Origin of the sequence: Sphingobacterium composti (genome assembly GCF_009829075.1) — a bacterium.
Classification (GTDB): domain Bacteria; phylum Bacteroidota; class Bacteroidia; order Sphingobacteriales; family Sphingobacteriaceae; genus Sphingobacterium; species Sphingobacterium composti.
Genome location: NZ_WUQZ01000009.1, coordinates 1 through 112,653 on the forward strand (window position 1 = coordinate 1; position 112,653 = coordinate 112,653).

General features: G+C 34.3%; 102 protein-coding genes and 2 tRNA genes. 41 read left to right on the top strand and 63 right to left on the bottom strand.

All coding sequences use genetic code 11. From position 1 onward, the window contains the following. A partial coding sequence (locus GOQ17_RS07970; RefSeq protein WP_159636787.1) for an IS982 family transposase occupies positions 1 to 679 on the bottom strand: 679 nt, incomplete at its 3' end. A gap of 59 nt (positions 680 to 738) precedes the next feature. On the opposite strand from GOQ17_RS07970, the gene GOQ17_RS07975 reads away from it, so the two are divergent. Continuing rightward, positions 739 to 906: a hypothetical protein gene (locus GOQ17_RS07975; protein WP_159636788.1), complete on the top strand. Its 168-nt coding sequence runs from the start codon at positions 739 to 741 to the stop codon at positions 904 to 906. Between the two features lie 339 nt (positions 907 to 1,245). On the opposite strand, the gene GOQ17_RS07980 is transcribed toward GOQ17_RS07975, so the two are convergent. The 4 genes from GOQ17_RS07980 to GOQ17_RS07995 form a co-directional block, all read right to left on the bottom strand. Beyond that, on the bottom strand, positions 1,246 to 1,395 hold the full coding sequence (locus tag GOQ17_RS07980; RefSeq protein ID WP_159636789.1) for a hypothetical protein: 150 nt from the start codon (positions 1,393 to 1,395) through the stop codon (positions 1,246 to 1,248). Between the two features lie 141 nt (positions 1,396 to 1,536). Continuing rightward, positions 1,537 to 2,775: a 2-oxoglutarate dehydrogenase complex dihydrolipoyllysine-residue succinyltransferase gene (gene odhB, locus GOQ17_RS07985; protein WP_159636790.1), complete on the bottom strand. Its 1,239-nt coding sequence runs from the start codon at positions 2,773 to 2,775 to the stop codon at positions 1,537 to 1,539. A 65-nt stretch (positions 2,776 to 2,840) separates the two neighbouring features. After that, a complete protein-coding gene (locus GOQ17_RS07990) occupies positions 2,841 to 5,579 on the bottom strand; it encodes a 2-oxoglutarate dehydrogenase E1 component (protein ID WP_159636791.1) in 2,739 nt (912 codons plus the stop codon). A 139-nt stretch (positions 5,580 to 5,718) separates the two neighbouring features. Continuing rightward, positions 5,719 to 6,906 (bottom strand): deoxyribodipyrimidine photo-lyase, encoded by a 1,188-nt coding sequence (locus GOQ17_RS07995; protein WP_159636792.1) that lies wholly within the window; start codon positions 6,904 to 6,906, stop codon positions 5,719 to 5,721. A 172-nt stretch (positions 6,907 to 7,078) separates the two neighbouring features. Here GOQ17_RS07995 and GOQ17_RS08000 point away from each other — a divergent pair, with 172 nt between their 5' ends. From GOQ17_RS08000 to GOQ17_RS08020, 5 genes are all read left to right on the top strand, one after another. After that, on the top strand, positions 7,079 to 7,936 hold the full coding sequence (locus tag GOQ17_RS08000) for a hypothetical protein (RefSeq protein ID WP_159636793.1): 858 nt from the start codon (positions 7,079 to 7,081) through the stop codon (positions 7,934 to 7,936). 67 nt (positions 7,937 to 8,003) lie between these two features. Next, a complete protein-coding gene (locus GOQ17_RS08005; protein ID WP_159636794.1) occupies positions 8,004 to 9,842 on the top strand; it encodes a UbiD family decarboxylase in 1,839 nt (612 codons plus the stop codon). Between the two features lie 374 nt (positions 9,843 to 10,216). After that, positions 10,217 to 10,903: an ATP-binding cassette domain-containing protein gene (locus GOQ17_RS08010; RefSeq protein WP_159636796.1), complete on the top strand. Its 687-nt coding sequence runs from the start codon at positions 10,217 to 10,219 to the stop codon at positions 10,901 to 10,903. A 48-nt stretch (positions 10,904 to 10,951) separates the two neighbouring features. Then, positions 10,952 to 11,962: a lipid A deacylase gene (locus tag GOQ17_RS08015; protein WP_159636797.1), complete on the top strand. Its 1,011-nt coding sequence runs from the start codon at positions 10,952 to 10,954 to the stop codon at positions 11,960 to 11,962. 114 nt (positions 11,963 to 12,076) lie between these two features. Next, positions 12,077 to 13,729 (top strand): ABC1 kinase family protein, encoded by a 1,653-nt coding sequence (locus GOQ17_RS08020; RefSeq protein WP_159636798.1) that lies wholly within the window; start codon positions 12,077 to 12,079, stop codon positions 13,727 to 13,729. Positions 13,730 to 13,735: 6 nt separating this feature from the next. On the opposite strand, the gene GOQ17_RS08025 is transcribed toward GOQ17_RS08020, so the two are convergent. After that, a complete protein-coding gene (locus GOQ17_RS08025) occupies positions 13,736 to 14,782 on the bottom strand; it encodes an alpha/beta hydrolase (RefSeq protein ID WP_159636799.1) in 1,047 nt (348 codons plus the stop codon). A gap of 162 nt (positions 14,783 to 14,944) precedes the next feature. On the opposite strand from GOQ17_RS08025, the gene GOQ17_RS08030 reads away from it, so the two are divergent. The 3 genes from GOQ17_RS08030 to GOQ17_RS08040 all read left to right on the top strand — a co-directional run bounded on the left by GOQ17_RS08030 (position 14,945) and on the right by GOQ17_RS08040 (position 17,978). Beyond that, the gene (locus GOQ17_RS08030) at positions 14,945 to 17,242 is read left to right on the top strand and encodes a TonB-dependent receptor (protein WP_236537100.1); all 2,298 of its coding nucleotides are present in this window, start codon (positions 14,945 to 14,947) and stop codon (positions 17,240 to 17,242) included. A 12-nt stretch (positions 17,243 to 17,254) separates the two neighbouring features. Further along, positions 17,255 to 17,857, top strand: coding sequence for a hypothetical protein (locus GOQ17_RS08035; RefSeq protein WP_159636802.1), 603 nt, complete (start codon positions 17,255 to 17,257; stop codon positions 17,855 to 17,857). A 49-nt stretch (positions 17,858 to 17,906) separates the two neighbouring features. Continuing rightward, a tRNA-Arg gene (locus GOQ17_RS08040) sits at positions 17,907 to 17,978 on the top strand. Positions 17,979 to 18,240: 262 nt separating this feature from the next. On the opposite strand, the gene GOQ17_RS08045 is transcribed toward GOQ17_RS08040, so the two are convergent. Continuing rightward, positions 18,241 to 18,678 (bottom strand): helix-turn-helix domain-containing protein, encoded by a 438-nt coding sequence (locus GOQ17_RS08045; protein WP_159636803.1) that lies wholly within the window; start codon positions 18,676 to 18,678, stop codon positions 18,241 to 18,243. A gap of 193 nt (positions 18,679 to 18,871) precedes the next feature. Here GOQ17_RS08045 and GOQ17_RS08050 point away from each other — a divergent pair, with 193 nt between their 5' ends. Then, the gene (locus GOQ17_RS08050) at positions 18,872 to 19,918 is read left to right on the top strand and encodes a helix-turn-helix domain-containing protein (RefSeq protein ID WP_159636804.1); all 1,047 of its coding nucleotides are present in this window, start codon (positions 18,872 to 18,874) and stop codon (positions 19,916 to 19,918) included. Positions 19,919 to 20,058: 140 nt separating this feature from the next. Next, the gene (locus GOQ17_RS08055) at positions 20,059 to 20,889 is read left to right on the top strand and encodes a universal stress protein (RefSeq protein WP_159636805.1); all 831 of its coding nucleotides are present in this window, start codon (positions 20,059 to 20,061) and stop codon (positions 20,887 to 20,889) included. Between the two features lie 37 nt (positions 20,890 to 20,926). On the opposite strand, the gene GOQ17_RS08060 is transcribed toward GOQ17_RS08055, so the two are convergent. The 24 genes from GOQ17_RS08060 to GOQ17_RS08175 form a co-directional block, all read right to left on the bottom strand. Beyond that, the gene (locus tag GOQ17_RS08060) at positions 20,927 to 21,481 is read right to left on the bottom strand and encodes a hypothetical protein (protein ID WP_159636806.1); all 555 of its coding nucleotides are present in this window, start codon (positions 21,479 to 21,481) and stop codon (positions 20,927 to 20,929) included. A gap of 66 nt (positions 21,482 to 21,547) precedes the next feature. Further along, positions 21,548 to 21,946: a hypothetical protein gene (locus tag GOQ17_RS08065; protein ID WP_159636807.1), complete on the bottom strand. Its 399-nt coding sequence runs from the start codon at positions 21,944 to 21,946 to the stop codon at positions 21,548 to 21,550. 25 nt (positions 21,947 to 21,971) lie between these two features. Next, positions 21,972 to 23,879, bottom strand: coding sequence for a polysaccharide biosynthesis protein (locus tag GOQ17_RS08070; RefSeq protein WP_159636808.1), 1,908 nt, complete (start codon positions 23,877 to 23,879; stop codon positions 21,972 to 21,974). Between the two features lie 35 nt (positions 23,880 to 23,914). After that, positions 23,915 to 24,961: a GNAT family N-acetyltransferase gene (locus tag GOQ17_RS08075; RefSeq protein WP_159636809.1), complete on the bottom strand. Its 1,047-nt coding sequence runs from the start codon at positions 24,959 to 24,961 to the stop codon at positions 23,915 to 23,917. A gap of 98 nt (positions 24,962 to 25,059) precedes the next feature. Then, positions 25,060 to 25,545, bottom strand: coding sequence for a GNAT family N-acetyltransferase (locus tag GOQ17_RS08080; RefSeq protein ID WP_159636810.1), 486 nt, complete (start codon positions 25,543 to 25,545; stop codon positions 25,060 to 25,062). Beyond that, the gene (locus GOQ17_RS08085) at positions 25,542 to 26,510 is read right to left on the bottom strand and encodes a hypothetical protein (protein ID WP_159636811.1); all 969 of its coding nucleotides are present in this window, start codon (positions 26,508 to 26,510) and stop codon (positions 25,542 to 25,544) included. The genes GOQ17_RS08080 and GOQ17_RS08085 overlap by 4 nt, the downstream gene beginning before the upstream one ends. Positions 26,511 to 26,514: 4 nt before the next feature. Further along, on the bottom strand, positions 26,515 to 27,318 hold the full coding sequence (locus GOQ17_RS08090; RefSeq protein ID WP_159636812.1) for a phytanoyl-CoA dioxygenase family protein: 804 nt from the start codon (positions 27,316 to 27,318) through the stop codon (positions 26,515 to 26,517). Positions 27,319 to 27,364: 46 nt separating this feature from the next. Then, positions 27,365 to 28,522: a glycosyltransferase family 4 protein gene (locus GOQ17_RS08095; RefSeq protein ID WP_159636813.1), complete on the bottom strand. Its 1,158-nt coding sequence runs from the start codon at positions 28,520 to 28,522 to the stop codon at positions 27,365 to 27,367. A 147-nt stretch (positions 28,523 to 28,669) separates the two neighbouring features. After that, positions 28,670 to 30,076, bottom strand: a complete 1,407-nt coding sequence (locus GOQ17_RS08100) for a pectate lyase family protein (RefSeq protein WP_159636814.1) — start codon at positions 30,074 to 30,076, stop codon at positions 28,670 to 28,672. Between the two features lie 199 nt (positions 30,077 to 30,275). After that, complete coding sequence (locus GOQ17_RS08105; RefSeq protein ID WP_159636815.1) at positions 30,276 to 31,373, bottom strand: NAD-dependent epimerase; 1,098 nt, start codon at positions 31,371 to 31,373, stop codon at positions 30,276 to 30,278. Between the two features lie 74 nt (positions 31,374 to 31,447). Further along, positions 31,448 to 32,524 carry a glycosyltransferase gene (locus GOQ17_RS08110; RefSeq protein ID WP_159636817.1) on the bottom strand — a complete coding sequence of 359 codons (1,077 nt, stop codon included), beginning with the start codon at positions 32,522 to 32,524 and terminating at the stop codon, positions 31,448 to 31,450. Between the two features lie 51 nt (positions 32,525 to 32,575). Next, positions 32,576 to 34,411: an asparagine synthase (glutamine-hydrolyzing) gene (gene asnB / locus GOQ17_RS08115; protein ID WP_159636818.1), complete on the bottom strand. Its 1,836-nt coding sequence runs from the start codon at positions 34,409 to 34,411 to the stop codon at positions 32,576 to 32,578. A gap of 11 nt (positions 34,412 to 34,422) precedes the next feature. Further along, a complete protein-coding gene (locus GOQ17_RS08120) occupies positions 34,423 to 35,505 on the bottom strand; it encodes a glycosyltransferase (protein WP_159636819.1) in 1,083 nt (360 codons plus the stop codon). A gap of 3 nt (positions 35,506 to 35,508) precedes the next feature. After that, a complete protein-coding gene (locus tag GOQ17_RS08125; RefSeq protein ID WP_159636820.1) occupies positions 35,509 to 36,105 on the bottom strand; it encodes a sugar transferase in 597 nt (198 codons plus the stop codon). 12 nt (positions 36,106 to 36,117) lie between these two features. Then, entirely contained in the window at positions 36,118 to 37,377 is a 1,260-nt protein-coding gene (locus GOQ17_RS08130; RefSeq protein WP_159636821.1) for a DegT/DnrJ/EryC1/StrS family aminotransferase, read from the bottom strand. A gap of 11 nt (positions 37,378 to 37,388) precedes the next feature. Beyond that, complete coding sequence (locus tag GOQ17_RS08135) at positions 37,389 to 38,600, bottom strand: O-antigen ligase family protein (protein WP_159636823.1); 1,212 nt, start codon at positions 38,598 to 38,600, stop codon at positions 37,389 to 37,391. Next, positions 38,597 to 39,691 carry a glycosyltransferase gene (locus tag GOQ17_RS08140; RefSeq protein WP_159636824.1) on the bottom strand — a complete coding sequence of 365 codons (1,095 nt, stop codon included), beginning with the start codon at positions 39,689 to 39,691 and terminating at the stop codon, positions 38,597 to 38,599. The genes GOQ17_RS08135 and GOQ17_RS08140 overlap by 4 nt, the downstream gene beginning before the upstream one ends. A gap of 3 nt (positions 39,692 to 39,694) precedes the next feature. Continuing rightward, positions 39,695 to 40,561: a glycosyltransferase family 2 protein gene (locus GOQ17_RS08145; RefSeq protein ID WP_159636825.1), complete on the bottom strand. Its 867-nt coding sequence runs from the start codon at positions 40,559 to 40,561 to the stop codon at positions 39,695 to 39,697. An 11-nt stretch (positions 40,562 to 40,572) separates the two neighbouring features. Further along, positions 40,573 to 41,718, bottom strand: coding sequence for a DegT/DnrJ/EryC1/StrS family aminotransferase (locus GOQ17_RS08150; RefSeq protein ID WP_159636826.1), 1,146 nt, complete (start codon positions 41,716 to 41,718; stop codon positions 40,573 to 40,575). Continuing rightward, entirely contained in the window at positions 41,715 to 43,151 is a 1,437-nt protein-coding gene (locus GOQ17_RS08155) for a lipopolysaccharide biosynthesis protein (RefSeq protein ID WP_159636828.1), read from the bottom strand. Before GOQ17_RS08155 ends, GOQ17_RS08150 begins: the two co-directional genes overlap by 4 nt. Positions 43,152 to 43,157: 6 nt before the next feature. Next, entirely contained in the window at positions 43,158 to 44,453 is a 1,296-nt protein-coding gene (locus GOQ17_RS08160; protein ID WP_159636829.1) for a nucleotide sugar dehydrogenase, read from the bottom strand. Beyond that, entirely contained in the window at positions 44,441 to 44,995 is a 555-nt protein-coding gene (locus GOQ17_RS08165; RefSeq protein ID WP_159636830.1) for a UpxY family transcription antiterminator, read from the bottom strand. Before GOQ17_RS08165 ends, GOQ17_RS08160 begins: the two co-directional genes overlap by 13 nt. Before the next feature lie 254 nt (positions 44,996 to 45,249). Beyond that, entirely contained in the window at positions 45,250 to 47,538 is a 2,289-nt protein-coding gene (locus GOQ17_RS08170; protein ID WP_159636831.1) for a GumC family protein, read from the bottom strand. A 19-nt stretch (positions 47,539 to 47,557) separates the two neighbouring features. Further along, positions 47,558 to 48,316: a polysaccharide biosynthesis/export family protein gene (locus GOQ17_RS08175; protein ID WP_159636832.1), complete on the bottom strand. Its 759-nt coding sequence runs from the start codon at positions 48,314 to 48,316 to the stop codon at positions 47,558 to 47,560. Positions 48,317 to 49,550: 1,234 nt separating this feature from the next. Here GOQ17_RS08175 and GOQ17_RS08180 point away from each other — a divergent pair. Further along, a complete protein-coding gene (locus tag GOQ17_RS08180; protein WP_159636833.1) occupies positions 49,551 to 50,141 on the top strand; it encodes a riboflavin synthase in 591 nt (196 codons plus the stop codon). A gap of 12 nt (positions 50,142 to 50,153) precedes the next feature. On the opposite strand, the gene GOQ17_RS08185 is transcribed toward GOQ17_RS08180, so the two are convergent. Beyond that, entirely contained in the window at positions 50,154 to 51,941 is a 1,788-nt protein-coding gene (locus GOQ17_RS08185; protein ID WP_159636835.1) for a chloride channel protein, read from the bottom strand. 12 nt (positions 51,942 to 51,953) lie between these two features. Next, positions 51,954 to 52,895, bottom strand: a complete 942-nt coding sequence (locus GOQ17_RS08190; RefSeq protein WP_159636836.1) for a hydrogen peroxide-inducible genes activator — start codon at positions 52,893 to 52,895, stop codon at positions 51,954 to 51,956. Positions 52,896 to 53,023: 128 nt separating this feature from the next. On the opposite strand from GOQ17_RS08190, the gene GOQ17_RS08195 reads away from it, so the two are divergent. From GOQ17_RS08195 to crcB, 9 genes are all read left to right on the top strand, one after another. Then, positions 53,024 to 55,186: a S46 family peptidase gene (locus GOQ17_RS08195; RefSeq protein ID WP_159636837.1), complete on the top strand. Its 2,163-nt coding sequence runs from the start codon at positions 53,024 to 53,026 to the stop codon at positions 55,184 to 55,186. A gap of 50 nt (positions 55,187 to 55,236) precedes the next feature. Beyond that, entirely contained in the window at positions 55,237 to 55,920 is a 684-nt protein-coding gene (locus GOQ17_RS08200; protein ID WP_159636838.1) for a thioredoxin domain-containing protein, read from the top strand. Positions 55,921 to 55,923: 3 nt separating this feature from the next. Then, positions 55,924 to 56,301, top strand: coding sequence for a DUF423 domain-containing protein (locus GOQ17_RS08205; protein WP_159636839.1), 378 nt, complete (start codon positions 55,924 to 55,926; stop codon positions 56,299 to 56,301). Between the two features lie 65 nt (positions 56,302 to 56,366). Further along, the gene (locus GOQ17_RS08210; RefSeq protein ID WP_159636840.1) at positions 56,367 to 56,798 is read left to right on the top strand and encodes a hypothetical protein; all 432 of its coding nucleotides are present in this window, start codon (positions 56,367 to 56,369) and stop codon (positions 56,796 to 56,798) included. 6 nt (positions 56,799 to 56,804) lie between these two features. Then, a complete protein-coding gene (locus tag GOQ17_RS08215) occupies positions 56,805 to 57,533 on the top strand; it encodes a class I SAM-dependent methyltransferase (RefSeq protein WP_159636841.1) in 729 nt (242 codons plus the stop codon). A gap of 3 nt (positions 57,534 to 57,536) precedes the next feature. After that, on the top strand, positions 57,537 to 58,091 hold the full coding sequence (locus tag GOQ17_RS08220) for a DUF4256 domain-containing protein (RefSeq protein WP_159636842.1): 555 nt from the start codon (positions 57,537 to 57,539) through the stop codon (positions 58,089 to 58,091). A gap of 84 nt (positions 58,092 to 58,175) precedes the next feature. After that, positions 58,176 to 58,805: an MCP four helix bundle domain-containing protein gene (locus tag GOQ17_RS08225; RefSeq protein WP_159636843.1), complete on the top strand. Its 630-nt coding sequence runs from the start codon at positions 58,176 to 58,178 to the stop codon at positions 58,803 to 58,805. Between the two features lie 260 nt (positions 58,806 to 59,065). Beyond that, entirely contained in the window at positions 59,066 to 61,381 is a 2,316-nt protein-coding gene (locus GOQ17_RS08230; RefSeq protein ID WP_159636844.1) for a WG repeat-containing protein, read from the top strand. A gap of 101 nt (positions 61,382 to 61,482) precedes the next feature. Then, on the top strand, positions 61,483 to 61,854 hold the full coding sequence (gene crcB, locus GOQ17_RS08235) for a fluoride efflux transporter CrcB (RefSeq protein WP_159636845.1): 372 nt from the start codon (positions 61,483 to 61,485) through the stop codon (positions 61,852 to 61,854). A 92-nt stretch (positions 61,855 to 61,946) separates the two neighbouring features. On the opposite strand, the gene GOQ17_RS08240 is transcribed toward crcB, so the two are convergent. The 13 genes from GOQ17_RS08240 to GOQ17_RS08300 all read right to left on the bottom strand — a co-directional run bounded on the left by GOQ17_RS08240 (position 61,947) and on the right by GOQ17_RS08300 (position 76,006). After that, positions 61,947 to 62,900: a fasciclin domain-containing protein gene (locus tag GOQ17_RS08240; RefSeq protein WP_159636846.1), complete on the bottom strand. Its 954-nt coding sequence runs from the start codon at positions 62,898 to 62,900 to the stop codon at positions 61,947 to 61,949. A 270-nt stretch (positions 62,901 to 63,170) separates the two neighbouring features. Then, a complete protein-coding gene (locus tag GOQ17_RS08245) occupies positions 63,171 to 63,803 on the bottom strand; it encodes a gluconate 2-dehydrogenase subunit 3 family protein (RefSeq protein WP_159636847.1) in 633 nt (210 codons plus the stop codon). Positions 63,804 to 63,814: 11 nt separating this feature from the next. Beyond that, entirely contained in the window at positions 63,815 to 65,239 is a 1,425-nt protein-coding gene (locus GOQ17_RS08250) for a Gfo/Idh/MocA family protein (protein ID WP_159636848.1), read from the bottom strand. Between the two features lie 23 nt (positions 65,240 to 65,262). Next, positions 65,263 to 66,951: a GMC oxidoreductase gene (locus GOQ17_RS08255; RefSeq protein ID WP_159636849.1), complete on the bottom strand. Its 1,689-nt coding sequence runs from the start codon at positions 66,949 to 66,951 to the stop codon at positions 65,263 to 65,265. Between the two features lie 29 nt (positions 66,952 to 66,980). After that, positions 66,981 to 68,216, bottom strand: a complete 1,236-nt coding sequence (locus GOQ17_RS08260; RefSeq protein WP_159636850.1) for a nucleoside permease — start codon at positions 68,214 to 68,216, stop codon at positions 66,981 to 66,983. Positions 68,217 to 68,241: 25 nt separating this feature from the next. Then, the gene (locus tag GOQ17_RS08265; protein ID WP_159636852.1) at positions 68,242 to 69,162 is read right to left on the bottom strand and encodes a hydroxypyruvate isomerase family protein; all 921 of its coding nucleotides are present in this window, start codon (positions 69,160 to 69,162) and stop codon (positions 68,242 to 68,244) included. A 13-nt stretch (positions 69,163 to 69,175) separates the two neighbouring features. Beyond that, the gene (locus GOQ17_RS08270) at positions 69,176 to 70,174 is read right to left on the bottom strand and encodes an FAD:protein FMN transferase (protein ID WP_159636853.1); all 999 of its coding nucleotides are present in this window, start codon (positions 70,172 to 70,174) and stop codon (positions 69,176 to 69,178) included. Positions 70,175 to 70,178: 4 nt separating this feature from the next. Beyond that, positions 70,179 to 71,492 carry a Gfo/Idh/MocA family protein gene (locus tag GOQ17_RS08275; protein ID WP_159636854.1) on the bottom strand — a complete coding sequence of 438 codons (1,314 nt, stop codon included), beginning with the start codon at positions 71,490 to 71,492 and terminating at the stop codon, positions 70,179 to 70,181. A 29-nt stretch (positions 71,493 to 71,521) separates the two neighbouring features. Continuing rightward, positions 71,522 to 72,523 (bottom strand): formylglycine-generating enzyme family protein, encoded by a 1,002-nt coding sequence (locus GOQ17_RS08280; RefSeq protein WP_159636855.1) that lies wholly within the window; start codon positions 72,521 to 72,523, stop codon positions 71,522 to 71,524. A gap of 99 nt (positions 72,524 to 72,622) precedes the next feature. Beyond that, positions 72,623 to 73,537, bottom strand: a complete 915-nt coding sequence (locus GOQ17_RS08285; RefSeq protein WP_159636856.1) for an AEC family transporter — start codon at positions 73,535 to 73,537, stop codon at positions 72,623 to 72,625. A 163-nt stretch (positions 73,538 to 73,700) separates the two neighbouring features. After that, positions 73,701 to 74,309 (bottom strand): hypothetical protein, encoded by a 609-nt coding sequence (locus GOQ17_RS08290; protein ID WP_159636857.1) that lies wholly within the window; start codon positions 74,307 to 74,309, stop codon positions 73,701 to 73,703. Between the two features lie 6 nt (positions 74,310 to 74,315). Continuing rightward, positions 74,316 to 75,065 carry a hypothetical protein gene (locus GOQ17_RS08295; RefSeq protein ID WP_236537101.1) on the bottom strand — a complete coding sequence of 250 codons (750 nt, stop codon included), beginning with the start codon at positions 75,063 to 75,065 and terminating at the stop codon, positions 74,316 to 74,318. An 86-nt stretch (positions 75,066 to 75,151) separates the two neighbouring features. Beyond that, positions 75,152 to 76,006, bottom strand: a complete 855-nt coding sequence (locus tag GOQ17_RS08300) for an OmpA family protein (RefSeq protein WP_159636858.1) — start codon at positions 76,004 to 76,006, stop codon at positions 75,152 to 75,154. 247 nt (positions 76,007 to 76,253) lie between these two features. Between GOQ17_RS08300 and GOQ17_RS08305 the strand changes: the two genes are divergently transcribed. Further along, positions 76,254 to 77,192, top strand: a complete 939-nt coding sequence (locus GOQ17_RS08305) for a hypothetical protein (RefSeq protein ID WP_159636859.1) — start codon at positions 76,254 to 76,256, stop codon at positions 77,190 to 77,192. A gap of 3 nt (positions 77,193 to 77,195) precedes the next feature. Here the strand turns inward: GOQ17_RS08305 and GOQ17_RS08310 are convergent, their stop codons facing one another. Next, on the bottom strand, positions 77,196 to 78,227 hold the full coding sequence (locus GOQ17_RS08310) for a quinone-dependent dihydroorotate dehydrogenase (protein ID WP_159636860.1): 1,032 nt from the start codon (positions 78,225 to 78,227) through the stop codon (positions 77,196 to 77,198). Between the two features lie 103 nt (positions 78,228 to 78,330). On the opposite strand from GOQ17_RS08310, the gene GOQ17_RS08315 reads away from it, so the two are divergent. Then, positions 78,331 to 80,244 carry an ABC-F family ATP-binding cassette domain-containing protein gene (locus tag GOQ17_RS08315; protein ID WP_159636861.1) on the top strand — a complete coding sequence of 638 codons (1,914 nt, stop codon included), beginning with the start codon at positions 78,331 to 78,333 and terminating at the stop codon, positions 80,242 to 80,244. 39 nt (positions 80,245 to 80,283) lie between these two features. Here the strand turns inward: GOQ17_RS08315 and GOQ17_RS08320 are convergent, their stop codons facing one another. Genes GOQ17_RS08320 through ubiE form a run of 5 tightly spaced genes read right to left on the bottom strand, consistent with a single transcriptional unit; the run spans position 80,284 to position 83,534 of the window. Beyond that, positions 80,284 to 80,733, bottom strand: a complete 450-nt coding sequence (locus tag GOQ17_RS08320) for a GNAT family N-acetyltransferase (RefSeq protein WP_159636862.1) — start codon at positions 80,731 to 80,733, stop codon at positions 80,284 to 80,286. A gap of 5 nt (positions 80,734 to 80,738) precedes the next feature. Next, entirely contained in the window at positions 80,739 to 81,188 is a 450-nt protein-coding gene (locus tag GOQ17_RS08325; RefSeq protein WP_159636863.1) for a GatB/YqeY domain-containing protein, read from the bottom strand. 7 nt (positions 81,189 to 81,195) lie between these two features. Next, entirely contained in the window at positions 81,196 to 81,954 is a 759-nt protein-coding gene (locus GOQ17_RS08330; RefSeq protein ID WP_159636864.1) for an SDR family oxidoreductase, read from the bottom strand. Between the two features lie 3 nt (positions 81,955 to 81,957). Next, positions 81,958 to 82,761, bottom strand: a complete 804-nt coding sequence (locus GOQ17_RS08335; protein ID WP_159636865.1) for a PorT — start codon at positions 82,759 to 82,761, stop codon at positions 81,958 to 81,960. A 32-nt stretch (positions 82,762 to 82,793) separates the two neighbouring features. Continuing rightward, on the bottom strand, positions 82,794 to 83,534 hold the full coding sequence (ubiE, locus tag GOQ17_RS08340) for a bifunctional demethylmenaquinone methyltransferase/2-methoxy-6-polyprenyl-1,4-benzoquinol methylase UbiE (RefSeq protein ID WP_159636866.1): 741 nt from the start codon (positions 83,532 to 83,534) through the stop codon (positions 82,794 to 82,796). 411 nt (positions 83,535 to 83,945) lie between these two features. Between ubiE and dnaB the strand changes: the two genes are divergently transcribed. After that, a complete protein-coding gene (dnaB, locus tag GOQ17_RS08345; protein ID WP_159636868.1) occupies positions 83,946 to 85,538 on the top strand; it encodes a replicative DNA helicase in 1,593 nt (530 codons plus the stop codon). Between the two features lie 76 nt (positions 85,539 to 85,614). On the opposite strand, the gene glsB is transcribed toward dnaB, so the two are convergent. Then, positions 85,615 to 86,565 (bottom strand): glycine N(alpha)-acyltransferase GlsB, encoded by a 951-nt coding sequence (glsB, locus tag GOQ17_RS08350; RefSeq protein ID WP_159636869.1) that lies wholly within the window; start codon positions 86,563 to 86,565, stop codon positions 85,615 to 85,617. A 4-nt stretch (positions 86,566 to 86,569) separates the two neighbouring features. Further along, the gene (gene glsA / locus GOQ17_RS08355) at positions 86,570 to 87,397 is read right to left on the bottom strand and encodes a lyso-glycine lipid O-acyltransferase GlsA (protein ID WP_159636870.1); all 828 of its coding nucleotides are present in this window, start codon (positions 87,395 to 87,397) and stop codon (positions 86,570 to 86,572) included. Between the two features lie 179 nt (positions 87,398 to 87,576). Here glsA and GOQ17_RS08360 point away from each other — a divergent pair, with 179 nt between their 5' ends. The 9 genes from GOQ17_RS08360 (at position 87,577) to GOQ17_RS08400 (ending at position 96,964) form a co-directional block, all read left to right on the top strand. Continuing rightward, entirely contained in the window at positions 87,577 to 88,236 is a 660-nt protein-coding gene (locus GOQ17_RS08360; protein ID WP_159636871.1) for a CBS domain-containing protein, read from the top strand. 42 nt (positions 88,237 to 88,278) lie between these two features. After that, positions 88,279 to 89,172, top strand: coding sequence for an NAD kinase (locus tag GOQ17_RS08365; RefSeq protein WP_159636872.1), 894 nt, complete (start codon positions 88,279 to 88,281; stop codon positions 89,170 to 89,172). 69 nt (positions 89,173 to 89,241) lie between these two features. Beyond that, positions 89,242 to 90,099 carry a type IX secretion system protein PorG gene (porG, locus tag GOQ17_RS08370; protein WP_262885580.1) on the top strand — a complete coding sequence of 286 codons (858 nt, stop codon included), beginning with the start codon at positions 89,242 to 89,244 and terminating at the stop codon, positions 90,097 to 90,099. Between the two features lie 4 nt (positions 90,100 to 90,103). After that, complete coding sequence (uppS, locus tag GOQ17_RS08375; protein WP_159636875.1) at positions 90,104 to 90,841, top strand: undecaprenyl pyrophosphate synthase; 738 nt, start codon at positions 90,104 to 90,106, stop codon at positions 90,839 to 90,841. A gap of 89 nt (positions 90,842 to 90,930) precedes the next feature. Continuing rightward, positions 90,931 to 93,507 (top strand): outer membrane protein assembly factor BamA, encoded by a 2,577-nt coding sequence (gene bamA / locus GOQ17_RS08380; protein ID WP_159636876.1) that lies wholly within the window; start codon positions 90,931 to 90,933, stop codon positions 93,505 to 93,507. Positions 93,508 to 93,562: 55 nt separating this feature from the next. Then, positions 93,563 to 94,102, top strand: coding sequence for an OmpH/Skp family outer membrane protein (locus tag GOQ17_RS08385; RefSeq protein ID WP_159636877.1), 540 nt, complete (start codon positions 93,563 to 93,565; stop codon positions 94,100 to 94,102). Between the two features lie 82 nt (positions 94,103 to 94,184). Next, the gene (locus GOQ17_RS08390) at positions 94,185 to 94,718 is read left to right on the top strand and encodes an OmpH/Skp family outer membrane protein (RefSeq protein ID WP_159636878.1); all 534 of its coding nucleotides are present in this window, start codon (positions 94,185 to 94,187) and stop codon (positions 94,716 to 94,718) included. A gap of 147 nt (positions 94,719 to 94,865) precedes the next feature. After that, the gene (locus tag GOQ17_RS08395; protein ID WP_159636879.1) at positions 94,866 to 96,158 is read left to right on the top strand and encodes a 4Fe-4S dicluster domain-containing protein; all 1,293 of its coding nucleotides are present in this window, start codon (positions 94,866 to 94,868) and stop codon (positions 96,156 to 96,158) included. Between the two features lie 11 nt (positions 96,159 to 96,169). Further along, positions 96,170 to 96,964, top strand: coding sequence for a (Fe-S)-binding protein (locus GOQ17_RS08400; RefSeq protein ID WP_159636880.1), 795 nt, complete (start codon positions 96,170 to 96,172; stop codon positions 96,962 to 96,964). Positions 96,965 to 97,005: 41 nt separating this feature from the next. On the opposite strand, the gene GOQ17_RS08405 is transcribed toward GOQ17_RS08400, so the two are convergent. The 3 genes from GOQ17_RS08405 to GOQ17_RS08415 all read right to left on the bottom strand — a co-directional run bounded on the left by GOQ17_RS08405 (position 97,006) and on the right by GOQ17_RS08415 (position 98,482). After that, positions 97,006 to 97,089: transfer RNA gene (locus tag GOQ17_RS08405), tRNA-Leu, on the bottom strand. A 44-nt stretch (positions 97,090 to 97,133) separates the two neighbouring features. Continuing rightward, the gene (locus GOQ17_RS08410; protein ID WP_159636881.1) at positions 97,134 to 98,024 is read right to left on the bottom strand and encodes a Ppx/GppA phosphatase family protein; all 891 of its coding nucleotides are present in this window, start codon (positions 98,022 to 98,024) and stop codon (positions 97,134 to 97,136) included. 203 nt (positions 98,025 to 98,227) lie between these two features. Beyond that, positions 98,228 to 98,482 carry a hypothetical protein gene (locus tag GOQ17_RS08415; RefSeq protein ID WP_159636882.1) on the bottom strand — a complete coding sequence of 85 codons (255 nt, stop codon included), beginning with the start codon at positions 98,480 to 98,482 and terminating at the stop codon, positions 98,228 to 98,230. A 134-nt stretch (positions 98,483 to 98,616) separates the two neighbouring features. Between GOQ17_RS08415 and GOQ17_RS08420 the strand changes: the two genes are divergently transcribed. Beyond that, a complete protein-coding gene (locus tag GOQ17_RS08420; RefSeq protein WP_159636883.1) occupies positions 98,617 to 99,153 on the top strand; it encodes a hypothetical protein in 537 nt (178 codons plus the stop codon). Here the strand turns inward: GOQ17_RS08420 and tamL are convergent. Beyond that, positions 99,150 to 101,495 (bottom strand): translocation and assembly module lipoprotein TamL, encoded by a 2,346-nt coding sequence (gene tamL / locus GOQ17_RS08425; RefSeq protein WP_159636884.1) that lies wholly within the window; start codon positions 101,493 to 101,495, stop codon positions 99,150 to 99,152. The genes GOQ17_RS08420 and tamL overlap by 4 nt on opposite strands. Before the next feature lie 7 nt (positions 101,496 to 101,502). On the opposite strand from tamL, the gene GOQ17_RS08430 reads away from it, so the two are divergent. Genes GOQ17_RS08430 through GOQ17_RS08440 form a run of 3 tightly spaced genes read left to right on the top strand, consistent with a single transcriptional unit; the run spans position 101,503 to position 104,734 of the window. Further along, a complete protein-coding gene (locus tag GOQ17_RS08430) occupies positions 101,503 to 102,252 on the top strand; it encodes a TrmH family RNA methyltransferase (RefSeq protein WP_159636885.1) in 750 nt (249 codons plus the stop codon). Between the two features lie 15 nt (positions 102,253 to 102,267). Next, positions 102,268 to 103,449, top strand: a complete 1,182-nt coding sequence (locus GOQ17_RS08435) for an MFS transporter (RefSeq protein WP_159636887.1) — start codon at positions 102,268 to 102,270, stop codon at positions 103,447 to 103,449. 10 nt (positions 103,450 to 103,459) lie between these two features. Next, positions 103,460 to 104,734, top strand: a complete 1,275-nt coding sequence (locus GOQ17_RS08440; protein ID WP_159636888.1) for an AI-2E family transporter — start codon at positions 103,460 to 103,462, stop codon at positions 104,732 to 104,734. A gap of 5 nt (positions 104,735 to 104,739) precedes the next feature. Here the strand turns inward: GOQ17_RS08440 and GOQ17_RS08445 are convergent, their stop codons facing one another. From GOQ17_RS08445 to GOQ17_RS08455, 3 genes are all read right to left on the bottom strand, one after another. Continuing rightward, on the bottom strand, positions 104,740 to 105,369 hold the full coding sequence (locus GOQ17_RS08445; protein WP_159636889.1) for a hypothetical protein: 630 nt from the start codon (positions 105,367 to 105,369) through the stop codon (positions 104,740 to 104,742). Between the two features lie 63 nt (positions 105,370 to 105,432). Continuing rightward, on the bottom strand, positions 105,433 to 105,951 hold the full coding sequence (locus GOQ17_RS08450) for a 2'-5' RNA ligase family protein (protein WP_159636890.1): 519 nt from the start codon (positions 105,949 to 105,951) through the stop codon (positions 105,433 to 105,435). Positions 105,952 to 105,975: 24 nt separating this feature from the next. Then, on the bottom strand, positions 105,976 to 108,915 hold the full coding sequence (locus tag GOQ17_RS08455; protein ID WP_159636891.1) for a DNA polymerase III subunit alpha: 2,940 nt from the start codon (positions 108,913 to 108,915) through the stop codon (positions 105,976 to 105,978). Positions 108,916 to 109,018: 103 nt separating this feature from the next. On the opposite strand from GOQ17_RS08455, the gene GOQ17_RS08460 reads away from it, so the two are divergent. Beyond that, positions 109,019 to 109,675, top strand: coding sequence for a TatD family hydrolase (locus tag GOQ17_RS08460; protein ID WP_159636892.1), 657 nt, complete (start codon positions 109,019 to 109,021; stop codon positions 109,673 to 109,675). After that, positions 109,672 to 110,403 carry a tRNA threonylcarbamoyladenosine dehydratase gene (locus GOQ17_RS08465; RefSeq protein WP_159636894.1) on the top strand — a complete coding sequence of 244 codons (732 nt, stop codon included), beginning with the start codon at positions 109,672 to 109,674 and terminating at the stop codon, positions 110,401 to 110,403. Before GOQ17_RS08460 ends, GOQ17_RS08465 begins: the two co-directional genes overlap by 4 nt. A 41-nt stretch (positions 110,404 to 110,444) precedes the next feature. On the opposite strand, the gene GOQ17_RS08470 is transcribed toward GOQ17_RS08465, so the two are convergent. Beyond that, positions 110,445 to 111,185 carry a DKNYY domain-containing protein gene (locus tag GOQ17_RS08470; RefSeq protein ID WP_159636895.1) on the bottom strand — a complete coding sequence of 247 codons (741 nt, stop codon included), beginning with the start codon at positions 111,183 to 111,185 and terminating at the stop codon, positions 110,445 to 110,447. Between the two features lie 545 nt (positions 111,186 to 111,730). On the opposite strand from GOQ17_RS08470, the gene GOQ17_RS08475 reads away from it, so the two are divergent. Further along, the gene (locus tag GOQ17_RS08475; RefSeq protein WP_159636896.1) at positions 111,731 to 112,021 is read left to right on the top strand and encodes a DUF4342 domain-containing protein; all 291 of its coding nucleotides are present in this window, start codon (positions 111,731 to 111,733) and stop codon (positions 112,019 to 112,021) included. An 11-nt stretch (positions 112,022 to 112,032) separates the two neighbouring features. Further along, positions 112,033 to 112,233, top strand: coding sequence for a YqaE/Pmp3 family membrane protein (locus GOQ17_RS08480; RefSeq protein ID WP_236537102.1), 201 nt, complete (start codon positions 112,033 to 112,035; stop codon positions 112,231 to 112,233). A 255-nt stretch (positions 112,234 to 112,488) separates the two neighbouring features. Here the strand turns inward: GOQ17_RS08480 and GOQ17_RS16590 are convergent, their stop codons facing one another. Continuing rightward, positions 112,489 to 112,644, bottom strand: coding sequence for a group II intron maturase-specific domain-containing protein (locus tag GOQ17_RS16590; protein WP_394350605.1), 156 nt, complete (start codon positions 112,642 to 112,644; stop codon positions 112,489 to 112,491). Positions 112,645 to 112,653: the final 9 nt, after the last annotated feature.

Sequence of the window (112,653 nt, forward strand, 5' to 3'; positions counted from 1 at the left end):
TCATTAGGCTATTTTTCATCTTGTTTCGTATTCCGGTGACTAGATGTATTCCATCGATGAAAAGAATTTCAAACAACTGTTTAGAGATATATCCCTTATCGCCAAATAGCTTTCCAAATATTTTTTTTAGGAAACTTTCTTTTTTTAACGGCTCTCTATCATCCATATCCCCCTGACTAATAAGGAAATTAAGGATTTTACCCCTGTCATTAATGATTAAATGCAACTTGAAACCGTAAAACCATCCCATGGTTGATTTTCCAATTTCAGCAGTTCCTTTGAAGACCTTATTGGCTTTTATACGTTTGTTTTTGCAAACCCTTATTGGCGTAGAGTCCACAAATGATATTCCTGTACAAGAACCCGAACAACAGGTTTTCAGAAACATAGTTAAGGGCATAATCACAGTCTGGCTAAGTTCTACAAAACGATTGTAAGAAACTGTCTTAGGGAAATCTTTGTTCATGTGGCGCTGTACATAAAATATGTAATAATGCTTGAAACATTTAAAGCCACTAATCTGAAATAATAGTAGGATACTAATGATCTCACTATTTGACATGGTTGCTGGTCGTCTTGAAGCCTTCCCAATGATGAAGGTTTTAGTGTTTTTTTCAAAGTTCTTGCAAAACTCATCAACTATGCAGAAAATATCGGTAACTTTATGGTATGTAATCATGGCCTGGTATATTGTTAAATATTTGAATTTCAGATACTTAAATATAAACATTTACTACCATGATTGCAATTTTAAATAGAATTAATAATCGAATTCAGGTTATAAAGCAAATGCTAGCTAGAAGTCGTTATTTACTCTATAAAAGTGAACATAAATGGACAGTAGAACAAAAGGAAAGAGCTAGTTTACTATTTGAACGCTATACTGAAATTCAAAAGTTCCCATAAATTAAACGGACGTTTAATGTTCGGCCCCTCCTTTCTAAAAAAAAGTACTACGACCTCTGCTGACTTCTGTCAAACCAGCTATGTATCACTACAAAACCTTGTTCCTTAAGGAGTCGCTCCTCCAGCCGGCAACAGTGAGACAGATCTCCCCGGGTAAGAACGTGAACTTTCTCTCCATATACCTGTCGAATATACAGCGGGATGTTTCGGATAGTTTCGGGCTTTGTCTTGTTATGCAGACTCACCCACATCCAACTGCCTAATTCGCTTCCTGTACGTCAGGCCAGAGATTTACCACCGGCTTCCTTCAGATTCCTCCTCACGAAGGACACCCTTGCCTTAAGTTTTACGTAATAACCCCCGTGCAGTATTGGGCTTCTGTTTGTGTGGCAACATCACCCGGACTAAATCCACCTCATATACAGTTTCTGTTCGTAAGCCCCCATATTTGCCGCCAGCTTCCTTCAGATTCGCAGTCGCCCACGACACCCTTGCTTTTGGCTAACCCTTCCTACTGCAAAGTGGGTTTGGGACTTTAACCCTAGAGTCGATTGCCATGCCCGGCACACCACATAAAAAAGCCTCATCTTGGGTAAGATGAGGCTTGTCGATATTATAATAAAGATATTATTATACTTCTAATAATAAACGAGCTGGGTCTTCTAATAGTTGTTTAACACGAACTAAGAAGCTTACCGACTCACGACCATCGATGATACGATGGTCATATGATAATGCAATATACATCATTGGACGAATAACCACTTGACCATTTTCAGCGATTGGGCGTTGCACGATATTGTGCATACCTAAGATAGCGGATTGTGGAGCATTGATGATTGGAGTAGACATCATCGAACCAAATACACCACCATTTGTGATAGTGAATGTACCACCAGTCATTTCGTCAATAGTTAATTTATTATCACGTGCTTTAGTCGCTAAATTGATGATTTCCTTTTCAATTCCTTGCAAAGAAAGTTGGTCCGCATTACGAATAACAGGAACAACCAATCCTTTAGGAGCAGATACAGCGATTGAAATATCAGCGAAATCAGAATAAACAATTTCGTTTTCTTCGATACGTGCATTTACCGCAGGCCATTCTTTCAACGCTGTAGTCACTGCTTTAGTGAAGAATGACATGAAACCTAAGCCTACACCATGTTTCTCTTTGAAAACATCTTTGTATTTCGCCCTCAAATCCATGATTGGTTGCATGTTTACTTCATTGAATGTAGTCAACATAGCCGTTTCATTTTTCACCGATACTAAACGCTTAGCGATAGTTTTACGTAAAGAACTCATTTTCTCACGACGCTCATTGCGTGCCCCAGCAACAGCTGGAGTAGCAGCAGGTGCTGCAGCAGCTGGTTTTGCTTCAGCTTTAGGAGCTGCAGGTTTAGCTTGCGCTTTCTCTGCATCTTCTTTCGTGATACGTCCGTCTTTACCTGTACCTTTTATAGTAGAAGGGTCAATTCCTTTTTCTCTTAAAATTTTTGCAGCAGCAGGAGATGCAGTACCAGCAGCGTATGAATCAGGATTTTCTGATGCATCCTCAGCTTTTGCAGCTGGAGCAGCAGATTCTTCCTTCGCAGCCAGAGCTTCTTCCTTTTTGTCACCAGCAGGAGCATCACCATCTTCGATAGTACATACTACAGCGCCGATTTCCAACGTATCTCCTTCTTGTGCGATGATACGTAGAATACCAGCTTTTTCTGCAGGCAATTCAAATGTAGCTTTGTCTGATTCCAATTCAGCGATGTTTTCGTCCATTTCGACGTAATCGCCATCTTGTTTTAGCCATTGGGCTAATGTTACTTCGGTGATTGATTCACCAACGGTAGGGACTTTGATTTCTAAGCTCATGTGTTTATTCTTTAAAACCAACGTTGTAACAGCTCTCTATTACAACGCAGGTTCTTTATTTTTGTTTATGCAAATGCTTTATTAATAATTGCTTCTTGTTGCGCAACGTGTTGCTTCATATAACCTGTCGCTGGGCTACCACTTTCTTTCCTTGCGATTACATCTGTGAATTCGATGTCTGTTCTACGGAACTTGCGGCAGAAGTGAGACCATGCTCCCATGTTCTCGTTTTCTTCTTGTACCCATATGAATTCTTTCGCTTTATTGTATTTCTTATGAATAGCTTGTAGTTCCTCTACTGGCGAAGGATACAATTGCTCAATACGAACAATCGCAATATCAGTACGCTTTTCTGCTTGCTGACGGTCTAACAATTCATAATAGATTTTACCAGAACAGAACAATACACGTTTCACTGATGCAGCTTTTACCGATGCGTCATCAATTACTTCTTGGAAGTTTGTAGTCGTGAAATCTGCCAATGGAGATACCACTTTAGGGTGACGCAATAAACTCTTAGGCGTAAATACAACCAAAGGCTTACGGAAGTCACGTACTAACTGACGACGCAATAAGTGGAAATAATTCGCCGGAGTAGTACAGTTTGCCAAGATTAAGTTATCATTCGCACACAACTCTAAGAATCTTTCTATACGTCCCGAAGAGTGCTCTGGCCCCTGACCTTCCATACCATGAGGAAGCATCATCACTAAACCATTAGAACGTTTCCATTTAGTCTCCGCAGAACTCAAGTATTGGTCAACAATAATTTGAGCACCATTATAGAAGTCACCAAATTGTGCTTCCCAAACAGTCAGTGCTTGTGGATTAGCTAATGCGTAACCATATTCAAAACCTAAAACACCATATTCAGATAATAAAGAGTTGTAAATATTGAATTTATCACCACCATTAATTTGAGCTAATGGCACATATTTTTCTTCTGAATCTTCTAATGTCAATACGGCGTGACGATGCGAGAAAGTACCACGTTGCACATCTTGACCTGAGATACGTACGCGTTTGCCTTCGTTCAATAAAGTAGCATATGCCATCAACTCACCCATTGCCCAATCGTATGAATCTTTACCAATCATCGCTGCACGGTCTTCGTACAGTTTAGAAATCTTACGGAAGAATTTTTTGTCTTTTGGTAAAGAAGTGATTTGTTTTGCTAAAGACAAAAATGTTTTATCATCTACTTTAGTGTCTACTGGAGTGAAAATATCCGCTTTCTTAGCTGGACGCAATCCTTTCCAAGCACCTCCAAACATTGGAACTTCATCTTCTAAAACTTCAACAGCTTTAGCTGCATCCAATTGAGTTTGTAAGTAATCCTTGAATTCCTTTTCAACATGCTTAGCATACGAAGAATCAATAGAACCTTCAGCTTCTAATTTTTTAGCATACACTTCTTTAGGGTTTGCATGCTTTTCGATTAGTTTGTATAATAATGGTTGAGTAAATTTCGGTTCATCTGCCTCATTGTGACCGAAACGACGGTAACACAATAAGTCGATAAATACGTCAGTTTTATATTTTTGACGGTATTCTACCGCTAAATTAATAGCGTACACTACAGCTTCTGCGTCATCACCATTCACATGGAATACTGGAGAAGAAGTAATCTTAGCAACGTCCGTACAATACGTTCCTGAACGTGCATCTTTGTAATTCGTTGTAAAACCAACTTGGTTGTTGATTACAATATGGATAGTACCACCAGTTTTGTAACCATCTAATTTAGACATTTGAGTCACCTCGTAAACAACCCCTTGTCCAGCGACTGCAGCATCACCATGAATTAAAATAGGTGCAATCTTTGAAGAATCACCATCGTACTTCATGTCAATCTTAGAACGCACGATACCTTCTACGATAGGGTCTACAGTTTCTAAGTGAGATGGATTTGGTGCTAAAGACAAGTGTATGCTTTTACCAGAATCAGTTTTAATATCAGAAGAATAACCTAAATGGTATTTTACGTCACCGCCAAATTGCAACTCAGGGTCTTCTTGTTTGTACATTTTACCTTCAAATTCAGACAAAATAGTCTTGTACGGTTTGCCCATGATGTTTGCCAATACATTCAAACGACCACGGTGTGCCATACCAATCATGAATTCTTGAATACCTAAGTCAGCACCAGTTTCAATCACTGAATCCAATGCAGGAATTAAACTTTCCGCACCTTCTAAAGAGAAACGCTTTTGACCTAAGAATTTAGTACCTAAGAAACTTTCAAATACAACAGCTCTGTTGATTTTTTGAAGAATACGTTTCTTTTGTTCTACAGAATATTTGGGTTGGTTACGATCTGCTTCCATGCGATCTTGCAACCATTTAATTTTCTCTGGATTACGAATATATTTGAATTCTGCTCCAATTGAACGACAATAAGTGTCTTCAATCAATTGACGAATATCACGCAATTTTGCTGGACCGATACCAATCTCAATACCTGCATTGAATACTGTATCCATATCAGCTTCTGACAAACCAAAAGTTTCTAATTCTTTGCCAGGGTAATATTTACGACGCTCACGAACAGGATTTGTTTGTGTAAATAAATGACCGCGGTCTCTATAACCGTGAATCATATTTAACACATTGATTTCTTTAAGTGCATGTTCCGAAACATTCTCATCCCCAATCACTACGTCCTCAGAACTCTGGCCAAATTCGAATCCTTCAAAAAATTTTTGCCATCCAAAATCTACTGATTCGGGATCTTGTTTGTAAGCTTGATATAATCCGTCAATGTAACTTGAATCGGCATTACTCAAATATGTCAGTTTATCCATTATTTTGTTATAGTCTAAATAATTCGCCAAAATTAAGAATAAAAAAGCAGTTATCAGTATTGAAATTGAAGATTTTGACCATAAAAATCAAAGATTTAACCATTGGAATATTTTTGACTTTTATAGATAATTAATCACCTCAAACCAAGTGTTCTTTATTCTTTTTTAGCTTATCCCAATCGTCGGCTGATCTATTGTTTTTCACACTGGTACCTTCCCCAGCCATATGCGACCAAAAACCATAAATAGTTGCTGGCGCATAATCTATTAATTGCTGTTCAAAGTATGATGCACCAATCAACCAATCCTGATTTAATTCATAAATAAAATACAAAGCCAGATACTCACGTTCTTTTCTAGTAAGTTCTCCATGATGATTCAACTTCTGAATTAAAGCATTGGCTCTTATATCCTCAATAGCTCCTGCAATAAAAGATTGTACTTTATCCGCTTGATATTCCAAAGTATTCTGAGTTTTGAAATAGCAATTAGGAAACTTCTTAAGCATAAATCGATAATAATCTCTCCACAATAAACCGTCCAAAATATAATTGAACTTCTTCTTATTTTGTGTTGAAATTTTTGATTGTATAAAATGAAATGCTTGAGCAGGTGACAATACGCCTAACGCCAAAAATGGCGATAATAAAGTATAAAAATCACTTTTATTATCTGGATTGGTTAAAACTTCCTCTAATACATTTTGTGCAGCACTCTCACCATAATTCGCTAAAGATTTGCTATCTATATCGAATGGAAAATCTGTTTTCTCTAAATGTGGAGGTAATGATATTCTTTCCAAATCAGGCAAACAAGCACGCACAAAGCTTTCCTTAGCGACTTTCTTCTTAAAGGTGTTAAAATCATTAGGAATATCTTTGATAGGGAAAGGCAGATCCTCTTTGTGATACATCGTATGCCCAATAAAATGCTTCAGATTACGCTTCACTTGCCACAATGATTCTTCTACAATCTCAGAAATACGTGTTTCGCGTCGTGCGACTTCACGGTGATGATACACTTCATCTACCTCATACTTCTGCACCAATTGCGGAATTATCTCTTCGGGATAACCCTCATACGTAAGTAAATCACCGCCAAGAATTTGAAGTTTTTGCTTTAATGCAGCAACAGAATTAACGATATATTGATGACGAAGTTCACCTGTATTAGAAAATCCATTCTTGTTTTCGGTATAATATCGAGGATCGAAAATGTAAACTGGGATTACAAAAGTTGATTTTTCAACAGCGGAAAATAATACTTCATTATCAGATGTACGCAAATCGTTTCGAAACCAAACTAGTATTACCTTTCTACTCATCATAAAACCGTGCGAAGTCCCCTTAATTTAGAATGTTACCTCGTAAAGATATCGTATTTATATGTATTATTGAACTTACACAACCAATATTACACTATTCTAACAATATTAAATCAAACAATATTGTTAAAATAGTGGTTATAAATTATAAGAAACAATTTATTAATTTCGGCGGATGAATATATTAGTTTGTGGATTAAATTCATATTTAGGGAAAGCTTGTTTGCAACATTTAGCATCTGAGGAAACACATATTCACGGCATTATCCGCGATCAATCTTTGTTAAAAAGCAAACTTAATTTTCAAACTAAAGCTCATTTATACGATTTTGATTTCGTAAGATATAATACCAATGGTATTGAACTACAGATTCCTCAAGTTGATTTTGCTATTTATTTTACTCAAACCCCAGAATTGAATGATGTCGTCGGTGCAAATTATGAACTCCTATCTATCAGAAATTATATCCAATTTTGTCTAAGAAATAACTGTCGCCGAATAGTGTATTTAGGAACATTATACGACAAGAAGCATGTCAATGCTATTCAAACTTTATTTTGTGAATTCAACATACACTACACGATTATACTGAAAGATATTGCTATTGGTTCAGGCACTTCCTTTGAAAATTTCATGTCAAAAATGGTCAAACATAAATACATCTATTTGTATAAACCAATCAAAAAAATAATTCTTTATCCAATTTCATTTAAAGATTTAATGGAATGGATACGTGCTGTTGATTGGAAAAAATATTATATAAATGAAATTATCGCTTTTAGGGGGTCTAGTAAAATGGAAATTGAAGATGTCATGCAACTTTATCAACAAAAACTTTCATACCCAAAAGCACATAGTATCATTCCTATTTCAAATAGATTTGTTGCCAAATTTCTAAACAAATACATATCAGGAGTCTCATACGAACAATATATAGAATATATTAACGAAATATCTGACCGTGAAGAGTTGGATAATATAAAAACAGTATATGCTGAATCAAATGTACTCTGTACAATTGATCAACTCTAATCTGGGTAAAGTGGGGATAAAGTGAAATAATCTCCTATTTTTGCAATTCACAAATACTTCGAAAATCATGGGATACCCAAGTTTAGCAGCATGTGTAGCTGATTTAGAAAAGCACGGTCATTTAGTAAGAATTAAGGAAGAAGTAGATCCTTATTTGGAAATGGCCGCTATCCATATGCGCGTTTATGACGCTCAAGGTCCAGCTTTACTTTTTGAAAACATCAAAGGTTCTGAATTTCCTGCTGTTTCCAATTTATTTGGCACACTTGATCGTTCGAAGTTTATGTTTAGAGACACGTTGGATCACATCAAGAAACTTGTCGATGTAAAAATGGATCCAACATCCGTATTAAAAAATCCCTTTCAATATATCGGTTCATCGGCTGTGGCATTAGGCGCTTTACCATGGAAAAAGAAATCTGGAGCTCCTATACTTTATGGCAAAACTCAAATTAGCAAACTTCCGCAAATAGTCAATTGGCCGATGGACGGAGGCGCATTTGTGACCATGCCACAAGTATACACCGAAGATGTAACCAAACCGAGCATTATGAAAGCTAATCTTGGGATGTATCGCATTCAACTTTCTGGAAATGACTATATACAAGACAAAGAAATAGGTTTGCATTACCAATTGCACCGAGGAATAGGCGTACATCAGCAAAAAGCGAATGAATTAGGAAAACCATTGAAAGTAAGTATTTTCGTTGGTGGTCCTCCTTCTCACCCACTTTCAGCCGTGATGCCTTTACCAGAAGGATTATCTGAAATGATATTTGCAGGGGCTTTAGGCAATAGAAGATTTCGCTATTTTTATGATGATGAAGGTTTTTGCATTTCGGCAGATGCTGATTTTGTGATTACAGGCACCGTATATCCAGGTGAAAACAAACCCGAAGGACCTTTTGGTGACCACATCGGTTATTACAGTTTGATTCACGACTTTCCATTGATGAAAGTTCATAATGTCTACCACAAGAAAGACCCAATTTGGTCATTTACGGTAGTGGGACGTCCTCCTCAAGAAGACACTAGTTTTGGTGCATTGATTCATGAAATAACAGGTTCAGCCATTCCGCAGGAAATAAACGGCTTGAAAGCTGTACATGCTGTGGATGCAGCAGGTGTACACCCACTCCTTTTTGCTATTGGTCGTGAGTCATACACACCTTACCAAACCGTAGAGAGACCCCAAGAAATCTTGACAATTGCGAATCAAGTATTAGGCAAGAACCAACTAAGCTTAGCGAAATACTTATTTATCGCAGCTGCAGAAGACAATCCTGCGTTGGATATTCATGATGTTGAAGGATTTTTTACACATATTTTAGAACGTATTGATTTAACAAGAGACTTACATTTTCAGACGAATACAACTATTGATACCTTAGATTACACAGGAGATGGTTTGAATACTGGTTCAAAAGTGGTATTTGCCGCAGCTGGCGCTAAGAAAAGAGAGTTGGCGAAAGAACTTCTTGTAGGATTTGAACTTCCACGACCTTTCAATAAAGCCAAACTAGCATTGCCGGGTATCATTGCAGTTGAAGGTGCTGATTTCACGTCGTACGAGAATGAAGAAAAAGTATTAGAATCATGGACTAGTGCAGCAAAAGAAGTAAACTTCAAAGGAATTCAACTGATTGTTTTAGTAGATAATGCTGAATTTACAGCTGCCAATGAAAATAATTTTGTTTGGGAAACCTTTACAAAATCGAACCCAGCATATGATATCTACGGCATTATGGCATTTACCAAATTTAAACATTGGGGTTGTGAAGGTCCTGTAATAATTGATGCAAGACGCAAACCGCATCATGCTCCCGACTTGATAAAAGATGAATCGGTAGAACGAAATATCGACAGATTATTCGCAAAAGGCGGTTCCTTACATGGAATTAGATAAATACAAAGAATGCCCGCAAAATTGCGGGCATTCTTTGTATAAGTTGATTGTTAAATACTGTGAAAATATAAAATCATATTCAGCAATTTGATATTTTTAGGTAAATAACCTAAAATCATGAAGGTCTACTGGTTTGCATATAGACAATTACTCTTTATTAACATTGCCATTTCTGCTGTATTTACCTTAAGTTCAGGAGTTTCTTTTCCTATTTTATTTGCCTCCTTCGGATATATTTGTACTATTTTATTATACCTATATTTTTACAAGCATGTATGGTATATGTATTTCAACACAGGCTACACAAAAATCAACATAATATTAGGAACATTTATAATCAATCTTCTTATTTCCAGCACTTTATATTTCATTCTATGGCTTCTCTAGACAATCAACTCTACATAGATTCTGTAGAATTTTCCTACACAGACAGCGTTCCAGTTTTAACAGGTGTTCACATTCAGTGCGATATTGGCGAAATTGTTGGGCTATTAGGTAGAAATGGTTGTGGAAAATCAACTTTACTAAAAATCATTTTTGGTATTATAAAACCTAAGAATGCTTTTATTAGGATAAATAACAAAAAGTATAATAAAGGATATTTATCTAAAAATATCTGTTATCTACCTCAACACAATTTCCTCCCTAACTACCTGCATATTGATGAAATCATAAAATTAATGGTTAAGGATAGTTCGAAACAAAATGCATTACTCGAGCAAGATGAAATTATCAGTAAAATTCGAAATCAAAAAGTAGCCGATTTATCAGGAGGCGAAAAAAGATATGTTGAATTAATGGTTCTTTTGCAACAAGATGCTGATTTCTATCTTTTGGATGAACCATTTTCGGGAGTAGCCCCTTATATGCAAGTCCAAATACAACAAATAATACTAACTCATAGCAAAGACAAAGGCTTCATTATTTCAGACCATCATTATCATTCCGTTTTAGCAATTACCACGCGTATTGTTCTGCTTCAAAATGGTGGATGTAGAAAGATTGAATCCAAGAAAGATTTGGAAATGTTTTATGTTCCAGAAGGAACTTTTGATGAGTAGAAGATTTTACTAAAGTCTTTTTCTATTTTTGCCTACATAACTTTTAATATGAGCTTCACAAAATACCTTTTAACATTTTTAATATGCACATCTGTATATATACAAGATACTTATAGCCAAGAAGTAGGAACGCAAATTGATTTCTTTGGATATGCAGACAACAGAGAGTACAAGGCTCCTTATACTATTGATAAAACTTTTTTTGGGGCAATTATTTCACCACAACTTTATTTAAAGCTTGATCAAAATCATAAATTCGTAGGAGGAATTCATTATAATCAAGATTTTGGTATTAATTCAGAAAACAAAAACAAAGTAAATCCTATCGCCTATTACAATTATACTTCGGAAAGAATCGACTTCGGTATAGGGTTTATTCCAAGACACGAGAAACTTAAAAACATACCATTAGTTGTGCTGTCTGACACTTTGCACTACGACAGACCAAATTTGGAAGGAATTTTTTTCAATTACAGAAATCTTAATATTTCACAATCCATATTCATAGACTGGTTGAGCAAACAAGGCACCAAAAATAGAGAAAGATTCATTGCTGGGATTAGCGGAAATTACAAATTTGGAAAAGCTTATTTTGCGAACGACGGAACACTATACCACAATGCGCTAACTAATACCAATAATCCAGACGAACATATTCAAGATAACGCGGTATTGGTACTAAGAGCAGGATTAGATTTTAGTTTAAACACTATTTTAGATTCCCTAACAATAGATGCCGGTGCAGTCTTGGGTTTTGATCGTATTCGCACCGAATATTCTAATAAAAGCAAAGCATTTATTAGTAATATACATTTGGGATTTAAAAAGTTTTTCGTTCACAATACTTTGTATTTAGGAGAAGCTATTAATTTACCTTATGGTGATTCTTTTTATCATCGTGACAAATACAACCGACTGGAATTAGGATGGGTTCCTTTCAAAGGAAAGAATATTGATGGAAAATTCACTGCATCATTTCATTTCTACGAAGGTGGAGTAGACAATCAACAAGCCTTAACCCTACGCTACCGATTTGATCAATCCCTTTGGAAAAAATAAAATTCGGTTTGCAAAAACCAAATCGCCAAAGTCTATATTAATTAAATAACAATAATTAATGACATAGCGCTTACTCTAAAAATTGTATTTTAGTAATAATCAATACTAGTAGATATGGATGGTATTCTGGATAGACAAAAGGCGAAATTAAAAAGAGCTGCTAAGCTCATGCAAATATTGACCAAATATGGCTTTGAAGATTTCAAATCCAAATTAGACAATTCAAATCCAGCTGATGCAAATGGTGAAAAAATCGCTCAAGACGTTGCTTTTTATGAACGTGTACGCCGTGCTATAGAAGAGTTAGGACCTACCTATGTGAAGTTTGGGCAAACATTATCCACTCGCGAAGATTTATTCCCTTCAGCATTAATCAAAGAATTCAAAAAATTACAAGACAATGTACTTCCCGAAGAAATTGATTTGATAAAACATTTGGAAGAGGAATTGGACATTTCTATTGGCGATTATTTTTCCGAAATCAACAACACACCACTTGCTTCAGCATCCATCGCACAAACGTATAAAGCTAAGCTACAGTCTGGCGAAGATGTAATCCTAAAGATAAAACGTACAGGTATCAAAGAGGTCGTAAATGCAGATCTTTTATTAATGAAAGACATTATTGAGTTGCTTACAAATTACTATTCCGTCGTTCGTGAAATTAATTTGATGCATGTGTTTGATGCTTTTGCTAAAAGCATTCAAGAGGAACTTTCATTTAATAACGAACAAAAAAACATTCAACTTTTCGCTCGAAACTTTCGCGGTAATACAGACATCGAAACTATGAAAGTGTATCCCGAATTGAGTAATGATAATATTTTGTGCATTTCATTCATTGATGGAGCCAAAATCAACAATAAAAACGCAATTACCGAATTCAATCTAGACTCTGAAACTATTTTAGACAAATGTTATAATTTGTATTTGACGCAAATGCTAGAGCATGGATTCTTTCATGCAGATCCACATCCTGGCAATATCTTGGTTACACCTTCGGGCAAAGTTTCTTTTATTGACCTTGGTGCCGTCGCTAAAATGTCTTCACATGACAAAGAGCTTTTAGAAGATTTTGTCGTGTACTTTATATATAAGGATGCTCATCGTTTAGTCAATACATTAAAAAAGATGGCTTTGCATGTTGATATCAAAGATGAAAAGCTTCTCGTTCGTGCATTCCAAGAATTATTGGATATTATCAATACGCATTCGCTCGAAGAACTTGATATTAAAGCTTTGTTTAGTAAGTTTTCTCACCTATTAAATGATAACAATATCATTATGCCCGAACATATTTACTTGCTTGTAAAAGGGATAGTATTAATGGAAGGAATAGGACGCGAACTTTCGCCAACCCTCAATATTGTAGACAAAGTAAAACCATACATCACCAAGATCGCAACACAACGCATCTCTCCTGAAAAATTATTAGAGGACAATATTGGTACATTATGGGAAATGCGTAGACTTTTACATTCAGCTCCCCAGTCTTTATCTGCTATCGTGGACAAATTCAATCAAGGAGAGTTTAAAGTTTCGGTAAATAATCGTGAATTTGAGAAGTATAGAAGTCAAGAATTACGTAATAATTCATTGAATCGCATGGTTTGGCTTGCGGCAACTTTTTTTATTGGAGGATGCTTACTAGCAAATATTTCGCAGGTATCATATTTTGGAATCGCAGTCATTTCATGGATTCTATGGCTGATAGCTACAGTTATATTTGTATTAATGATGCTAAAAAGATACAAGTTGAATTCGTAGGGTATTCTATTTCTTATTTATTTTATACTCCTTTAAGATAGTATTAAAATGGCGATCATTTATATAATGTATAAAATGATGAGATTTTAGCCCTGAAAAATCTGTTCTATTTAAAAACTTATACGATTTAGATAATTCTTCGTAAGAATCACCTTTATAACCTAAATCTGTAGGATTCAACTTATTAGACAACCAGCCTACTATTTTTTTGAGCATCAAATCAGTCTTATTCGTAGAAATATGAAATGACTTTAATTGTGGTGTGAACATCACATTATATGTACTATCCTCATGCTTGATTTCAAAATCAGCTTTGCCTATCGCAGGAGCCAAAGCGATAGCATATATCTTATTTTTCTGATTTCGAATAAGGTCATTTTGCAAACTAGCAGTATCAATATAATGATGTTCGACGATATCAGACATTTTTACACTATCAATTGGAGCTGAACTTAGTGCCGACATGATAACTGATGCACCTCGGCTATGTGAAATCAAATACACCTCTTTATTGGACATCGTATTCAGAATCTTGCGCAACGCGAATTTGCCAACATATTGTGAATAATCTGAAGCTGTAAACCAAGTTTTCAAACTTGAAAAGGGGTTTTTGGTATATAATCCATCCCAATAGAATTGAATCACCTCGTCTGAATTTATTAAGTTTAATTTATTCTGTATGCGTTCGTAATTTCGCGTAACTTCTTTTGCTTTTGCATTAAAACCATGAATTAAGATAAATACCCTCTTTTTAGATTGCAAATGCTCCCTAAGGAGACGTAAATAGCCTTTCTCAAATTTCTCCAAATCCATGGAAAGTGACTTTTCTTCGGCCAACTTGCTCAATGAATAAGCATTCTTTTTTCCATTACGTGGCGGAATTCCATACACTTTGCTCCAATCATTCGGATAAAATGCGCCAAATTGATCTACAAAAGCTATAGTCGTTCTTGGTGGAATTTGTCGATTTGGATTTGCCGAAATCGGGGCATTATGCTGAATTCCACAAGAAGAACAGATGAAAAACAGTAGACAATAAATGAAAAGTCTCATATATAGAAGGTCATAAATAGTCAGATTTATTTTAAATCCTCCTTATAGACAAATAATAATTAAATATGTTTTGATAAACTTTATGCAACAATGATGCATTTAATTTGCAACATTGATGCATTTGCATTAGTTTTGCAGCATAGTTGCAATACAATTAAACTGATGATTCGAATTTTATTTCTATTCCTATATACAATTTCATTCAGCTTGGGCGCATCCGCACAAGATAAAATCAATATTTCTGGCAAGGTATTGAATGATAATACGCACGAAATCGTTGTACATGCATATATCCGAATCGGAAATCAAATAACGGTTTTATCGAATCATCAGGGTGAGTTTCATTTACATAATTTACCAAAAGGGACTTTAAATCTGGATATTTCTCATGTTGCCTATTTACCGCAAAAATTAAGCATTGACCTAAGCAAAGACACTGTTTTCAATATTTATTTAACTTCTAAATCGATTGGACTAGATGTTATAAATATTCAAAAATCAGGTAGCACAAATGCTGCTCATACGTTAAAAATCGAACATCGATTGGAGAGCCAAGGTAAAAATTTAGGAGAAACATTAGCTGATCTTTCTGGTGTGAGCATTTTACGTACGGGAGCGACTATCGCAAAGCCCATGATAAATGGTCTATATGGAAATCGTATCATACTTTTAAATAATGGTACGCGACATGAGAGTCAACAGTGGGGACTTGATCATGCACCAGAAATTGATCCTTTTGCAAATCAAAAAATTTCGATTCTAAAAAATGCAGATGCACTTCGCTATGGCGCAGATGCATTAGGCGGATTGGTTAAATTGGAACAGCAAGATATCGTAAAAGATAGGGTAATTGCGGGAAGTGTCAATTTGGGAGCAAATAGTAATGGAAAAGGTGCATATTTGAATACGCAATTGGAAGGTACAAAAGGGAATTTTTCATATCGAACAGGTATAACAGGAATAAAGGCCGGTAATCTAAAAACACCAGATTATTATATCGGTAATACAGGAAGACAAGAATTAAATGGAAATTTACTTGTCGAATTTAATAAAGACAAGCACGAGTTCGCAGCTTTTTTTAGTCATTTTGGGACGGAATTGGGTATTTTCCAAGGAGCACATGCTGGCACTAAAGAGGATATTTTGGTTCGTATCGCACATGGCAAACCTTTTGACACATATGACTTCTCATACGAAATAGCTGCTCCAAAGCAAAGGGTCAGTCATCAATTGGCAAAATTGAGCTATGCCTACAATCTTGATAACAATAAAAAAATAGAAACTTATTACAGCATTCAACAAAATCACCGTCGTGAATACGACCTACGTCGCGTGCAATCAGATAATACACCGATGGCAGATATTGTGTTAATGACGCAACAAGCAGAAGTTTTGTATAAAAACAACAATAGTCAGATCGGTATATTTGGATCTTTGCAAATTAACAATAATACAGCTGGCACTGGTACTACGCCAATAATACCAAATTTTGACAACCACAATGTCGCTTTATTCGCAAGTCATAGGATTAACTATGGACGAAACTATGTTGAATTCGGAGGACGTTATGATTACAAATATTTTGATGCCGCAGGTTATCGTTATGCATATGATCAAATGAATTCTGAGGGTTTTGTTCCACAATATTTACTACAAGATAGACGACATTTTAATAATTTCTCTGGAGTTGTCGGAAATACTATAGCTATCAATCCGATGTTGACATGGAAAAGTAGTTTGTCATTAGCATGGAGAGCTCCGTCAGCTAGTGAATTATATAGTGATGGTATCCATCACGGAACAGGAACTTATGAAATTGGAAACATTAATTTAGAAAGTGAAAAAGGATTAAAGTGGGTAAATACGATTACTTACAAAAACAAATGGTTATCGCTAAATGCTGATTTGTTTGGTCAGGTAATTGACAATTATATTTATAGTCAACCAAACCCTGATTCTGTTAGACAAACTATACGTGGCACCTTCCCAATTTTTCAGTACCAACAAGATAACGCAGTTTTTTACGGAATAGATCTTCAAGCAAATCTAGATTTACACAAAAATTGGACTTACGAAATAACTTATTCTTCGGTACGAGCGAAGAATACCTCAAAAGATAGTTACCTCCCCTATATTCCTGCTGACAGAATTCAACAAGCACTTGCATATAGATTTTTAGTCAGAACTAACGACGCTTACTTCAAAATCAAACATCAATATCAAGCGAAGCAAGATCGCTACGAAACAAATTCTGATTTTGCTGTTCCACCGGCGAGCTATCATACTTTTGACATTTTTGCAAACGTAAGCTGGAAAGTATCTAATGAAACAAAGATTGGTCTTCTATTATCGGTAGAAAATGTATTCAACACCAGTTATAAAGATTATTTAGATAGATTTAGATATTATACACATAGTATTGGTAGAAATACATCTCTAAAAATAAATTATACATTCTAATACATACATATTATGAAAAATTACATTTTACTAGCGCTAATCAGTGTTTTTACGTTTACATCTTGTAAAAAAGATGATCCAGTTCAAGAAGTAGATCAAGAGCAATTAAGTACAGCTAAGCTTATCTTTACACCAGTTGAAAAAGAAACTAAAGATGGTAAAACTGTCTATACTCCTATTCTAGATGAAGAAATACATACTATCAATTTTGAAGGACCAAACTATTTACCAGAGGTTGGTGCGCACTTACACCTTCATGTAGGTGAGACATATAAATTAGAATTAAAAACAACAGATTTTGCAGGTAGAGCTTCAGAAATGACATTCTTAAGTCGTCATGAAAATCACCAAGCTTTTTTAATTGGTGCGGATGATACAGTATTAGATTTTGATTATGGAGATGAAAACAATGTAGGTATTACTGCATACATCACACTTAAGAAAGCAAAAGATTCATTTGTGTTAAACTATGTAATGCGTCATTTGAGGCCAAATGTAAAACAAAATATTAAGGCAACAGACTGGAATAATGCAAATTATACGCAATTCACAGGAGACAATGATTTGGATTTAAAGTTTGAAGCCCATTTCGTAGAAGAAGAGCACGAACATTAATATCAAAAACTAATTTGAGTTTCGCATAAAAATGATATTTTTGCGAGACGCCTGCGTAGTTCAATGGATAGAATATCAGATTCCGGTTCTGACGATGTGGGTTCGAGTCTCGCCGCGGGCACTTAGCCTTCTCATATGAGAAGGTTTTCTTATTTAAAGTAAAAACTAAAAATCAAGTTTTGATTTACTTCAAGTCCGAATTAAGCTTCTGTATTATTAATGAACATTGGCACTGATATTTTTAAAAAATTGTCGAAATTATCATTATAAGGATTACTATGTATAGATAATACAGAAGCTTTTGTGTGATTGGACAAAAGGTAAATTCAAATCTCTAAAATATATTTTTATTAAAAGACTTAGAGGTTTAAATCATAAACTGATTATATATGTTCAGAAGAATAAGTTTTATTCATGAGACTATCGTTATATTTTTCTAATAATAAGATATATTTTCTAATCCAAAAATCTACTTTCTCATTCTCAGTTAATTGATTTTGTAAATAACTTGGTTCAGTTTTTTGGTTGGTATGTACATTAAATACTTCAGGAAAATCTGTTGAAAAATCATAATCAATACACGAGCCAATCCTGATTAGTATATCAAAAGGTAAATTGTCGTGTTCAAACCAATTGTATAAAGTACATCTGCTTATTTTCATCGTACGCGCCAATTTACTTATATTGTGGCCTTTCCTTCTAATAATTGATTCTACTATACTACCCGCATGCCTTTTTAAAGAATATTTTAAATTGGATTTATCTTTATCTTTCCTCAATCCAATCCTGAGAGAGGATATTTCCTCTTGTGTTAATTCCATAGTTCAAATGTTTAGATAGGTTAATATTTACTTTAAATTTCTATTAATAAAAAAAATTAAAAAATGATGTTCGTCATTGAATACTTACGGTAAGTACGCGTTCTGACCATTTTTTAAAAAAACATCTAAATAATTTTGCTGCAATACAATATAAAAGGTAGTTTTATATATCATCTCCTACTAAAACCACCACATGAAGAATATTTTAATTATTGAAAATAATTTAGAATTACTATGTAAATATGCTGATACATTAAAAAATGCCGGTTATGAAGTTACCCAAGCTGATAACAGCGAGATAGGAATTCATTTAGCAATTAATAAAACTCCTAATATAATAGTTAGCAACACTATCTTATCCAACATAGATGGATTTGAAATATTATCCATATTATCTTTGAATCCATCTACATCAAATATTCCTTTTATATTTTTGAATCCAAATGCTTCTCCTGAAGAAGTAAAAAAGGGAATAGAAATTGGTGCAGCTGATTTTATAACCAATCCATTCCAAAGCAATCAATTGATACGGTCGGTAGAGATTAGGATTAATAACATTAAAAATCAAAGTTGGACAATTTTACCATTAAACGAATCAACTCAAAATTCTCTAGAACTTCGTAAAGGTTTAGAAAAACTACATGATTTAATATCCCAAAGCAAAACTAGACATCTTAAAAAGAAACACACTTTGTATCATGAAGGTGATTATTCGCAGTGGCTTTATTTCTTGATAGAAGGAAGTATAAAAACATTAAAATTAACTAGTGATGGTCGAGAATTTATAACCGGTTTATACAGACCAATAAGTTTTATTGGTCTAGATAATTTATTGTATGATGTTCCGTTTAATGAGAGTGCTGAGGCTACAGAAAGTTCAATACTTCATTTCATTTCTAAAAGCGCAGTAGTAGAATTGCTGAACGAGTATGTTGATCTCAATCATTATTTTATAAGAATAATGTCCAAAAATCTACACGAAAAAGAAGATTTACTCGTAGAGCTAGCCTATGAATCTGTTAGAAAACGTTTAGCTCAACTTTTAATTCGACTGAGTAAAGATTCTGTACCCATAGATCAAATTTATATATCCAGAGACGAGCTCGCTGGACTTGCTGGCATTGCTACCGAAACGGTCAGCAGAATACTTTCTGACTTCAAAGAACGAGGGCTAATTGAAAGAAATGGTAGTCACTTACAAATCCTAGATCTTGAAGGACTAGCACTCATTAAAAGTTAACAAAATATCCATATACAAATGTCACAAAACATAAAAAATATGTAAAGTAAATTTCACGCCATCCGTCAACATTTTCGCTGACTATTATCATTGTATTCGTATCGACTGCAAGGTATATTTATTGTAAAGCGATAATATTCATGGAGAAAATTTTGGTGACGACAGATTTATCAACTCATTCAATTTCAGCAATTCACCTAGCATTGCAATTAGCGAAAGAAAGAAGTGCAAAACTAATAATCGTACATGTATATAATCTATTGAAGCCTAAAAAATGGCGAATCCAACGATTCGAAAATTATAAAGAGACTAGAAAAGAATTTGTACTAAATAAGTTAAATAAATTTTTAGAAAAAGCTATTCCTTCACCAAAATTAACTTCATTTGACATCGAGATTGACCTCCAAATCAATACTAATACAACATCCGCATTATTAAACACAATTAAAAAACATGATTGTTTCTTCGGTATTATATCTACTCATGGCAGAGGAAAGACCAAAAATGCTATTGGCTCTACAGCGAATAAGTTTATATCTAGATCACCAATCCCAATAATTGCAGTACCCAGCACTTTTAAAATCAAACCTCTTGAAAGTATTTGCTATTGTTCTGATATGACAAACTATATCAAAGAAACTAACAAAGTAATTGATTTTGCGAAACCAATGGACGTAGAAATTAGACTTTTACATATAACAACCTCTAAAGAGAATCTACTTAAGAAAAACAGCCTAGAGACCAAGTTATTGAGAAGGACTGGAACTAAAATTAAAACCAAACAATTAATTAAAAACCCCGATAATACGATAAATGAAGAAATTGCTATTGCCGCAAAAAAGACTCAGCCTTCGTTGGTCGTACTATTTATTGGGAGAAACAATCAGCAAATGGAAATAAACAGCATTTTTACAGCTATAAATCCCTCTTCAATTTATAAAAAAACACCTATTGTATTCTTCAAAAGATAAAGGGTTCGGACCATTTATTAAGTCAAATAATTGGTTATTACCTAATAAATGACCAAGCAACTTTAAATCCTACAAAATTATTTTGTCTATCACATTGATAAAACTTCCCCGTACTCTCGAACCGAACACCAAAATCCAATGAGTTTTTTGCATTATTATAGAGCAAATATCCAAGTTGTGGCGCTATAACAAATGCTTGTGTTTTTCCAGCTACACAATTGGTTTTATTTAGCAAAATTGATATACCAATATCTGTTTGCGCATATACATTTTTGTTAATATAATATTTCAAACCCGTCTTTATTGGAATAATGTGCATATTATCGACCAAATGACTAAAGTTTGTTCTTACAAACGCATTATTGAATCCAAAATTGACTGTTGCAAATAATTCATCATCTATAATTGGGAAATCTGTTTGGAAAGACAAACCAACCATTTTATCGTGTTTTTTAGCTAAATAACTTACAGCTTGCCCTACTTCTGCTGCTACACTATACTTTATACCTCTCCCTCTGTAGATTTGAGAATATGCTGTATTTGTTAATAAAAATAATGCGAGAAATATGACAAAATAATTTCGTGTTTTCATAAAGTAATTGTTTAGTAGGCTTACCCCATAAAGGGATATATCATTAATAAAATATGTAATATTTTATTAATGATGACCATTTTTCCTTTTTATAAAATTGTTTGTAGAAGGACGACTTGTAGATGTTTTGTTTAATAATTCATTATACTTCTCCAGTAATGTGACGTACTTATTCATCCAGAAATAGACTGAATTGGTATCATCTTCAAGATCAGAACTCAAAGGTTTTTCTTCATCTCTTAAAAAATGACGGTGATTATTCAGCACGGATTGAGGTAGATCATTGGAAAAGTCGTATCCGATTAGATTACCAACTTCTAGAATGATTTGAATATTTAAATTTTCTTGTTCAAACCAATTATAGATTGTTCTTCTGCTAACTTTTAGTTTTCGTGACAGTTCGCTAATCCCAATGCGTTCCATCCGTATAACTTGCTCCAGAATACTTCCTAAATGTATACTCATGATAAAAAATATGGTAAAAAATTATTTAATTAACTTCAAGAATGTCTAATTCCTGGTATTTAGAGTTATTGCTGATATAATCTGGCAATACTTCTTTCATCTTTTTCACTACGTCAAAATCATTAGCTGATTTGTTGATAGCTATAAGTTCTTCGATTTCGTGGTTGATATGCAAATAATTATGATATATGTTTTGAGATATTTTAATTTTTGGATGATGAGTCGAGATTAATCTTTCTTCCATCAATAGTAACTCTTCATATATTTTCTCTCCAGGTCGAAGCCCTGTAAATACTATATCAATGTCTACATATGGCTTTAATCCAGCCAGTTTTATCATATTAAGGGCTAAATCAACAATTTTTATTGGCTCGCCCATATCGAATAAAAATATCTCTCCTCCATTTCCCATTGCTCCTGCTTCCAACACTAATTCCACAGCTTCAGGAATGGTCATAAAATAGCGAGTGATTTCAGGATGGGTGACGGTTATTGGTACTTTGCGTTCTATTTGACTTTTGAACCGAGGGATCACTGATCCGCTAGACCCCAACACATTTCCAAATCGAGTTGTAATAAATTTGGTTTTCGAAGGATAATAATTGCACATACCATCCAAAGACTGAATGTATATTTCTGCTAATCGCTTCGAAGCTCCCATGACATTCGTGGGTCGTACAGCTTTATCTGTAGATATCATCACAAACTTCTCCACACCAAATTTTACACTTATATCGGCTAATATTTTAGTACCTAAAACATTGGTCCAAATAGCTTCAGAAGGATTCTCTTCCATCATAGGCACATGCTTATATGCAGCAGCGTGAAATACAATATCTGGTCGATATGTCTCAAAAAGTGTTCTTATTCTGTCCTCATTCTGAATATTTGAAATAAAAATTTTGATTTTACTAAAGTGAACTTGTTCTTCAATTTCTAATCTTAAATCATGCAATGGTGTCTCAGCTTGATCACAAAGAATGACCATCTTCGGATCATAATTCAGTGTCTGTCGAACAATTTCAGATCCTATAGATCCTGCAGCGCCTGTTATAAGTATTCTTTTTCCCTTTAGCTCACTCAAGATATTCTTCTTATCAAGAGATATCGGCTCACGCCCCAAAAGATCGTCAATATTAATATTCTTAAGTTGATTGCTATCGAATGTCCCATCAAGCCATTTCTCCGAAGAAGGAACTTTGATCAACTCTATTCCTACTTCACTACACTCATCCATTATTTTTTTGTAATAGGACGAGGTAAAATTATTTTCAGACACCAAAATTTTTGATACTTTTTCTGATTTATTTATAATAGACAAAGAATCTACAGCATATACTTTTTTCTGTTCGATATATTTATCCGAGCGCTTCATGTCATCTGCTAAAAAACCAATTACATGCATTCTTGATGTATTATCCAGCTCCAAAGTCTTTTTAATTAGTATGGCTTGGTCGTCAGAACCATAGATTAATACATTTTCTTTAACACTATTTTTAATATTATTGAATGACAAATACATCGATCTAATCATTACTCTTAATAGAATAAGTAAGGATGAAGAGAAGAAAAAATTTAAAACCAATACTTTTTCTAGTCCCGTTAATTGCTGTGGAAAGATTCGAGTAAATAAACTATAAACAGTTACAAAAACCAGATTGATAGAAAGCACCGCTAAAAATACACGAAGCATATCACCTGTGTTAGAATAACGCATTATGCCTGTATTTACACGAAAGAAAATAAAAATACCCGCAGATATTAAGCTATAGAGTAATAAGAACTGAACGTTATTTGTATTTAACACCTCTATATATTCATATCCATTAATAAATGCAAGCCCGAATACCAAAGTCGATATAACTATGAACTGATCTATAAGAAGTATTAGCCATTTTGAGTGAAATTTATCACCAAGAATTAAGTTTTTCATTGTAGAATTATATTAGGAAGTATTTAACACGCAAATCATTGGTTTAATCTATATAGAGGAAAGAAATCAATTGGATTATTTATATCATTTCCTGATTGCTCAACATGAATATTGTAAGCATCTTGATCAACAATAAAGCGCCAACTTTTGTGGGGAAGCACGAGGTCCGAAAAACCCAATTTCCAATCGAACAACGAATTGTCCTGATAACCTTGACCTCCTCCAAGATGAAAATATTCCATTCCCATTTCTCTGCCCATCAAACAAATCTCATCGTTCATGAATTTTGCAGGGGAATATCTTAGGTACTCAATATCTGTAGCAAGCAAATGCGCTTGAATAATACCTTTCGTAAAAGTAATCACGCTACCACAAACCAATTTGTCTTCAAAAAAAACGAGTAATAGCTTTGCATTGCATTGCTTAGAATTCAGCAAAGAAGTGAAATACGCTTCGTTGAATTTGTAAAAACTCGATGCTCCAATGCGATCCATACTTTGATTATATAGCTTTGTAAATGCGCTAATATCCTCTTGACTTTGCTTGAGACGCGTATAAAAACCTAGTTCTCGGGTTTTCCTTATAGTTTTTCTAGTTTGAGTTCTATATCTTTTATGCTGATTCTCTAAAGGTTGGATCAAATCAACAGCTACAACCTTACCATTATCATATACACCTCCCATACCTTCCAATGCTTTTACCTGGTTAAAAAAAGGATGAAATTTCACAAAAACACTTAGACAGTTTTGCTCTTTCAGGAATTGTAGAAAAACGTTTTGAAAGTTATTAATGAATTGATCATTCAAATCGTCAAAATCCTTATTTGAAATAGGACCGGTATATCCATATACAGAATGGAAATCAATATAATTCGAGTTTGGTACAGGACGTTTCAATAAAGGAAGAGCTATATAGTCGTCTTCATCTTCATATACAAAAAGTATAGGTTCACCGATTTTAGCCAGATCATGGTAATCCCATGTATGATAAAAATCATATTTGTAAGCATTAGAAACATATTGAGTCCAAATGTCTTTTTCAGCTAAAGTAATAGTGAACGCATCACTAGTTTTAGTTTTCATAATATTGTTAATAAATGATTATTAAGAATAACTTATTGTGTATCTCTATAGGGAGAAAAGAGATATAGGTAGTAGATAGATGTTGATATTAAATATGGTTAGCAAGCTGTAGAATTGGTACTTGCAACCATTTTTATCTTTTCGTCCTCGGAGATAAATTTAAAACCAGCACGATAATAACAGCGAATTCCTATTATATTTTGAGGATGAACGTACAAATAAACACTTTGTAAGTTCAAGTTATTGAAAGCGATCTGTAGCATTTGTCTAGTTGCCTCAAAGCCAATACCCTTTCCCCAATACTGCTTTTCTCCAATGAAAAGTTCAAATTCAGCCGTATTATCTATTATATTCCTGAGCTGTACGTTACCTATATACTCATCGTTACTCGATAGACAAATAGCAAAACGTTTTTCATTTTCGTTTTTTAGCACATTAGTCAACCATTTTTCTTCTATATCTAATGTGATTTCTTGAGTTGGCACAAAACCAGTGTAGGTCCAAATTTCAGCATCGTTTCTCCATTTGAATGATTTTCGTGCATCTTCAATCTGCAGTGGTCTTAAATAAATTGGGTTACTCATAATAAGGAATTTAATATTGCTAATATGCTACGCATATCTTGCATATTGTAGCGGTGATCAATTGGTATAGTTATCAAATTTTTAGCTAAGAAATATTCATAGCTATCAGGGCTTGCCCAGTCAAATACATTTGGCCAATAGGTTGGTATAAAGATTTTATTTTCAATCAATCTCTCTCTTAACGAAGCATCTTCTACGAGCAATGGATATACCATAGGGACATCTTCATTCGTAATCTCGATCCTTAGCCTATTTATTTTCTCCAAATGTTTATGTAGAAAGTAAAAATTATTTTTTCGTATTAGCTCACACCCCTCATAATCAATCCCTTCTAATAATTTTGTAGTAAGAGTAGACATCTTTCTGATTTCATTATTTACCAACATTTCATTATTTGCTAAATAATCTTGATACCCATCTTCGATATTTTTTTCTATGGATGTCAATAAATGTGAGATCCTACCCATAGACAAATCTGTTTTTAAATTCAACCCTATTTGAGTTGAAGTAGAAACATATGCTCCGTCTGGTACGCCAAAAAATTTACGACATGAGTAAAATGTATCTACATTTGATATAGGTTTAACAAAAAAGGCTTGAGCATTGTCAATAATTAGATTTTTAATAATGCTAGACAACCACATCACTGTACTAGTCTTAATGCCAAAATAATTCGTGTACAACAGCGCGCTATTATCATCCAACTTGAAATCAAGAATTGGATCTAAATTTACATCAATGTTGTAAAACTCATATTCGATATTAAGTTTATTAAATGGCTCTAAAAGCACCTCGCATGTGAAGTATGGAATATACACTTTAGTATATTTTCTCAGCCTCAAGATATATTCAAGGGCATTCCTGCCTGTATTTAAAGGAACTAATGTTGGGTAATAACTCACACCCATAGGTATCTGCAATGGCATATACCCACCGATAGATTTTAAAGAATTCAATACTTTCATAGTTTTACCCTTGATCCGCTTGGTACATTCTACGCTCACGTGGTACGTAATACTCCTCTAAACTTGCAGGTATTCTTGCATTATAACCTATTACCTGTCTCAAACCATCTGTTAAATTTTTACCAAAATCATATCCTAAATATCTAGGGTAGTCAAATTGTTGTTTGATATATGGCTTGGTGAAACCTAGTGTTAATGCACGCCTTGGTTTATTAGTAAAATTTGTTCCAGCTGCGTGCCAGAGGTTTGAATTAAACAATATAATGCTTCCTTTTTTCGCAATAGCTTGTTTTGCATACAAGCGAAAATGCTTCTCATCGGGCACTTGATCAATTTTATGTGAGCCAGAAAGAAAGTGCGTAGCACCATTAGATGTTGTAAAATCATCTAGAGGAATGATCATTTGAATCATGAAATTTTGCTCTACACTGAATGTACGCACATCCCTATGGATATTATTAATATAAGCGTTGTTACTTTGTGAATTGATAACTCCGTTTATACCATTAAGAATATAATTACCTCCTAAAAAATCCCTTAATTCTCTATTGCAATACATATTCTCGAGTAAAGGAAGACTAAAATTATCCTTTTCTAATAAATGGTGTAATGTGCCAGCCATATTACCAGCGATACCATTAGAAATTTGAATTTGCCTTCTCTTTTCATAGGCACTTTCCAATTCAGATGTGATTCTTGAAATCAATTTTTGGGGGATAGCTCGTTCGTAAATGATCCATCCGTAGTTATCCATTGTCTCGCGAAACTCTTTTAAAGTTGCTTTGTTGTAAGCAAATGAATTTTTCATATTTTATGGTTTAAGTTGTTTAATCCTGTGTTGAATATTGTTCGATCTAATAATCGAGTTCCATGATTTTCATCATATCTTTATTTATAAGATTGACATCAAATTTTTCTTTGGCGAACACCAAACTCTTTTTGCCATAATCGATGATTTCTTCTCTATTCAAAATGAAATATTCCATTTTGGAAGCTAAAGCATAAGAATCCTTTATTGGTATTAGGAATCCGTTGGATTTATTAGGATCACTATTTACAGTTTCTCTACATCCAGGGCTATCACAAGTTATTACAGCTCTACCCATCGCCATACTCTCCAATAGTGCCCTAGGCACGCCCTCACGATAATAGGATGGCAATACTACGACGGATGCCTTATTAATTAATGGACGCACATCATTCACGAATCCAACATATTCGATGATATCACCTTTTATGATTTGACAATAAAGTTCTTCACTTATGGAATCAATATTTCTGTCATAATCACCTACCAACTGAAATTTCACATTTGGATATTTAGATTTTATTTTCGTTGCTGCTTCGAAATATTCTTTTACGCCTTTAGCATTTATCAACCTCGCTATCATCAAAAAAGTGACAGAATTGATATTGGGCTCAGCATAGGCATAGTGCGTGAGATCAACTCCAGATCCATTAACAACATGAACATTTTGTGTAGCGTTAATGATCTTTAAATCAAGTAAGTCTTGCGCATCATCTCTATTTTGCAATACTAAACTAAGTCGAGGATCCGACTTTAGACTAATTTTCAATAGTAACTTAGTAAAGTTGGCTACTAACTTATTGGTTCTATTCCCCTTTGTAAAATTGTATCCCAGACCAGTGATCATAGGCACAATACAATTGACACCCGAATTTTTAGCAAGTATAGTTCCATAAATTACAGGTTTGAGTGTATAGGGAAAAAAGATATCTGGCCTAATCTGTCTTATCTGTTTGCGTAGCGAAATGATAAACTGTAAGTCGGAAAAAACTGACACATTACTTCCATCAAGATTACTTTCTTTGACTATCACATTCATTTTATTTAGTTGATTGCGAATAGCAGTATCTTTAATAATAGGCGTAAATACATAAACTTGGTTTTTCTCCTGTAACTTTTCAATCAGTTTTCCCCGAAAATCCAATAATGACTTAGAAGAATCACAAACGATTAGTATTTTCTTTTTTTTGCTTATTTTTTTCATTTCGAAATATGAATAAACTACAAAGCCACCATATAGGTGGCTTACTAATTAGAATTAATATTTGGTTAGGTTTATATTTTGTGGATACTGATTTAATTACAGAGTAACAAACTAAAAACTGTGTAAATAATATGAAAACAATAAATATTATTTCGGTCCAGCACCATTCGTTACGATTGTAGGAACATCTTTCGCAGCATGTAGGTAAGATTTGTATTCATATTCTGGTACCCACTTACTTTCTGCAGTAGTAATAATATTAGCACCACTATTGTAGTAGATATTGGTACTAATACCGCTAAAATAACCAGCAGGATCTTGATTTATCTTTGATATCAATGGAGTTTTAACATTAGAGAAGTACTCATTATCTGTACGAATAATGGCTCCTGCTCTAACACCTAAAGAATATCCGCTGTTATTTAGGTGATAATTGTTAAACATGTGTACTCTACCATAGTTCACAGATGGCTCTCGCTCTGAGACATTATACCAGAAATTATGGTGCATAGTGACACGCAACTTTCCGGCATCACTCTCATGTCCTTTAATGCCACCACTTATTAAAACTGAAAGATGTGTGTCATGAAATCTATTCCAAGATACAGTAATATAATCCGCCTCTCTTGTTATAGATATATCTTTACCCCAATAATCCCAGCCTCGATCTTTACTCGTTGTGAAATCACAATGATCAACCCAAATATGATGTGCTTTATCTTTGATTTGGATTGCTGCATGATTTACATAATTTCTAAATTTTATATTTTGAATTATGATATTACTCACATCAAAAACGAAAAAATTGATACCCTGTAAAACAGCTCCTGATTTACCTATAATAGATTTATTAGATCTTACATATACAAAGTCATCTCCAGCCCCTTTGATCGTTCCTGTTATGTAGACAATCCTCGGTGTATTATCGCTCAAAGCTGATTTTAAAGCAGCCAGTGTATTTACCGTGACTTCTGTACCGCCCTTACCACCTGTTGTAGTGCCATTTACCATAGCGTACCCCATTAATCCAGATGTATTCACTAGTGATTCGCTAGGTTTAGTGGAAGGAGCTGGTAGTGGAGGCGCTACTATTGAATTATTAGTCACCGTATAAGTATACGTTCTACCGTTTTTCATAGGATTCGTATTATCTGATGCGGAGAAAATAAGAGTTTTTCCCCAATGACTAAATCTTCCTCGTCCAATATTTCTAATATCATTATGCACAGCGTGCGCTCCCCCTATCTCCTTTCCATTCTCAAAAAGCTTTAAGGTAGACTGGTTAGGATTCACTTGCGAATCACCATCTTCAATAGGTATAGTAATCTTATAAGCATAACCACCGTCTGAACGTAAATTACTATTTACCAACGATCCTTTTATAACGTTAGTTGATGTAGTAGATGCCGATTTATCAATTTCACCCTTTATAATAGGAGTCTCAAAGCTCGTTAAAATGGCCTCTTCCTTTTGACAATTGGTTAATCCCAAAAAGGCGACAAACAATAAAGTTGTTGAAACCACTTTTGCTATAAATTTTGTTTTTCCTTGCATTTATTTATTTTTTTTTTAACCCTTTGACGCAAACGTAAAAGATTAGTTCATTTAAACAAAAGCAAGTAAAGATTAAAATATAAGAATGTTTTAAAAATAAATAATTCGTTTATATCTGTAAAACAGTCAATTACAAATTATTAATTATTAATTTATTAACTAATTTTATAAAGTTAACAAAATGATTTTTGTGACAATACTATGATAAACTATTTTGCAACTCAATTGGTTCAGCTTTTTTAGCACTGTTTGTATAATAGTTGTTGTACCAATTTACAAAGTTCTTCACACCTTCCTTTACACTCGTTATAGGTTGGTAGTTAAGGTTTTCTTTCAAGTCATTTATATCAGCAGAAGTTGCTTCCACATCCCCAGCTTGCATAGGCAAGTAGGCTCTTTTTGCTTCAATGCCCGTATTATTTTCTATTTCAGTAATAAAATTTAGTAAACTGACAGGCTCCCCCCTTCCAATGTTAAAAACTGTATATGGTACATTTGAAGTTGCTGGATCAGGTTGGTGTGCATTCCAACTAGGATTGGATTTTGCAGGGCTATCAATTACACGAACAATGCCCTCTATAATATCATCAATATAAGTAAAATCTCTACTCATATTCCCACTATTATACACTTCAATCTCCTTCCCTTCTATAATTGCTTTAGTAAAGATAAACAATGCCATATCTGGTCTACCCCAAGGTCCATAAACTGTAAAGAATCTTAAGCCAGTGGTTGGAAGATTGAATAGGTAGCTATACGCATGTGCCATTAGCTCATTGCTTTTTTTGGATGCAGCATACAGAGAAACTGGATGGTTCACACCTTCATGTGTTGAAAATGGCATAGCTTTGTTTAGACCGTACACACTTGATGAACTTGCATATAATAAATGTTCAATTTTGAAGTGTCGGCAACATTCCAAAATATTTAGAAACCCTTTGATATTAGTATCTATATATGCTTCGGGATTCGTAATGCTATAACGGACACCAGCTTGAGCTGCTAAATTACATACCGCATCGAATTCATAATTTTTGAAACACTCTTTCAAGTTATCATCATCACAAATGTCCAATTTTACAAATGTATAATTCCAATATATGGAGCTTGTCGTTGCTTCTCCATATGCTAAATCTCTTGCATCAATTCCAGCTTCATTAAGTCTGTCATATTTCAAATTGACATCGTAATAATCATTGATGTTGTCGATACCTACTACAGTATCCCCTCTTTCTAACAAACGTTTTGCCAAATGCGAGCCGATAAATCCGGCTGTACCAGTTATTAAAATTTTCATAAGGTTATAAATTTTGATATGAATGTTGTCTCAAAAAGCAGTGCAGAGACAATAAAATGTGTAATTGAATTATATTATTGAGCTAATGCTCTAAGAATGGATTGCGAAAAATTTTGTGGACTTCGCTTCAATAAATAATCTATATGTGGATTATCCTTTGTTTGAGTATTATCTAATGTATTTTGTATCGCAGTAGCTAATGCCAGAACGTTATTAACTTCAACTGTCGTAATATTTGGTATAGAATCAATCCCGCCAGCACACATCGTGGATACTACAGCTGGGTTTGATGCCATCATTTCTAACAAAACATTAGGAAAACCTTCGGTGATTGAAGATACAACACACACTTTTGCATGTTTAAAGTATGGAACTGGATTAGCAATATATCCTTTTAAAACAACTGAATGTTGTAATTCGAGATCACTAATTAAATTTGTCAGTTTTTCTCTTTCCTTTCCCTCACCCAAAATAAGAAGTCTGATTTTTGGATTTGATTTTCGAACAATGCCAAATGCCTGGATAAGTATATCAAATCCCTTTTCTGGTATTAACCTTCCTGCTGTACAAATAAATTGTTCCCCCTCGTGAATTTGATTTAAATGTTCATTTCCTAAATCCATAATTTTATCTACATCAATAGGATTAGGCTGAACTATTACTCTCGAAGAGTCTAAAAATGGATTGTGATCCATTAATTGATTGAGCATGGTATCCGTTTGACAAACAACGAGATCCGCAGCAGGATATCCTAGCTTATAAAGAATTTGATAAACAAATTTTTTAAATCCTGAAAACCTTGTAAATATTGAAGTGCATTCTCTCACTATCAATTCATTTTTGAATAATCCAATACGCTTGCAAATACCAAGATAAGCATTCAGGTAAGGATGAGTACTCATCACAATTTGATCTTTATGCATTTTTGCCAATAGCGGAAGAAGCTTGATCATCCCCACAACTTTACTTTTATGAGAAAGATACTTTGTACTTAGATTTTCAGGTATTACAAGACGAGTATCTTGGTTTTTTGCTATAAATATCAAATTACCATTCACGCTGATAGCCATCTTAAGCAAAACATTTTCTGCCCCATTAGGTCTATCTGTAAGTGAAATAAGATTAATTTTTGGTTTTGAAGTTGACATCATTGTAATTTAAGTTTTAGAATTGTGTCCAATCCATATCTACTTAATTGAATACTAGCAAACTAATTCTTTTGTAGTTACTGTTTTATTTTTTGAAAGCCATTGCGACAGCACTAATAATTTCCAGATTTGAGGATATCTATTCCATTTGCCTGACATATGTTGAAGAATAATTTCTTCTGTTCTTTTCACATTTATTCCAGGTATATCTTTCAGCTTATCTAATGATAGATTATCCATTACATAACCTTTGAGTTCATTTCTAAACCAATGTTTAAAAGGCATAGTAAAACCTGATTTTGGTCTATCAAAAAGTGATGCAGGAACTTTTTCAAATAAAATATCTCTCAATATTTTCTTTTGATTCCCATTGTGATATTTGAAATGTGTAGGAAGACTTCGTGCAAACTCAACAACTCTATAATCCATCAAAGGAGATCTCGACTCTAAAGAAAATGCCATTGATGCGCGATCTACTTTCGTATTAATATCGTGGCTTAAATATGTCTTGATATCGAAATCTGATACACGTTCAAGTAATGGTTTATTTGGGTTTTCAAGTAAATAGTTAAAAGAATTCTTTATTGCTAAATCTGGATTTTTTACCCAAGAATTTTCCATATCAAACATTCTTATATACAACTCTTCAATGTTTTTGATTGATAATCCCATAGCAATAAGTTTATGCTTATAGAATGGAGATAGATTGATAAGATTTGCTAGTCCTCCCCTTATACTTGCTGGGGTTTTGAATAATTCACATGCTTGTTTAATCCATTTGTACCTGTGATATCCCAAAAAAAGCTCATCTCCTGCATCTCCACTCAGCGCAACTGTTACATGCTTTCTCGTATTTTTACATAAAAGCATACTAGGAATAGCACTAGAATCTGCAAAAGGTTCATCATAATAAGTTGTGAAATTTTCAATCAAATCAATTCCTTCTTCATAATTGCATTCTATTGTATGATGATCCGTACCCAGATAATCCGCTACTTGAGCTGCATACACACTCTCATCAAATCCCTTTACATCAAATTTTATGGAAAATGTTTTAACATTTGTAACTTCCTCGCAAGCCATCGAAGCTATTAAGGAAGAGTCTATTCCACCTGACAAAAACACTCCGAGCGGTACATCAGCGTGCATCCGTATTTTAACAGAATCCGATAATAAATTCTTTAAGTGATGTTTCGCGTCTTCGTAGTCTCCTGTAAATTTACGTTCCCAGCTGTAATCTAATGTCCAGTATTCTTCTATTTTTAAAGAGCTGTTACTTAAATTATAAGTGAAGCAATGTGCAGGTGGCAATTGTTTTACTTCATTCCAAATTGATTGCGGCTCAGGAATATATCCCCAGGAAAGATATTGTCCAATTGCATCCTCGCTTACTGTCAAATTATTATTAACACTTATCTGTGAAGGTTGGCTAGCAAATTCAAAGTTTTTAAAATCATGTAAATAATAAAATGGTTTTTTTCCCAATCTGTCCCTAGCTCCAAAAAATTCATTCCTAAAAGTATCGTAGATTACAAATGCGAACATTCCATTGAATAATCTCAAGCAATCGCGTCCATATTCTAAATAGGCAGCACAAATAACTTCGGTATCAGAATTGGTATTGAAATGATAATTTTTCTGTTCTAAGTCTTTTCGGATTTCTTGGTAATTATAAATTTCACCATTAAAGACTATATTTAAATGCAAATATGTAAAAGGTTGATTAGAGCGCGGATCTATATCAATAATAGCTAACCTATTGTGCGCAAAAACAACTTTATCATATCGCTGTACACCAGTAAATTCGGGCCCCCGAAATTTGATCCTTTCCATTTTTTCATTAACGGTAGCGTCTGAGTATGGAAATGTAGAACCGTATATACCACACATAATTGTAGATGTTAGTTGATTAATTTTTCGTATGATTTACTAATATTTTCTAAATCAAATTTTCTGTACACTTCTCTTTTTATTTCTACATGATCCCAAACTTTGCTAGTAGCCTGAATTATCTTTTCTTTAAACCCAAGTAAATCATTTTGCGGCACCACAAAACCATTAAAACCATCAACGATAAGTTCCTTAGAACCACTTACTTGAAAAGTTACAATTGGAAGTCCAACAGATAAGGCTTCAATTAGCACATTAGGAAATCCCTCCGTATGCGAACTAAGAACAACCAAATCATGTTCGATCATAACCTCTTTAACGTTGTTGATTTGACCATAAAACTTTACCCTATCATTTAAATTAAATTCGTCTACTTTTTTCATGATATCTTCTTTCAAGCGCCCAACTCCAATCATACTTAATTCATAATGAGAGGGTAAATTTGCAAAAACATCAATCATTCGATCTAAACCTTTTTCTGGCGAAAACCTAGCAACGATTAATAGTTTGATTTTTTTAATGTCTCTGGCATTTACTTTCAAAAGTTCTGTTTTCAATACAGGGTTATGTATTACTACAGTATTAGAGGGTTCTGTTTCATAATCCTTGAGAACAGCTTGTTTCATTCTATTTGTTTGACAAATTATTTTATCAAAAACCTGATAGTTCAATTTTGAAAATAGTGCGTAAAATCTTGTTTTTAAATCATCAAATAAGATTTGCTCTGACGGAGTATTAGAAACTCTGGCTATGTACTTCGGCCCTTTAACAAATCGTGCAACAAGTGATATCAGCATGTTAATATGATCCGTTGTTGAAAAGACGACATTAGGTTTTTCCTTTTTTAAAAGCTTATATAATGCGAAAAATGATTTAGATGCTTTAAGAGTATTTAAGTCAATAATGCGTACTTTGTCTAAATCCGTAGAATAACAATTGGATTTTGAATTTAGGATTACGATGGTCACATCATATTTTTCCTTATCCAACCCTTGCGCGATACTCCAAAATACACGCTCTGAACCCCCAGATGATAACGAAGCAAGCATAAAAAAAACCTTTTTCTTGCTAAATTTCTTTGAAATTGAATGCATAGGCTAATGGGTAATAATTTTATTAAAAGTCATCCAAATAATCTTTAGATCTGTATAAATACTATTCTTTGCCACGTACTTCAGATTATGAGTAATCTTTATAGGAATAATATGCTGTATATAGTAGCTTTCAGGATCTTCTGCTTGAGCCAATAGTTCACTTTCGTTAAAAAATTCTACTGAAGCCCAATCTGTAATTCCAGGTTTTACCGATAAAACATAGCGTTGCTGATCATCATAAAGATTCACATATTTACGAACCTCAGGTCTCGGCCCCACTAAACTCATTTCTCCTCGTAAAACATTGATTAACTGCGGTAGCTCATCGAGCTTATATTTTCTCAAATAATAGCCCACTTTCGTCACCCTACTATCATTGCTTCCGATGGTTAGTAAGCTTTTATTATTTGTACTTACATACATGGTCCTAAACTTAATAAGGTGGAAATCTACCATGTTAAGGCCTACTCTACATTGTTTAAAAAAAACAGGACCTTTAGAAGAAATAGCGACCAGAATAGCTATCAGGATAAAAACTGGTAGTAATAATAGTAAGCCCAATGATGATCCTACAATATCAATAAATCTTTTTAAGTCCATAATCACAACTATTTATACTGGCATTAAAAGACTTGATTCAGCTACTTTTTTCTGAGGTACCACCATGTGACTGTTCACAATTTTTATCAGAGAGGAGATAATGAATTTTACCTCTTTTGGAGATAAATTCGGATAGATTGGTAATGATATTTCAGTCGAATAATTTTTATATGCAACTGGATAATCTTCAATTTTGTATCCTATTTTTTTGAAAAATGTCAACATTGGTAATGGAATAAAATGAACATTAACTGAAATTCCTAACTTCGTCAATTCATCAATAATAGTATCTCTTTGATCTTCGGATATACCTTTAATGCGTAGAGGAAATAAATGATAACAAGACTCACGATGAATATCAATTAATGGAGGTGATACAAACCATTTTTGTTCTCTGAAGCCATTGTAATATTGCTTCGCAATGATTTTTCGCGCTGGTAATAAGTCATCATTGTATTTTTTGATTTGTGCAAGTCCTATCGCTGCACATATATCAGGCATATTAATTTTCAATCCTTGAAACAAGATATCGTACCGCCATCCTCCTCCTTTTGATTTAGCTAGCGCATCCTTATTCTGACCGTTCAATGTATACATTTTCAAATAGCTATATTCTTCTTGTACATTGAATACTGGCGGTAGATTCAAACAAATACAACCTCCTTCAGCTGTTGTAATATTCTTTACAGCATGAAATGAAAAGATGGTAACATCACTTTTCTTAGCTGCTGCTACACCTTCGTACATGCTGCCAATAGAATGAGCTGCATCAGAAATGAGTAGAATTCTACCTAAAGCTATTTGCTTGCTAGTCTCAGGCTTGAATTGTTTAACTACTTTGGGTGAAGTTATGATTGCTTTCAATACATCATAGTCGCAAGGCCATCCCGAAAAATCTACTGCTATGATAGCTTTTGTGCGTGGTGTGATTGCATTACGCACCTTTTCGGGATCAATATTAAAATCATCCTGAACATCAACCATCACTGGTGTGGCTCCACAGTGCAGTACACTTAGCGCAGTAGCACAGTAGGTATATGCAGGAACAATAACTTCATCACCTGGTTTTATACCATACCATTTTAGCATTAGTATAGCACCTGATGTCCACGAATTCACGCATATTGCAGCGTCTGACTTTGTCAAACTAAGTATTTCCTGCTCAAGTTCTTTAACTTTTGGTCCTGTAGTGACCCATTTATTCTTGAGTGTATCCAATACCTGATCAACCACAGATTGGTCGATATGTGGGGGTGAAAAAGGAATAATCATTTGTTAATAATTTATAGATTTATGATAGGTTTATTTGTTTTGATTTTGGTCAAATGCAGTAGAGAGAAATAAAGTATAAGTGTAGGTCCATTGGCGGATAACAGCCAATCATTATGAAACATAGAATTAGCTGATATTGCGATAAACGAACAGCTCAAAGCCAACAGCATAATATTTTCCTTTTGCCGAATGTTTTTGAATGAGTTCCATACGATTTGCGTTAGCTTCCAATAGATTAACAGCAATAATAAAAGTCCAATTAACGGCCCCAAATATGTAATAAACATCAAATACGCATTGTGTGAGGTAATAATTACTGATCCATTTTTATAAACATGGTTATGCCAAACAACATCATTCCAACTTTTATTGTAAAAAATAAGTCCAAATGGATAATCAGCTATTACTTTTAGATTTTCGGTCATTAGATCTCCCCGATCCTCATTGTTATTTGTTTGCTTTACATTTTTATTCAGAATGTTTTGTTGATTTTTATCACTAGAAAACTGATCTGAAAAATTCTGGCCTATAAATAGCAATATAACTATGCCTCCTAAAATGAAAACAGATTTAGCACGATAATAAAACAAGATAAACAACAAACTAGACAAGCCAAAAGACACTAATACAGACCGTTGCATACCAAAAAATATGAAACAAATAGCAAATGCCATTATAACCAAACTCAATAACCAGTTTTTTCGACTAAGTATTAAAAATGGTAACAAAAATGCTGTTAAAGCAGCCATTTGATAACCGAAAATAAATAGCGTCACTGAAATTCCAGAAGGACTTTGGGTTATTGGAGTAAAGACTAGCATAGATCTCAAATCGGCAATCTTGAATTGATGATCTATTAACATTATTATCCCTGAAAGAAATAATAATGTTATAAAAATATAAATGGCTAAATTGAATCTTTTGATATTACTCGCAATAATGAAATTGAAAAACATTACCAAGCATGCCAACTTAATCAGAAAGGCAAAAAAACTAGCAATATCTTGTTCGGCTAATAATGTGTAAAGCAATGTGGCTATAAAAAACACTATTGCCTCATAACCAAACACGAAATCTACATCTTCATCTTTATAAAAAATCATTAATGGTGCTAGAAAAATAATAGGCGCAGGAATTCTAAATATTTCAGACATGAAAATATTGAATGTAGTCACGTACATAAACATGAACATCAACACAAAAAACATTATCTTCTTAATCATGACTGTATTAAATTATTCCAATGAGTTGCTATAGTATCAATTGAATTGGTTTCATTAATTTTTATTGCATTGTTAGAAAATTTTGATCTTAATTCCGTGTCATTCAACAATCTTTCCATCGCTATAACTAACTCTTCTTTATCATTTAATTGAATTAGAAAACCATTACTGCCATTCTCAATAATTTCTGATGGCCCGAATTCACAATCTGTTGCTACAGCTGGACAACCAAAACTCAACGCCTCCACTAAAGAATTGGGATATCCTTCTACTGCGGAAGTCGATACATAGAGTGTCGCCTGAGAATAATAATCTTGAATATTTTCTTGAAAACCGATAAATTGTACTCTAGAACTTAATCCCAACTCAGCAACATGTTTCACTAAGGTGTCTTTTATAGGCCCTATACCTGAAATCAATAAGTCTACATCATATTCTCGTAGCTCACTAAAGGCATCTATTGTCATTTCAAACCGTTTGTTACTATTTAACCTTCCGACAGCCAGGATAAAATTTTTCGGATGTACCGAATTCGTAGAGGGACTTTTGAATTTATTAACTGGATTATATACTGTAGCGAAGTTTTTTAAATTTCTGAAATGACGTATTGTATGATATTTCTCTAGCATCCTTTTAGAAGGTAACACCACTACCTTAGCTTTACTGTAAATTTTATAGGCGAACCATTTAGATAAGGCATTGAGCTTATTAATTGAGTAGTGAGGAGCAGTCCTCTCCGATACGATATATGTTGTATTAAGTAAAAAACAACACAAACCTGTCCAAATATTTACTGATGTAATAAAAGAAATAGTACAATAAGGCTTTTCCTTTCTAATAACTCGTAGTAGTTTGATAAAAGTCATTAAAGCATAGTATAATCTGACGATAAGATTTTCCTTATATTTTCTTTCAACTAGTGATTCAATTTTGACACTTGGAGCGATATAGTATTTATTATCACCTTTGTCCAAACAGATTAAGGTGACATCATAACCATTTGTACTGAAATAATTGGCTAGATTACTAATTACTCGTTCTGCCCCACCACCAGATAAGTTACGGGTCACAAACAATAATTTTCTCTGCATTTTTTAATTTATTATGGCTTTAATTGTAGTCAAGGCATTTGAAAGCTTTGAATATTTTAAATCAAACATGAAGTATCTTTTTAGGTAAAATCTCAATAACCTCGCCTTTTGAGTCGGTGTATATGAAAATACTTTGATCAGCAAGTTGAAATCACTTATTTGTTTTCTTCTCAATGAGATATAAGGAATTAAACTCCAAATACCACCCACATGTCTTCTATAGCAACTCATAGTTTCGGGTAAAACATATATTTTTTTACCTGTCACCCAAGTAGAGTACAATTTCAAAAACTTGTCACATGCATTTACTTTCATGAACCAATCCTGCGAATAAATATTCCTTACTTCCTCAATATTTCGGTATATCAATGATACCGTACTCGTATGATCTTGTTTGTTGATTATCAAGTCATTGAAAGAGTAACTAAGGGGTTTTGGGTTAAAGTTCAAATAAGTAACTTCTGTATCATCAGCATTAACCTTGCGTGTATAATGCGTACAGATAACATATTCTGGGTTATTTTCTAAGAAATCAATTTGCTTTTGAAGCTTCAAAGGATCAGTCCAATAATCGTCACCATCACAAGTGGCCACGTATTTCCCTTTTGCCGCCAGTGCCACTCGAATCATATTTTGGGTTGGTCCCAAATTATGGGGCGCAATCAATCTTTTAATATGTGGATACTTGGCTGCATATTCATCAATAATCTGTGTAGTTCCATCATTGGAGCAATCATCGCCTATAATAATTTCAATATTAAAATTGCATTGCTGCATTAAAAAACCTTCAATCGCTTTTGTAATAAATTTGCTGTGGTTATAAGTAATACAAAAAATACTCACCATAATTGGCTCGTCTGGACTCTTCATAGGTATAAAAATTAAATAGCAGTTACTATAGGATCTGATGTGCTCTCTAGCGCTTGGATCGCTATGCGGTTACGTATAAAACTCTGCTGAGTATCAATAATTATTTGGACTATTAATGCACGATCAATTTTGCTCAATGTATGATACATAGGTAAACACATTATTCTCTTTGCAATAGAATCACATATCGGCATATCCTTTTTGTTGATATATGGCAAAGCAGACAATGACGGATAAAAATATCTTCTACAGAAAATGCTTCTTTTTTCAAGTTGAAGTTTACAATCAAGCATCGCTTCTTCGGATTCAAAAATCACAGGAAAATAAGAATAGTTGAAATCTGTATTAGTCTGAATCACTTGAAATTGTAGATCACAATCTGATAAATGTTCTTTATAAAAATTATAAAGTTCTCTTCTGTTTTCTAATATTTCGTCAATATGTTTAAGATTACATAATCCCATCGCGGCGTGGACTTCGGAGTTCTTAGCATTAGTACCTACTTCCGAAAAAGTATCTGTACCACTATAACCAAAGTTTCGCATCACATTGATCTTATCAAGTAGATGTTCATTCTTTGTAAAGATTCCACCTCCCTCTATGGTATGAAATAATTTTGTTGCGTGAAAACTAGTAATGCTTACATCACCATACGAAAAGATAGATTTGCCATTGTAATTGACTCCAAAGCAATGCGCTGCATCATAAATAACTTTTAAACGATTACGTTTTGCAATTGCCTCTATGGCCTCGATATCACAAGGATTACCGAATACATGTGTTGCCAATATCGCTGTTGTATACGGTGTAATAGCTGCTTCAATTTGCGTTACATCAATATTTAAAGTCTCGCTGTCGATATCCACGAATACAGGTTTACAACCTTGCCATACAATACTACTTGTCGTGGCGACAAAAGAAAACGGAGTTGTTATAATTTCTCCTTTTAGATCAAGCGCATGAATGGCCATCTGCAGTGCTACGGTTCCATTCGTTACAAAAAGAAAGTTAGATAAATTCAGATGATTCTTCATCTCACGTTCGAATTCATTAACCAGAGGGCCATTATTTGTCAACCATTGCCTGGTCCAAATACTCTCCACATAACTTTGAAAGGCTGTTAGAGACGGCAAGAAAGGTTTAGTTACGGGTATCATTTCTTTAAAATTATTTGTTTAAAATCGGCAAGTGGAGATAACTTAAACAATTGACTAAAAACTAAATACAAGCCACCATAGGTTATTCCCGAAAGTATGATTCTCAAAATATTAGATAGATGTGCAAATACAAGCTGATCACAATAAAACACGACTAAACCTAATAAACCAGATAATAAAAGTATCGGATATATATCCTTGACTTGTTCGATTAGAGGATAATTGATCAGCTTGCCGCTATAGATGGAATTAATGTAGTAAGCAAAAACTGTAAAAAATATCTGAAAATACAATAACCCCATTATCCCAAATGGGAACACACATACAATGCCGATCACCATTAGAACTTTTTTAATTATTTCAAGTTTTAGGATCTGTCCACTTTGTCCTTTTACTTTTAAAATATTTAGGTTGTATGAATGAAGAGGGTACATTATCCCTGCTATACATAAAATTTGGAAATACGGAACTACGGGCAACCATTTATCAGTGATGAGTAAAACAATTAAAGGCTTGGCAATTATGGCTAGAAGAATCAAACTGGGCGCGTTCCAATATAGAACCTGCTGCATCAACATTTTGTAAGCTTTTTTCAGTTTCTCATCGTCTTGTGAAAATGATGAAAACATGGGATAAGCAACTTTATTGATTGCTGTAGCAATTATTCCGATAGGCAACTGGCTTAAACTATCTGCTCTTGCATAGTAACCTAATTGTATAACTGCATAAAAACGCCCTATGATAATGGTATACAAATTTTTATACACTGTGTCCAGCAAGCCGGTCAAGGTCATTTTGTATCCAAAATAAAAGTGCTTATGGAAACTTTTTTTATCAAATATTAATTTGGGTCTCCATGAGGATTGACACCAATGTATCAGCGTAGTAATTATAGAAGCTGATAAATTCATCCAAACCAAACTCCACACCCCATAGTCTCTTGTAGCTAAGAATATCCCTAAGCATCCTCCTATTGTCACAGCAGGAATCTGCGTTAGCGCAAGTTGTTTGAAGCGCATATCCTTGATCAACAATGTATTCTGAATACTAAAAAATGAATTGACAATAAAGGTTAAACCGTAGACCTTAATAATATCAATTAGAAGAGGCTGTCTGTAAAAATCAGCTATAAAAGGTGCACTGAGACATAAGATACCATACACAGTTACACCTCCAATCAAATTGAATATGAATACGGTGGAATAATCTTTTTGTCCAGTCATTCTGCTCCTAACAAGAGAAGAAGCGAGTCCACTATCCAACAATGAATTACCTAGTAGTATGAAGACAGATAACATAGCTATTAACCCAAAATCTGATGGGCTAAGAATTCTTGCTAGAAAGATATTAATAACAAGACCTATGAATTTGACGCTAAATTGTTGAAGTATTGACCAAATAAATGCGAATTTAGTTTTGCGTATTATGCTCATTTCATTCTACAATCGCATCGCTTCCATAGATTTTGGAAGCATAGATTTTATATCGTATAGCACTGATTTTGGTTTCAACAGTGAGCTGATATCCATTTCTTCAAATTCTGAATGTGCAACAGCTAAAACCACTGCATCATATTTTCTAGTCTTTGAAGAACCATTCTCACACCAAATACCATAATGTTGTTGTGCATGATCCACATTTGCCCAAGGATCGTGTACTGTTATACTGACATTATATTCCTGCAATCTTTTAATAATATCGATCACTTTAGTATTTCGAACATCTGGACAATTCTCTTTGAATGTAAAACCTAGTATTAAAATATTTGCTCCAACAATGATTATGTTCTTCGAAATCATTTGCTTGATTAACTGATCAGCTACATATTTTCCCATCCCATCATTCACTCTTCGACCTGCAAGGATAATTTCTGGATGATAGCCTACTTCTTGTGCTTTTTGTGCTAGATAATATGGATCAACACCGATACAATGCCCTCCTACCAAACCGGGTTTGAAATTCAAAAAATTCCATTTTGTGCCAGCTGCTTTCAGTACTTCAGAGGTGTCAATCCCTAGTTGATTGAATATCATGGCTAATTCATTGACAAAAGCTATATTGATATCACGTTGTGCATTTTCAATTACTTTAGCTGCCTCCGCCACCTTTATCGACGATGCTTTGTAAGTTCCAGCTTTGATTACAGAATTATATAAATTATCTATCCGTGTAGCAGCCTCTGGTGTAGAGCCCGACGTAATTTTCAAAATATTAGCAACTGTATGCTGTTTGTCACCAGGGTTGATACGTTCGGGAGAATAGCCTACATAAAAGTCTTCGTTAAATACCAATCCAGACATTTCGGCCAAAATTGGCACACATTCATCTTCGGTCACTCCAGGATAAACAGTTGACTCATACACAACTATATCGCCTTTTTTCAATACACTTCCTACTAGCCTACTAGCCTTTATCAGTGGCGTCAAATCTGGTCTATTGTTTTTATCAACAGGTGTAGGTACAGTGACTATAAAAATTGATGATGAGGCTAATAAGTCTTTATTGCTAGTGCAATATAATCCCTTTGAGCTTGATACATTATTGGTCAAAACATTTAACAATTCATCTTCAGACACTTCCAACGTGCTATCTTTCGCTTGATTCAATTCTTCCACTCTTTGTTGAAGAATATCAAATCCAATTACTTTGTGTTTTTTCGCAAATTCCACTGCAAGTGGAAGACCAACATAACCTAGCCCGATGATGGCTATGTTTTCAGGTTTTAATTCGTACATAATGCTTTTTTTATAGGTTTTGCTTTTATTAATTGATTAATTTCTATTCGTGTTACTACTGCACAGTCCATATTGTCAAAAGACATAAGCACAGTTCTTCCTTGAACTTGGATAATTTTTCCTTCTTGATTAGTGAACAATCCACTTCTAATTCTCACTCTGTCACCAGGTTCAAAATCATTTAAGTTAATTATTTCGAGATTATTGTAATTCAATACCATCTCCTTCAATTTTTCTATTTCTGAATCACGTATGACTGCCGGTCTTCCTAAATAATAGATGTAATTCAGCACCCCCATCGTATATCTTACTTTAGTCAAATCTCTATCATCTATCCTTACGAAAACATATCCATTAAATAGAGGAACACTTACTTTCTTTTTTCTATCTGCCCATTGATTTTCTGTAGTACTTAGAGGACAGAAAGTTTCTATTCCTTGTTCTTGTAGTAGTTTATCAACTTTCTTTTCCCATCTTGGTCGTACATATATCACTAACCAATTCTTTTTAAGTCTTCTTCTGTAATTAATTATAGTTTCCATAATAGATATTTTAGACTAAGGAGTTATAAGTGTATTAGATTCGCTTCAAAGGTTCGCATGGCTTCGCCATATCACTTACAGCGATGTTTTTTTTGGTTTTTTTGAAATGTTAATTAGTATTAACTGGTTACGGCTTAATAATTGGTTGCAGGTTAACTTTTACAACACACCTGCGGTGTTGGATCTTTTTACTACAATGCTTACAGTCTTTATGACTATATATATTTATATTATTTTATATGTATTGGAATGCGCTAGTCTTGCATAGCATAGCCATATCCACCATACGTATATTTCTGAGACTTATCTCTTTTAGCGTCATTAAACACTACCAAAAGGTTTTTAAATTTGTTTTCGTCATTGATATCCTTAAGGATTGCTAATTGGTAATTATTTGTATAATTATATCTGACCAAATAAATACTTACATCAGTATATGGAGCCAAACTAAATGCATCAGCTACTTGTCCCACTGGTGAGGTATCTATTATAATGTAATCAAAGCGTTCTTTTAGTTCCTCAATCAGTATGCTTATTTTAGGATTCATCATATCCTCAGCAGGATTTTCAGGAATATTACCACAGCCTATCACACTAACATTGTCAGACAAGAAACTTGGTTGGATTAGCTCATCAATAGATAATTGATCATCATTTAGATATTCAGTAATACCAACTGTTGTGGGCAAATTTAATTTCTTAAGTAAGGCTGGCCTTCTCAAATCAAATTCTAAAATCACCACTTTTTTATTCTGCATACCTAAGGTCGTAGCTAGATTAATACTAAAGAATGTTTTACCTTCACCTTTCATACTAGAAGTGACCAATATTACCTTGTGCTTTTGATTCACCATAAATCCCAAATTCATACGGATATATCTAAACAATTCGGATATAGTAGACCGTCGATCCGCCTTAAACACATTCGTATTATTATCCAAATTATGAGAAAGCTCTCCTAACAACCTCGCTCCTGTAAGTTCAATGCTGCGTGCATCGCGTACCTTATTGTTAAAAAATCCTCTAGCATATATGATCCCTGCCGGAACGAACATCCCTACGAAGAAACCAAATAAATAAAGCATAGGTACTTTTGGAGCAATCGGTGTTGTATTATATGCTGGCTTATCTACTATTTGTGAAGTTGGAACAGTTGTAGACAATGATAAAGCTGTTTCTTCACGTTTTTGTAGTAAGTATTGGTATAAAGTAGACATTACAGTTTGCTCCCTACTTTTTTCCAACAATCCACGCTCTATTGTAGGTACAGATTTACTTTTACGATTATATTGAGCATAATTTTTCTGAAAATTATTTCTTTCGATATCAAATCGATTTCTTACAGACTTCAAATTCTCGAGAATATTCCCTCTTAAATTGGACAATTGATTATCCAAATTTATCACTAAAGGATTTTCAGGATTTGCTGTACGTAGCATTCTATTCCGCTCTTGTTGAATATCATTGAATTTAGCTATCATTCCGTTTAAGATTGGATCCTGTATTCCCATAGCACTTGGAGCCAAACTTCCAGGAGATTGATTATCTCTGAAATAGCTTTCTAATGATTTTACTAGATTGAGCTGAGTAACAGATTCACCTAATAATTGATTATATTCAACAGATCTAGCTGCATTTATTTGCGCATCAATATTGATATCCGTCAATTCGTATTGTCTCTTGAAATTCTCCACATCTTGCTCCGCGCCAACTAAATCATTGGTCAAGTATTTCAACCTGTTGTCAATAAATTTAATGGTATTTTCAGCAATGATATTTTTATTATTTACATTATTAATGTTGTATTTCTCAATTAAATGTGTCAAAAAATCAACGCCTCTTTGCGGAACATTATCATTGAGACTAATCACTACGGTATTAGCATCTTTCACCACAGGGATAATTTTCAATTTCAACAAACTATATGTTTCCGTTAATTTATATAAATCCTTAAACTGAATATTAATCGTACCAAAATCCTTTGAGAAAGCTGGACCTTTATTAACTTTAATTGAATAGTTTTTATTCTCAATAAGTTGATTGTATCCAACAACTAGGTTCAATGTACTATCAGTCAGACGAAACTGCGTATCATTTATCGGAGTTATTTCAATCTTCCTAGCATATGCTCCCTTTTTCAATTCTTGAATCTCGACCTTGATTGGCAGCGTTTGGCCATATAATTCAGTATTTTTTAATCCTGATTTTTGAAAATATGTTGTTTGAAAATCTAATTCTGTCAATACTTGCGATATTAGATCGCGAGATCTTAAAATTTCAATTTCATTATCTACAGTTTTAACCGTTTGAAACATATTTAGATCACTAAAAGCCGTACTGTTGGACATTGCGGATCCATTTTTGTCATCCTGGATTAACAGTGTACTAGTAATTTTGTATGTGGATGGTGTGATATAGATAAAACCATATACCAAACCTAAAGCGATGAAAATGCTGATTAAAAAATAAGGCCAATTCTTGATGTATCTATCCATAGTCTCCGCGAAACCGTTAGCTCTATTTAATTTTTTCTCTGCAAACATATTATTGTTAATTATTTGATTATCTAGTTCTTAAAATTGCTGAAATTAGTACTGCTACAGCTGATATGGAGGCGATCACCACAGGCATAATTCGAGTACTCTGGCTATACTCTACTGCTTTTGCCTTATCAGGCTCGACATATACAATATCGTTTTGTTTTAGATTGAAAAATGGATCATTCAAAATGTCTTTATCATTCAGATCTATCCTTTTCATTATTCTTTTACCTTTTTCTTCGCGAATAATTAGCACATTCTCACGCTTGCCGTATACAGTCATATCACCTGCTAATCCTAGAGCTTCTAATAAGTTAATGTGGTCACTAGGAACTGTGAAACTTGATGGCCTATTTACCTCGCCAATTACAGTCACCTTAAAATTTGTTAACTGAACCTCTACTATTGGTTCTTTTACATATTTTGCCAATTCTTTGATCAATGCTTCTTGAGATTGCGGCACCGTCATACCTTCCACTTTAAAACTTCCAATTACCGGGAGAACAACCATACCATCATTACCAACTCGATATCCTGTCGGCTCTACGGATGACAAGCCAGCACCTTGACGCGTAACTGCAAATAGAGAATTAGATTCCGGACTCAAACTATTTATATTGATCCGTAGCAAATCATTTTGTTGTATTACTACTGCTTTGTCTTGTAATAATAATTCTGTTTCTTGGTTATTTAATGTACTGAAATAAACCAAATTTCTTCGCTGCGCACACGAGCAAAAAGTCAGTATATATAGTACGATTAGGAGATGTTTTTTATTCATGGTATATGTCTATAAAAATGTGCAAATATTAACTTCCACTAATATATGTACATAATTATCAAATACTTATATGAAAAAACAAGTTGTATTTAAAGTGTATATCAGGGTGACACTTTGTACAAATTCTTTACGAAATAGATAAACATATTTAACAAAACATGTATAAAATAAGATACATTTTTTGTACAACTTCATATTGTAAACTATACAGTGAAAAATCAAATTTTAGCTGTATACCGTATTAATAAAAACTGTAAAACGTCAGATTTTGCTACCAACTAAGAAAAAATTGAAAATTCACAGGGATTTTATGCCCGAATTTAGTTACTTAAAATAGTCTGGGTATATTTAATAGTGCGATACTTTTGAATCCGCGCTGAACCATTTTTTAGCTATAGATTATTAAGAATAAAATACATACTTACCTTGATTAAGAATCATAATTTTAGAGGGGAGAAATATATTGTGTAATTCTATTTACAATTATCAATAAATAATAAAAAAGAGGATCCCTCGAAATGAAAAATCCTCTTAATTTTCTTAAAAAAGAAAAAGCCTAAGAAATTCGAGCGAATTCTTAGGCTTAAAAAACCTCTTACGAGGTAAATCAACCTAAACCTAAGCAAAGGTAATAAAATAATTTATTAAGTTCCAAATACTTACTACAAAAAATATTATTTATTTAACTAATGGTTTATTAACATTCTGGTTATCAATCATATAAAAATGAATAAAAAAAAGGTTTTCAAACGGGGAGAATGAAAACCTTCGATAACCAATTATAAACCTAAATTATGATACACCAAAGATAGTGTACTTATTACACTTACGCAAATGTTTTTTACACTTTTTTTTATTTTATTTTTTTATTAAACCACAAATCAAAAAACAGACACCAAAACAAAATACAAAAACACTTATTACCAGTAACTTACACAAACATATCCTATCAAAAGAGTCTTAAAAAAACTATACTCTATTTATCACTAATGATTCATTAGAATGTTTTGGATTAATTTATTACCATATACTTTAATGGATTATTAATTGATTGCACGTTTTTTCGATAGAAATATAGTATACTATAGAAGATTGTCGCAATAAAAAAGATAAATAACATATTAGGAGTGAGTGGTACAATAATTATCTATTAAAATAACCAAAAATCTGCTTCATTAGTATCTAGTGTTTTATCTGAGAATCTTTGCTTATTTTTGTAAAAAGGGAAACTAACATGTTCACAGGTATAATAGAGACATTAGGTATTGTAAAAAATATACAACAAGACCACACCAACATTCACTTTGCAATCGAATCTTCTATTTCAAATGACTTAAAGATAGATCAAAGCGTATCTCATAATGGCGTTTGTCTTACAGTCGTAGAAGTTAATAAAAACATTCACGTAGTAACAGCTATTGATGAGACTTTACAAAAGACTAATCTTGGTCATTTGCAAGTTGGTGACGTAGTGAATTTGGAACGTTGTACCCAAGCGAATGGTCGCTTTGATGGACATATAGTACAAGGTCATGTGGATCAAACTGCAGTATGTATTGAGCGTAACGATCAGAATGGGAGTTGGCTATTTACATTTCAATACGATCCATCATTAAAGAATATTACGGTAGAGAAAGGCTCTATAACAGTAAATGGTATTAGTCTTACTGTTGTGAATTCGCAAATAGATCGATTTTCAGTAGCCATCATTCCTTACACTATAGAACATACCAATTTAAAACATGTGGATATAGGCACAACAGTAAATTTAGAATTTGATATTGTCGGAAAATATGTTTCAAAAATAATGGCTCTTAGAGGATAAGAGCCATTATTCTTATTCTAAATACGAACCTTGCCTCATCAACAAAGCTCTGTATTTATTAAATACTGCCGATTTGGAGATAAATCCTAAATAATTTCCATTCTTGTCAATAACTGGTAATATCCATACATCCTCACGATTCATTTTTTTCATTACGCCATCCATATTCTCATCAACACGAATGATATCATTCGGCTTTTGAGCTAGCGTTGCGAAATTCCTATTTGAACCTTCCTCCTCTCCCAGTAATATTGAAAATAAACGTTCGCTATATATAATCCCCAAAAATTTTCCATCAGATTCCACAATAGGGAAAATATTACGTTTGGAATGTATTATGTCAGTTTTACGTAGATTAGGATTTTCATCAGGACGTAAGACCACAAAGTTAGTTTCGATTATATAGCGAAGCTTCATCATACTTAACACACTTCTGTCTTTATCTTCATATGAAATCAAATCACCCGATTCAGCTAAACCTTTGGTATAAATCGAATGTTTCATACCATTTCGATTTATTAAATAAGAAATTGATGTAACGATCATCAAAGGAACCATCAATACATAACTTCCTGTCACTTCTGCTATCAGAAACACCCCCGTCAAAGGCGCATGCATAATTCCGCTTAATGCTCCTGCCATCCCTGCCATTACAAAATTTGGAACATTCAACTCAATTATTCCAGTTAGATTTATACCATAAGCAAATGCAAATCCTAGTAATCCACCCATCACCAAACTTGGTCCAAAAACCCCACCGTTTCCACCACTATTCACCGTTACTAACGCCGCTAATGATTTCGCAAAAAGTGTTAGTGTCGTATAACATACAATGACCCATCCAATATCTCGAAAATCTGAGAAAAGACTATTCTTTACAATTGCATTAAAATGCCCATCCAAAATCTGCTGAATTGTCAAATATCCTTCGCCATAAAGAGCTGGGAATATAAAAATCAAGACCCCTAAAGAGACACCGCTCACCCACACGCGCATATAAGGGTTATTAATTTGACTAAACCATGTTTTGATGACATGACTCAGTTTAGAAAAATAAATGGTATAAATCCCCACAATAGTTGCCAACAGAATATAAAACAATAACGCATTAACGTCCCAATCAGTTACAGAAGTATAAAATAACGGCTCATCATAAAGTATCTTAGAAACTACAGCTGCTAATGCCGAAGCTATCAATAAAGGAATTAGCACAGGAATAGAAAACTCAGTCAAAAGAATTTCTATCGAAAAAATCATCCCTGCTAATGGGCTATTAAATGCGCCAGAAATACCAGCGGAAGCTCCACAAGCTAATAGCATCGTCACTTCCTTATAACTCAACCCAAAGAAACGACCAATATTTGAACCTATCGCTGCACCACTATGCGCAATCGGTGCTTCCAAACCCGAAGAACCACCAAATCCAACTGTCAACGCTGAAGTAATAATTTGAGAATACACATTGTGGGGTTCTATTCGACTTGATTTGCGTGAGATAGCATATATTATTGGAGTAATACCATGTTCAAACTTCTTACCACGTAAAAATTTGCGTAGATACAATACAGATAATAAAATACCAATGAGCGGAAAGATTAGATACAGTGAATATTTGTATTGCCAATCAATATCATCTTGCAGAAATGATGCGATAGAGTGCGTCATTCCTTTCAATAATGACGCCGCTACTCCTCCCACTATTCCTACCAAGAAAGCTAAAATGATAATAAAGTTCCTATTCGAAACCCGTTGCATCCGCCATTTATTCAATTGCTCTAATTTCGCTGAAAAGCTATTCATACTCTACAAGTTTTAAAGATCAAATCCCATCACCTCTTTTTTCTTTTTCGATTTGAATCGATCTGGAACTATTTCCAAAATCTCTTTGATTAATGTATTAACCGCTTGCTTCTTCACAAAGTTCTGCGTTGTGACTACTGAAATTTCTCGAACCGGCTCAGGAGCTTTGAAATAACGTACATGGGCTAATTCGTCTTCGTTATAATTGATAATACTCATCTCTGGTAGAATAGTAATGCCCGAATTGATATCTACCATACGCTTCAAAGTCTCTACTGAACCCGTATTATATTCAAAAGTACCTTCTAATGCATAGTTATGTTTATAATTACAAATATTCAGTACTTGTCCACGCATACAATGACCTTCATTGAGCAGCCACAATTTTTCTTCACCAATATCGTCAGTACTTAACACTTTCTTTTGATATAAGTTGCTTTTTTCGGATACATAAGCTACAAAAGTCTCGTAGAAAATCGGTGTCTCTACAATATTACTGTCTGTAAGTGGTGTAGAAAGAATACCGCAATCCAACAATCCCTGTTTTAGTTCGTGCACAATGCGCTCTGTTGTATATTCCCAGATCTGAAGCTTTACTTTTGGATATTTTTTTAAAAATGCAGTGATAACATCAGGCAGCAGATAAGGCGCAACTGTAGGAATTACACCAACACGCAATTCACCTTCCAACTCCCCTTTTTTCTCTTGCAAAATTTCATTGATTTTTTTGCTTTCCATCAATACAATACGTGCTTGCTCGATAATTTTCATTCCTACCTCGGTAGGAATGACAGGCTGTCTACTACGGTCAAAAATTTTAACCCCAAGTGATTCTTCTAACTTTTGTATTTGCATACTCAAAGTCGGTTGAGTAACAAAACACTTTTCCGCTGCGGCGACAAAACTTCTATAGGTGTCTACAGCAACTATATATTCGAGCTGAACTAATGTCATTCTATAAATTTTTCTTATACAAAGATAAGAAAGTTATAAACAAAACACATTCTAAAACCTTTTTCGTCAATTATGAAATCAACTGTCTTTATAAAAGATTTAGTATTTTTGAGGAAATACATTTTAATATGAAATTAAATCTTAAGTCAGCAGTATTAACTGCCCTTCTTTTGGGTTCAGCTTCCATGTTTAGCGCTTCCATTCCAGATGAAGGAATGTTTCCATTGAGCGAATTAAGCCGTGCAGGATTGAAAAAGGCAGGACTAAAAATTAGTGAGAAAGATATTTATAACCCTGGACAAATTGGTTTAGTGGATGCATTAGTCCAGGTGTCAGGTTGTTCAGGATCTTTTGTTTCACCAAATGGTCTAATTATCACAAATCATCACTGTGCTTTTAGTGCGGTGCAATTAGCTTCTACACCAGCAGCAAACTATTTAGAAAATGGATTTGTTGCGAGCTCTCAAGAACAAGAAATTGAAGCCAAAGGTTTGACTATCCGAATTACTGATTCGTATGAGGATGTATCTGTACGTATTTTGAATGCTGTTGCTAATATTTCAGACCCCATAGAGCGTATTAATACAATCACAAAATTGCGTGAACAAATTGCGAAAGAAGCCGAAGCTAAAGATCCAAGCATTAAGGCGGAAGTATCTGAAATGTTTATCGGTAAATCATACGTTTTATTCCGTTATAAAACCATCGAAGATGTACGTTTGGTGTATATTCCTCGTCAAGATATTGGAGAATTCGGTGGCGAAACAGATAATTGGGTTTGGCCAAGACATACCGGAGATTTTTCCTTTTTAAGAGCTTATGTTTCTCCTGATGGAAAACCTGCGAAATATTCAAAAGATAACGTTCCTTACCAACCTAAAAAACATTTAAAGGTTAATTCCAAGGGTGTTGAAGAAAATGATTTTGTCTTTATTTTAGGCTATCCAGGACGCACTTTCAGACATAGACCTGCTCAATTTATTGAATATCAGCAGCAGTTTTTATTGCCTTTTACATCAGAATTATATGATTTTCAAAATCAGCAAATGACGATGGCGGGGAAAAATGATAAAGCAACTGAATTGGCACTAGCTACGCGCATCAAACGCAATGCAAATGTCATGAAAAATTACCGCGGTAAATTAAAAGGATTGCGCAATATTGACTTGATTGCTACGAAGCAAAAAGAAGATCAAGAATTGGCTAATTTTATTAATTCTAAACCAGAATTAAAATCGAAATACGGCTCACTAATGCAGGATATTGACCAACACTATAATTTGGTGTTTTCGGACGCTTTGCGCGAATTGTGGTTTAATAATATGTATTCGGGTATACGTACTCTTCATATAGCGAATACTATTAATTCTTTCAAAAATGCGATTTCGAAGCAATCTTCGGCTTCTGATCGCCAGAAGATATTCGATCTAAATATTGAAAACGTAAAAAAACAATTGGACGCAGTATATGAAAGTTACAATATTACTGCGGACAAAAATATTGCAGCACGTATGTTTTCTGATGCTTTAAATTTGACTGATAAGCATCGAATCCAAACGATTCAAAATAGAAATTTCGTGACTGCTGATGAGTCTTCATCATTCATTCAAAATGCAATAGATCAATGTAAATTAAATTCCAAAGAAAGTTTATATTCTGCGGTTTTGAAAGATGCAAATACATTAGTAGACTATTCAGATGACATTTTAAATCTTCAAAAAGAACTAGGCGCAGAGCTTGAAATCTTCAGAGAAGAACTAAGACGTCGTGAAGGTGTTTTAAATCGTCTTATGGGTGATTATGTTGCAGTGAAAGAAGTGTTTCAATCAAAAAACTTTATTCCTGACGCAAACTCAACACTACGATTGACATTCGGAAACATAAAGGGATATAGTCCTGCTGATGCAACTTACATGGCACCGTTTACAACTGTAAAAGGTCTTATTGAGAAAGGCAATTCTGGTGATCCAGAATTCGCCTATCCACAACCCATCAAAGATGCATGGTTAGCCAAAAACTTTGGACCGTACACACGCAAAGGCACTAACGATGTACCAGTAAATATCTTGTATAACATGGATACTACAGGAGGTAATTCGGGATCGCCAATTATGAATGCGTATGGCGAATTGATCGGTGTGAATTTTGACCGTTCGTACGATGCAACAATTAATGATTTCGCTTGGAATGAAAGTTATAGTCGCTCAATTGGAGTCGACATCCGCTATGTATTGTGGATTGCTGACAAAATCGATAACGCGCAATTCATTCTAAAAGAAATGGGAATTTAATAAAGAGGTGCTTCCTGCACCTCTTTATATATTAATATTTATCAACACTTATGAAATTTATATTTACAGGCATTAGTTTTCTATTAGTTCTATTATCATTCGGACAAACTAAACTATCAAATACAGAAGCCTTCAAAATAATTGATAAATCAAAAGTTCAAGTGTTGGACGTTCGAACAGCGGAGGAATTTAGTAAAGGGCATTTGAAAAATTCTATTAATATAAATTGGAATGACCGAGACAACTTTGAAAAAGCAACCAATACGAATCTAGACAAAAATAATCCAGTCTATGTTTACTGCTTATCAGGAGGTCGATCGAGTAAAGCTGCTCAATATTTGGTGGAGCAAGGTTATGAAGTTTTTGAAATCGACGGTGGAATGATGAAATGGGAAGCTGCTAATTTGCCCATAGTATCTTTGAATAATAAATCAGCTAGCCTCAGCTTTGATGATTACAAATCGCTAACGCGAAGTCATCCAAAAGTATTGATTAACTTTTCTGCCGACTGGTGCGCCCCTTGTAGAGAAATGGCACCAATTATTGACAAAATTGCCGAGAACTATAAAGATAAAGTGAAGGTTATCAAGATTGATGCAGATGAAAATAAAACCTTATTAAAACAATTGGGAATCACAAGTATTCCTCAGTTATTAGTATTCAAAAACGGTAAAAAAATTTGGTCGAAATCGGGTTTAGTCGACATTAATACGTTGGAGAAAAAATTAAATTAAACAATGAATACAACCACACTTGTCATCGCAACATTATTCGGTAGTAGCTCTATTATCTTAGGCGCTTTCGGCGCTCACGCTTTTAAGAAAATACTTTCAGCCGAAAAACTCGCTTCATTTGAAGTCGGCATCCGTTACCAAATGTATTCAGCTTTAGCTTTGTTAATATTAGGCTTTCAATTGGATTTTGATATTTACTATGAACGATTAGCTGTATATGGAATTACTGCTGGTAATATCCTATTCTCATTTAGCATTTACTTCTTATCCTTTGCTGAATATTGGAAAAAGAATTTAAAATTCTTAGGACCTATCACTCCACTTGGAGGGCTATTTATGATTGTTGGATGGATATCGCTGTTGTTATCTTTTTTGAAATAAATATCAATTAAACATCAAAAAATTCAATCAAAATAACTTTCTTTACATAGATAAATAAACTAATTATGAGGAAAGTTATTTTACCTGCGATTCTTGCCTTTTTATTTGCAAGTTGCCAACAAAATTCTCAAAACCAAAATACCAAAATTGATTCTGCCAATCTAGAAACACCGTCGATAGGTGGTCTTAAAGACAAACATGGTTGTCTTACATCTGCTGGGCAAACTTGGTCACAGATTAAAAATGATTGTATACAGGTATTTTCGGTTGGAGTACGTTTAAATCCAATACAAGTAGATTCAACGCAAGCTATTATAAGTGCTTTTGTAGTTCCCAATGACGATAGTACGGGTTATGAATTGTTTTTACCAGAGGAAGAGGAAACATTTATTTTGGAGCAACAATCTCCAACTACTTTTTCAAAAAATCAATACATTTATAATAAAGACACGGGTGAATTACTAATAAACAAAGTGCTATCCTATAAAAGTGAATAAGAATACATGTTGAACATTTACGATCCAGCATTTGTTAAGAAATTGTTCAATAGAATGTCAGCATCTTATGAACGCATGAATTATATTACCTCTCTGGGATTTTCACTTATCTGGCGACACCAGTTTATTGATACAATAAAAACTTCTGATCAACCAGTACAAGTGTTAGATTTGCTATCAGGACTGGGCGAAAATTGGTCAATATTACTTAAAAAATTTCCAAACGGTAAATTTGTAGCACTTGATTTTTCGGAAAGTATGATTCAATCGAGCAGTAAAAAAAATCATAAGAAGCTGAATAACCGTTTTTTGATTCTTCAGCAAGACATTTTAGCTAATGAATTGCATGAAGGAAAATATGATATTATCACTTGTGCTTTTGGATTGAAAACATTCGATGAGGAACAATTACAACAGTTAGCTAAGAGAGTTTTTAATGCATTAAAAAAAGATGGTAAGTTCTCTTTTATTGAAATATCAATGCCTCCAAATAAAATTTTATGTTTCTTTTATAAGCTTTATTTATCTAAGATAATACCAGTTTTAGGGAGTCTATTTTTAGGCAATCCTTCAGATTACAAATTGCTTTGGGTTTATACCGAAAAGTTTAAAAATTGCAATAAAGCTAAACTAATTTTCGAAGAAAATGGTTTACATGTAAAATATAAAAGCTATTTTTTCGGATGTGCTACTGGTTTAATCGGCACCAAACAACCCACTACTAACACTTTATAAATCATGATATTAACAAAAAAACAACAAACAGAACTTCTTTCTATTCTCGAGAAAAGATTTTTAAAAAATATCCAGCGCCATCCGGATATCTCATGGGACACTGTAGTAGATAAATTAAATAAGAATTCAAAAATTTTTGAAGTACTGTTTAAAATGGAAGAAACTGGTGGTGAACCGGATGTAGTACAATTAAGCGAAAGCACTTCGAATATTATCTTTGTCGATTGTTCTAAAGAAACACCTAAAGGACGACGTAGCATTTGTTATGATCATGAAGCGTTAGAATCTAGAAAACAATACAAACCAGATGATTCTGCAATCAATATGGCGGCAGAGATAGGCATAGATATGCTGGACGAAAATGAATATTTTGCTTTGCAAAAATTAGATGAATTTGATTTAAAAACATCTAGTTGGATTAAAACGCCTAAAGATATACGCTCACGTGGTGGCGCATTATTCGGAGATAAAAGATTTGGTAGAGTTTTCATATACCATAATGGGGCAGATTCATACTATGGTGTCAGAGGCTTCAGAGGTATGCTGCGTATCAATTAGACATATTTTAATAAAAATTTCCTATTAATCATAAATTATCAGTAAATTAAAATTTCAATTTCGATGACCGCTATATAAACAAGAATGTTATTTAAAAGTCTTGGGTTTACAGCTCAAAATAAAATCAAAACGACTACATTAGTTTTCTCTGTTCTTTGTTTGATTCTACTTACAAATATACAAGAGAGAATGATGATCAAACGACTCAATGAAACAGTAACTTCCATTTACGAGGATAGAGTCGTAGTGGGTAATTATATTCTACAGCTCTCGAATCATTTTGAAGAAATAACCCAACTTTTAAAATCAGGAAATAGGGAATCACCGAATAAACTTAATAGCTTACTTGCTGAAATTGATTCAATAAACATTGAATACGACAAAACTTATCTCACAGAAACTGAAAAAGTAAATTTTAAAAAATTCACAGCTTATTCAATTCAAATAAAAAATTCTATCCAATCAAATAACACTGCAGAGGCACTAAGTGCTAGTTTGGAAGCTGAAAAGATACTTAAGGTATTATCCTCTATTCAGGTAGAAGAAGGCAAAGAAAAATTAGATGAAGTTTTGGGAATGACCAATACTAGAAGTATTCTTTCCTATTTAGAAATAGTAATAATTATCGTCATTTCAATCCTAATTCAGAAAATTATATTATCTACAAAACCATTAATTGTTAACAAAACAAAAGATACTCATCACCTCAATTAATTTAATTTTTTTCAAAAAAAAACCAAAAATATTAAATAATCCTCTAATAAAGACTACAACATTTGTTTGAGAAGGTTTTCATAACTAAGAATACCTTTTAATAACATAATTTTTATTTTTATGATTAAAGTTTTATAACTTTAATTTATCTAATAAGATAACTAACATCCTTCATTAAAGGAGATTTATTAAATCCAATTACTTAACTTAAATTAACTTACTCAATCTGTAAAGATTAGCACCTTGAATTAACTTAATTTATGAAAAAATCAATTTTAAGTATAGTTATACTATTTAATTTTCTACATAGTTATGCGCAATTTAGTTGGTCATATAGCAATTATGGTACAGATGAATATGATACTAAAAAATTTGCTAATTATGATTGGGTGAATCCTGTAGGACATTTTCACAGAGTTTTGAAAAATGGGAAATGGGGATTGACAGATCCACACGATAAGTTGATAGTGCCAATAGAATACAATCAATTTCTATCTGCGGATATGTACGGAAATTATGTTGCGAGGAAAGGCAACAAGTACGGCATTTTTAATGATAAAGGCATTTTGATCTGTCCTTTTGAATTTGATTACATTCACCCTGCTGCGACTGTAGAAAATCAATATAAAATAGCCGTAAAAAACAATTTATATGGTATGATTGATAAATACGGTAAGGTCATAGTTCCCTTTCAATATAAAGTATTATACAGTGACTCAGATGGATTGACACAAGGTTATGATGGGCAAAAATGGGTAAAACATTTGATGAATGGTGATTTACTGAAAATTGAAAATGTCAAATTAGTAGAATACCTGAATGAACATTACTATAAAGTTACTTACTCAGATAATGAGCACGCTGTAATTGATCACGCACAACACATCATAATTCCAAAAAGCAAAAGTACTTATTACAATTTTGCTGGATTTAAAGACAAAAGATGGCTTACGGTTATTGATGAAAATAAAAAACGAGGATTATGGGATGTATTAAACAAAAAATGGATTATTGAACCAAAATATAACCTAATTGGGACCAGATTTAATAAATATTTGTTTACTAAAAACATCATTACCGTAAACGAAAATGGACAAGAAATACGAAAAGCCTTTGATGAATTTTGGGATTTGAACAATAATTTGATCTTCAGTGGATACACAGATGATATACATACAAATGATTTACCTGAAAACATGGTACTTCTTAAAAAGGATAACACGTGGTGGCTGCACGATGCTAATTTTAAGCAAATATGGGCTGACGCTTTTAAGTCGAAAAAAGATATTTCTAAGAATTATACAGATCCTAATTCAAGCATACAATTTTTAGTATTCAATACTGACAATGGATGGGGCATAATGGATCAAAATAAAAAAATAATTGTTCAACCTCAATATTATGAACATAATAAAGCTGATCCATTTAGTTTTTATGAAGGTCCCAATGGAAAAAGAATATATAGTGCATACAAAAAAATAAACGGTTACAATAAATATGGGTTGCTACGTGGTGATGGAGAGGAGATCATACCATTTACTCATGATTATTTGTTTTACAGTTCCTTAATTCATCCATACTATTATACAGCCGAAACCAATGGAAACTTCAAAGTCGGAAATGCAGATACCAAAAAAATTATTTTTGAAGCCACGAATCAGCCTAGATTAGATGGACCACATTTTATGCATTATGATAATTTGAATAATCCTTCGAGTTATTATGTAGATAAAATCAAAAACAAAGATGGATATCGATCTATTTTTGATTTGGAAAATATGAAATATCAGAGTTCTTCAAAATTTCATTACAATGCAAAGGTGAATTTTGATGAAAGTTTTATAGTCGAAAATTCCGCTGGTAAAATGGCGATTGTTGGATCAAATGGAAACTTATTAACTGACTTTGAATTCGATGTACTGTATCAATCGCCGAATAATACATTAATTTTTGCAATGAAAAACAACAAAACAGGTTTTATTAACGGAAAAGGAAAAGTGATAATTCCGCTGATACATGATGTTGTCAGAAATGTACTTGGTGACCCAATTCCACAGGCCATGAATCAATACGGATATAGCGAAGATCTAAAAAGTAATGGAAAATTAATTCATTATGATGAAAAAGGAAATAAAATAAACCCGAGTAGATATAATTTACCAGAGAACGTCATTCTCCAAAATAGGAACGTGGGACGACGAAACGTAGAACTTGCCTACACAGGCAATTCTATTTTGATTGATGTATTCGAAAAGCCAATTAACTACAATTATAACCTAATATTAGATGATGGTTTGATAGACATGTCTCCTGAAAAGAAAGGCGAAAAGCAACAATTATTCTATTTTACAGGAGGTATAGAACCTTTTGAAAGAAATGGAAAGTTTGGTTATTTTGATTTTTTTGGAAACATAGTAATCGAACCAATTTATCAAAAGGCTTCACCTATGACTATTTTAGGTTATTGTTATGTGATGAAAGACAATGAATATTTCCTGATCAACAATCAGGGCGAAAGATTACCCTTCACTGATTACCACCTCCATATGTACAAGGCTAAAAATAAGATTAACTAGCATCCTAATTAAATAATGTATATTCATAAAATAACTTAAAATTGACAAATAGGTTTAAATATATTTGTCAAATTAATACGGGAATAAAAACTACAATAAATATGAAAATACTGTTAGCAATTGGATTAGGCAGCTTTATAGGTGGAATATGCAGATATTTATTATCCCAAATTATACACATAAAGACGGAGTCCTTGTTTCCAATGAGTACATTTATCGTAAATATAATAGGATCCTTTGCTATTGGTTTAGTATTTGCATTGGCTGCCAAGGGTGATATTTCTAAAGAATTCCAATTATTTCTTGCCACTGGGGTATTAGGGGGATTTACTACGTATTCTGCATTTTCTAATGAAACATTTATTCTTATGCGTGATGGTCATTTGGTGTTTGCATTAATTTATATTCTAACGAGTATTACAATTGGATTATTAGCGACTTTTTTGGGATATTCAATCTTAAAATTATTCTAATACTTGAACACTATTATCATGCTATGCAACAAACAAGGCGACTATTAATCAGTCGCCTTGAAGCACTATTATAAATTATGAAAAACCACTAATTATGGTAATAGTACTTTATTGATAATGTGTACTACACCATTAGTAGCCATTATATTCATCCCAGTGATTGTGGATGCACTGGTGTTACTTTTACCTTTTAAAGTAGCATTTGCTCCTAAAGCAACTGCTAAAGTTTCTCCATTCAACGTTGTTAATGTCTGTCCATTTGTCAAATCTGATGAAAATGCACGAGCTGATAATACATGGTAAGTTAAAATACTTGCTAATGTATTAGGGTCAGCCGCATTTATGGAAGCGATAGTAGGAAATCCTGCTTCAATAAATGCGGCATTAGTCGGAGCGAACACAGTCAATGGTCCACCCCCACTCAAAGTCTGTGCAACATTGGTTGAACCTTCACTCGCTCTTAATACCGCAGCAACCAAATACGTTAAGTCTGAATTGCCTTGAGTGACTTCTACCAAATTTCCTGCTGGGGGCATTAAAACTCTTTCAATGGTATGAACAATACCATTATTAGCCATCACATCAGCTTGCTTAACCTTCCATCCGTTTACAAAGACACCATTACTATTTTTTGTAACAAATACATCTTTACCGCTAGCTGTTTTTACTTGCATATTTACACCTGTTTCAATACTTGCCGAATTGACACGAGAACTAAGTGTATGGTACAGTAATATGTCTTTTACTTTGTCTACAGAAAGACTCTGTAAAACACTTGCTGTCACACCAGAAGCCTCGAAAGATTCATTATCAGGAGCAAAGACTGTGAACGAACCGTTTCCATTTAGTGTCGATGTTAAATTTGCCTTAATGAGAGCTGATTCTAAAGTCGAAAAACTAGGAGATTCTACCACAACATCTACTATGCTCTTGTTTATACCTACCACATCTTCGTCATTATCAGAGCAAGACACCTGAAAAGTTGAAACGCCTATCACTGCTACTGCCATGAAGGACTTTGCGAAATTTAAAAATTTGGTTTTCATATTGCCTTATTATTTAATATTAATTAGTACAATATAATACAATTAAAAACAAGTATGGTTCATTATTATACCAAATAATTTTAAAATCATAAAAGTGATATAATAAAATATCATTGATGTTTAATGGTAAAAAATGAAAAATCCACATCAAATGTGGATTTAAAGTGGTATATGCCCTACTAATACCCTAATTAGGATTTGGAATTGCATGTAAATAATAGTTAAAATCAAAAAGGGCGAGAACTTTATAGTCTCACCCTTCTTTCATGATTATGCAAATGCGCGATCTCCTTTTTTGTATGGATAATTTCCATCGTATTTACCAGGAATTTTCACATAGCGTAAAGCTTTTGTTAACCCTAGCTCAGAATTGAAATAACCTGTTAACGTCATTTGTCTAAACAAATGAAACCAATGTTCAGGCTCATAATCTACATCAGGTTTTACAAGCTCATTTTGTCTTGTAGTGTTTTTATCCACCTCGTCTTTGATTCGCTCCCAACGTTTACCGTTATATTCTTCAGCTTCTTTGTATAATTTTTCTGCAACCTCAGTTCTTTCATCTAGAGTCAAGCTTGCAAAATCTTTGCCCTTCACATCCTTACTAGTTTTATCTAATGTTGCTAAACCATCTACAATAGCCTTTTGTTGCTTTTCTGTATAACAATCCCTCACATATACTGCGATGAAATTGCCTACTCCTGCTTCCTTGGCTCCAGGAGTAGAGGTAGGTGGCAAAATAGCGTCCGCTAAATCACCCAATCTATCTATCATCTTGCTATCAAATAACGCCTCTACCGTTTTAGTAGCTGGTTGTGTACAGCCTTCTAAAAATAAGTTAGCACCCACGATAGATCCACCAAGGATCATAGCTACGCGTTGTAATGCTTCTCTTCTATTCATCTTTTTATTTGTTAAAATGTATAGTTAACTTCCCAGCCTGGGCGATATGTACGTTTTACAAATTGATTTACTTCGTCGAAATTTGTAACACGCATATTATCATTATCCCAAACCAATTTCTTACTTCTTCCAGGGTATTTGTCACCCACTTTTAAATCAACACCGCGAATAGCTAAATTCGCCATTAATAATGCTTCTGTCAACGGTCCTGCAATCTCAAAAGGAGATGACATTTCCATATTGCCATAACCTGCAATGCAACCTTCTACCCATTGCGCCCAGTGACCATTGGCTCCCTTTGGAACTCTTGCATATTTTTCCTTAACAGCCTTATAAGTTTTGGTAGTTGGTAACAAACGAGGTTTAGCAGCATAGGTGTCTGCTAACATTTTACCTTTTGTACCTATTATTAAAATACCATTACCACCATCACCAAAGATTTCATCAGGACCTAACTCTTCAGGTCTAGGAGGTTGAATTCCGCCATCCATCCAGTGTACTTTTACATCACCCTTTGTCTTAGCCGTTTTAGGGAAAGTCATTGTAACCGAACTTGATGGTGGACAAGACTCAGGGAAATATCCACGTTTGAATTCATCTACGTAAACAGATCCAACGCTCGCTTGTACATCCTTCACATACTGCAAACCATAGATACTAAAAGGTGCCTCTAAATTGTGACATCCCATATCACCTAATGCACCAGTACCATATGGCCACCAGCCGCGCCAATTGAAAGGAACTAATTTATCAAAATACTCTGTATAAGGTGCTGTACCTAACCATTTATCCCAATCTAATGTCGATGGTACTCTAGCCTTTTGACTAGGCCATTGTATTCCTTGTGGCCATACAGGTCTGTCTGTCCATGCATAGATTTCAACTAAATCACCGATCATTCCAGCATCAACCCACTCACGCATTTGTCGAACTCCATCACCGGAAGAACCTTGATTACCCATTTGAGTAACGACTTTATAGCGCTTAGCAGCATGAGTCAAAGCACGAGCTTCCCATACGTCATGAGCTAATGGTTTCTGCACATACACGTGTTTGCCTAATTCCATCGCAGCTAAAGCTTGAATTGCGTGATTGTGATCTGGTGTAGACACAGAGACTCCATCAATATTTTTGTGCTCTTTATCTAGCATCTCTCTAAAGTCTGTATAGAACTTTGCTTTCGGAAACTTCTCTACAGTTCCTTTAGCTCTGGCTTTATCAACATCACATAAAAAAGCAATATTCGCTTTACCGCTGCCGTAAATATTATTAACATCAGATCCACCCATACCGCCGACTCCAATTGATGCCACTTGCAACATATCACTCGGCGCTCTAAATCCTGTACCGCCTAATACATGTCTAGGAACTATTGTTATACCTGCAGCTGCTACAGCTGCTGTTTTGATAAAATCTCTTCTAGTTTTGTTTTCCATTATTTAGATATTGTTAGATTTAATTATAGGTTACCCTTTTTCAATTCACTAACAGCAAAATCTACAGCTCTAGCTGTCAATGCCATATACGTTAGTGAAGGATTCACACAACCTCCAGATGGCATTGCTGCTCCATCTGTAACAAATACATTCAAAGCATCCCAAACTTGGTTATTGCCGTTTAGTACTGATGATTTAGGATCACGCCCCATACGTGCTGTACCCATCTCATGAATACCCTGACCAAATCCGTATACATTATCATACGTGTATACATCTTTTACACCAAGGTTTTCCAACATTTCTTTCATCTCATGTTGCATATCATGACGCATCTTGATTTCATTTTCTTTGATTTCAGCATGGAATGATAAGACTGGCAATCCCCATTTATCCTTTTTATCTTTATCTAATTTTATGTAATTGTCATGGTAAGGAAGTATCTCCCCGAAAGCACCAAAACCAATATTCCAATCTCCGTATTCGCAGATAGCATCTTTAAAGTTACCTCCAACAAATTTTTCTTCCTCCGAACGCCAAGCTCGTCCGCGACTTGCACTTCCTTGATAGCCGAAACCTCTTACATAATCACGTTTTTTACTATCGCCATCAATGTTTACAAATCGAGGGACATATAAACCATTTGCACGACGACCATAAACGGCCTTATCCAAATAGCCTTCTACACGACCTCCAGCACCACAACGGAAATGATGATCCATTAGGTTGTGTCCTAATTCTCCACTGCTACTTCCTAATCCACCTTCCCAAACATCTGTTGCAGAATTCATCAATACCCATGTTGAATTAAGTGCTGATGCACATACAAAAATTACTTTTGCATAGAACTCATATGTTTGGTTTGTCTCTGCATCTACAATTTCTACACCTTTAGCTTTCTTCGTATCTTTATCATAAATAATTTTTGTAACTATTGAGTAGGGACGTAGAGTTAAATTACCCGTTTTCATAGCTACAGGAAGCGTCGCAGATTGTGTACTGAAATAGGCACCAAAATTACAACCTTCCCAACATCTATTTTGATATTGACAATTTGCACGACCATTGTGTGGAACAGTAATATTTGCTGTTCTACCCATGATAAAGTAACGCTTACCTTCATACATTGTACGTAAGCGAGCTGCCAAGTCCTTCTCCACAATGTTCATTGGCATTGCAGGCATATAATCACCATCCGGTAAACTTGGAACTCCATCTCTATTACCTGAAATTCCAGCAAATTTTTCCGCATAAGAATACCAAGGAGCAATATCTTTATAACGGATAGGCCAATCTGCACCATGTCCATCTTTCAAATTTGCTTCAAAATCCAAATCTCCTAGTCGGTATGATTGACGTCCCCACATCAATGATCTACCACCAACATGGTAGCCACGATACCAGTCGAAACGCTTTTCTTCTGTATAAGGGCTTTCTTTTTCGTTCACCCAAAAACTAAGATTTTTCTCATTTAAAGGATAATCCCTTTTTAAGACAGGATAATCTTGGATCATTTCTTGAGTACGACCACCTGCATGTGGAAATTCCCAAGGATCTTTTGTAGCTGACACATAATCTTTCACATGCTCTACATTACGACCTCTCTCCAGCATTATTGTCTTTAACCCTTTTTCGGTTAACTCCTTTGCAGCCCATCCTCCACTAATTCCTGATCCAATCACAATTGCATCATAAATATTATTCTCTACCATTGTTTTATATTTTTAATACCTATATATTTTTACTCTTGCGTCTTTACTTTTTCGTCTTTGAAGAAAATCATGAAAATAATCATCACAACGATTGCAATACCTGCCGGTACAATCCATGTTTGCTCCCAAAACGTAGCTAAATCGGTGCCTTTTAACTCTTTATACTTATCACCAATAAAACTAGCTACCCAAAAACCGATTAACTGACCGACACCATATGTTGCTAATGTAATAAGCCCTTGAGCAGCGGATTTGTACTTTTCACCGGCTTTACTATCTGTATATATTTGTCCTGAGACAAAAAAGAAATCATAACAAATACCATGTAGTGCAATTCCCATAATCAACATAAACGTCAATTCTCCTGCGTTGCCATAAGCAAATAACAAATAGCGAATTGCCCAAGCTAGCATACCTACCAAAATAGTTTTCTTAAATCCAAACTTCGAAAAGAAAACAGGAAGTAATAGCAAGAATAAAACCTCAGAAATTTGACCAATTGTCATTTTTCCAGTAGGATTTTCAAGTCCTATTTCACTAAGAAATAAATTTGCGTTTTGATAGTAAAACGCTAATGGAATACAAATTAGTACAGAAGAAATGAAAAATATAAAGAAATTTCTATCCTTTAATAATTTGATAGCATCTAAGCCAATTATAGTTGAAAATGACGGTTTTTCGCCCTCAGCATCTTTAATAGGAGGTGTACTAGGTAACATGAAAGAGAAAACACCTAATATTGCTGAAGCAATTGCTGCCATTAGAAAAGTATTTTTTAAAGCCCCCTCACCTGCTGCAGCATCCCATTTGAATAAATAACTAATCGACAGACCGGCAACAATCCAACCTATTGTACCCCAAATACGAATTGCAGAGAATTCTTTTTCAGGATTTTTTAATTGTCTAAATGAGATTGAACTCGTTAACGCTAATGTCGGCATGTATAATATCATATATGATAATACATAAGGATAAAATCCACCAATATCTGTAGCTTGATACATTTGATACAACAAAAATGCACCTACAAGATGCAAAATTGCTAATACACGCTCAGCACTGAAAAATCTATCTGCTATCATCCCAACAATAAATGGTGCAATGATTGCACCCAATGATTGTGTAGAGAATACATTCGCAATTTCAAAATCATTAGCTTTTAAATTTTGGCTCAAGAACGTTCCTAACGTTACGAACCACGCTCCCCAAATAAAAAATTCGAGAAACATCATGAATGATAGTTTTGTTTTTATAATTGAATTCATACGTAATGTATTGATTTAATACGATTTAAAAATTGTCTGCTTCTCTATAGGCAGAAACTAATATTTCTTCTCCAGCTTTACCTGATTGTGAAACACCATGCTCCATACCGATAATTCCTTTATATCCTTTTTTATGCAACCACTTGAATACATTTTTATAATTAATCTCTCCAGTATATGGTTCCTTACGCCCTGGATTATCTCCAACTTGAATATAAGCAATTTCTGACCAACATTGATCCATTAAAGAAATTAAATTTCCTTCATTTTTTTGTTGATGATACGCATCATACAATATCTTACATGATGGACTATCTACAGCTTTACATATTTCATATGTCTGATCTGTATATCGCAAAAACAAATCGGGTGTATCGCTTAAAGGTTCTAACACCATGGTGATGCCATGAGGTTCAAAAATTTCAGCCCCTCTTTTTAATGCATCGATTACATTAGCTGTCTGCACACCTATTGGCAAATGTCGTGCATAATCCCCCGGAACTACCGTTACCCATTTAGCATTCACACGTTTTGCGACCTCCACAGACTGACGACATCCTTTCAAAAATATATCAATATGTTCTTGCTTATTGGCTGCTAATGTATTTTGACCATTTCCACCTTTAGGAACAACAAATACGCCCATTCGCATTCCAAGTTTTGCAAGCAGGTCACCAATCTTTTTCTGTTCTTCGGTAGATCGATTAGGCATTCCGTTATCTTCAATACTACGAAACCCCAAATCGTACATGTATTGAATTTCATCCAAGAAGTTTTTGCCAGCTGTAGCAGAAAACATACCTTGGTGAGGTGCATAATCTAATTTAAACGGTTGTGATTTTATATCATGCATTTTATTAGAAATAGGTTTCGCGATTATTTTGCTTGATAAGAAAGTACTGGTCAATAACAAACCTGATTTTTTTAAAAAATCTGTTCTTCTCATAATATTAATAGGTTTATAGTTTATAAATATAATTATTAAAACCTGAGCTTTGCAATTCTTTTAATGTATTATTTTCATAATATATTAAATAAGCTTCCGCATGCGGAATTTTCTCAATAAATGATATTGCATCCTCGGGAGTTAAATACATTAGATAATTATCTAATGCGTCTGCATCCATTGCAGTTTGTGCAAGCACGGTTACGGATATTGTTTTACTACTAGTCGGCTTTCCAATGTAAGGATTGATATGATGAGAGTAACGCTCAGCATTCACTATCCGAAATTTTTCATAATTTCCCGAAGTAGTGATTGCTTTATCTCTTAACAAAACTTTATATGAAGCTGATTGAGTTGTATTTGGACGCTGGATCTCCACCTTATAAGGTTCACCATTTGGTTTCAGTCCCTTGGTAATTATTTCTCCGCCAACTTCAATCAAATAAGATGATATGCCTTTATTATTTAGCAACACACCTAATTCATCCACCGTGTAGCCTTGAGCTATTCCATTCAAATCAATTGAAAGTCTTTTATCCTTTTTAATCAGTTTATTTCTTTTCAAGATCATTTTTTTTGCACCCACAAAATTAAGTACACTATCCACTTGTTGCTGATTGGGATTTTTATGAAAACCTTCTGGACCAAATCCCCATAATTTTAACAACGGATAAACAGTAATATCGAAATACCCCTTTGTTAGATTATGATAGTACAAACTTGCTTTCACAACCTTCAGCATATGTTTATCCAATTTAATAGATCGAGTAATAGGTAAATTAAAATGATTTATTCTAGATGAAGGTTCATAAATTGACAAGGAATAATCAATTTCCTTAAAAAAATTTTCGACTTCATCTTTTCCTACTAATTCATTTTCAGCATAGTATTTGATAGTGTATGTAGTTCCTTGAGCAAATCCTGTAATCATATACTCTTGAATTAATTTAGGATATGCCGCTTGCGCAACATATCCTAATAGAATATATAATATAAGAATAAAAAATTTCAAGAATTTAGATGAATAAATTTGTATTAACTCCAGGAACAGCAACTGGATAAACGCCATTTGCATCTGGCAAAATTTTTGGTTTCGCATCCCAGGAATATGTAGTAGGCATTAAATCAATTTCTGATTTTAATGCATCATTCCATTTAATTACTTTACCTGTATAACATGCTATACGTCCAATGATACCTGCTAGCGAACTATAAGCCCCGTATTCGGCATTATTAAATTTATATTCACCTTTTGCAACTGCTTCAAATAATTCAACATGCTCATGTTGATAAGGGTTAGGGTTCCCCTTAGGATCATGGCGATAAATTTCATTACCTTTAGCATCCCACAAAATCGCTCGTCCACCTGCTGACAAATAGATTCTACCCTTTGTTCCCTGGAAAGTTTCATCTACTCTATTATGAGAACCTTCAAAGTGACAACATTGACTGCTCACCACAGTACCATCATCATATGTCATTTCGATAGAGAAATTATCATAAATCTCTCCATATTCTTTACCTACGCGATGCGCACGAGATCCCACTCCTTGTATACTAACAGGATATTTACCTTTTATCCAATTGGCAATATCAATGTTATGAACGTGTTGCTCTACGATATGGTCGCCACATAACCAATTGAAATAATACCAATTACGCATCTGATACTCCATCTCAGTTTGGCCAGGTTTGCGAGGTCTCACCCACACCCCTCCACTATTCCAATATACTTGCCCTGCTACAATATCACCTATCGCTCCATCCAAAACACGTTTAATTCCTTCTCGGTAATTTTGCTGAAAACGACGTTGCAACCCAACAACTACGTTTAATTTCTTTTGTTCTGCTATTTTTGCAGCAGCTAACACACGACGAATCCCTGGAATATCTACACCTACTGATTTTTCCATAAACACGTGTTTACCTTGTTTAACTGCCTCTTCAAAATGCTGAGGTCTAAATCCTGGAGGTGTAACTAATAACACAACATCAGCATCCTTTATTGCATGTTTATATGCATCAAATCCCACATATTTGCGAGAATCAGGGATATCCATTTTTGCTGCGTATCGTTTTGATAAATTATTGAACGCATTATCCAAATTATCTTTGAATACATCAGCAAGAGCTACAAGTTTTACATTCTGACCAGAGTTCAAAGCATCTGCTGCAGCTCCAGTCCCACGACCACCACAGCCGATAAGTGCTACTTTGATTTCATCCGATCCTGAAGCGAATACAGATGATATTGACGAGGCATTTATAGCAACACCTCCTGAAATTACAGCAGAAGTTTTAATAAAATCTCTTCTTTTAATGTTTTCCATGTTTATATAATTGATTAGGAATGATTATTCTAATAGTCTTCTATTGGAGCTTGATCATAATATGCTAATATTTCTTCGTGAGAAGGCGTATTAACAGGTCTTACCAACCTTACTCCAACAAATGGAGCTTCAGGAAACCACCAATTAGATTTTGGCATCTGCGGATCCAATTGCTTCCAAATTGGATCAGAAGCTCCTCTTGCTGCTGAACGTAAATCAATTTCAGCACTATTAAACGCTCCACCACGCACCACATGAGGATATAATTCAGTTGGATTAACTACTGGATTTTTGACCTTTAGATTAGCATAATGTTTATAAGAATCTGCATGATATTGATCGTAAGTCCACTCAGCAACATTTCCAATAATATCATAAAGACCATATGGATTAGGCTTTTTCTGTCCTACCTGATGTGTTTTTTGATCACTATTCTTTTCGTACCATGCATATTCCGCTAATTTACTCACATCATTACCAAAGAAATAAGCATCATTCGAGCCTGCACGACAAGCGTATTCCCATTCTGCTTCAGTTGGTAATCTATAAAAAATTCCAGTCCTCACATACAACCATTTACAGAATTGAATAGCATTATAATGTGTCATAGCCAAAGCTGGATACCCTTCCTTACCAAAGCCAAAAGTCATATCTAAATAAGGTTTTGTAGGCCGAGTTACCGCATCTACATCAGAAGGAACATTTCCATCATTTTGCTTGGATTGTTCATAATCCTTATACAAGAAAGACTGAAAAAGATCCCAAGTCACTTCATGCGTACCCATCCAAAATGCGTCTATTTCGACCTGATGAGCAGGTTTTTCATCTGCTTTAACAGATTTATTATCTCCACGGGTATATACTCCAGCAGGAATTGCTTCCATCGAAAATGACAATGAAGTACCTTCTATTTGTTGAATATACCGTCCGTGAGATTGTTTATTTTGGTTTTTCGTTTCTGACTTTTTTACTTGCGCTTCGGCAGAATATATTGTTCCTAAAAGTAGAAATGAACAAATTACTTTGTGCATCACAATTATTGTTTTTTTATTAAAATGTTATAACAGTTATCGGATTCTAAGATAAGCGAAATACATTTTAATAAACTAATAATACAGGTAACAATTAGATTACAAGAGTGTATTAATTACACTACACCAAATATAAGATAGAAATACCCCAATAGGAATACTAATACCTATTAGCGTATTAGCAAACTTAACATTCAATCCAAACTTTTCAATAACAATGCTTGTGGCAACTAAACAAGGCATTGTCATTTCAAATGCTGATACCCTAAAAAAGTCCCCCTGTAAACCTAGCGCATAAAATATTACTATTACAAAAATTGGAATGACACCTAATTTCAAGAGCAATCCTGCATACAACGCATTCGATTCTTTGCTGATTCGCTTGAAATTCAATTGCATTCCAATAGAAAATAAAGCCATTGGACTTACGGTAGCTGCAAATGAAGAAAATACACCTTGCATCACGTCTGCTTCTAAGTAGTTGTGAAAAATCAATGCTATTACACAAGCGATAAGCGGTGGAAAAGTTACTATTCGTTTGAAAATATATCTATACTTTTCCGTATTTGTTGTGAAAACATCTCTTGCGTTAGCGGCAAGAAGTACACCAAATAACGACAATGTAAAGAAAGTAACCTGATCACTTACAATGGCAACTTTTAGAAATTCTTCGCCATAATATGTGCTTACAAGCGGAAATCCAATAAAAGACGTGTTAGAAAGTCCTGCTACAATGATTAAAGTGTATAAGGTACGTTTGGAAAATTTAGCCCAGATATTTAATAGTTTAAAGAAAACATATGATAGTCCAAATGTAGCAAATGGTAATGCAGCAGTATATATATAATCTAAATTCCAATCGATTTGTGGTATAAATTTTAAGGCAACTGAAGGCAATCCGACATAAATCACCCAAGTATTGATAGTGAGATGCCCACCCTTTTTTGTTAATTTAAAGTATCTAAATAGATACCCAAATAATAAGCACAAAAAAATAACCACAAAATTTGACATCGATAATTTCTAAAAGGGATATCAAAATATCCGCCCAAAAGTAAGTCTTTAAGTTTAATATTGAAAAACAGACATGAAATTGAACAGAAAGGATATCGTTTGAGAGCGAAGTATAATGATAATATAGTTTCCTAACAAAAAAGGACGCTGAGCGTCCTTTCAATTACTGTACTACTTTATTCAAAGCCTTAGAAACTGATTTTCCAAAGTCTTTATCTACGGTAATATAACCTGGATAGAAATAATTTTTACCACCAATCTTTACAGAAGGTTTTATTTTCAAAGCTAAGAAAGCATCGCTTTTGCGCGTAAAAATATCACTTAACAGTTTATCCATTCCTTGCTCTTTAGCCGCATTAAACAAATTCGCTCTAAAACTTAAAGGGACGACCATACTTTGACCTTGAGCTAAATTTATATTTTCATTTACAGAGCCTTCAAACAAAGGCTTGCCACCAATCTCAATCAGGTATTTAAATTCATTAATCTTCGTAACCGTTGATGTAGGATTTGTCATTTGCAAATTAACTGTTGCTTCTAGAGGTAAATCTTTAGTCAATAAAGCCATTGCAATACCAGGCAAATTGCTTAGTGATACTCCTCCATTCGTCTGATAAGAGTTTATGTCTCGACCAGCTATACGCATATTTTGAACTGACGTAACATCATAATTAAATTTTCCCAATGCGGCTATTTGTGCCTTTTGATTTAACGCACACCCTGTAAACAACATAACAGACACCACAATTATTAATAATCCTATTCTCTTCATATAATTTTATTTTCCAAATGTATAAACAAGACCCAATGTAAATACAGAATTCCCTGCTTTTAAATATTCATTATTATTCAACCCTATATTGAATCCATTCGTATACTGAAGCTGCAGACCATTAACCAATTGCATTCTCGTATAAAATAATGGCTCAATAAAGTAATTTTCCTCCATGGGTGAAGCAACATCATTTATCCAGAAATCTTTCATACCTACTCTACTTAGACGAATAGCGGTTCCATAGTTTAATTCCTTTTTATCACCAAAAATATTTATCTTCTTTTTCCTTGTAGATGAGTAGTTTACTTGCAAAAATATTTTATCAAAATTCATTTCTCTTGCCTCAACCAACTCATAACCGTAAATAGAAGCTCTTTGTTCAAAATCTCTCGAATTACCTACACCATAGCCTGCGTACATTTCAAACACTTGCCGACCTTCTTTACCTAAAGTGGTAAAATAACCTATTCCTCCCTCTGTCAACCATTGACGATAAAAATCGTTATTATTAGACCCCGTATTGACAGTCGAGCCATTCGCAATAATAGCAATATGATCACTAACCGCAACTCCTAAATTACCAGATACATTACCTTTAGCGTTAAAATGTCCTGCAACATAAACTTCACCAGTATTTTTAAACATAGGAGTAGCAGGGACATTAGGCATATATATAGAACTACAACTAGAAATTAATACTCCCAATCCCAGTATTAACAAATTTTGATACGTAATGATTTTAAACATACTCATGGTTACGAACAATCATGCCAAATTATAATAAAAGTCTCTGAAAAATTATCAGAGACTTTCATTTTTATATCTTCAAATATTAACAATTATTCAGTTTCAGGAGCCTGATCAATCAATTCCATAAATTGATCTAACTTAGGAGTAATAATAATCTGTGTTCTTCGATTTCTTGCCTTTCCAGCTGTAGTACTGTTATCTGCAATTGGATTATACTCTCCACGTCCACCTGCCGTCAAACGCTTTGGATCCACGCCATAGACATTTTGAAGAGCTTGAACCACCGAAGAAGCCCGTAATGCTGATAAATCCCAGTTATTACGAATGTTTGGCTTCGAAATAGGATCAGAATCCGTATTACCCTCGATTAGCACCTCATAATCTTTGTAATCTTGGATTATTTTAGCTATTTTACTCAATGTCTCACCCGCTTGTTCCGAAACCTCGTAACTACCTGATTTGTAAAGCATATTATCAGACAACGAAATATAAACCACACCTTTCAAAACTTGTACATCCACATCTTTTAACTCTTCACGACTCAAAGAACGTGTCAAATTATTAGTCAACACCATGTTCAATGAATCTGATTTATTTTTGGTATTCACCAAATGTTGAATGTATTTGTTCGATGCATTAATCTCATCCACCAACTTGGAAATATTCACATTTCCTTGTGAATTTTGTGCTATACTTTGGTCTAAAGTTGTCTGAAGTTTAGCATATGCTTCTTTCAGAGAGGCATTATTCTTACGTTCATATTCCAATTGATCCTCGAGACTTTTTACTTTAGCTCTACTTTCAGTCAATTCCAATTGCGTTTTTTGATACAATTGTCCTAAATCTTTGTATTGAGCGTCTAATGCTACATATTGTTTTTTGCTGACACAGCCTGTCATCAGCAACCCTCCAAGCAATATAGTTATTGGTAAAATCCTTTTCATAGTACCATGATTTTTATTTGTTTGAATGAAAATTAGCAATAATAATACCTAAATACAAGATTTTATTGTTAAATAATATTAAAAAATCCTTCAACCGGGGAGATTGAAGGATTTTTAACTAACCAATTATTAACCTAAATTATGAATTACAAAATCACACTCAATTGCTGTGCCAAACTGATTAGTATCATTATTTTCTTAACAGATTTTAACAAATATTCTTATATTTATATAACCTATAAACATTATGAAATACATTTTACTTGTAATCCTACTATATTTAGCACAAGGTCTATCAGCTCAAAACAAAATTGATAATCTGAAATCTTTTGAAGAAATTCAAGATTTCGTTAAAACTATAAGACCTGCATTTAAGTTTGCGAACTTAAATACAATGGACTTTACATCATTGGATAAATTGCTTGGTTTACCTAATGCAGCCAACAATATCATTAAAGAATATCAAATTGATTCTAATTACTATATCCGTGATTTTAATAATGACGGACACAAGGATTTATTAATTTACGGCTTTGAAAAGCACTTAACAGTTTTTGTGATTCTGTATGAAAATAGTGCGTACAAGTCCTACAATTTATTTTACAATGAATTAGGCGAAAATTCTATCTTTCCCAAAGTCGCACCTAATCAGAATTTAATTCAATTATTTGAAATAGAAACTATTGGTCATGAACGCATGAGCAATCAAGGAAAACCAGTGAAACATGTATTAACATTCCATGAAAACGAGTTTGTCGAATATAATTCTAATCCAAAAGATTATACTATTGATAGTATAATCGTGTCAATGAGTTGCCCATGGTGGCGACCATATCAATATAATTTTCGAATTAACGAACACAATACTATTGGATGGGAAGGAAACAAATCTGATGAAATTCATCTTCTACCTCACCTTGACAATCTGAAATGGGCTCTAATTAAGAAAAGATTAAACTATGCGGATTTCCCTTCTATTAAATTACCAAAATATATGATTTCTGACAACATTACTTATAAAATTACGGTATTTTACGATAATGGATTAATACACAGTATTAATAATAATCATGGATATGTTAACAGATCTTTAAATTTAATCTACAAGGAGATCATGTCGTTAAAAGGGATATTAGATGAGATATTAAAAGAAAAAAATAAGCCCAAATTACCTGGGCTTAAATAAAAGTTATTTACTTTTTAAAATTCCTTTACAAATTTCTGAAATCAAAGCAGGACCCTCGTAAATAAAACCTGTATAAATTTGAACTAATGCTGCTCCAGCATTTAATTTGTCTAGGGCGTCTTCGGCAGAATGAATTCCTCCTACTCCAATTATTGGGAAAGCACCATTAGATTTTTGGTAAATGTATTTTATAACTTCTGTTGAACGTTTTGTCAATGGCTTTCCACTTACGCCACCCATTTCCTTGACTAAATTCGGGTCTGATTGCAATCCTTCTCTCGAAATAGTAGTATTAGTCGCTATCAAGCCTGCAATATTAGTTTCGGTTACGATTTCTACAATATCATCTAATTGTGAATCAGTCAAATCAGGAGCAATTTTTAATAAGATTGGTTTTACTGTAGGCTTCTGTGCATTCAAATCTTGTAAAGTATTCAAAATATGCATCAAAGGACCTTTTTCTTGCAAATCACGTAATCCAGGTGTATTCGGTGAACTTACATTCACGACGAAATAATCTACGTAATCATACAACGCATGGAAACAGTATATATAATCATTTACTGCCTCTTCGTTTGGCGTGATTTTATTTTTACCAATATTGCCGCCAATGATGACACCATTACGATTTTTGAGATATTTCAATCGTCCAGCAGCAACATCCGCACCTTGGTTGTTGAATCCCATGCGATTAATTAAAGCTTTGTCATTGACCAAGCGAAACATACGAGGTTTATCATTTCCAGGCTGTGGTTTTGGAGTAACTGTTCCAATTTCGATAAATCCGAAGCCGAAATTAGACATATCTTCAATGTACTCTGCGTTTTTGTCAAAACCAGCTGCCAATCCTACAGGATTCTTAAACTTCAAACCAAAAACTTCTCTTTCTAACCGTGAATCCTCAACCGCATACAAGGATTTTAATAAGGATTTTGAACCCCAAATTTTGGTAAAAGTTTTCAACCCATTTGTAACAGTATGATGCGCTTTTTCGGGCGCCATCGAAAAGAAAATTGGCTTTATTAGTTTGTACATTATAAAATATGAATCGTTAATCCAATAAACAGAAGGTATATTCCTTTTGCTAAGCTACAAAGGTAGAAAAGAAGCAGAAATAATCACTACTTTTGCACTCGAAATGATATCAATAAATAACTTAACATTTGAAATAGGCTCAAGAGCCTTGTACGACGAAGCGAACTGGCATATCAAACCAGGAGATAAAGTAGGATTAATCGGTGCTAACGGCACAGGAAAATCTACTTTGCTACGCCTTATCGTCGGACAATACACACCTACCTCAGGTACCATTTCAATGGCAAAAGACTTAAAAATTGGTTATTTGAACCAAGATTTATTGTCTTACCATTCTGAAAAAAGTATTTTGCATGTTGCGATGGAGGCTTTCGAACGCCAAAATCAGCTTCACACGGAAATAGAAAATTTACTTAAGAAACTGGAAACAGATTATTCGGATGAAATACTGAATAAACTTAGCGACAAACAAACAGAGTTTGAAGCCTTAGACGGTTATAATATCGAATTTCGTGCACACGAAATTCTAGCAGGTCTTGGTTTTTCGGAAGAGGAGCAGAAAAGACCTTTAGCTACATTCTCTGGAGGATGGCGTATGCGTGTGATGTTGGCTCGTATACTTTTGCAAGCACCTGATATTTTATTATTAGATGAGCCGACCAACCACATGGACTTACCTTCTATCAAATGGTTGGAAAATTATTTACAAACTTTTGAAGGAGCTATTGTAATCGTTTCTCACGACAGGTATTTTTTAGATAGAATTATCAAGAAAACGGTTGAATCACGCAAAGGAAAATTGACTTTGTATGCAGGAAATTACAGCTTCTATTTGGAGGAGAAAGCTTTACGTAATGAAATTCAAGCAGGACAATTCAAAAATCAACAAGCAAAAATCAAGCAAGAAGAACGATTAATTGAGCGTTTCCGTGCGAAAGCATCTAAAGCGAAAATGGCGCAATCACGTATCAAAGCCTTGGAACGCATGGACCGTGTAGAAGATGTGGATGACGACAATCCAGAAGTAAACTTCAGCTTCAAATTTTCAAAACCTTCGGGTCGTCATGTAGTGACACTGGAAAATATTTCCAAATCCTACCCAAATTTGGAAATTCTTCGAAACACCAGTGCTTTAATCGAAAAAGGTGATAAAATTGCATTAATCGGGGCAAATGGTAAAGGTAAATCAACCTTATTGCGCATCGTGGCTGATGACGACAAGAACTTCGAAGGTGTCGTAACAAAAGGTCACAATGTATCGCAAACCTTCTTTGCACAGCATCAATTAGAAGCGCTGCATTTAGAAAATTCTATCATCGCCGAAATGCAAGCATTCGCTCCAAAGCATAGTGAAACTGAATTGCGTTCGATTTTGGGTTGTTTCTTATTCACAGGAGATGATGCTTTCAAAAAGATTAAAGTGCTATCAGGTGGTGAAAAATCTCGCGTAGCCTTAGCGAAAGCTTTAACAGCGGATGCAAACTTTTTAGTACTCGATGAGCCAACCAACCACTTGGATATGGCTTCGGTGAACATTTTGATTCAAGCGTTGCAACAATACGAAGGAACCTTTATTGTGGTTTCACACGACCGTTATTTCTTGGATAATATCGCTAACAAAATTTGGTTTATCGAAAATAAAGAAATCAAGGAATATCCAGGAACGTATCAAGAGTATGAAGAATGGAATGCTAAACGTGTCATAAAACCTGAAGTTAGAGAAGAGAAAAAAGTAGTCAAAGAAGAGCCTAAAAAGCAAAAACAAGCTCCTTCGGATGACACTAAGCGTTTACTTTTGAAAAAGAATAAAGAATTAGCGCAATTGGAAGGGCAAATAGCTGACAAAGAACAAGAAGTCAAAAAATTAGAAGCACATTTGGCTTCAGAGGATGTTTATTCTGATGCTTTCAAGCTGCAAGAAGCAACTCGAAATTATAATTCTGCCAAAGCTGAATTTGACCAACTACAACAAAATTGGGAAGCACTTGCAGAAGAGATAATGGAATTAGAGGGATAATATAAATATAGCCTTTACAAATTGTAAAGGCTATATTTATTATGTTAACACCATTTCTACATGGGGAATATTATCTTCCAAGTAAGTTTCCTTACTCACCCGCACAAAACCTACATTCTCATAGAAAGCTTGCAAATGTGCTTGAGCACTAATCCGAACAGCTTCATTTGGAAAAACCTTTCGCATTGCTGAAATAGCCTCTTGCATAAGTTCGGTTCCCAATTTCAAATGACGAGCATTCGGATTCACCACTACCCGACCAATGGAAGCATCAGAATAAGAAACATGCGGCGGAAGTAAGCGCGCATAAGCTACAACCTCTTCGTTAATAATTCCCATCAAGTGCTTTCCTTTCAAATCTTTGTTATCGCATTCAGGATACAAACATTCTTGCTCCAACATAAACACATTGATACGAAGCTGAAGAATTTTATATAATTCCAAACTTGTCAATTCGGAAAATTCACGAACTACCCAAGTCGCTTTCATACAAATTAAGCTAAACTAGATTTTACAATTTCTGAAATAGTTTTGCCATCAGCTTTACCTGCCAATTGTACATTCGCAGCACCCATCACCTTACCCATATCCTTCATACCAGCAGCACCAGTTTCAGCAATGATATTTTTAATAACAACTTCAATTTCTTCACGAGACAATTGCTTCGGAAGATATTCTTCAATTACTTGTTGTTCCTCAAATTCTGTTTGGAACAAATCCTCACGACCTTGCTCCTTATAGATTTCACCAGACTCTTTACGTTGTTTTACCAATTTTTGTAAAACTTTAATTTCAGCATCTTCTGATAATTCGTCAACACCAGCCTTCTCCGTTTTTGCTAATAAAATAGCAGCTTTCACCGCACGTAAACCTCTCAAACGAACCGCATCTTTGGCAATCATTGCTGCCTTAATATCCTGATTTATTTTTTGTTCTAATGACATAATATGATTATTTTCTATTTACTATTGTTCCATTTGCTTGTGCCGTAGGCATGATTAGCAAATCATTAATATTAACATGTGCTGGTCGAGATAAGACAAATGCAATGGTTTCTGCAATATCTTCACCACTCAAAGGGGTTAAGCCTGTATATACCGATTTTGCACGTTCTTTATCTCCATGAAACCTTACTTCCGAAAATTCAGTTTCTACCATCCCGGGATTGATTGCCGTTACTTTGATACCAAAAGATAATAAATCAATGCGCATAGCTTTATTTAGCGCATCTACAGCATGTTTTGTTGCACAATAGACATTTCCGTTTGGATAGACTTCTTTTCCAGCTATTGAACCAATATTCACGATATGAGCATTTGTACTTTTCTTCAATAAGGGCGTTACAGCTTTCGTCACATATAAAAGACCTTTTACATTCGTATCAATCATTCTATCCCAATCATCAAGGTCCCCATCTTGCAATGCATCCAAACCTTGACTTAAACCAGCATTATTGATGAGAACATCAATATTTTTCCATTCTTCTGGAAGATTAGCAATTGCTTCTGCGACCTCTTCCCTATTTCGTACATCCAAAATAAAAGTATGAACGTCCAAATTTGGATATTGTTTCAACAACTCCTTTTTTAGCTGTGCTAATCTATCCTCACGGCGAGCACATAATAGTAACCTATAACCTTCTTTTGCCAATACGTTAGCACAAGCTAAGCCTATGCCCGAACTTGCTCCAGTAATTAAAACTGTTCTCATTTATTATTGAAATATCAAGCTAAAATAAATATTACGGATAAGTCCGCGATCTATTGGAGCCATAAATTTGTTTGCCTTAGATAAAAAATGATTATTGCTCAAAACATTGTGTATGCTCTGGCTAAACCGTACTTCTGGTGATACCTTAAAATAGGACATAAAAATATCAAACCCAAAGCCTGCTTCCCATGACATATATTCAGGTTTTAAAACTAAAACCTCAGTATGTGCTCGATTATTAATCTTTTCAGTACTTTGTTGATTGTAATTCGATATTATTCCCGTCCACCTAGTCAGTCTAACACCTCCAAGTATATACCCTCTATATTTTGTATCAGATTTAAAAATTCTCTTCTCTTCTGAAAGAAATTTCAAGACAACAGGAAATTCAAATGAATTAAAATTATCTCCTTGAACATCAGACAAAATATGTTTAGTCTTACGTGTCAAAGCGTTTATCTCAGGATTCATAGAAGCATATTCTATAGAATTTGAATTCAATATATTAAAGGATGGAGTAAAATTAATAGAAAGCTTATCATTCCACTTTACATCGACAGGAATTCCAATCGAAAATCCATGAGCTTCTTTATTACGAATTGATCTCAACCCATCCAAATAGGTCAAATCTTGAGGATCATCATCTAGTTCGTCAAACAATTGCTTCCAATTATCCTTTAATTTGATTTGATAACTTTGATTTATATAATTATACTGAAAGCCAATTTGAACAACAGCATCTTCATCGTAACCACTAAAAGGTAAACTAACAAACTTTTGCGCTAACAATGAGGTTATTGATAGCAAAAAAAATATAATTATAGTAAACCCATATCTTATCATTTCGAAGCTTCGTATATAGTACAGAATCCAAAAGTTTGCGGCCTCACATTCGTGGAACTAAAGCCAACTTTTTCGGTGATTTGAGCAAAACGCTTTCCATCTGGAAATTTTGCTACCGACTCTGGCAAATAAGAATATGCACTTGAATCCTTTGATATCAGCCTTCCATAAGCAGGCACTATTCTATGAAAGTAAAAATTATAAAACTGCTTAATTGGGAATGCAGTAGGATTAGATAACTCTAAAATTATAGCCTTTCCACCAGGTTTCAAGACGCGATATATTTCAGAAAGACCCTTTTCTAAATCTTCAAAATTACGGACACCAAAAGCGACAGTTACAGCGTCAAATGAATGGTCTTCAAACTGCAAATTCTCAGAGTCTCCAAGCTGCACTTCAAAAATATCCTGCAAGCCCTTTTTTACAATTTTCTCTTTTGCTACTTCCAACATACCTTTTGATATGTCTACCCCAACTATTTTTTTTGGTTTTAATATTTTGATAGACTCAATAGCAAAGTCGCCAGTTCCTGTAGCCACATCTAATATAGTTTGTGGTTGAATAGCTTGTAGTAGTTTGATTGCTTTTTTACGCCATATAACATCAATTCGCATCGTCATCAAACGATTCAAAAGATCGTATTTTTTCGAGATATTATTGAACATATCTGCGACTTGTTCTTTCTTTCCTCCGTCTTTCGACTTATATGGTTTTAGTGTAGAAGCTTCATTTGACATAACACAAAGATAGTATATATTTTATGTAGTATAAAGAAGAAAAAATCGACGATTAAACCAAGAACTATCCTTAACATACTGATAATGAAAACTTAACTTCACATTGCCTCTTGAACAAATTCACACGACAACCAAATTTCACTTATCCACATACTAACGAGTTTTCCACATTTTTACAAAAGACTGTTTAACAAACAATTAACAACACTATTAACACTTACTTCACAATATATGTGAATAATAAAACGTTATTTGATAGGACAAAATGCATTTCCAAAAATTACTTCACAATTGGATGTGAACAACTATAAATAGTTATAGAATGTATTTTTCTTACTTTTGTTATACGATGATTCACCTGTATAAAAACACAAGTGAATATATTGAAAAACAGAAATAATCAACGGGATAATGGAGCAAGAATTTTCAGGTCAAAATACAAATTTTAACAAGGCTAATTTCAACAAGAAACGCACAAGTCTAAACAATATGATTAGCGGTTTAGGAAAGTTACCTCCTCAAGCTATTGATTTGGAAGAAGCAGTACTTGGAGCTTTAATGTTGGAAAAAAATGCCCTTAGTGAAGTTATTGATATTCTGAAGCCTGATTCTTTTTACAAAGAAGCACATCAAAAAATATTTGAAGCTATTTTTTCTTTGTTTCAAAAGACTTCACCTATTGACATCCTTACGGTAACAGCTGAACTGCGTAAAATGGGCGCACTCGAAATGGTTGGTGGTGCATATTATATAACGCAATTGACTGATCGTGTTGTTTCCGCAGCGAACATTGAATACCATGCACGTATCATTTCTCAAAAATACATTCAACGTGAATTAATAAAGGTATCAACCGAAATTATCAATTCATCATACGATGAAACCTCTGATATTTTCGATTTATTAGATCACGCCGAAAAAAGTCTTTTTGATATAGCTCAAAATAATTTAAGACGAGACTCACGCAAGATGGACGACATTATGCGTGAAGCCATCAATAACTTAGAATTACTACGTGATCGTACTGATGGTCTTACGGGTATTCCATCTGGTCTAACGGCTTTGGATAGAATGACCTCAGGGTGGCAACCATCCGATTTGGTCATCATCGCAGCTCGTCCTGCAATGGGTAAAACAGCTTTTGTACTTTCTGTAGCCCGAAATGCTGCCGTCGATCACCAGCGCCCTGTTGTTGTATTCTCTCTAGAGATGTCATCCGTACAGTTGGTAAATCGTCTTATTGCCGGTGAAACCGAAATCGAACAAGAAAAACTGAAAAAAGGTAACCTTGCAGATCACGAATGGCAACAATTACACTCGAGAATTGGTCGTCTGACAGAAGCTCCAATTATTATCGATGACACCCCTGCTCTAAACGTATTTGAATTCCGTGCAAAATGCCGTCGTCTGAAGGCTCAGCACGATATTCAAATGGTTATCGTCGATTACTTGCAACTAATGCATGGTAAATCAGAAGGAAAAGGTGGTGGTAACCGTGAGCAAGAGATTGGTAGTATTTCACGCGCCTTGAAATCAGTAGCCAAGGAATTGAACGTGCCAGTATTGGCTCTATCACAGTTGAGTCGTGCCGTTGAATCTCGTCCAGGAAATAGTAAGCGCCCGATGTTATCCGATTTACGTGAATCTGGATCTATTGAGCAAGATGCCGACATGGTATTATTCTTATATCGTCCAGAATACTACGGTTTGACAGAAGATGAAGAAGGTCGCTCTACAGCAGGTGTAGGTGAAGTAATCATCGCAAAACACCGTAACGGTGAAACGGGCATTGTACCATTAAAATTCGTTGGTAAATATGTGAAATTCACAGATTTGGATGAAGACTTTGGCGGAATGGGTGCTGATTCATTTGGCGGAGGAAATGATTCTCCTTTCAGCAGCTCAGCAATGTCACCCTCTGCCTCATTCGACGATTTCATGGGCGGTGGGGGTATTACAATGCCATCACGTATGAATGACATGCCAGACGACGCGCCTTTTTAATAGATACTTTTAAAAATATTATAAAAAATTGGGGTTCAAAATATTTTGAACCCCAATTTTTTATAATTAAAATCACCTATTTCTCTACAAAGAACCTATCTCGCTCAAACGTGCTGATATGACGTTCTTTTTTAGGTAAATAAATATCATCCAACGTAATCAAAATACCTGTTTCTTCCACCTCTCCAAATTCATCATTTAATGCTGTGCCAAATGTCAACATTGTAGGCGATAGATTCATATATGTATTAATCAAAGGCGGAATATTCTCACCCAATTCTCGGATATGCTTATTTAATATTTTGTAACCATCTTTATAATTCAATCCATCAAATATACCAATGTATTTAGAGATATCTGTCTTGTAGCCTAAGTTGATATGCGCATATGGTCTCACTAGATTCTTGCGATCAGGAAAATAAGTTTCCATAAAATACATCAACAAATCACGCGCTTCTTCATTGAAATGAGGATACATGGTCACTTTTCCAAATAGGTACTTAATATCAGGATTTATAACAACTAAAGCACCTAGACCATCCCAAAGATTATCCAAGGAAAATAATCCTTTACGATTATCAATTGATGGTTGGTACCTAGGTTGAACCCAAGATCTCCCTAATTCTATCGTATACGGTAAATAATCTTTGTTAAATTCATCTGAGAACTCAAAATAGTGAGAAGTTGATAAATGAATATTCCCATTTTCATCTACAGATTGGTCACAACGAATAGTTCTGTAGCCTGCGATTATTTCTTCGTCTTCTGGGTTCCAGGCTATTAACTGATCATAATTGTGTGTACACGTATCATTCTCATCTATATCCAATGCTTGACCAGTACCCCCACCTGCAGCTCTAAAAGTAACTTCACGTAAACGACCTATCTCACGCATAATATTAGGCGCTGTATGGTAATTAACAAGATATACTTCATTATTACCGTTATTAGTATAACGTAAAAAAGCTTCTCTAGTCAACTCGGCCTTAATCAACTCTCTCTCAACTGGAGCTATAATTTCTTCCATATAATTATTTCTGCGTCTTCAAATCGTATACCAACTGCTTCACATCTGCAGCCCACTGTTTCTCATTTTTTGAATTATCAAATGTTGTATAAGGAATACGCTCCCCTACACGAATAATGACACGTTGATTACGCTGTGCAAAAAACTCATCCACTAAATACAACATTTCTAAATTAAATTTTACGCCTAATCGATTTCGCCAATTAGAAAGGTTGTAAAAGAAATTGGAATTCCTTCCTTCTATATACACTGGAATTATATCCTTCTTGTATTTTTTTGATTTGGAAATAAAACTTTTTTTCCACTCCAAATCCACTACTTGTCCATTAACTTTGCGTGATACTAAGCCCGCTGGAAACACCAAAAGAGCATGATCAGAAGCATAAGCCTCTTCTATTGCAGAAACAGCACTTTTATTTTGTCCACCAACTTTGTTAACCCCTACAAATAAAGGCTCTAAGTTAACTACATTCATAAGAATATCATTAACTAAAAATTTCACATCACGACGCACACGTCCAATCGCCTGCATAAAAGCAATTCCATCAAGCCCTCCTAAGGGATGATTTGACGCAAAGATAACACTTTCGTCTTGAGGAATATTTTCCGCACCTTCCAACACCACATCTACCCCCAAATCATTAATCAAGGCATCAACAAAGTCTAACCCCTTTAGATCTCGAAACCTATACATGATATCATTAATATCATCTTCATGAATAGTACGTTCAAGATAACTAATAACAGGACTTGGAATCCACTTTGCTAATCCCGGACTTTTTTTTCGTATTACTTCCCTTACCTGTATAAACTTCTTTTTGTCTTCAGCCATATGATACGATTTGCTACGGTTTTTATCTACAAATCTCGACGGGTAAAAATAAAAAAATATGCTCTAATATGGATATAATTTACAATATTTATTCCTTTAATTTTGCTTTTCATCCATTTTTTTTGAATATTTAGTAAACGATTTGCAATAATTAAAGTTCAACTTAATAAAGCATAGTTATGTTCATAGGACAATACATATCTACTGATTACCATGAAGTTTTGCTTTCAGACAGCATCGATTTTGCGCTCAATAAAATGACAGAAAACCATCTGAAACAATTGGCTGTTGTTGAAAATAATTTACTATACGGAATCATCACAGAAGACCATTTATTGGATCAAATTGATCCTATGGCAACTTTAGAGACAATCAAAATACTTTTTAAATCAGTTTATTTATTCGACTATCAACATATTTATGATGCATTACACACCATGGTTGCATTTGATTATTGCTTCATACCCATTTTGAATAAAACTCACGATTATCAAGGGGTTTTGACTAAACAAGGATTACTTGTTGCATTAAATAGCACATTGGGAAATGACGAAGGAGCTATTATTGTTTTAGAATTAGGTATACGAGATAATGCTTTATCTCACGTAGCAAGGATGATTGAAGCAGAAAACACCGCTATATTGAGTACAGCAGTGCACCACATTCCTGACAGTTCTAAACTCGAGATGACTATAAAAGTCAACAAAACTAATATTTCATCAGTCATTGCATCGTTGTGGCGAAACGATTATGTTGTAAAGGCGACTTTTAGAGATGGTGGAGCGCAGTCCGATATACAAGAGCGATACGACCTTTTGATGAATTATTTAGATTTATAAGCAATTCTTCGCACCTTTGTAGTGAATTTCAAACTTGCTAAAATGCAACATCAGAAGATTGCCATATTCGGAAGAGTATTTAATACATCTATTACGCCATTTATTGAGACGTTATTTAATTATTTGGAAAGTAAAAAAATAGAGGTTGTTATTTACCAAGAATTTTACGACTTCCTCTTAAACACAAGCAAATGCCCTACGAATCTCCATACTTTTGAAGCGCACCACGATTTACCAAAAGATATTGATTTCTTACTAAGTTTGGGTGGAGATGGTACTATGTTGGCTGCTGTATCTGTAATTCGTGATTCAGGTATTCCGATTGCTGGTATCAATTTAGGTAGATTGGGTTTTTTGGCTAATATTCCAAAGGAAAATATCGAATCTGCATTAAGTCAAATCGTAGAAAACCAATATACTATCCAAAAAAGAACACTATTAAGTGTAGAAAGTAATCAGCAAGAACTTTTTGGAAAAGATAATTTTGCTTTGAATGATATTACGGTATTTCGTTATGATTCCTCTTCAATGATAACCGTAAATGCTATGATCAATGATGAATTGCTAAATTCTTATTGGGCAGATGGATTGATCATTGCTACTCCAACCGGTTCCACTGCATATTCACTAAGCTGTGGTGGTCCTATTATAATGCCTGGCAGTGGTAACTTCGTAATTACACCTATTTCTCCACACAATTTAAATGTGCGTCCTATAGTTGTTTCAGCGGATATGACTCTTCAACTTAAAATTGAAAGTAGAACAGATAAATATATTTTAAGTTGTGATTCAAAAAGTGAAACACTTTCGACAGATATTGAAATAACCATTCGTAAAGCACCATTTGAAATCAATTTGATAAGGTTACAAAATGACAGTTATTTTGGCACATTGCGTGAAAAACTCCTTTGGGGAATTGATGTAAGAAACTATTAATATAGTTTTGAACTTTAAATCACTACAATTATTCCAAAAATTTTATCTTTACAACCAAATTAAAAGACTTTGTTTTTTTTACGCTTAACCATATTAATCCTGTTATCCATATTGTCGATAGAAATCTATGCGCAACGCATAGAAATTGGAGCTAATGGCAGTGTTACAGGTTATATGGGGGATATTAATACTTCAAGTCCTTTATATTTCAAAAATCTAGGTGGCGGACTTTTCGTTAAATATAATCTTGACCCTACTTGGGGGATAAAACTAAGTGCTAATCATTTACTGATTTCGGGTGATGACCAAGATTTTGACAATGACTTTCAACAGATTCGTAATTTAAAATTTAAAAATCAGCTAACAGAAGCTGCTCTTAGCATTGACTTTAACTTTTTGACTTATTTTGATAGTCGCCATAAATCAAAAATCACACCTTATCTTTCTGCTGGATTGGCGGTAATTAAACATAATCCATATATATATTATGACGAAAACAAAATTTATCTAAGACCACTAAAGCTTGAATATGATGCTAACTCTAATTCGCAAATATATAATAATTTGAATGTAGCCGTACCTTTAGGGATTGGTATTAAATATAGATTGAACAGCGAATGGTCTATAGGTGTAGAAGCAAAGTATAGAATTGCATTTACTGATTATCTAGATAATATCAGTAGAGAATATGCTACATCAGTTCCTATAGACATTGTTATTCCTAATGCAACAGTAGGTGTAGATGGTGAACGCAGACCCTTTGATCAAAATGATTGGAGATATTTGGCTGATCCATCTAATAATTTGAGTATAAATGCTGGTACAGCACGAGGTGATGGCAAAAGGAAAGATGGATATATGACAGCAGGAATTACATTGACATATACTATATTTGACCCTAATTGCTACAGCTGGATAAAAAGATAAGAGAATGAGTTTGAAGAACAAGATAAATAGATCAAAATTACCTCAGCATATTGCTATAATTATGGATGGTAACGGTCGATGGGCAAAAGGATTGGGCAAGTTGAGGGTTTTTGGACACAAAAATGGGGTTACAGCTGTACGTGAAGTGTTAGAAGGAGCTATTGAAGTAGGTGTAAAACACTTGACTTTGTATGCCTTTTCGTCAGAAAATTGGAACAGACCAAAAATGGAGGTTCAAGCTTTAATGGAACTTTTAATAAACTCTTTGAACAAAGAACTCCCAACCTTCCAAAAAAATGGTGTACGTTTAAAAGCGATTGGCTCATTAAATACTCTTCCAACAAATTGTCAAACGACACTGGCAGATACCATCGAATTAACAAAAAACAATGATACTTGTGTTTTAACATTAGCCTTGAGCTATGGTTCACGCAACGAAATTATAGAAACAACAAAAACTATTGCACAGAAAGTAGCAAATGGTGAGATTAATGCTGATGACATTAACGATGATCTATTTAGTACTAATTTGCAGACTGCTGGAACACCAGATCCTGATTTGATGATCCGTACAAGTGGTGAACAGCGCATTAGCAACTTCTTACTTTGGCAAATGGCATATACCGAACTTTGGTTTTCACCAAAATTATGGCCCGACTTCACAAGAGAAGATTTATTTGGCGCGATTCTCGATTTTCAAAATAGAGAAAGAAGGTTTGGAAAGACCAGTGAACAGCTTTAATCGGTGTATAAAGCGTGTTTTTAATAATTTATCTTTTAACAAAAATTAACAACAGTTTGATGTACTTTAGCATCCATAATTAGAATTAAATGAAGCAACTATACATTCTGACATTAACATTTATATTATTCACTTGGTCCAACACTTTTGCTCAAGTTCAAGGTCCTATTAATCTTTCGGATCCCGATGAATTTAGCTATTTACAACCAAAAGATTATGTCATTGCTGGTGTGACCGTACAAGGTGCACAATATCTAGACACAGATGTATTGATTACTATCTCTAAATTATCTGTAGGACAATACATCGAAGTTCCTAGTGAGGCTACTTCTAATGTGATCAAAGATTTAATGGCTCAAAATCTTTTCGAGGATGTACAACTTTGGGCAACACGTGTTGAAGGAGAAAATATTTTCTTCGAAATTCGTGTGCAAGAAAGACCTCGTTTGACACGTATAGAAATCCATGGATTGAGCAAATCACAAACTGAAGAAATCAACAAACGATTAAATGCAAACTCAGGTCGTATTGTAAATGACAATTTACTGCAATCTACTAAAAATACAATTACTAAATTTTTACGCGAAAAATCATTCTTATATCCAGATATAAAAATTCAGACAGTAAAAGACTCTGCGCAGACTAACAATGAAATTGTAGTAGTGGATGTGGAGAAAAACAAGAAGATCAAAGTAAATAGTGTTCATTTCAACGGAAATGAAACTTTTACTGATAAAGAGCTTACAAAATACCTTAAAGGTGTAAAACCTCGTAAATGGTTCCGTATTTTCGGCCCTGGTAAATTCAAAGACGACAAATACGCGGAAGCAAAAGAAAAATTAATTGCCAAACTTCAAGATAAAGGCTACCGTGATGCACAGATTTTGCGCGATTCGGTATACAGATTTGATAACAATGAGGTAGCTATCGATATTGAAGTGTATGAAGGTCCTAAATATTATGTTGGTAATATCGACTGGACAGGTAATACCAAATTCACGGATTCTGTATTAAATATAATCTTAGGTATTGAAAAAGGAAATGTCTATTCTGAAGAAAAACTAACGAGCAAACTGATGGGACCAACACGTAATAGTGACGACATCAGTGCCATATATCAAAATGATGGTTATTTGACATTCAACGTTAATCCTATTATCAAAAGAATTTACAACGATACTATAGACCTTGAAATTCAAATTTCGGAAGGTAAGCAATATACCATCAACAATGTAATCGTAAAAGGTAATGACGTGACAAATGACCGTGTAGTGTTGCGTTCTATCTATACAAAACCAGGTCAAAAATATTCGAGAGAGTTAATCATGCGTAGTATCCGCGAAATTTCGCAATTGGGTATGTTTGACGAGCAAAAAATCACACCTGATATCCCTTCATCTACAATGAATCATGACGAAGGTACAACAGATGTTGTTTTCAACGTTGTTGAGAAGCCATCGGATCAAGTAGAACTTTCGGGTGGTTACGGTGCTGGACAAATTATCGGTACGTTAGGTTTGACATTTAACAACTTCTCCACAAGTAATTTCTTCAAAAAAGATGCTTGGAAACCTCTTCCTCGTGGAGATGGACAAAAATTAAGTATTCGTGGTCAAACTTCTGGTAAACGTTATCAATCGTATAGCTTCTCTTTCTCTGAACCATGGTTAGGTGGTAAAAAACCTATTTACTTTGGTTTGAGTGCTTACACCTCCAATTCTTCTTACGGTGGATTCAACTACTACACTGGAGAGCAAATGGTAGCAGATAGAGACTTACAACGTATTTGGATGTCTGGAGTTACAGCTTCTTTGGGTAAACGTTTGCAATGGCCTGACAACTATTTCCAAATCAATAGTTCATTATCATTCCAACGCTATAAATTACAGAATTACGGTAACTACTTCTTGTTCTCTGATGGTACAGCGTACAACATCAACTTGACGCAAGAAATTAGTCGTAACTCTATTGATGCACCTATCTACCCTACTTCTGGTTCGCATATCAAGTTCTCGGTTTCATTGACACCGCCATATTCAGCTTGGAATAACATTAATTATCAAACAGATGCTGACCAAATAAGATACAAATGGACTGAATACCACAAGTGGAAATTTGATTCACAATGGTATACTAAGGTGGCAGGTAAATTAATTTTGAAATCTCAAGCACAATTCGGTTACTTAGGTAATTACACAAATAGAACAGAAACATCTACATTCGAACGCTTCAAACTGGGTGGTGATGGTATGCAAGGATTTGATTTCTTACAAGGTTCTGAAATCATCGCAATGAGAGGTTATGCAAATGGAACAATTATCCCTGCTTCAACAGGTAATGGTTACCAAAATATTGCAATCAATTCTGGTAGTCCGATCTATGCGAAGTATCAATTAGAATTACGTCACCCAATCTTATTAAACGACCAAGCAACTGTATTTGCTTTAGCATTTGCGGAAGCAGGTAATACTTGGAACAAGTTTTCTGAAGTCAATCCATTCAAAATGCGTCGTTCAGCAGGTATAGGAGCGCGTATCTTCCTACCGATTTTTGGTATGTTAGGTATTGACTATGGTCATGCATTCGATCCTATTCCAGGAATGCGTACTGATGCGTGGAGACAAAACTTTACCTTCAGTATTATACAAAATATGGGAGGTTTTTAATAGATTAAACTTTTTAGTATAATTGTTGTCCTATAGAAAAAGTAATTGGTAGTATATGAAAAAGATTTTTGCTATTTTGACATTCTTCACATTGAGCATCAGTGCTACTTTCGCACAGCGCCTTGCCTATGTAGATTCTGAATATATATTGAGACACGTACCTGAATATACTTCAGCCCAAAAACAAATTGACGATCTTACCAAAAAATGGCAAGACGATATTGATAACCAATATGCAGACATTGAAAAATTGTATAAGGCTTATCAAAATGATCATTCCTTATTGAGTGAGGATATGCGTAGACGTCGAGAAGATGAGATTGTAAACAAAGAGAAACAAGTAAAAGATTTGCAACGTCAAAAGTTTAGCTATGGTGGTGATTTGGAAAAAGAAAGAACAAGATTGTTCCAACCGATTCAAGATAAAGTGGCTAAAGCAATTCAAGATTTTGCAAAAGCACAAGGCTTTGATTTTATCGTAAATAAAGGGAGTGAGTTGACATTTTTATATGTAAATCCTACTTTAGATAAAAGTAATGATATCATCACAAAATTAGGCTACAAACCTAATCCTGCGCTACTACAAGCAAATTAATAAAAGAATAAAACTGATTTATTAACATAGAAAATAGTATAGAAAAATTACTTTTGTAAGTATTGAGATTAAAATGAAAAGAATGAAAAATTTATTAAAAGGAGCAGTATTATTTATCGGTATGTTTGCAGCTACTACTGTTGCAAATGCACAACAAAAAATTGGCCATATCAACGCTGACGAAATATTTCAACAAACAGCGGATTTTAAAACAGCGACAGATCAGTTGAAAGTTTTGAGTGATGCAAAACAGAAAGAAATCCAAGATATGGTTGCTTTACTACAAGCTAAAGAAAAAGAAGCTAACGATTTGATGTTAAATCAAAGTGAAGCAAACAAAGCAGAAACACAAACCAAATTACAGGCTATTGGTCAAGAATATCAACAAATGCAAACTCGTGTACAAGAAGTACAAAAAGTAGCGCAAGAAGAAGTTGGTAAGAAACAACAAGAATTAATGGCTCCTATCCAAACAAAAGTAATGAATGCAATTACTGCGGTAGCGAAAGAAAAAGGTTATGCGTATATCTTTGACATCGGATCTGGTGCGGCAGTTTATTATGCAGGTGGTGATGACGTATCAGCAGACGTAAAAGCTAAATTAGGTATTAAATAAGAAATTTATAACTTTCTACAAAAGGTGACTTCTCATAAAAGTCACCTTTTTTTTTGTTTACAATTTTTAATCGCTCTAAATTATTATATTATGCATGCATAATATTAGCAAGATTGTTATATTTGTTTATAAACCTGAATAAACATTATGATAAGCCAACTATTATTTGCTATCGTATTAATTGCAGCGCTCTTGCTTTTTTATAAAAATGCAAGCAAAATCTATCAAAATATAAGACTGGGAAAATCAGTTAATAGATTTGATAATCCATCCCTTCGTATGAAAACGATGTTATTGGTAGCTTTTGGACAGAAAAAAATGTTTAAAAGACCAATCCCAGCTTTATTGCACTTATTTGTATACGTAGGCTTTATTATCATCAACATTGAGATGATAGAAATTGTAGTAGATGGTTTATTTGGTACCCATCGTGTCCTATCCTTCTTCGGTGGCATTTATGACTTTTTAATTGCCTCATTTGAAATATTAGCATTTACTGTTCTTATTTCATGCCTAATATTCTTAATTAGAAGAAACATCCTAAAATTGAAACGACTTAACCAAGCAGAGTTGAACAATTGGCCTAAAACAGATGCCAACTATATTCTCATAGCCGAAATACTATTGATGAGTGCATTTTTGTTTATGAATGCTGCCGACTTGAAATTACAGTCATTACCTGCTGAGCATTATACACCAGCAGGTTCCTTCCCCATTAGTCAATACTTAGTTACTCTTTTGCCAGAAACTATTTCTAGTTTAATCTTAATCGAAAGATTCAGCTGGTGGTTTCATATAGTCGGTGTACTTGCTTTCATGAACTACTTGCCGATATCCAAACATCTACATATCCTATTAGCATTTCCTAATACATATTTTTCAAATTTAGATCCTAAAGGCAAATTTGAAAACATGGAATCTGTTACGGCAGAAGTGAAAGCTATGCTAGACCCGTCTCTACCTCCACCTTCTGGAGAAGTAAGCAGATTCGGGGTTAAAGATGTACAAGACTTAACTTGGAAAAATCTATTAGATGCTTACACGTGTACAGAATGTGGTCGATGTACTGCAGCTTGCCCTGCAAATATTACGGGGAAATTATTATCACCGCGTAAGATTATGATGGATACCCGTGATCGTCTGGAAGAAGTAGGAAAGAATATTGACAAGAATAAAACATATATTGACGATGGAAAATCCTTAATAGATTCCTTTATCAGAAGAGAAGAGATATGGGCGTGTACAAGTTGTAATGCCTGTGTAGAACAGTGTCCAGTAAATATTAATCCATTGGAAATAATCATGGGCTTACGCCAATATGCCATCATGGAAGAATCACAAGCTCCATCAAGTATAAACAATATGTTGGGAAACCTAGAAAATAATGGTGCTCCATGGAAATACGCTCAAGCTGATCGCGCAAATTGGACTCAAAATTAAAATAGCTAAACATGGAAAATAACTTACATATCCCTACTGTAGCCGAACTCTTAGCCAATGGCGAATCACCTGCTTTATTGTTTTGGGTAGGATGCGCAGGTTCTTTTGATGAACGTGCGAAACGTATCACACGTGATATCTGCAAAATTCTCCATCATGTAGGAATTAAATTTGCGATATTGGGAACGGAAGAAAGCTGCACAGGTGATCCTGCTAAACGTGCAGGTAATGAATTTGTATTCCAAATGCAAGCTATGATGAATATTCAGGTATTGGATGGCTATGAGATAAAAAAAATTGTAACAGCATGTCCGCACTGCTTTAATACCTTAAAAAACGAATATCCGTCTTTGGGTGGGCATTACGAAGTAATTCATCATACACAATTAATTCAGTCCTTGATTGATGAGGGAAAATTAAAACCCAGTGATGGCAATGAATTCAAAGGAAAAAAAATAACCTACCACGACCCTTGCTATTTAGGGCGTGCAAATGAGGTTTATGAAGCTCCTCGAAAAGTATTAGAAGCCTTAGATGCTGATTTAGTTGAACTAAAACGTTGCCGTAGCAACGGATTATGCTGTGGTGCTGGTGGTGCGCAAATGTTTAAAGAACCAGAATCCGGGAAAAAAGATATCAATGTAGAACGCATTGAAGATGTGATCGAAAGTAATGCTAATATTGTAGCTGCAGCTTGTCCATTTTGCATGACTATGTTACGTGATGGAGTTAAAGTCAAAGAAAAAGAGCAAGAAATACAGGTTTTAGATATTGCGGAGATTACCGTAAGGGCGAACAAGTTATAATGCAAAAAGCGGAAAGTTGAACTTTCCGCTTTCTGTCTTTGTACCTAGGAGCAGATTCGAACTGCCACGCTCTTGCGAGCGCCACCCCCTCAAGATGGTGCGTCTACCAATTTCGCCACCTAGGTGTTTGTAGGCACAAAAATATATCTTTTTTTAATACTTACAAGAGCTAGTCAGATAATATTTTAGTATAATTTTTTTGTACCAATTGCTGAATAATGCCATCCACCAGACCGACACGGGGAGCCACAATATTTTTCAGATGACCAGACTTCATGATTGTTAAAAATATTTCAGCAGCAGGTATAATTACATCAGCTCTATCTGAACGTAATCCCAAGTCATAAATACGATCTTTTAGAGAATAAGAATTCAAATGTTCATAGATCGCTCTTAACTTAGCATAACTAAAAGGCTTATCTTCTCCCTTATTTGCTATTCTAGATAGTTTATTGATATTTCCACCGGTTCCTATCCCATAGATATCTTTATATCCTTTAGTGATTTCTTTGACCCAGGTTCGCATATCTTGCCAAGTTTCTGGCGTATCTTGGTTATCCAAAATGCGGATGGTACCCAAGTTAAATGAACGAGAACCTTTTAATTCTCCATTTGCGAATAAAGATATTTCAGTACTTCCGCCACCCACATCTATATACAAATATGCTTTATCTCTATCCATTATACCGCTTAGATAAGCATTATAGATAATCTTAGCTTCAACTCCACCATCGATTATTCGAATATCAATACCGACTTCTTTACACGCCGCTACCACTTGTGCTCCGTTCTCAGAATCACGCATAGCCGAAGTTGCACAGGCGATGTAATCGCTTACTTTGTATACATCGATCAGATCTTTGAAGGCACGCATCGTCTTGACCATATCCTCAAACTTAGCTGGTGAAATTTTCTTATCCACAAAAGCATCATCTCCAAGACGCAATGGAACACGCAATAATGTATTTTTGGTATAAGATATTTTATTATCTTTTCGTAAGATATCTGCAATTAGTAAGCGAACTGCATTTGATCCAATGTCTATAGCTGCAAATCTCAAAAGTAAATTTTTAGTTGTAAATAAATATGTCTACAAGAACCAAATTACTATTACATAATTAAATTTTTGTTAACAGAATGTTAATCTTAAATTTAGGACTTATAAAATCAATAAAAAATAATATTTCTGTAAAAATAAAAGCAGCGAAGTAAATTCGCTGCTTTTATAAATATTTTTTAAGGAGTATTCCGAAAAGTCTACTCTTATTTTGTACCGAAACCTAAAATTTTAAAAACAACCTTGAATGCTATAATCGAAGCAATAACGATTGCAACATTAGCTATCAAAGAAAACAAAAAAGTATATTGATTCAATGCGCTCACTTCATCTGGCACGAATCTTACAAACACACCAAATAAACCAAGGATAATAGCAATAGTCAACGTCACATAGTAATGCGTTTGATTAGCATTGTTATCAGTTGTTTTCGGTTGTCTTTGTGCTGTAGTATTTTCCATAATAATATGCTCTTTTTTAACTAATGCAAATGTACAAAGTATATCTACATTTCAAAAATAATTTAACCAATAAAAACGCCAAATATCCCAACTAATCCCTGAATTATTTTGTAATATTGCTGTGAATTATTGATATGAGAAATTATTATATAGTCTTATTGCTAATTTTGAGTACGGCAGTCGTTAAGGCGCAAGCTACTTTTCAACGAATTGATAATTTTGTCATTAAAGAAAATCTTACCTCCAATGGCAAAATTGCGATTGTGGCAGTCGATTCAGCGGATGCAGCCTTAGATTATATAAATGGAACATTTAAGTTTACTATCAATGGTTTTGAGCAATCATTGGCTTTTCATGATGGTGTAGCAGTACCTTCTCATGCTATAGAAAGCTCTACTTTTGTATATTTTAAACATAAAAATCAAGAAAAAACAACTGGTAAACTATATTTCCTATACAAGAAAGAGAATAAAATCACACCACTTAAAATTAATGGTCTATTGCTCTTGATTATTCCAGCACTTATTTTATTGGTTGCGTATGCTGCTAAAAGATTACTTATTACCTTCATCATTTTAGCTATTGTATATGGTTATTTCTCTTATAGCAAAGGACTATCTGTTACACAGATTTTAGAAAGTGCATTTCAGGTTATGAAAAATCTATTTTAAAAAGGTAGGCCTACTCCAAAATTATATTGGAATAAACTGTAGCGATCAGGTCTGTGGGTATTGAAATAATCTGCTTTGAATTCTTTAGAATTGAATAAATGTTGGATTACCCATTGATTTTTGCCTGAAAATTGTGGATCCTTGATTTTCAATCCAGCATCCAAACGAATAGTAAAATAGTCCATATCGAACCGCAAACCAAATCCTGTTCCCACTGCTATCTGAGAAAAAAACTTATCGAATTTAAAAACACCGCCCTTATTCAATTCATTCTCACGAAGCAGCCAAACATTCCCCATATCCAAAAATGTCGCTCCATTGAGCTTTGCCCCTAAAAATCTATTCAAGATCCGGAATCTATATTCTAGGTTGGATTCTAATTTCATTTCGCCCAACTGATCCAAATTGCGTAGATTCACACGTAAATCCTCTCGAATTGAACTTCTATTATAATTTCCAGGACCCAATGTACGTGCTTGCCAAGCACGAATACCATTCATACCTCCTGCATAAAAGCTTTTCTCAAATATCAATAAACTCGAATTATTGCCATAAGGAACAATAGCTCCACCATTAAACCGAAATATCAACTGTTGATTGCCACCGAAATGTTTATATAGTCGGTAATCTATTTCACCTTTGATATATTGAAGATAGGTCACACCGAATATTGTCTTGGAACCATCAGCACTTTTCTGGAAATTTAAAACATTATTCAAAAGCCCCAAAGTAGATCCACTCATATCAAAAGATCCTCGAAAAAACTGAAAATTATCAAGGGTTTGCAACTTCTTTGCATTGTAAGTCAGTGCATATTGAGCGCCTAATCCAAAATATTGTCTGTCATTGGAAGCAATATACAATTGATAACCTTCTTGTTCTAGCTCTGCTCTGAAAGCGGCATCAAACTGACCATCGCGATATTCTACAACAATAGGCGTATAACTGTGTTGCAAATTTGGTGTCTGCCACCAAGAATAATTCAAGGTATTAATAAAATAACTATTTGTATACGTGCGATCCTGATCAAAAAATTGGATATTCGAAGATAGTGTTGTTCTCGGTAATCCAAATCTTCCTGTATTCCCCCAGCCAAAAGGCAAGAGCATACGTGGAATAACTAAACTCACTCCTGCTTGAAAATCATTATTAAAAACCTTTTGTGATAATTTACCTGGCAATCTTGGATCAAAGAGAACACCGTATTTCAACTTCAACTCCAACAATTCGGAACCACCGAAGATATTTCGGTGAGAAAATGTATTTCCTATATTGAATCCGCTCATTCCTGAGCTAAAAGTATATTCACCTTCAATCTGATTTGACATCAATGACCGAGGCGTCAATTCATAATTTACATTTAAGAGACTGTCGCCTTCCTTTTCGTAATTAATCTTGACGCTACGAAATCCATTCATTTCGTACAATCTATCGTAAGACAAATTCTCGTTTCCAAGACTATATTTATCTCCTTCACGCAAATACATATAACGTGCAAGAGGTTTAAGTTTGTATCTGGAACTGTGATCTACGACATCAATACCATAAATTGAATCTCTGACTACTTCCGTACTTGTAGAAATTGTACCGTCATATTTATTAATCTTTAATGAAACATCATTGATTCGATAAGCCTTAAGTGTGGTTGAGTCTGGCACAGAAACTTGAATCTCAATATCTGCGGTTTCGGCATTACGATTCGTGTCTACCGCAATACGCATATACTGTCTCAAATAGTCGTAATATCCTTCGTTGCGCATGGCATCGTACAAAGATTCACGCAACTCAGCAAAATCATTAACATTATATGATATACCAGTTTTTAAATTAGATTTATCTTCTACATTTTTCTTATAAACATTTGCGGTATAATCTGCATCAAAATTTGTCGTAATCTTACCAATTCGAAATACGGAATCAGGAATTGCTTCAAAATTAATCTTAGATTTTTTGTTTGCAACAGTAATATTCGAGGTAACTTGAGCTCTAAAATATCCCCGTGTGTGCAAAAATCGTTGAATTTGAATAGCTGATAATTCGACTAACGAAGTGTCTAAAATACGAGGTGCTTCCCCCACAGAACGTAGCTTTTCAGTCTTGTACCTACCCGCACGAGTGTTGAATATATTATAGATAGTTAAATTCAACGCTGAATTAGGGCGAATTTCATTCGAAATATATTGGTATGCATCTTCCTTTAAATGTACAGGAAAACCTTCCAAATCAACTTTTGTAACCAGAGCTTGATCTTCTTCTAAATATTTTGCGGAACGGCAAGATTCAAAAAATAAAAGTAAAAATGCTATACTTGCAATAAAAAATAGTCTACTCTTTTTATTCATTAATTCGATGTTATCAAAAGCTCAAATAAGTTTAATTACTTCGTTACAAAACAAGAAATTCCGTTTACAACATCAAGTTTTTGTAGTTGAGGGAATTAAATCCGTATTAGAGTTCGTCAATTCTTCATACAAGGTACAAAAAATATACGCTACCCCACAAGCGCTAACAAAGTTGGATAAAATCCCGCATAATATAAAATTAGAGGAAGTTAGCGAACAAGAATTCTCTAAAATTAGTGGTCTAAAGACACCACAGGGTGCTCTAGCCCTTGTAGAGATTCCTCAAAATAATGAGCTTAAAAAACAAGATTTATATGGCAAACACAGCTTAGTATTAGATGATGTTCAAGACCCTGGCAATCTCGGCACCATCATACGCACTGCAGAATGGTTTGGCATCAAACATATAATTTGTTCCATCGGAACTGTCGATGCCTACAACCCTAAAGTCGTACAAGCAACAATGGGATCCCTTTCACGCGTGCAGTTGTATTATGTGGATTTAGAAAAATTTATTAAAAAAAATACATTGCCGACTTTTGGAGCTTTGCTTAATGGTGATTCCATATATAAAACTGACTTTGGAAATGAAGGGTTGATTATCATGGGAAATGAGGGAAATGGCATCCGTCCAAATTTAATTTCGAAGATAGATACAGCAGTTACTATTCCACGTGTCGGAGAAGCTGAATCTTTAAATGTTGCAATAGCAGCGACAATATTTTGTTCTGAAATCAGCAGACAACAACTCAAATAAGAAACACACAAAACTATGGATTCCGAGCAAAACGGATCGATTTACACCGCTTCATTTTTTCTACTTTGCCTGAGTACACTCTTATTCTCAGCGAGTTTCAATATGATTATTCCTGAATTGCCCAATTACCTCACATCTCTAGGTGGAGCAGAACACAAAGGACTGATTATCGCATTATTTACACTGACAGCTGGAATATCGCGTCCGTTTAGTGGTAAACTAACGGATAAATGGGGACGTGTACCTGTCATGGCAATTGGCTCTATTGTCTGTGTCATTTGTGGATTTTTGTATCCTATTCTGAGCAGTTTATCGGGATTTTTTTTACTACGCTTAATTCACGGCTTTTCCACAGGATTTAAGCCTACAGCGACAGCTGCTTACATTGCAGATATCATACCCTCCAATCGTTGGGGTGAAGCTTTGGGTATGCACGGACTTTGTTACAGTTTAGGCAGTGCCATCGGTCCAGCTTTAGGAGGATTTGTAGCGCAAGCATATAGTTTGGATGCTATGTTTTATAGTTCATCTGCATTTGCTTTTTTGTCAATTATTATTGTATTCAACATGAAAGAGACGCTGAAAAACAAAAGTAAATTTCACGTTTCTATGCTGACAATCACAAAAAAAGATATACTCGAAGTAAAAGTGCTTCCTGCCGCTATCGTAATGCTGTTATGCTACAGTTCTTCTGGTGTTATTTTAACATTAATCCCTGATTGGAGTGAAAATTTAGGAATCGCAAATAAAGGGCTTTTCTTTACAGTGTACACGATTGCCTCGGTGGCTATACGGTTGTTATCTCGCAAAGCCGCTGACCAACATGGTCGTACGATTATGATGCGAATTGGCGTAATTATTATGACAATTTCTTTGATTATTTTAGGTTTTGGAAAAAGTATTAATTACTTAATTTTAGGAGCCGCAGTATTCGGAGTAGGAAGTGGAATCTTATCTCCAGCATTAAATGCATGGACTATTGACCTATCGGACCCCAACCACAGAGGGAGGGCGATGGCAACAATGTATATTGCTTTAGAAATCGGAATTGGTTTTGGCGCATTATTTGCAGGTTATATTTATCATGATATAATAAATCGAATACCGCAAATTCTTTATGGAAATGCGATTGTAGTATTCTTAGCTTTATTGTATATTTATTATTGGGAAAAAACTAAAAACACACAGCACTATTAACCAAATAAATATGGATGCACAACCATCTAAAAAACCGTATTCCATCAATTTGGCATCGAGCCTTTTTGCATTGGTATTAATCCTTGGATTAATGTATGTTTCGCAAAGTTTATTGATTCCTTTACTTTTTGCTACTTTAATTTCTATTTCACTGTTTCCACTAGCTCGACTTTTTGAGAAATTGAGATTGGGAAAAGCTTTTGCGGCTTTACTCGCAGTGATAGTAGCAATTGCTATTATTTCAGGAATTATCTGGTTTATAGTCCATCAAAGTATCATTATCGGAAAAGATGCATCTTCAATAACTGGTAAGGTGTTGTCTGTGCTTGAACAAGGTCAAACTTGGTTACAAGAAAAATTTGGCATTGAACGTAATCAGGTAATGGACAAATTGCGCGAGCAAGGCAACAAGTCCATGGAAAATGCTGGTGGTATGATTACTTCGACGTTTGGTTCGTTAGGAAATACATTGGCAAATGCGATTTTGGTTCCGTTGTACTGTTTCTTTATGTTGTATTACCGTGACTTCTTTCGTGAATTTTTCTTCAAAGCATTCAAATCAACCCCTCAACGTAAAGTGAATGAAGTATTGAATAAAATTTACGAGGTCGTTCAAAGTTACTTAGTTGGATTAATCACCGTAATGGGTATCGTAGCTATTCTAAATACTGGCGGTTTGATGCTGATGGGCATTGATTATGCGTGGTTCTTTGGTTCGTTAGCGTCTCTTTTAATGCTATTACCTTACATCGGAATTGCTATTGGTTCAATACTTCCAGCCCTATTTGCACTTGCCGTGAAGGATAGCGCTTGGTATGCAGTCGGAGTGATTGCGTGGTTTCAAGTAGTACAATTTCTTGAGGGAAATATCATTACGCCAAATATTGTAGGCAGTAAAGTAAGTATCAATCCTCTAATGGCCATCGTCGGCATCTTGATTGGCGGTATGTTGTTCGGTTTAGCTGGTTTAATTTTAGCATTGCCTTTTATTGCGACCCTAAAAGTTGTTTTTGATGCGATACCTTCGATGGAAGCTTTTGGTTTCTTAATCGGAGAGCCCGAAAAAGAACATTTGAAACGCAATTCTACGCAAGAACTTTTGATGAAATGGGGAATCGTTCGTTTACCCAAGAACAAAAAGAAAATTGAAGTGGATATCAATGTAGAGACTCCTGATGGCGAGCAACCGGAAACGAGTATGACCTACAAAGAAATCAATGAATCTGAAGTCAATCCTTATGAGGATCTGAAACAAGAGAATGATAAAAAAGAAGAAAAGGAATAGCATAGCTATTCCTTTTCTTGTAAAAATTCTTGAATCAAATATTCGTCAATATTTATTAAAATGATTTGAGGGTTTTCATATTTTGCATGTGCTTTTATGTTATTAACTACTGTTTGAAAAGCACTAATCACATGTTTTTTAAACATATTCGACCAAAATAATACAATAACATCTTTCGAAGGAGTTTGTTCTAATCTATAGATAGTTAATAAATCATCTAAATTTGCGGACATCGAATCAGGTATTGTATAGGCTGTTTTGGGAACATAGCTATCAAATTTATGATCATAATTCCAATCTAAATTTCCCATCCAGCCTCCTCTTGCATAACAATTAAGATGATAAGAAAACAATTGTTTATTTTCGAAATACAATATCTGCACTGGCTGAGACAAATTCTTACTCCCTAAATCAGCAAACGATTGATTAACTTGTTGAAAATTATTAACAGTACTAATCAAACTCGTTATATTACCTTCTGGATATAGGGATTTCAATTGAGACAAGTTAGAGCCGTATTTACTTTCATCTAATTCATCTGCAAGTTCAATACCATAAACTTTATAAAAAATACGCGTGCAGGAAGTACACAATAAACTAAAGCATATTACGACAAAAAATAGTTTTTCCTTCATTTGGCTCAAAAATTATTAGGATAAAGTTAACTTGTCGCTATGGTAATTTTTGTTAAACAAGAGTTAAAAACTAATAAACTCCTTCAAATCATACTGCTTTCTAACGGGATTAAATTCTCGAAGCATTACCCCATCGCATAAAAATGAACTTGAATAAGTAGTAAAAGTATCTTTAGCGACTTGTAACTGTTCTTTATTTAATCTTCTTCCAATGGATAAATGTGGTGTCGTACAGATATAAGCATCCGGAATTATTTCTTTTACTTTGACAGCTATAGCTTTAAACAAAGCTTTTAAATAAAGACTAGAATTCTCATCTGGCTTTACGTAAAAAGCACCGCTTGTAAAGGAGTCAAATGAATTTAAAAGTATTACGTCCTTATGCCAATTAACAATTAGTTTAGATACTTCTTGCTTTACACTTTCAAACTGTGTTTCATCAGCGCAAAACTCGCAAATTGTAAAATGCGCTAAGGCATTAACACTGCTATACCAACCTATTAGAGATTTTAAACCTTGATTAATTCTCTTAATCACACCCAATAACTCCGCTGGATGAATTACAATAGAATACTTTTTCATTTTTAATCTTTTTGTGATTTATTTCTATCTTTTCTTAGCTCCAAACTTATACCCTAGCTTCCGCATACTTAACACTTCTACGCTATATACTCCAAATTCTTTCAACACACGTCCGTGAATTTCATAAAAACCTGCGCCTAAAAATGGGTATTGCTTATAAACAGGTGGAAAGTGTACGGTATCTAACCAGTCCCCCTCTGCGTCCAAAAAAGTTCCGAAACACATCCGCTCATTTTTAATAGTCCAGGTTTCCTTTAACGTCACAAATCGACCAACGATTTTAATTTGCTGTCCTAAATACGCTGGTAAATCTTTGGCTTTAATTACGCCAGTCAAGTTTTTTTCTTCCAATAATTCAAAAAAATCACCTACGACAAATCCCAACAAATCCAATTCATCTTTCAAATCTTCCAAACGGTCTTCTTCGAAAGTTGGCAACGAAAAATGTGGTTCATCCGTAGCAAATAAACTGACTGGCACTTCCTTTTCTACGCGTTTACTTTTGAAATTTGATTCCCAAAGCAATGTTTTCTTATCCAATCCCGTAAACCGCAACGCACCAATTCGAATCAGCAAATTCAACTGTTCGGGTGAAGGATGCAAACGTTGGAAAACATCTTGCAAATCACGATAAACACCATTTTGCTTTCGCTCCGAAACAATTTGATGCGCAAAACGTTCTTCCAAACCTTGCAAATGAATAAAACCGACATATACTTTATTGCCATGAATATTTGTGAGATAATCGCTATGATTCAAACATGGAAGCTGAATATCTCCCCCATTGCGACGCAGCTCATGAAAATAAAATTCCGTGCGATAGAAACCACCAAAATTGTTAATAACCGCTACATAAAATTCTTGGGGATAATAGGTTTTGAGAAAAAGACTTTGGTAACTTTCGACTGCAAAAGAAGCCGAATGCCCCTTCGCAAAAGAATAACCGCCAAAACTTTCCATTTGTCGCCAAACTTCTGCTGTGACAGACTCTTCATAACCAAATTCACGACAATTGGCAAAAAATTTCTTTCGAAGCTTTTCAAATTTATTCTCCGAACGGTATTTGCCACTCATCGCCCGACGCAAGATATCCGCTTCATCGAGCGAAATACCACCAAAATGATGCGCCACTTTAATCACATCTTCTTGATAGACCATAACACCGTACGTTTCTTCGAGCAACTCCTTCATCTTTGGATGTAAATACACGACCTTATCCCTATCGTGATAACGCTCAATATACTGCTTCATCATGCCCGATTGTGCCACACCGGGACGAATAATTGAACTCGCAGCAACAAGCGTTATATAATCCGAACATTTCAACTTGCCCAAAAGTTGACGCATAGCAGGACTTTCGATATAAAAACAGCCAATGGTATCCGCTTCACGAATTTTCTTCGCCAATTTTGGATCATTAAAAAAATCATCCACTTGATGAATATCAATATGTTTTCCACGATTTTTGGCAATTAATTCCAACGCATCTTTGATATGCCCCAATCCACGTTGACTCAGAATATCAAACTTGTACAATCCTATCCTATCCGCTTCAAACATATCCATATGCGCTGTCACAAAACCTTTAGGTGGCAATTCGGTGACCGCATATTGATTCAACGGTTTTTCGCTAATCAAAACACCGCCCGCATGTACCGAAATATTTGTTGGAAAATTTACTAGCAACTCGCCATATTTCTTAATCCATCGCTGATATTTATCTTCTGAACTCCACTCTCTAGCACCGACCAAACGGTCAATTTCCTCTTTTGGAAGTCCAAAAACTTTTCCCAATTCTCGAATAATAGCGCGACGTTGGAAGGTCGAATACATTCCCAATAACGAAACATACTGCCTTCCGTAGCGCATGAACATATATTCAAAAATGGCATCACGGTCTTGCCAACTGAAATCAATATCAAAATCTGGTGGAGAAGTACGATTAGGATTCAAAAAACGTTCGAAATACAAATCCAACTTTATTGGGTCTACATCTGTAATGCGAAGGCAATATGCCACGACTGAATTAGCCCCACTTCCACGCCCTACATGATAAAATCCTCGTTCACACGCATAGCGCAAAATATCCCAAACTATCAGAAAATAAGCATTGAAACCCAAATCCGAAATCATTTTGAGTTCTTTCTCAACACGCTCAAGCGCTACTTTATTTTGGAATCCATAGCGCACTTTACATCCTTCCATCGCTAATTTTCGCAATAATGAAGCATCATCTTCTGCTGAAGTCGTGAAGTATTTTCGATTCTTGTCCGTGTGGAATTCCATTTCGATGGAACAAGAATTGACCACCTGCATAGTCTTCGAAATCACCGAAGGGAAGCGCGCAAAAGCACTAACCAATTCTTGCTCCTCCAATAGTACCTCTCCTTCACCTGCATAATCCTCCTTCGTCAATTTGGAAAGCAAAGTATTCTTGGCTATAGCACGCAAAATACGATGTACATCATAATAAGTCCTGTCTTGAAAAGTAACGGGATGCAAAATCACAAATTTGTCGAGATGCAAATGCAACTGACAAGTCAAGTTATTCAAATCCGGAATATCCAAACCTATGAGTTCATTAGCCCCAAATTGCTGCTGCAAAATATGCTCTTCGTAACGATAAATCACCCAGACGTCTTGAGCTGTAAAACTTGGTCGAACAGGAAAAGGAATATTACGCTGTTTGTGATAAGATAAGAATGTGTGTATGGCTAACAATCCTGCATTATTTTGAGCTAATAACACATAACAAAACTTGTCATCATTGCGTACTTCCGTACCAATAATAGGTTTAATGCCCTCAATTTGACATTTATGCACAAAATCCCAACAATCTGCCGTCGAATTAATATTAGTCAAAGCCAAAGATGTAATACCTAAACTTTTGGCTTGCGCTATTAATTGCTTCGGCTCATATGTGCCATAATGAAAACTAAACCAAGTCTTGCAATTCAAAAACATACTGCAAAACTAGGTATTCAAAATCTTATTTTACTAAAATTTTTAGCAAAATATTTCAACATTATTTACACTTCTTCCTCATTTCTTTTAGTAAATTGCGTCTATGTTGTCCTACATCGATATTCATACACATCAACTTCAAGAAAATCCTGACACTTTTCAATTACTAAATTGTATCATTGGAAAAGAAGATTTTCCAGCGCAACCTTGTTCGGTAGGGATTCATCCTTGGTATGTAAATGATGATATCGAGGCACAATTTGAATTATTAAAATCACAGGCTTCTAAAGAAAATGTCCTGGCAATTGGCGAATGTGGATTAGACAAAATCATAGAAACCGATTGGAACTTGCAAACTGAAATCTTTGAGAAACAAATACAGTTGGCGAAAGAATTGCAAAAACCTTTGATAATACATTGTGTACATGCTTACCAAGAGATTTTTGCTATTCTGAAAGACCAAAAAGCAACCGTTCCTATTATTTTTCATGGATTTAATAAAAAAGCAGAATTAGGGAATTCTATTCTAAATCAAGGCTATTATGTTAGTTTAGGCACTTCTATTCTCAAAAGAAATCAAGATGACTTTATAAAATCTGTTGAGTTAAACAAAATTTTCTTCGAAACTGACAATAAATCTACTAATGTAGTAGATATTTATTCTTATTTTTGCAGCGTTCGAAAAATCAGCATGTCCGATTTGCAAGAACAAATAGTCAGAAATTTTCAGAACGTATTTAGATACAATAATATAGAATGAAAGATTTATCTTGGTTGTCAAGAACAGAAGCATTAATCGGCCGTGAGGCTTTAGAAAAATTAGCAAATTCGCATGTTTTGGTTTTGGGATTGGGCGGTGTAGGTTCATTTGCTGCAGAATTTATCGCGCGTGCGGGTGTCGGCAAAATGACTATTATTGATGGAGATACCGTTGACCCATCGAACCGCAACAGACAGCTTCCTGCACTGGCTACAAATCACGGCGTAGCAAAAGCGCAAATCATGAAACAACGCTTGTTGGATATCAACCCAGAATTGGACTTGACAGTCTACGAAGAATTTGTGATTCCTGACCGTGTTGAAATGCTTATCGCTGAAAAACCAGATTATATCGTAGAGGCTATTGATAGTATCACCCCGAAATTATTTTTGATACGTCAAGCTTATGCAGCAGGGATTCCGTTTGTTAGCTCAATGGGTGCTGGTGGCAAGGTAGATCCTACAAAAATCAAAATTGCCGATATCAGCGACACATATAATTGTAAATTAGCGCAACACATCCGCAAAAAATTACGGAAGCACGATATTAGAAAAGGTGTAAAAGTTGCCTTCTCAACTGAATTACCAGACAAAGCCTCCCTATTGTATACCGATGGAAGTAATTACAAAAAATCGGCTTATGGCACGATGTCCTATTTACCAGCCGCTTTTGGCGGAGCCATTGCTTCGGTAGCAATTCGAGATTTGATAGATATCAAAACAGTATAAATAATAATAGCGAGAAAAAATCTCGCTATTATTATTTATACTTATTTTCTCCTTATACGCTTTCCATAATAATAACGTATATCTCCATCTACTCCATAGCCAATTTCGTCTACAATTTCGAATCCAAAATTAGATGGATTCTTAGTCTTAATGACTTTTATTTTATCAGCAATACTATTTACGAAATACGCATTTTTACTATCCACTGCATACCAACAGACATCTTGATTTTGATAATATTCATCTGTAAAACAAGCATCCAAAAACTTAAAAGTTGAAATATCAATCTCCGGAACTCTTTTATCTTTGAAATAGAAAAAGTCTTTATCACGAGCAAAATTCATATCAGGATGAACAATCTTAAATGAATCAACATCGACTTCTTCTACAAGATGTGTATATCCAAAATAGATTTTATCATTTACTTTTTGATAGTAGGAGGATAATTTTACAACATCTTTCAATAAGTAAGGTAATTTTCTATCATACACATAATCTTGATTACCTGAATTTGAAAATCCCTTTTCCAAATCCAAAATGTTAAAATCATCTGGATTTGCATCTTCGAGAATAGTAAATTCATTCATAAAACTATCTACATACACATGATTTTTGTCTTTGAAATATGTGATTGTGGGACGATCTAACGAAGTAATAACTGTAAATGTTGGAAAATCAATTGTTCTATAATATTTCTTAAATATCTCTTGGACGCTATCAAATCTTGTAATACAATTATTATGAATCACATAATAACCATTTCCTATATGTCTTCTACTCATCTTTAAAAATTATTCGGTGACTGCGATAGCCATTCTTCTGTGTTCGCCTATTGATAATATTAAAAATATTTTTTTAAAGTGACAAACGTTAAAAATAATGGTATTATATGTTAAAAAAGAGAATAGATATTAGTTTCAATTTTTCTGAATTATGGCAATATACTCATTCATCATAAATTCCATAGATACTCTGTGATAATATTAAACATCTTATAAAATCAAAATTTTATTATCAGTGTTTAAAAACTGTGAAATTCAAATTATAAGTAAAACTTAGTCTATAAGATGATACTTGAATAAGAAGAACTATATTAATACGTATTTTAGTTTATTATTTAATAATATCTCTTCTCATGATTCGATTATGTATTTTTTTTATTTACCAAAAAAAACCGCCAAAATCGTAATTATTAACCGAAGCAAAAGCCCCTTTTACCGAATAGCTTTCTTGCTTCGCCTAAAAACAATAAAATTCGAATAAATAGACCCATACTTTTGAAACATAATCATAAAGATATTTGTTAAAAACATAAACATTTAAAGTCATGGCATATAAAGAAACATTCAATATTTCGGGAGAGAATTTACTTAAGAAAGTAAAAGAACTTTTCAAAGAAGCGAACGTAACGAAGATTACGATTGCAGACAAAAATGAAAAAGAAATTATCAGCTTTCCAGTTTCGATTGGTATCGTAGGGGTATTTTTAGCGCCAATCTTTGCAGCTGTTGGCGCCATAGCTGCTATTGTAGCAGAATGCAAAATTATCGTGGAGCGCAAAGAAGATGAGCCTACTCAAACAGAAACAGTCGCTGAAGAAGAAAATCCTTTAGTTTAATTTCGCCAAGCATGATGATACTTATAGCAGTTCTATTTCCTTGGCTATCTTTTTTCTTGAGAGGCAAGATATTAGTAGGTATACTTTGTATTATTCTTCAATTTACATTGATTGGCTGGTTACCTGCGGCTATTTGGGCTGTGGCGGCGCATTTAGATGCTAATAACAAAAAGAGATTGCAAAGACATTATCAACATGTGCATTTTGTGTAGAATACGTGTTTAATTATTATAGAGTAGGAAGGTAATCATTATTTGATTACCTGACCCCTCACACCACCGTACGTGCCGTTCGGCATACTGCGGTTCATTAAACATTAACAGTCTTTGGGACTATTATATCGGTAAGATATAGTAGTCCTTCTTTCTTTAAGAATGCATTGGTAAGCGTTCGTTTCAAGATTGGGCTATTTACCGTTCGCCACGGACCTTTACGGGTATTACCCCATTGATAAGCTTTGTTAGAAGTCACCCCAGTTTCTTAAGCTCCTTCACACGGGTCTTGGTCCGTTTCCATTGGCTCCAGTAGCACAGTCTAACACGGCTACGTGTCCACTCGTCTAGGATTTCAAATATGCTTCGCGATTCACTTAACTTGAAGTAACTACCCCATCCTTGGTTCAATCGTCGGAT

Excerpts from the sequence above, each read along its gene's own strand:
- GOQ17_RS07975 (WP_159636788.1), top strand. The coding sequence starts at position 739 with ATGATTGCAATTTTAAATAGAATTAATAATCGAATTCAGGTTATAAAG.
- odhB (WP_159636790.1), bottom strand. The coding sequence starts at position 2,775 with ATGAGCTTAGAAATCAAAGTCCCTACCGTTGGTGAATCAATCACCGAA.
- GOQ17_RS07990 (WP_159636791.1), bottom strand. The coding sequence starts at position 5,579 with ATGGATAAACTGACATATTTGAGTAATGCCGATTCAAGTTACATTGAC.
- GOQ17_RS07995 (WP_159636792.1), bottom strand. The coding sequence starts at position 6,906 with ATGATGAGTAGAAAGGTAATACTAGTTTGGTTTCGAAACGATTTGCGT.
- GOQ17_RS08000 (WP_159636793.1), top strand. The coding sequence starts at position 7,079 with ATGAATATATTAGTTTGTGGATTAAATTCATATTTAGGGAAAGCTTGT.
- GOQ17_RS08005 (WP_159636794.1), top strand. The coding sequence starts at position 8,004 with ATGGGATACCCAAGTTTAGCAGCATGTGTAGCTGATTTAGAAAAGCAC.
- GOQ17_RS08010 (WP_159636796.1), top strand. The coding sequence starts at position 10,217 with ATGGCTTCTCTAGACAATCAACTCTACATAGATTCTGTAGAATTTTCC.
- GOQ17_RS08015 (WP_159636797.1), top strand. The coding sequence starts at position 10,952 with ATGAGCTTCACAAAATACCTTTTAACATTTTTAATATGCACATCTGTA.
- GOQ17_RS08020 (WP_159636798.1), top strand. The coding sequence starts at position 12,077 with ATGGATGGTATTCTGGATAGACAAAAGGCGAAATTAAAAAGAGCTGCT.
- GOQ17_RS08025 (WP_159636799.1), bottom strand. The coding sequence starts at position 14,782 with ATGAGACTTTTCATTTATTGTCTACTGTTTTTCATCTGTTCTTCTTGT.
- GOQ17_RS08030 (WP_236537100.1), top strand. The coding sequence starts at position 14,945 with ATGATTCGAATTTTATTTCTATTCCTATATACAATTTCATTCAGCTTG.
- GOQ17_RS08035 (WP_159636802.1), top strand. The coding sequence starts at position 17,255 with ATGAAAAATTACATTTTACTAGCGCTAATCAGTGTTTTTACGTTTACA.
- GOQ17_RS08045 (WP_159636803.1), bottom strand. The coding sequence starts at position 18,678 with ATGGAATTAACACAAGAGGAAATATCCTCTCTCAGGATTGGATTGAGG.
- GOQ17_RS08050 (WP_159636804.1), top strand. The coding sequence starts at position 18,872 with ATGAAGAATATTTTAATTATTGAAAATAATTTAGAATTACTATGTAAA.
- GOQ17_RS08055 (WP_159636805.1), top strand. The coding sequence starts at position 20,059 with ATGGAGAAAATTTTGGTGACGACAGATTTATCAACTCATTCAATTTCA.
- GOQ17_RS08060 (WP_159636806.1), bottom strand. The coding sequence starts at position 21,481 with ATGAAAACACGAAATTATTTTGTCATATTTCTCGCATTATTTTTATTA.
- GOQ17_RS08065 (WP_159636807.1), bottom strand. The coding sequence starts at position 21,946 with ATGAGTATACATTTAGGAAGTATTCTGGAGCAAGTTATACGGATGGAA.
- GOQ17_RS08070 (WP_159636808.1), bottom strand. The coding sequence starts at position 23,879 with ATGAAAAACTTAATTCTTGGTGATAAATTTCACTCAAAATGGCTAATA.
- GOQ17_RS08075 (WP_159636809.1), bottom strand. The coding sequence starts at position 24,961 with ATGAAAACTAAAACTAGTGATGCGTTCACTATTACTTTAGCTGAAAAA.
- GOQ17_RS08080 (WP_159636810.1), bottom strand. The coding sequence starts at position 25,545 with ATGAGTAACCCAATTTATTTAAGACCACTGCAGATTGAAGATGCACGA.
- GOQ17_RS08085 (WP_159636811.1), bottom strand. The coding sequence starts at position 26,510 with ATGAAAGTATTGAATTCTTTAAAATCTATCGGTGGGTATATGCCATTG.
- GOQ17_RS08090 (WP_159636812.1), bottom strand. The coding sequence starts at position 27,318 with ATGAAAAATTCATTTGCTTACAACAAAGCAACTTTAAAAGAGTTTCGC.
- GOQ17_RS08095 (WP_159636813.1), bottom strand. The coding sequence starts at position 28,522 with ATGAAAAAAATAAGCAAAAAAAAGAAAATACTAATCGTTTGTGATTCT.
- GOQ17_RS08100 (WP_159636814.1), bottom strand. The coding sequence starts at position 30,076 with ATGCAAGGAAAAACAAAATTTATAGCAAAAGTGGTTTCAACAACTTTA.
- GOQ17_RS08105 (WP_159636815.1), bottom strand. The coding sequence starts at position 31,373 with ATGAAAATTTTAATAACTGGTACAGCCGGATTTATCGGCTCGCATTTG.
- GOQ17_RS08110 (WP_159636817.1), bottom strand. The coding sequence starts at position 32,524 with ATGATGTCAACTTCAAAACCAAAAATTAATCTTATTTCACTTACAGAT.
- asnB (WP_159636818.1), bottom strand. The coding sequence starts at position 34,411 with ATGTGTGGTATATACGGTTCTACATTTCCATACTCAGACGCTACCGTT.
- GOQ17_RS08120 (WP_159636819.1), bottom strand. The coding sequence starts at position 35,505 with ATGCATTCAATTTCAAAGAAATTTAGCAAGAAAAAGGTTTTTTTTATG.
- GOQ17_RS08125 (WP_159636820.1), bottom strand. The coding sequence starts at position 36,105 with ATGGACTTAAAAAGATTTATTGATATTGTAGGATCATCATTGGGCTTA.
- GOQ17_RS08130 (WP_159636821.1), bottom strand. The coding sequence starts at position 37,377 with ATGATTATTCCTTTTTCACCCCCACATATCGACCAATCTGTGGTTGAT.
- GOQ17_RS08135 (WP_159636823.1), bottom strand. The coding sequence starts at position 38,600 with ATGATTAAGAAGATAATGTTTTTTGTGTTGATGTTCATGTTTATGTAC.
- GOQ17_RS08140 (WP_159636824.1), bottom strand. The coding sequence starts at position 39,691 with ATGCAGAGAAAATTATTGTTTGTGACCCGTAACTTATCTGGTGGTGGG.
- GOQ17_RS08145 (WP_159636825.1), bottom strand. The coding sequence starts at position 40,561 with ATGAAGAGTCCAGACGAGCCAATTATGGTGAGTATTTTTTGTATTACT.
- GOQ17_RS08150 (WP_159636826.1), bottom strand. The coding sequence starts at position 41,718 with ATGATACCCGTAACTAAACCTTTCTTGCCGTCTCTAACAGCCTTTCAA.
- GOQ17_RS08155 (WP_159636828.1), bottom strand. The coding sequence starts at position 43,151 with ATGAGCATAATACGCAAAACTAAATTCGCATTTATTTGGTCAATACTT.
- GOQ17_RS08160 (WP_159636829.1), bottom strand. The coding sequence starts at position 44,453 with ATGTACGAATTAAAACCTGAAAACATAGCCATCATCGGGCTAGGTTAT.
- GOQ17_RS08165 (WP_159636830.1), bottom strand. The coding sequence starts at position 44,995 with ATGGAAACTATAATTAATTACAGAAGAAGACTTAAAAAGAATTGGTTA.
- GOQ17_RS08170 (WP_159636831.1), bottom strand. The coding sequence starts at position 47,538 with ATGTTTGCAGAGAAAAAATTAAATAGAGCTAACGGTTTCGCGGAGACT.
- GOQ17_RS08175 (WP_159636832.1), bottom strand. The coding sequence starts at position 48,316 with ATGAATAAAAAACATCTCCTAATCGTACTATATATACTGACTTTTTGC.
- GOQ17_RS08180 (WP_159636833.1), top strand. The coding sequence starts at position 49,551 with ATGTTCACAGGTATAATAGAGACATTAGGTATTGTAAAAAATATACAA.
- GOQ17_RS08185 (WP_159636835.1), bottom strand. The coding sequence starts at position 51,941 with ATGAATAGCTTTTCAGCGAAATTAGAGCAATTGAATAAATGGCGGATG.
- GOQ17_RS08190 (WP_159636836.1), bottom strand. The coding sequence starts at position 52,895 with ATGACATTAGTTCAGCTCGAATATATAGTTGCTGTAGACACCTATAGA.
- GOQ17_RS08195 (WP_159636837.1), top strand. The coding sequence starts at position 53,024 with ATGAAATTAAATCTTAAGTCAGCAGTATTAACTGCCCTTCTTTTGGGT.
- GOQ17_RS08200 (WP_159636838.1), top strand. The coding sequence starts at position 55,237 with ATGAAATTTATATTTACAGGCATTAGTTTTCTATTAGTTCTATTATCA.
- GOQ17_RS08205 (WP_159636839.1), top strand. The coding sequence starts at position 55,924 with ATGAATACAACCACACTTGTCATCGCAACATTATTCGGTAGTAGCTCT.
- GOQ17_RS08210 (WP_159636840.1), top strand. The coding sequence starts at position 56,367 with ATGAGGAAAGTTATTTTACCTGCGATTCTTGCCTTTTTATTTGCAAGT.
- GOQ17_RS08215 (WP_159636841.1), top strand. The coding sequence starts at position 56,805 with ATGTTGAACATTTACGATCCAGCATTTGTTAAGAAATTGTTCAATAGA.
- GOQ17_RS08220 (WP_159636842.1), top strand. The coding sequence starts at position 57,537 with ATGATATTAACAAAAAAACAACAAACAGAACTTCTTTCTATTCTCGAG.
- GOQ17_RS08225 (WP_159636843.1), top strand. The coding sequence starts at position 58,176 with ATGTTATTTAAAAGTCTTGGGTTTACAGCTCAAAATAAAATCAAAACG.
- GOQ17_RS08230 (WP_159636844.1), top strand. The coding sequence starts at position 59,066 with ATGAAAAAATCAATTTTAAGTATAGTTATACTATTTAATTTTCTACAT.
- crcB (WP_159636845.1), top strand. The coding sequence starts at position 61,483 with ATGAAAATACTGTTAGCAATTGGATTAGGCAGCTTTATAGGTGGAATA.
- GOQ17_RS08240 (WP_159636846.1), bottom strand. The coding sequence starts at position 62,900 with ATGAAAACCAAATTTTTAAATTTCGCAAAGTCCTTCATGGCAGTAGCA.
- GOQ17_RS08245 (WP_159636847.1), bottom strand. The coding sequence starts at position 63,803 with ATGAATAGAAGAGAAGCATTACAACGCGTAGCTATGATCCTTGGTGGA.
- GOQ17_RS08250 (WP_159636848.1), bottom strand. The coding sequence starts at position 65,239 with ATGGAAAACAAAACTAGAAGAGATTTTATCAAAACAGCAGCTGTAGCA.
- GOQ17_RS08255 (WP_159636849.1), bottom strand. The coding sequence starts at position 66,951 with ATGGTAGAGAATAATATTTATGATGCAATTGTGATTGGATCAGGAATT.
- GOQ17_RS08260 (WP_159636850.1), bottom strand. The coding sequence starts at position 68,216 with ATGAATTCAATTATAAAAACAAAACTATCATTCATGATGTTTCTCGAA.
- GOQ17_RS08265 (WP_159636852.1), bottom strand. The coding sequence starts at position 69,162 with ATGAGAAGAACAGATTTTTTAAAAAAATCAGGTTTGTTATTGACCAGT.
- GOQ17_RS08275 (WP_159636854.1), bottom strand. The coding sequence starts at position 71,492 with ATGGAAAACATTAAAAGAAGAGATTTTATTAAAACTTCTGCTGTAATT.
- GOQ17_RS08280 (WP_159636855.1), bottom strand. The coding sequence starts at position 72,523 with ATGCACAAAGTAATTTGTTCATTTCTACTTTTAGGAACAATATATTCT.
- GOQ17_RS08285 (WP_159636856.1), bottom strand. The coding sequence starts at position 73,537 with ATGTCAAATTTTGTGGTTATTTTTTTGTGCTTATTATTTGGGTATCTA.
- GOQ17_RS08290 (WP_159636857.1), bottom strand. The coding sequence starts at position 74,309 with ATGAAGAGAATAGGATTATTAATAATTGTGGTGTCTGTTATGTTGTTT.
- GOQ17_RS08295 (WP_236537101.1), bottom strand. The coding sequence starts at position 75,065 with ATGAGTATGTTTAAAATCATTACGTATCAAAATTTGTTAATACTGGGA.
- GOQ17_RS08300 (WP_159636858.1), bottom strand. The coding sequence starts at position 76,006 with ATGAAAAGGATTTTACCAATAACTATATTGCTTGGAGGGTTGCTGATG.
- GOQ17_RS08305 (WP_159636859.1), top strand. The coding sequence starts at position 76,254 with ATGAAATACATTTTACTTGTAATCCTACTATATTTAGCACAAGGTCTA.
- GOQ17_RS08310 (WP_159636860.1), bottom strand. The coding sequence starts at position 78,227 with ATGTACAAACTAATAAAGCCAATTTTCTTTTCGATGGCGCCCGAAAAA.
- GOQ17_RS08315 (WP_159636861.1), top strand. The coding sequence starts at position 78,331 with ATGATATCAATAAATAACTTAACATTTGAAATAGGCTCAAGAGCCTTG.
- GOQ17_RS08320 (WP_159636862.1), bottom strand. The coding sequence starts at position 80,733 with ATGAAAGCGACTTGGGTAGTTCGTGAATTTTCCGAATTGACAAGTTTG.
- GOQ17_RS08325 (WP_159636863.1), bottom strand. The coding sequence starts at position 81,188 with ATGTCATTAGAACAAAAAATAAATCAGGATATTAAGGCAGCAATGATT.
- GOQ17_RS08330 (WP_159636864.1), bottom strand. The coding sequence starts at position 81,954 with ATGAGAACAGTTTTAATTACTGGAGCAAGTTCGGGCATAGGCTTAGCT.
- ubiE (WP_159636866.1), bottom strand. The coding sequence starts at position 83,534 with ATGTCAAATGAAGCTTCTACACTAAAACCATATAAGTCGAAAGACGGA.
- dnaB (WP_159636868.1), top strand. The coding sequence starts at position 83,946 with ATGGAGCAAGAATTTTCAGGTCAAAATACAAATTTTAACAAGGCTAAT.
- glsB (WP_159636869.1), bottom strand. The coding sequence starts at position 86,565 with ATGGAAGAAATTATAGCTCCAGTTGAGAGAGAGTTGATTAAGGCCGAG.
- glsA (WP_159636870.1), bottom strand. The coding sequence starts at position 87,397 with ATGGCTGAAGACAAAAAGAAGTTTATACAGGTAAGGGAAGTAATACGA.
- GOQ17_RS08360 (WP_159636871.1), top strand. The coding sequence starts at position 87,577 with ATGTTCATAGGACAATACATATCTACTGATTACCATGAAGTTTTGCTT.
- GOQ17_RS08365 (WP_159636872.1), top strand. The coding sequence starts at position 88,279 with ATGCAACATCAGAAGATTGCCATATTCGGAAGAGTATTTAATACATCT.
- uppS (WP_159636875.1), top strand. The coding sequence starts at position 90,104 with ATGAGTTTGAAGAACAAGATAAATAGATCAAAATTACCTCAGCATATT.
- bamA (WP_159636876.1), top strand. The coding sequence starts at position 90,931 with ATGAAGCAACTATACATTCTGACATTAACATTTATATTATTCACTTGG.
- GOQ17_RS08385 (WP_159636877.1), top strand. The coding sequence starts at position 93,563 with ATGAAAAAGATTTTTGCTATTTTGACATTCTTCACATTGAGCATCAGT.
- GOQ17_RS08390 (WP_159636878.1), top strand. The coding sequence starts at position 94,185 with ATGAAAAATTTATTAAAAGGAGCAGTATTATTTATCGGTATGTTTGCA.
- GOQ17_RS08395 (WP_159636879.1), top strand. The coding sequence starts at position 94,866 with ATGATAAGCCAACTATTATTTGCTATCGTATTAATTGCAGCGCTCTTG.
- GOQ17_RS08400 (WP_159636880.1), top strand. The coding sequence starts at position 96,170 with ATGGAAAATAACTTACATATCCCTACTGTAGCCGAACTCTTAGCCAAT.
- GOQ17_RS08415 (WP_159636882.1), bottom strand. The coding sequence starts at position 98,482 with ATGGAAAATACTACAGCACAAAGACAACCGAAAACAACTGATAACAAT.
- GOQ17_RS08420 (WP_159636883.1), top strand. The coding sequence starts at position 98,617 with ATGAGAAATTATTATATAGTCTTATTGCTAATTTTGAGTACGGCAGTC.
- tamL (WP_159636884.1), bottom strand. The coding sequence starts at position 101,495 with ATGAATAAAAAGAGTAGACTATTTTTTATTGCAAGTATAGCATTTTTA.
- GOQ17_RS08430 (WP_159636885.1), top strand. The coding sequence starts at position 101,503 with ATGTTATCAAAAGCTCAAATAAGTTTAATTACTTCGTTACAAAACAAG.
- GOQ17_RS08435 (WP_159636887.1), top strand. The coding sequence starts at position 102,268 with ATGGATTCCGAGCAAAACGGATCGATTTACACCGCTTCATTTTTTCTA.
- GOQ17_RS08440 (WP_159636888.1), top strand. The coding sequence starts at position 103,460 with ATGGATGCACAACCATCTAAAAAACCGTATTCCATCAATTTGGCATCG.
- GOQ17_RS08445 (WP_159636889.1), bottom strand. The coding sequence starts at position 105,369 with ATGAAGGAAAAACTATTTTTTGTCGTAATATGCTTTAGTTTATTGTGT.
- GOQ17_RS08450 (WP_159636890.1), bottom strand. The coding sequence starts at position 105,951 with ATGAAAAAGTATTCTATTGTAATTCATCCAGCGGAGTTATTGGGTGTG.
- GOQ17_RS08455 (WP_159636891.1), bottom strand. The coding sequence starts at position 108,915 with ATGTTTTTGAATTGCAAGACTTGGTTTAGTTTTCATTATGGCACATAT.
- GOQ17_RS08460 (WP_159636892.1), top strand. The coding sequence starts at position 109,019 with ATGTTGTCCTACATCGATATTCATACACATCAACTTCAAGAAAATCCT.
- GOQ17_RS08465 (WP_159636894.1), top strand. The coding sequence starts at position 109,672 with ATGAAAGATTTATCTTGGTTGTCAAGAACAGAAGCATTAATCGGCCGT.
- GOQ17_RS08470 (WP_159636895.1), bottom strand. The coding sequence starts at position 111,185 with ATGAGTAGAAGACATATAGGAAATGGTTATTATGTGATTCATAATAAT.
- GOQ17_RS08475 (WP_159636896.1), top strand. The coding sequence starts at position 111,731 with ATGGCATATAAAGAAACATTCAATATTTCGGGAGAGAATTTACTTAAG.
- GOQ17_RS08480 (WP_236537102.1), top strand. The coding sequence starts at position 112,033 with ATGATGATACTTATAGCAGTTCTATTTCCTTGGCTATCTTTTTTCTTG.